At 41.5% G+C, this 115,343-nt stretch carries 110 protein-coding genes, 3 tRNA genes, 1 other RNA gene and 1 pseudogene (1 of these 115 cut by a window edge); 55 read left to right on the forward strand and 60 right to left on the reverse strand.

The window, feature by feature from the left end; translation table 11 throughout:
* From mfd to ssrA, 3 genes are all read left to right on the forward strand, one after another.
* Positions 1–3,038: the 3' portion of a transcription-repair coupling factor gene (mfd, locus tag F542_RS00845; protein ID WP_025266699.1), read on the forward strand. The gene continues 445 nt to the left of window position 1, outside the view; 3,038 of the gene's 3,483 nt are visible here — the last part of the coding sequence; its start codon lies beyond the left edge, outside the window; its stop codon occupies positions 3,036–3,038.
* 297 nt (positions 3,039–3,335) lie between these two features.
* On the forward strand, positions 3,336–11,552 hold the full coding sequence (locus F542_RS00850; RefSeq protein ID WP_025266700.1) for a YadA-like family protein: 8,217 nt from the start codon (positions 3,336–3,338) through the stop codon (positions 11,550–11,552).
* 161 nt (positions 11,553–11,713) lie between these two features.
* Positions 11,714–12,078: a transfer-messenger RNA gene (gene ssrA, locus F542_RS10850) on the forward strand.
* Between the two features lie 174 nt (positions 12,079–12,252).
* Here the strand turns inward: ssrA and F542_RS00855 are convergent.
* From F542_RS00855 to F542_RS00875, 6 genes are all read right to left on the reverse strand, one after another.
* On the reverse strand, positions 12,253–12,882 hold the full coding sequence (locus F542_RS00855) for an FKBP-type peptidyl-prolyl cis-trans isomerase (protein ID WP_025266701.1): 630 nt from the start codon (positions 12,880–12,882) through the stop codon (positions 12,253–12,255).
* Positions 12,883–12,893: 11 nt separating this feature from the next.
* The gene (locus tag F542_RS00860) at positions 12,894–13,640 is read right to left on the reverse strand and encodes a GIY-YIG nuclease family protein (protein ID WP_015433489.1); all 747 of its coding nucleotides are present in this window, start codon (positions 13,638–13,640) and stop codon (positions 12,894–12,896) included.
* An 875-nt stretch (positions 13,641–14,515) separates the two neighbouring features.
* Positions 14,516–15,376, reverse strand: coding sequence for an FRG domain-containing protein (locus tag F542_RS00865; protein WP_015433486.1), 861 nt, complete (start codon positions 15,374–15,376; stop codon positions 14,516–14,518).
* Positions 15,369–16,721 carry an Eco57I restriction-modification methylase domain-containing protein gene (locus tag F542_RS00870; RefSeq protein ID WP_015433485.1) on the reverse strand — a complete coding sequence of 451 codons (1,353 nt, stop codon included), beginning with the start codon at positions 16,719–16,721 and terminating at the stop codon, positions 15,369–15,371. The genes F542_RS00865 and F542_RS00870 overlap by 8 nt, the downstream gene beginning before the upstream one ends.
* On the reverse strand, positions 16,691–16,894 hold the full coding sequence (locus F542_RS11090) for a hypothetical protein (protein ID WP_015433484.1): 204 nt from the start codon (positions 16,892–16,894) through the stop codon (positions 16,691–16,693). The genes F542_RS00870 and F542_RS11090 overlap by 31 nt, the downstream gene beginning before the upstream one ends.
* Entirely contained in the window at positions 16,887–17,441 is a 555-nt protein-coding gene (locus F542_RS00875; protein ID WP_025266702.1) for a DNA methyltransferase, read from the reverse strand. Before F542_RS00875 ends, F542_RS11090 begins: the two co-directional genes overlap by 8 nt.
* A gap of 295 nt (positions 17,442–17,736) precedes the next feature.
* On the opposite strand from F542_RS00875, the gene menB reads away from it, so the two are divergent.
* Positions 17,737–18,594 carry a 1,4-dihydroxy-2-naphthoyl-CoA synthase gene (gene menB / locus F542_RS00880; RefSeq protein ID WP_015433482.1) on the forward strand — a complete coding sequence of 286 codons (858 nt, stop codon included), beginning with the start codon at positions 17,737–17,739 and terminating at the stop codon, positions 18,592–18,594.
* 43 nt (positions 18,595–18,637) lie between these two features.
* On the opposite strand, the gene glnA is transcribed toward menB, so the two are convergent.
* The 3 genes from glnA to mutL all read right to left on the reverse strand — a co-directional run bounded on the left by glnA (position 18,638) and on the right by mutL (position 23,017).
* Positions 18,638–20,065 (reverse strand): type I glutamate--ammonia ligase, encoded by a 1,428-nt coding sequence (gene glnA / locus F542_RS00885; protein ID WP_025266703.1) that lies wholly within the window; start codon positions 20,063–20,065, stop codon positions 18,638–18,640.
* Positions 20,066–20,232: 167 nt separating this feature from the next.
* On the reverse strand, positions 20,233–21,060 hold the full coding sequence (gene cpdA, locus F542_RS00890) for a 3',5'-cyclic-AMP phosphodiesterase (RefSeq protein ID WP_015433480.1): 828 nt from the start codon (positions 21,058–21,060) through the stop codon (positions 20,233–20,235).
* A gap of 100 nt (positions 21,061–21,160) precedes the next feature.
* Positions 21,161–23,017: a DNA mismatch repair endonuclease MutL gene (mutL, locus tag F542_RS00895; protein WP_015433479.1), complete on the reverse strand. Its 1,857-nt coding sequence runs from the start codon at positions 23,015–23,017 to the stop codon at positions 21,161–21,163.
* Positions 23,018–23,332: 315 nt separating this feature from the next.
* Here mutL and F542_RS00900 point away from each other — a divergent pair, with 315 nt between their 5' ends.
* The gene (locus F542_RS00900) at positions 23,333–24,499 is read left to right on the forward strand and encodes an MFS transporter (protein WP_025266705.1); all 1,167 of its coding nucleotides are present in this window, start codon (positions 23,333–23,335) and stop codon (positions 24,497–24,499) included.
* A 44-nt stretch (positions 24,500–24,543) separates the two neighbouring features.
* Here F542_RS00900 and corA read toward each other — a convergent pair whose 3' ends face one another.
* From corA to F542_RS00930, 6 genes are all read right to left on the reverse strand, one after another.
* Positions 24,544–25,515 carry a magnesium/cobalt transporter CorA gene (corA, locus tag F542_RS00905; protein ID WP_015433477.1) on the reverse strand — a complete coding sequence of 324 codons (972 nt, stop codon included), beginning with the start codon at positions 25,513–25,515 and terminating at the stop codon, positions 24,544–24,546.
* Between the two features lie 208 nt (positions 25,516–25,723).
* Positions 25,724–26,221 carry a YbhB/YbcL family Raf kinase inhibitor-like protein gene (locus F542_RS00910; protein WP_015433476.1) on the reverse strand — a complete coding sequence of 166 codons (498 nt, stop codon included), beginning with the start codon at positions 26,219–26,221 and terminating at the stop codon, positions 25,724–25,726.
* A 9-nt stretch (positions 26,222–26,230) separates the two neighbouring features.
* Positions 26,231–27,256, reverse strand: coding sequence for a porphobilinogen synthase (gene hemB / locus F542_RS00915; RefSeq protein ID WP_015433475.1), 1,026 nt, complete (start codon positions 27,254–27,256; stop codon positions 26,231–26,233).
* 9 nt (positions 27,257–27,265) lie between these two features.
* Entirely contained in the window at positions 27,266–28,303 is a 1,038-nt protein-coding gene (gene waaF / locus F542_RS00920; protein WP_015433474.1) for a lipopolysaccharide heptosyltransferase II, read from the reverse strand.
* A 10-nt stretch (positions 28,304–28,313) separates the two neighbouring features.
* Positions 28,314–28,715, reverse strand: coding sequence for an MliC family protein (locus F542_RS00925; RefSeq protein WP_015433473.1), 402 nt, complete (start codon positions 28,713–28,715; stop codon positions 28,314–28,316).
* A gap of 55 nt (positions 28,716–28,770) precedes the next feature.
* Positions 28,771–30,150 carry a LysM-like peptidoglycan-binding domain-containing protein gene (locus tag F542_RS00930; protein ID WP_015433472.1) on the reverse strand — a complete coding sequence of 460 codons (1,380 nt, stop codon included), beginning with the start codon at positions 30,148–30,150 and terminating at the stop codon, positions 28,771–28,773.
* A 258-nt stretch (positions 30,151–30,408) separates the two neighbouring features.
* Here F542_RS00930 and F542_RS00935 point away from each other — a divergent pair, with 258 nt between their 5' ends.
* Together F542_RS00935 and asd are read left to right on the forward strand one after the other, a co-directional pair.
* Positions 30,409–30,747: a ComEA family DNA-binding protein gene (locus F542_RS00935; RefSeq protein WP_015433471.1), complete on the forward strand. Its 339-nt coding sequence runs from the start codon at positions 30,409–30,411 to the stop codon at positions 30,745–30,747.
* Positions 30,748–30,810: 63 nt separating this feature from the next.
* Positions 30,811–31,701 (forward strand): archaetidylserine decarboxylase, encoded by an 891-nt coding sequence (gene asd / locus F542_RS00940; protein WP_015433470.1) that lies wholly within the window; start codon positions 30,811–30,813, stop codon positions 31,699–31,701.
* Positions 31,702–31,771: 70 nt separating this feature from the next.
* Here the strand turns inward: asd and nudF are convergent, their stop codons facing one another.
* The 10 genes and pseudogenes from nudF to truD all read right to left on the reverse strand — a co-directional run bounded on the left by nudF (position 31,772) and on the right by truD (position 38,786).
* Positions 31,772–32,383: an ADP-ribose diphosphatase gene (nudF, locus tag F542_RS00945; protein ID WP_015433469.1), complete on the reverse strand. Its 612-nt coding sequence runs from the start codon at positions 32,381–32,383 to the stop codon at positions 31,772–31,774.
* A gap of 14 nt (positions 32,384–32,397) precedes the next feature.
* On the reverse strand, positions 32,398–32,808 hold the full coding sequence (gene psiE, locus F542_RS00950) for a phosphate-starvation-inducible protein PsiE (protein WP_015433468.1): 411 nt from the start codon (positions 32,806–32,808) through the stop codon (positions 32,398–32,400).
* 3 nt (positions 32,809–32,811) lie between these two features.
* On the reverse strand, positions 32,812–33,531 hold the full coding sequence (locus tag F542_RS00955; RefSeq protein ID WP_015433467.1) for a 4'-phosphopantetheinyl transferase family protein: 720 nt from the start codon (positions 33,529–33,531) through the stop codon (positions 32,812–32,814).
* Positions 33,528–34,091 carry a DNA-3-methyladenine glycosylase I gene (locus F542_RS00960; protein WP_015433466.1) on the reverse strand — a complete coding sequence of 188 codons (564 nt, stop codon included), beginning with the start codon at positions 34,089–34,091 and terminating at the stop codon, positions 33,528–33,530. The genes F542_RS00955 and F542_RS00960 overlap by 4 nt, the downstream gene beginning before the upstream one ends.
* Positions 34,092–34,143: 52 nt before the next feature.
* Positions 34,144–34,515 (reverse strand): hypothetical protein, encoded by a 372-nt coding sequence (locus F542_RS00965; protein WP_015433465.1) that lies wholly within the window; start codon positions 34,513–34,515, stop codon positions 34,144–34,146.
* 10 nt (positions 34,516–34,525) lie between these two features.
* On the reverse strand, positions 34,526–35,740 hold the full coding sequence (nlpD, locus tag F542_RS00970) for a murein hydrolase activator NlpD (RefSeq protein WP_015433464.1): 1,215 nt from the start codon (positions 35,738–35,740) through the stop codon (positions 34,526–34,528).
* A gap of 105 nt (positions 35,741–35,845) precedes the next feature.
* Positions 35,846–36,304: pseudogene (locus F542_RS00975) on the reverse strand (LysM peptidoglycan-binding domain-containing protein).
* Between the two features lie 13 nt (positions 36,305–36,317).
* Entirely contained in the window at positions 36,318–36,902 is a 585-nt protein-coding gene (locus F542_RS00980; RefSeq protein ID WP_015433462.1) for a YqaA family protein, read from the reverse strand.
* Positions 36,902–37,666 (reverse strand): 5'/3'-nucleotidase SurE, encoded by a 765-nt coding sequence (surE, locus tag F542_RS00985; RefSeq protein ID WP_015433461.1) that lies wholly within the window; start codon positions 37,664–37,666, stop codon positions 36,902–36,904. Before surE ends, F542_RS00980 begins: the two co-directional genes overlap by 1 nt.
* A 112-nt stretch (positions 37,667–37,778) precedes the next feature.
* Positions 37,779–38,786, reverse strand: coding sequence for a tRNA pseudouridine(13) synthase TruD (gene truD / locus F542_RS00990; protein ID WP_015433460.1), 1,008 nt, complete (start codon positions 38,784–38,786; stop codon positions 37,779–37,781).
* A 132-nt stretch (positions 38,787–38,918) separates the two neighbouring features.
* On the opposite strand from truD, the gene tpiA reads away from it, so the two are divergent.
* The 4 genes from tpiA (at position 38,919) to F542_RS01010 (ending at position 40,135) form a co-directional block, all read left to right on the forward strand.
* Positions 38,919–39,686 carry a triose-phosphate isomerase gene (gene tpiA / locus F542_RS00995; RefSeq protein ID WP_015433459.1) on the forward strand — a complete coding sequence of 256 codons (768 nt, stop codon included), beginning with the start codon at positions 38,919–38,921 and terminating at the stop codon, positions 39,684–39,686.
* A gap of 173 nt (positions 39,687–39,859) precedes the next feature.
* Positions 39,860–39,935: transfer RNA gene (locus tag F542_RS01000), tRNA-Lys, on the forward strand.
* A 24-nt stretch (positions 39,936–39,959) separates the two neighbouring features.
* Positions 39,960–40,035: transfer RNA gene (locus F542_RS01005), tRNA-Lys, on the forward strand.
* A gap of 24 nt (positions 40,036–40,059) precedes the next feature.
* Positions 40,060–40,135: transfer RNA gene (locus tag F542_RS01010), tRNA-Lys, on the forward strand.
* 125 nt (positions 40,136–40,260) lie between these two features.
* On the opposite strand, the gene F542_RS01015 is transcribed toward F542_RS01010, so the two are convergent.
* From F542_RS01015 to F542_RS01040, 6 genes are all read right to left on the reverse strand, one after another.
* Positions 40,261–41,013, reverse strand: coding sequence for an esterase family protein (locus tag F542_RS01015; protein ID WP_025266706.1), 753 nt, complete (start codon positions 41,011–41,013; stop codon positions 40,261–40,263).
* A gap of 131 nt (positions 41,014–41,144) precedes the next feature.
* Positions 41,145–42,323 (reverse strand): ATP-grasp domain-containing protein, encoded by a 1,179-nt coding sequence (locus tag F542_RS01020; protein WP_015433456.1) that lies wholly within the window; start codon positions 42,321–42,323, stop codon positions 41,145–41,147.
* A 74-nt stretch (positions 42,324–42,397) separates the two neighbouring features.
* Positions 42,398–42,745, reverse strand: a complete 348-nt coding sequence (locus F542_RS01025; protein WP_025266707.1) for an ArsC family reductase — start codon at positions 42,743–42,745, stop codon at positions 42,398–42,400.
* 60 nt (positions 42,746–42,805) lie between these two features.
* Positions 42,806–43,648, reverse strand: coding sequence for a dihydropteroate synthase (gene folP / locus F542_RS01030; protein ID WP_025266708.1), 843 nt, complete (start codon positions 43,646–43,648; stop codon positions 42,806–42,808).
* 24 nt (positions 43,649–43,672) lie between these two features.
* Entirely contained in the window at positions 43,673–44,737 is a 1,065-nt protein-coding gene (locus tag F542_RS01035; protein WP_025266709.1) for an MFS transporter, read from the reverse strand.
* A 47-nt stretch (positions 44,738–44,784) separates the two neighbouring features.
* Entirely contained in the window at positions 44,785–45,372 is a 588-nt protein-coding gene (locus F542_RS01040; protein ID WP_025266710.1) for a hypothetical protein, read from the reverse strand.
* Between the two features lie 181 nt (positions 45,373–45,553).
* Here F542_RS01040 and dapE point away from each other — a divergent pair, with 181 nt between their 5' ends.
* A complete protein-coding gene (dapE, locus tag F542_RS01045) occupies positions 45,554–46,681 on the forward strand; it encodes a succinyl-diaminopimelate desuccinylase (protein ID WP_025266711.1) in 1,128 nt (375 codons plus the stop codon).
* Positions 46,682–47,077: 396 nt separating this feature from the next.
* The gene (locus F542_RS01050; protein ID WP_081733482.1) at positions 47,078–56,038 is read left to right on the forward strand and encodes a YadA-like family protein; all 8,961 of its coding nucleotides are present in this window, start codon (positions 47,078–47,080) and stop codon (positions 56,036–56,038) included.
* A gap of 155 nt (positions 56,039–56,193) precedes the next feature.
* On the opposite strand, the gene F542_RS01055 is transcribed toward F542_RS01050, so the two are convergent.
* Positions 56,194–56,454, reverse strand: a complete 261-nt coding sequence (locus F542_RS01055; RefSeq protein ID WP_025266713.1) for a YfhL family 4Fe-4S dicluster ferredoxin — start codon at positions 56,452–56,454, stop codon at positions 56,194–56,196.
* 117 nt (positions 56,455–56,571) lie between these two features.
* Here F542_RS01055 and nadR point away from each other — a divergent pair, with 117 nt between their 5' ends.
* From nadR to F542_RS01070, 3 genes are read left to right on the forward strand one after another with little or no spacing between them, the layout of a single operon-like run.
* The gene (gene nadR / locus F542_RS01060) at positions 56,572–57,843 is read left to right on the forward strand and encodes a multifunctional transcriptional regulator/nicotinamide-nucleotide adenylyltransferase/ribosylnicotinamide kinase NadR (protein ID WP_015433448.1); all 1,272 of its coding nucleotides are present in this window, start codon (positions 56,572–56,574) and stop codon (positions 57,841–57,843) included.
* Entirely contained in the window at positions 57,840–58,532 is a 693-nt protein-coding gene (locus tag F542_RS01065) for a metallophosphoesterase family protein (RefSeq protein ID WP_015433447.1), read from the forward strand. The genes nadR and F542_RS01065 overlap by 4 nt, the downstream gene beginning before the upstream one ends.
* Positions 58,532–59,377: a patatin-like phospholipase family protein gene (locus F542_RS01070; protein ID WP_015433446.1), complete on the forward strand. Its 846-nt coding sequence runs from the start codon at positions 58,532–58,534 to the stop codon at positions 59,375–59,377. Before F542_RS01065 ends, F542_RS01070 begins: the two co-directional genes overlap by 1 nt.
* A gap of 16 nt (positions 59,378–59,393) precedes the next feature.
* Here F542_RS01070 and yccS read toward each other — a convergent pair whose 3' ends face one another.
* The 4 genes from yccS to F542_RS01090 form a co-directional block, all read right to left on the reverse strand.
* Complete coding sequence (gene yccS, locus F542_RS01075; protein ID WP_025266714.1) at positions 59,394–61,541, reverse strand: YccS family putative transporter; 2,148 nt, start codon at positions 61,539–61,541, stop codon at positions 59,394–59,396.
* Between the two features lie 100 nt (positions 61,542–61,641).
* Positions 61,642–61,917 (reverse strand): hypothetical protein, encoded by a 276-nt coding sequence (locus tag F542_RS01080; protein WP_015433444.1) that lies wholly within the window; start codon positions 61,915–61,917, stop codon positions 61,642–61,644.
* A 30-nt stretch (positions 61,918–61,947) separates the two neighbouring features.
* Complete coding sequence (locus tag F542_RS01085; RefSeq protein WP_015433443.1) at positions 61,948–62,412, reverse strand: outer membrane lipoprotein; 465 nt, start codon at positions 62,410–62,412, stop codon at positions 61,948–61,950.
* Between the two features lie 115 nt (positions 62,413–62,527).
* Positions 62,528–63,112 carry a VOC family protein gene (locus tag F542_RS01090; RefSeq protein ID WP_015433442.1) on the reverse strand — a complete coding sequence of 195 codons (585 nt, stop codon included), beginning with the start codon at positions 63,110–63,112 and terminating at the stop codon, positions 62,528–62,530.
* A 38-nt stretch (positions 63,113–63,150) separates the two neighbouring features.
* Here F542_RS01090 and argS point away from each other — a divergent pair, with 38 nt between their 5' ends.
* The 22 genes from argS to rplS all read left to right on the forward strand — a co-directional run bounded on the left by argS (position 63,151) and on the right by rplS (position 75,757).
* Positions 63,151–64,878 (forward strand): arginine--tRNA ligase, encoded by a 1,728-nt coding sequence (argS, locus tag F542_RS01095; protein ID WP_015433441.1) that lies wholly within the window; start codon positions 63,151–63,153, stop codon positions 64,876–64,878.
* A gap of 132 nt (positions 64,879–65,010) precedes the next feature.
* A complete protein-coding gene (rplN, locus tag F542_RS01100) occupies positions 65,011–65,382 on the forward strand; it encodes a 50S ribosomal protein L14 (RefSeq protein ID WP_005711998.1) in 372 nt (123 codons plus the stop codon).
* Positions 65,383–65,395: 13 nt separating this feature from the next.
* Positions 65,396–65,707: a 50S ribosomal protein L24 gene (gene rplX / locus F542_RS01105; RefSeq protein WP_015433440.1), complete on the forward strand. Its 312-nt coding sequence runs from the start codon at positions 65,396–65,398 to the stop codon at positions 65,705–65,707.
* Between the two features lie 17 nt (positions 65,708–65,724).
* Positions 65,725–66,264: a 50S ribosomal protein L5 gene (gene rplE / locus F542_RS01110; RefSeq protein ID WP_025216414.1), complete on the forward strand. Its 540-nt coding sequence runs from the start codon at positions 65,725–65,727 to the stop codon at positions 66,262–66,264.
* Positions 66,265–66,275: 11 nt separating this feature from the next.
* Entirely contained in the window at positions 66,276–66,581 is a 306-nt protein-coding gene (rpsN, locus tag F542_RS01115; protein WP_015433438.1) for a 30S ribosomal protein S14, read from the forward strand.
* A gap of 36 nt (positions 66,582–66,617) precedes the next feature.
* Positions 66,618–67,010 carry a 30S ribosomal protein S8 gene (gene rpsH, locus F542_RS01120; RefSeq protein ID WP_006250025.1) on the forward strand — a complete coding sequence of 131 codons (393 nt, stop codon included), beginning with the start codon at positions 66,618–66,620 and terminating at the stop codon, positions 67,008–67,010.
* Between the two features lie 17 nt (positions 67,011–67,027).
* Entirely contained in the window at positions 67,028–67,561 is a 534-nt protein-coding gene (gene rplF / locus F542_RS01125; RefSeq protein ID WP_015433437.1) for a 50S ribosomal protein L6, read from the forward strand.
* A 14-nt stretch (positions 67,562–67,575) separates the two neighbouring features.
* Positions 67,576–67,929, forward strand: coding sequence for a 50S ribosomal protein L18 (rplR, locus tag F542_RS01130; RefSeq protein ID WP_015433436.1), 354 nt, complete (start codon positions 67,576–67,578; stop codon positions 67,927–67,929).
* A 14-nt stretch (positions 67,930–67,943) separates the two neighbouring features.
* Entirely contained in the window at positions 67,944–68,444 is a 501-nt protein-coding gene (rpsE, locus tag F542_RS01135) for a 30S ribosomal protein S5 (protein WP_015433435.1), read from the forward strand.
* A 6-nt stretch (positions 68,445–68,450) separates the two neighbouring features.
* Complete coding sequence (gene rpmD / locus F542_RS01140; protein ID WP_015433434.1) at positions 68,451–68,627, forward strand: 50S ribosomal protein L30; 177 nt, start codon at positions 68,451–68,453, stop codon at positions 68,625–68,627.
* 4 nt (positions 68,628–68,631) lie between these two features.
* Positions 68,632–69,066, forward strand: coding sequence for a 50S ribosomal protein L15 (gene rplO / locus F542_RS01145; protein ID WP_015433433.1), 435 nt, complete (start codon positions 68,632–68,634; stop codon positions 69,064–69,066).
* Between the two features lie 3 nt (positions 69,067–69,069).
* Positions 69,070–70,392, forward strand: a complete 1,323-nt coding sequence (gene secY / locus F542_RS01150; RefSeq protein WP_015433432.1) for a preprotein translocase subunit SecY — start codon at positions 69,070–69,072, stop codon at positions 70,390–70,392.
* Between the two features lie 22 nt (positions 70,393–70,414).
* On the forward strand, positions 70,415–70,528 hold the full coding sequence (gene rpmJ / locus F542_RS01155) for a 50S ribosomal protein L36 (RefSeq protein ID WP_005705974.1): 114 nt from the start codon (positions 70,415–70,417) through the stop codon (positions 70,526–70,528).
* A gap of 137 nt (positions 70,529–70,665) precedes the next feature.
* Positions 70,666–71,022 (forward strand): 30S ribosomal protein S13, encoded by a 357-nt coding sequence (gene rpsM, locus F542_RS01160; RefSeq protein WP_005599322.1) that lies wholly within the window; start codon positions 70,666–70,668, stop codon positions 71,020–71,022.
* A gap of 12 nt (positions 71,023–71,034) precedes the next feature.
* A complete protein-coding gene (rpsK, locus tag F542_RS01165; protein WP_005705959.1) occupies positions 71,035–71,424 on the forward strand; it encodes a 30S ribosomal protein S11 in 390 nt (129 codons plus the stop codon).
* Between the two features lie 28 nt (positions 71,425–71,452).
* Positions 71,453–72,076 (forward strand): 30S ribosomal protein S4, encoded by a 624-nt coding sequence (gene rpsD, locus F542_RS01170; protein ID WP_025266715.1) that lies wholly within the window; start codon positions 71,453–71,455, stop codon positions 72,074–72,076.
* A gap of 62 nt (positions 72,077–72,138) precedes the next feature.
* Positions 72,139–73,128 carry a DNA-directed RNA polymerase subunit alpha gene (locus tag F542_RS01175; protein WP_015433430.1) on the forward strand — a complete coding sequence of 330 codons (990 nt, stop codon included), beginning with the start codon at positions 72,139–72,141 and terminating at the stop codon, positions 73,126–73,128.
* Between the two features lie 33 nt (positions 73,129–73,161).
* Positions 73,162–73,542 carry a 50S ribosomal protein L17 gene (gene rplQ / locus F542_RS01180; protein WP_015433429.1) on the forward strand — a complete coding sequence of 127 codons (381 nt, stop codon included), beginning with the start codon at positions 73,162–73,164 and terminating at the stop codon, positions 73,540–73,542.
* A gap of 250 nt (positions 73,543–73,792) precedes the next feature.
* On the forward strand, positions 73,793–74,041 hold the full coding sequence (gene rpsP, locus F542_RS01185; protein ID WP_015433428.1) for a 30S ribosomal protein S16: 249 nt from the start codon (positions 73,793–73,795) through the stop codon (positions 74,039–74,041).
* A gap of 26 nt (positions 74,042–74,067) precedes the next feature.
* Complete coding sequence (gene rimM, locus F542_RS01190) at positions 74,068–74,595, forward strand: ribosome maturation factor RimM (protein WP_025266716.1); 528 nt, start codon at positions 74,068–74,070, stop codon at positions 74,593–74,595.
* A 33-nt stretch (positions 74,596–74,628) separates the two neighbouring features.
* Positions 74,629–75,381 carry a tRNA (guanosine(37)-N1)-methyltransferase TrmD gene (gene trmD / locus F542_RS01195; RefSeq protein ID WP_015433426.1) on the forward strand — a complete coding sequence of 251 codons (753 nt, stop codon included), beginning with the start codon at positions 74,629–74,631 and terminating at the stop codon, positions 75,379–75,381.
* Between the two features lie 25 nt (positions 75,382–75,406).
* Positions 75,407–75,757: a 50S ribosomal protein L19 gene (gene rplS / locus F542_RS01200; protein WP_015433425.1), complete on the forward strand. Its 351-nt coding sequence runs from the start codon at positions 75,407–75,409 to the stop codon at positions 75,755–75,757.
* Between the two features lie 61 nt (positions 75,758–75,818).
* Here the strand turns inward: rplS and F542_RS01205 are convergent, their stop codons facing one another.
* Entirely contained in the window at positions 75,819–76,181 is a 363-nt protein-coding gene (locus tag F542_RS01205; RefSeq protein ID WP_025266717.1) for a helix-turn-helix domain-containing protein, read from the reverse strand.
* A 122-nt stretch (positions 76,182–76,303) separates the two neighbouring features.
* Between F542_RS01205 and F542_RS01210 the strand changes: the two genes are divergently transcribed.
* Both F542_RS01210 and F542_RS01215 read left to right on the forward strand, forming a co-directional pair.
* Positions 76,304–76,921 carry a Slam-dependent surface lipoprotein gene (locus F542_RS01210; RefSeq protein ID WP_015433423.1) on the forward strand — a complete coding sequence of 206 codons (618 nt, stop codon included), beginning with the start codon at positions 76,304–76,306 and terminating at the stop codon, positions 76,919–76,921.
* 77 nt (positions 76,922–76,998) lie between these two features.
* Positions 76,999–78,246 carry a surface lipoprotein assembly modifier gene (locus tag F542_RS01215; protein ID WP_015433422.1) on the forward strand — a complete coding sequence of 416 codons (1,248 nt, stop codon included), beginning with the start codon at positions 76,999–77,001 and terminating at the stop codon, positions 78,244–78,246.
* Positions 78,247–78,368: 122 nt separating this feature from the next.
* On the opposite strand, the gene ansB is transcribed toward F542_RS01215, so the two are convergent.
* The 6 genes from ansB to coaBC form a co-directional block, all read right to left on the reverse strand.
* Positions 78,369–79,418 (reverse strand): L-asparaginase 2, encoded by a 1,050-nt coding sequence (ansB, locus tag F542_RS01220; RefSeq protein WP_015433421.1) that lies wholly within the window; start codon positions 79,416–79,418, stop codon positions 78,369–78,371.
* A 150-nt stretch (positions 79,419–79,568) separates the two neighbouring features.
* On the reverse strand, positions 79,569–80,831 hold the full coding sequence (locus F542_RS01225; protein WP_025266719.1) for a carboxylesterase family protein: 1,263 nt from the start codon (positions 80,829–80,831) through the stop codon (positions 79,569–79,571).
* Positions 80,832–80,879: 48 nt separating this feature from the next.
* On the reverse strand, positions 80,880–81,107 hold the full coding sequence (locus F542_RS01230; RefSeq protein ID WP_015433418.1) for a YheU family protein: 228 nt from the start codon (positions 81,105–81,107) through the stop codon (positions 80,880–80,882).
* An 8-nt stretch (positions 81,108–81,115) separates the two neighbouring features.
* Entirely contained in the window at positions 81,116–81,721 is a 606-nt protein-coding gene (gene slmA, locus F542_RS01235; protein ID WP_015433417.1) for a nucleoid occlusion factor SlmA, read from the reverse strand.
* Between the two features lie 9 nt (positions 81,722–81,730).
* Positions 81,731–82,186 (reverse strand): dUTP diphosphatase, encoded by a 456-nt coding sequence (dut, locus tag F542_RS01240; RefSeq protein ID WP_015433416.1) that lies wholly within the window; start codon positions 82,184–82,186, stop codon positions 81,731–81,733.
* Positions 82,183–83,394 (reverse strand): bifunctional phosphopantothenoylcysteine decarboxylase/phosphopantothenate--cysteine ligase CoaBC, encoded by a 1,212-nt coding sequence (gene coaBC / locus F542_RS01245; protein WP_015433415.1) that lies wholly within the window; start codon positions 83,392–83,394, stop codon positions 82,183–82,185. Before coaBC ends, dut begins: the two co-directional genes overlap by 4 nt.
* 174 nt (positions 83,395–83,568) lie before the next feature.
* Here coaBC and radC point away from each other — a divergent pair, with 174 nt between their 5' ends.
* The 3 genes from radC to rpmG all read left to right on the forward strand — a co-directional run bounded on the left by radC (position 83,569) and on the right by rpmG (position 84,837).
* Positions 83,569–84,261, forward strand: a complete 693-nt coding sequence (gene radC, locus F542_RS01250) for a RadC family protein (RefSeq protein WP_015433414.1) — start codon at positions 83,569–83,571, stop codon at positions 84,259–84,261.
* 157 nt (positions 84,262–84,418) lie between these two features.
* Positions 84,419–84,655, forward strand: coding sequence for a 50S ribosomal protein L28 (gene rpmB / locus F542_RS01255; RefSeq protein ID WP_006251446.1), 237 nt, complete (start codon positions 84,419–84,421; stop codon positions 84,653–84,655).
* An 11-nt stretch (positions 84,656–84,666) separates the two neighbouring features.
* Entirely contained in the window at positions 84,667–84,837 is a 171-nt protein-coding gene (rpmG, locus tag F542_RS01260; RefSeq protein ID WP_015433412.1) for a 50S ribosomal protein L33, read from the forward strand.
* 44 nt (positions 84,838–84,881) lie between these two features.
* Here the strand turns inward: rpmG and F542_RS01265 are convergent, their stop codons facing one another.
* The 8 genes from F542_RS01265 to wecA all read right to left on the reverse strand — a co-directional run bounded on the left by F542_RS01265 (position 84,882) and on the right by wecA (position 93,444).
* Positions 84,882–85,628 carry a phosphodiester glycosidase family protein gene (locus F542_RS01265; protein WP_015433411.1) on the reverse strand — a complete coding sequence of 249 codons (747 nt, stop codon included), beginning with the start codon at positions 85,626–85,628 and terminating at the stop codon, positions 84,882–84,884.
* Positions 85,629–85,741: 113 nt separating this feature from the next.
* Positions 85,742–86,671 carry a uridine-preferring nucleoside hydrolase UriH gene (uriH, locus tag F542_RS01270; protein ID WP_015433410.1) on the reverse strand — a complete coding sequence of 310 codons (930 nt, stop codon included), beginning with the start codon at positions 86,669–86,671 and terminating at the stop codon, positions 85,742–85,744.
* A gap of 54 nt (positions 86,672–86,725) precedes the next feature.
* On the reverse strand, positions 86,726–88,384 hold the full coding sequence (locus F542_RS01275) for a phospho-sugar mutase (protein ID WP_015433409.1): 1,659 nt from the start codon (positions 88,382–88,384) through the stop codon (positions 86,726–86,728).
* A 138-nt stretch (positions 88,385–88,522) separates the two neighbouring features.
* Entirely contained in the window at positions 88,523–89,230 is a 708-nt protein-coding gene (gene rffC / locus F542_RS01280) for a dTDP-4-amino-4,6-dideoxy-D-galactose acyltransferase (RefSeq protein ID WP_015433408.1), read from the reverse strand.
* A complete protein-coding gene (gene wecC / locus F542_RS01285) occupies positions 89,218–90,447 on the reverse strand; it encodes a UDP-N-acetyl-D-mannosamine dehydrogenase (RefSeq protein ID WP_015433407.1) in 1,230 nt (409 codons plus the stop codon). Before wecC ends, rffC begins: the two co-directional genes overlap by 13 nt.
* Positions 90,437–91,588 (reverse strand): non-hydrolyzing UDP-N-acetylglucosamine 2-epimerase, encoded by a 1,152-nt coding sequence (gene wecB / locus F542_RS01290; RefSeq protein WP_125135218.1) that lies wholly within the window; start codon positions 91,586–91,588, stop codon positions 90,437–90,439. Before wecB ends, wecC begins: the two co-directional genes overlap by 11 nt.
* Entirely contained in the window at positions 91,585–92,370 is a 786-nt protein-coding gene (locus tag F542_RS01295; RefSeq protein ID WP_015433405.1) for a hypothetical protein, read from the reverse strand. Before F542_RS01295 ends, wecB begins: the two co-directional genes overlap by 4 nt.
* Before the next feature lie 9 nt (positions 92,371–92,379).
* Entirely contained in the window at positions 92,380–93,444 is a 1,065-nt protein-coding gene (gene wecA, locus F542_RS01300; RefSeq protein WP_025266722.1) for a UDP-N-acetylglucosamine--undecaprenyl-phosphate N-acetylglucosaminephosphotransferase, read from the reverse strand.
* A gap of 150 nt (positions 93,445–93,594) precedes the next feature.
* Between wecA and F542_RS01305 the strand changes: the two genes are divergently transcribed.
* Positions 93,595–94,257, forward strand: a complete 663-nt coding sequence (locus F542_RS01305) for a phosphoglycolate phosphatase (protein WP_015433403.1) — start codon at positions 93,595–93,597, stop codon at positions 94,255–94,257.
* 230 nt (positions 94,258–94,487) lie between these two features.
* Here the strand turns inward: F542_RS01305 and rpmA are convergent, their stop codons facing one another.
* The 5 genes from rpmA to rsmD form a co-directional block, all read right to left on the reverse strand.
* A complete protein-coding gene (gene rpmA / locus F542_RS01310; protein WP_015433401.1) occupies positions 94,488–94,745 on the reverse strand; it encodes a 50S ribosomal protein L27 in 258 nt (85 codons plus the stop codon).
* Between the two features lie 20 nt (positions 94,746–94,765).
* Entirely contained in the window at positions 94,766–95,077 is a 312-nt protein-coding gene (gene rplU / locus F542_RS01315) for a 50S ribosomal protein L21 (RefSeq protein ID WP_005711422.1), read from the reverse strand.
* A gap of 164 nt (positions 95,078–95,241) precedes the next feature.
* Positions 95,242–96,384 carry an N-acetylglucosamine-6-phosphate deacetylase gene (gene nagA / locus F542_RS01320; protein ID WP_015433398.1) on the reverse strand — a complete coding sequence of 381 codons (1,143 nt, stop codon included), beginning with the start codon at positions 96,382–96,384 and terminating at the stop codon, positions 95,242–95,244.
* Positions 96,385–96,396: 12 nt separating this feature from the next.
* Positions 96,397–97,191, reverse strand: coding sequence for a glucosamine-6-phosphate deaminase (gene nagB, locus F542_RS01325; protein WP_015433397.1), 795 nt, complete (start codon positions 97,189–97,191; stop codon positions 96,397–96,399).
* 110 nt (positions 97,192–97,301) lie between these two features.
* The gene (rsmD, locus tag F542_RS01330) at positions 97,302–97,892 is read right to left on the reverse strand and encodes a 16S rRNA (guanine(966)-N(2))-methyltransferase RsmD (RefSeq protein ID WP_015433396.1); all 591 of its coding nucleotides are present in this window, start codon (positions 97,890–97,892) and stop codon (positions 97,302–97,304) included.
* A gap of 98 nt (positions 97,893–97,990) precedes the next feature.
* Between rsmD and ftsY the strand changes: the two genes are divergently transcribed.
* The 3 genes from ftsY to ftsX are packed head-to-tail and all read left to right on the forward strand — an operon-like array spanning position 97,991 to position 101,136.
* Positions 97,991–99,547: a signal recognition particle-docking protein FtsY gene (gene ftsY, locus F542_RS01335; protein ID WP_025266723.1), complete on the forward strand. Its 1,557-nt coding sequence runs from the start codon at positions 97,991–97,993 to the stop codon at positions 99,545–99,547.
* Complete coding sequence (ftsE, locus tag F542_RS01340; RefSeq protein ID WP_015433394.1) at positions 99,547–100,200, forward strand: cell division ATP-binding protein FtsE; 654 nt, start codon at positions 99,547–99,549, stop codon at positions 100,198–100,200. The genes ftsY and ftsE overlap by 1 nt, the downstream gene beginning before the upstream one ends.
* 9 nt (positions 100,201–100,209) lie before the next feature.
* Positions 100,210–101,136 carry a permease-like cell division protein FtsX gene (gene ftsX, locus F542_RS01345; protein ID WP_015433393.1) on the forward strand — a complete coding sequence of 309 codons (927 nt, stop codon included), beginning with the start codon at positions 100,210–100,212 and terminating at the stop codon, positions 101,134–101,136.
* 70 nt (positions 101,137–101,206) lie between these two features.
* Here ftsX and F542_RS01350 read toward each other — a convergent pair whose 3' ends face one another.
* The 4 genes from F542_RS01350 to F542_RS01365 form a co-directional block, all read right to left on the reverse strand.
* Complete coding sequence (locus F542_RS01350; protein WP_015433392.1) at positions 101,207–103,291, reverse strand: TonB-dependent siderophore receptor; 2,085 nt, start codon at positions 103,289–103,291, stop codon at positions 101,207–101,209.
* Between the two features lie 145 nt (positions 103,292–103,436).
* Positions 103,437–105,434, reverse strand: a complete 1,998-nt coding sequence (fhuB, locus tag F542_RS01355) for a Fe(3+)-hydroxamate ABC transporter permease FhuB (RefSeq protein ID WP_025266724.1) — start codon at positions 105,432–105,434, stop codon at positions 103,437–103,439.
* Positions 105,428–106,285 (reverse strand): iron-siderophore ABC transporter substrate-binding protein, encoded by an 858-nt coding sequence (locus F542_RS01360; RefSeq protein WP_025266725.1) that lies wholly within the window; start codon positions 106,283–106,285, stop codon positions 105,428–105,430. The genes fhuB and F542_RS01360 overlap by 7 nt, the downstream gene beginning before the upstream one ends.
* Positions 106,286–106,425: 140 nt before the next feature.
* Positions 106,426–107,190 (reverse strand): ABC transporter ATP-binding protein, encoded by a 765-nt coding sequence (locus tag F542_RS01365; protein WP_025266726.1) that lies wholly within the window; start codon positions 107,188–107,190, stop codon positions 106,426–106,428.
* A gap of 152 nt (positions 107,191–107,342) precedes the next feature.
* Here F542_RS01365 and ubiD point away from each other — a divergent pair, with 152 nt between their 5' ends.
* The 8 genes from ubiD (at position 107,343) to manA (ending at position 115,212) form a co-directional block, all read left to right on the forward strand.
* On the forward strand, positions 107,343–108,818 hold the full coding sequence (gene ubiD / locus F542_RS01370; RefSeq protein WP_025266727.1) for a 4-hydroxy-3-polyprenylbenzoate decarboxylase: 1,476 nt from the start codon (positions 107,343–107,345) through the stop codon (positions 108,816–108,818).
* Positions 108,819–108,960: 142 nt separating this feature from the next.
* Positions 108,961–110,010, forward strand: a complete 1,050-nt coding sequence (locus F542_RS01375; RefSeq protein ID WP_015433387.1) for an extracellular solute-binding protein — start codon at positions 108,961–108,963, stop codon at positions 110,008–110,010.
* A gap of 9 nt (positions 110,011–110,019) precedes the next feature.
* Positions 110,020–110,583 carry an acetate uptake transporter gene (locus tag F542_RS01380; RefSeq protein ID WP_025266728.1) on the forward strand — a complete coding sequence of 188 codons (564 nt, stop codon included), beginning with the start codon at positions 110,020–110,022 and terminating at the stop codon, positions 110,581–110,583.
* 260 nt (positions 110,584–110,843) lie between these two features.
* Positions 110,844–111,812 (forward strand): PTS mannose transporter subunit IIAB, encoded by a 969-nt coding sequence (gene manX / locus F542_RS01385; protein ID WP_025266729.1) that lies wholly within the window; start codon positions 110,844–110,846, stop codon positions 111,810–111,812.
* A 10-nt stretch (positions 111,813–111,822) separates the two neighbouring features.
* On the forward strand, positions 111,823–112,620 hold the full coding sequence (locus tag F542_RS01390) for a PTS mannose/fructose/sorbose transporter subunit IIC (RefSeq protein ID WP_015433384.1): 798 nt from the start codon (positions 111,823–111,825) through the stop codon (positions 112,618–112,620).
* Between the two features lie 13 nt (positions 112,621–112,633).
* Positions 112,634–113,470, forward strand: coding sequence for a PTS mannose transporter subunit IID (locus F542_RS01395; RefSeq protein ID WP_015433383.1), 837 nt, complete (start codon positions 112,634–112,636; stop codon positions 113,468–113,470).
* Between the two features lie 66 nt (positions 113,471–113,536).
* A complete protein-coding gene (locus F542_RS01400) occupies positions 113,537–114,007 on the forward strand; it encodes a DUF986 domain-containing protein (protein WP_025266730.1) in 471 nt (156 codons plus the stop codon).
* Positions 114,004–115,212 carry a mannose-6-phosphate isomerase, class I gene (manA, locus tag F542_RS01405; RefSeq protein WP_025266731.1) on the forward strand — a complete coding sequence of 403 codons (1,209 nt, stop codon included), beginning with the start codon at positions 114,004–114,006 and terminating at the stop codon, positions 115,210–115,212. The genes F542_RS01400 and manA overlap by 4 nt, the downstream gene beginning before the upstream one ends.
* Positions 115,213–115,343: the final 131 nt, after the last annotated feature.

Raw genomic sequence — 115,343 nt, forward strand, 5'->3', positions numbered from 1 at the left:
AAAATGCTGGCTATCGGGCGGTAGAGCAAGTGCTGGAATATGGCGAATACGCAGTACGTGGCTCAATTTTGGATTTATACCCAATGGGGGCAGACGCGCCATTCCGCTTAGATTTTTTTGATGATGAGATTGATTCTATCCGCACTTTTGATGTGGATAGCCAACGCACCCTTGCTGAAATCAGTGAAATCAACCTATTACCGGCTCACGAATTCCCGACTGATAGCAATGGTATCGAGCATTTTAGAGCAAAATTCCGTGAAACCTTTGGTGAAATCCGCCGAGAACCCGAGCATATTTATCAGCAGGTTAGCAAAGGCGTGTTAAATGCAGGGATTGAATACTGGCAACCGCTCTTTTTTGATGAAATGGCAAGCCTGTTTGATTATCTGCCTGAAAATAGTCTCTTTATTACTTATGAGGGTATCAAAGAGAAAGCCGAGCAATTTCAACAAGATACCCATCATCGCTATGAGAGCAGACGAGTTGATCCAATGCGTCCGCTACTCCCACCGAGCGATCTCTGGTTTGCGATTGATGATGTACAACGTTGGCTTAAAGCCTACCCACGTTTAACACTCACCAGCGAGAAAATTCGCAAATCCGCAGCGAAAATGAATGCAAACGTCGTAAATTTACCCGAGATTGCCATTCAATCAGGTACAAAAGAACCTTTCGCCCAATTGCAACAATTCCGCCAAAAATTTAAGGGCAGTATTCTCTTTTCGGTAGAAAGCGAAGGGAGACGTGAAACGCTGTTAGATTTGCTTGCCCCGATTGGGGTGAAGCCGAAGCAGGTCGGATCTATTGATGAAATGATGGTGCAAGCGTCCACGCTTGTACTAAACGACAATTTGCAAACTTTCCTCATTATTTCACCGCTTGATCAGGGTTTTGTTATTGAAAATACAAGCGGTCAAAATTTAGCAATAATTTGCGAAACCGATCTTCTCGGCGAAAAGGTGCAAACACGGCGAGAGAAAAACCGCAAAACCGTCAATCCCGATACCCTAATTCGCAACCTTGCCGAACTGAAAATCGGGCAGGCGGTGGTGCATTTGGAAAACGGCGTGGGGCGTTACGGCGGTTTAACTGTGTTAGACGCAGGCGGAATGAAAGCCGAATATCTCGTGCTACATTATGCTAACGATGCCAAACTCTATGTGCCGGTTGCCTTGCTCCATTTAATCAGCCGTTATATCGGCGGAGCGGACGAAACCGCACCACTGCACAAATTAGGTAGTGAAGCGTGGGCGAAAACCCGCCAGAAAGCGGCGGAAAAAATCCGTGATGTGGCGGCAGAATTGCTTGATGTTTACGCCAAACGAGAAAGCCAAACCGGTTTTGCTTTTGCCTACGACAAAGCGGAATTTGATCAGTTTAGTGCCACTTTCCCTTACGAGGAAACGGACGATCAGAAAATTGCTATCAATGCGGTAATTAGCGATATGTGCCAAGCCAAAGCGATGGATAGATTGGTGTGTGGCGATGTCGGCTTCGGCAAAACCGAAGTGGCAATTCGAGCAACTTTCTTGGCGGTGATGAATCATAAACAGGTGGCCATTCTTGCCCCAACCACCTTGCTCGCCCAACAGCATTATGAGAATTTCAAAGACCGTTTCGCCAATTACCCTGTGAATGTGGAAGTACTATCTCGCTTTAAAACCGCCAAAGAGCAGAAAACGATTTTGCAAAATGTGGCAGAAGGGAAAGTGGATATTTTGGTCGGCACGCACAAACTGTTGCAAGACGATGTGGCGTTCCGTGATCTTGGGCTTTTAGTGATTGATGAAGAACACCGTTTCGGCGTACGCCAAAAAGAGAAGATCAAACAACTGCGTGCCAATGTCGATATTCTGACCCTCACTGCCACGCCAATTCCAAGAACGCTGAATATGGCGCTCAACGGAATGCGAGATCTCTCAATTATCGCTAGCCCGCCGGCTCGCCGACTTTCAATCAAAACCTTTGTGCGACAAAGTGATGAAATGGTAATCCGTGAAGCAATTTTGCGTGAAATTCTGCGTGGCGGGCAGGTTTACTACCTCCACAACGATGTGGCAACCATTGAAAACTGTGCCGAAAAATTGGCAGAACTTGTGCCAGAGGCAAGAATTGTGATCGGACACGGGCAGATGCGTGAGCGTGAATTGGAGCGGGTGATGAGCGATTTTTATCATCAACGCTTTAATCTACTAGTCTGTTCCACCATTATTGAAACAGGGATTGACGTGCCAACTGCCAATACCATTATCATTGAACGAGCGGATAAATTCGGGCTGGCACAACTGCACCAACTGCGTGGACGAGTCGGACGTTCGCATCACCAAGCCTACGCCTATATGCTCACACCACATCCGAAAACGCTCACCAAAGACGCCCAACAACGGCTAGAAGCGATGAGCAGTATTGATAATCTCGGAGCTGGTTTTGCGTTGGCGACCCACGATTTAGAAATTCGTGGTGCAGGGGAATTACTCGGTTCTGAGCAGAGCGGACAAATTGAATCTATCGGTTTTTCGCTTTATATGGATTTACTAGAAAGTGCCGTCAAAGCTTTACAAGAAGGGCGAGAGCCGAGCCTTGATGAAATCACCCAAAATCAAGCGGAGATTGAACTGCGTGTCCCTGCGTTAATCCCTGATGATTACCTGCCTGATGTCAATATGCGTTTATCCTTCTATAAACGCATCGCAAGCAGTGAAAATGAAACCCAACTGAAAGATCTCAAAATTGAGTTGATTGACCGTTTTGGCTTATTACCAGAGGCAACCAAAAACTTATTCCAAATCACTCAATTGCGATTTATTGCCCAAAAACTTGGCTTGAAAAAAGTGGAGGCTGGCATTAATGGCGGTTTCTTAGAATTTAAACCGACGGCGACGCCTGATCCGATGAAATTCATCACCTTAATTCAGAAACAACCTGCGGTATATAGCTTTGAAGGGGCAGTAAAATTCAAGTTTAGATTGCCACTCGAAGAAAATAGCAAGCGGTTAGAATTTGTAGAAAATTTACTCAGAGAAATTAATGCATAGCGCAAGCGGTGGATTTTGCAGAAAAATGCGCAAAATCTACCGCTTGTTATGATAGAGAGTGTTCCGCTTAATACACTTTAAAAACACAATGGCACAGCGAAGACGCTTGTGCCATTTTTTTGTATAAAAATCAGGAACAAGTGTTAGCTGATTGTAAATAAAGTAAATAAAAGCAAAGTGATTAGTGATTATTTTTGAGCAAATTACAATAACCTTGTGGGGAAATGGTGAGTATTTCCTAGTTGTTAGCAACACTTTTTTTGTTGCTAGGTATTTTACAAACCAAAGGGTTAAATTATGAATAAGGTATTTAAGGTTGTTTGGAATGCTGCAACTCAAACTTGGGTCGCGGTTTCCGAGCTTCAACGTGTAAAAGGCAAAACGAAATCTAAATCGTTAGCGAATCCCGTATTAATGGCAATTAGTGCTGTTGGCGTGGGGGCAACAATGATTGGTGGGGTGAGTGCAGCCGTTCATGTCAATGATACAGCTTCAAATTATGTATTGGCTGCTGATGGAACGGGTAGCAGTATTCCTGCATATATTATCCAAGGAGTGAATGTAACAGGGACAGTTCCACCAAACTATGGTCATCTTACAGTTTATGGTACAGACATTAGCTTAGGTAGCCAATTTACTCCTGCTTGGAGTGCCCTCGTAGGAAATAATATTTCAGCTACTGGCGCAGATAAAATTCTCTACGGTAATAATATTAGCTCAGACAGTTTTGCTCAGTCTCCAGCTGTTGCTATTGGTAGAAATCTTACTTTAACTGGTGCTGCGGCAATGAGTGATGACCAAACGGGCTACAATAGTGCTGGAGAATCAGTTTTAATTGGTCATGATTTAAGTGGTCGCGCGAATAATGTATTGGTGGGTACTAATTTAACCACTACAGAAGCCACAACGGTTGTTGTGGGTATTCTTTCTGAAACCCAAGGTGCGAGAACGACAGCATTTGGTTATGTTGCTAAAGCTTTAGGTGCTGGGGCTACTGCACTTGGTACTTCGGTAACAGCAGCGAGTCAAGGGGATGTAGCTATTGGCGATAATTCAAATACTACTGGTAGTGGTTATGGAAAAGTTGCAATTGGTTATGCAACGACAGCATCTGGTCAAGAGAGTACGGCGGTTGGTCGTTTAGCTAATGCAACAGCAACTTATGCTACTGCATTAGGGAGTTACTCTTGTGCTACAGCTGTGCAATCCGTTGCGATTGGTACGGTGGCTAGAGCAAATGGTGAAAATGGTGCAGCGTTAGGGGCTTATAATACTGTAAATGCAGATCGTGGTACTGCAGTAGGAAGTAACAATCAGATAAGTACAGGTAGTAATCGTTCAACATCCGTAGGTACTCAGAATAATATTTACAATTGGTCTCCGAACTCTACTGCTGTGGGTAATAGTTTAAATATTTTTGGTGAAAGCAATACATTATTGGGTTCAAATGCTTCTGCAATGTATGTATCCAATTCAGTTGGGATTGGTACGAATATTAATGCAGGTAGTAGTTCTGTTATTGCTATGGGGCATAATACCAATGCTACAGGAAGCCAGTCTATTGCAATCGGTTGTTCTACTACAGCAAGTGGGATCAATTCGATAGCTTTTGGTTCTGATGCAAATGCAATAGAAATGGGTAGTGTAGCCATTGCTGCGCATGCGACTGCAACAGGGCGTGAAACTATTGCGATTGGTCTTGGTGCAAATGCGACACATACAACAAATTTGGCTGATATAGAAGGTGGTTTCGTTGCAGATGCTACAGGTGATGAGCAGGGTGATTTAGTTCCTTCTATTGCAATTGGTGCACATTCAAATGCAACATCGTCTAATGCCATCGCGATTGGCACTAATTCGAATGCCACAGGTAACCGTGCTATTGGTTTAGGTGCGGGTACTAACGCCACGGGGAATCGTTCTATTGCATTAGGTTGGTTAACTGTGACGGAAGGGAATCGTAGTAGTGCGGTAGGTGCTAGTGCTAGCGTAACGGGCGACTATGCTAGCGCAGTGGGAACTGGCGCAACAGTTAGTGGAACAAGCGCAGGAGCATTTGGTGCATATTCTAATGTAATGGGTAATAACACCTATGTACTAGGCTCGAATATTAGTGTAGCAACAGAAGGTTCTGTCGTGTTGGGGAATAATTCTGCTGCATCTACGGCAACAAATGTGACTACTGCAACGGTTAATGGGGTTACTTATACAGGTTTCGCGGGTAATGCGAATATTGCTGCAGGTGACTATGTTAGTATTGGTGCCGCTGGTGAAGAACGCCAAATTAAAAATGTTGCACCAGGCGATATTTCTGCCAATTCAACTGATGCTATTAATGGCTCACAGCTCTATTTAGTGGCAGCAGAAGCGGCAAGACATTCTGTTGTTGCAGCTGGTGCGAATATAAGCAGTGTAACAACTAGCACAGCAACAAATGGCGCAACAGTTTATACCGTAAATGCGATTGACACTAACACTCAAGCCAGCGTTTCTTCCGATGATGGTTCAGTAACCATTAGCCAAAGTACAAATAGTAATGGTACAACTAACTATGATTTATCGTTTACGGATAATGATACCGTGACGAGCGTAAGCTATGGTCGTACTTACAATACTTCAAGTGCAGCAAATGCACCAATCAATGTGACCACTTCAGTTATTGATGGCGTAACCAACTATGCTGTAAATGTGCTAACGACACCATTGATTATTTCACAATCAGGTGCGACATCTGTTTCGACTAGTCGTAATAACCAGTTAATGAATGCGAGCCAAATTTCAGCAGCAATCAACAATTCTGGTTTCCAAGTTTCAACCGGTACTGCGGATTTTATGGGCGGTAGTGGTACACAAGAAGGAGCTTCTTACCAAACTTTGGTAACCCCAGGGGATCAATTGATCTTTAATGCGGGGAATAATTTGGTGATTAGCCAATCAGCAGATCGCCGTGTTACTTATGGCTTAAATCCAGATCTTCAGATTAACAGCATTACCATAGACCCAAATATTTCATCGCAAGATGCAGGTATTAATATGGGTGATACCAAGATTTCTAATCTTGCCAATGGTACTAATGCAAGTGATGCAGTAAATTTAAGCCAATTAAATGCAAGTAAAACCTTTGTTCAAAAAGGCAACCACACCAGTGTTAGCAGTACGACCAATACAGACGGCTCAACTAACTATATTGTGAATGCTGATAATATCATCGTAACTTCAGCAGATAGCTCCGTCACTGTGACACCAACTTCAACTACTAATGCAGATGGTACGCTAACCTATACTTATGATTTAGCGGTAGGTGCGGTAGAAATAGATAATTATTTCCATGTAAATAACGGTTCTAATAGTGGTGGCGATAGCGCAACTAACTTGGGTGGTGTTGGCGTGAGCGCTGGCGCAACGGCATTGAATTCTCTTGCTGCTGGGATTAATACTGTTGCAACTGCTTATGCTGCAACAGCGATGGGGTATGCAGCAACAGCAAGTAATAATAACACAGTGGCTATTGGTAGCTTGGCAACGGCTAGCGCTGCAGAGGCAACCACTGTCGGTTATAACTCAACAGCCTCTGGCCAAAATGCCTCTGCATTTGGTTCTGATACAACAGCCTCAGGAGTGAGCTCATTAGCGGTAGGTACGGGTTCAACAGCAAGTGCGGATAGCGCGGTTGCAATTGGTAATGATGCTAATGCTATTGCACAGAGTGCAGTAGCGATTGGGGAAAGTGCAAATGCGACAGGCAATTATTCAACAGCTGTTGGTGATTCATCAACTGCAAGTGGTTTACGTTCTGCTGCATTTGGGATCGATGCAAATGCAACAGCGGAGTCAGCATTAGCTGCGGGTGATTCTGCAATTTCTAGTGGTTATCGCTCAAATGCGGTAGGCTTTAATGCACAGGCTACGGCGGCAGAAGCGAATGCATTTGGTTCAAATGCAACCGCAACAGCTAATAGCTCCGTTGCATTAGGTACAAGTGCTACGGCAACGGCTGTCAATGCAGTAGCAGTGGGTGATTCAGCAGCTGCAAGTATTGATGGTTCTGTTGCTCTTGGTAACAATTCAACCACTTCTAATGCTGTGCCAACTTCTTCGGCGACAGTAAATGGTATTAGTTATAGTGGTTTTGCAGGCAGTTCCCCAGTTAGTGTTGTGAGTGTGGGATCAGTTGGAGCAGAACGCCAAATTCAAAATGTAGCAGCAGGGCAAGTCTCAGCAGATTCAACGGATGCGATTAACGGTTCGCAACTGTATTTAGTGGCGGAAGAAGCTACGAAGAAATCCATTGTGGCAGCGGGTGAGAATATCAGTAGCGTAACTACCTCAACCTTAACCAATGGTTCTGTGGTTTATACCGTAAACGCAATTGATACCAATACGCAAGCCAGTGTGACATCAACGGATGGAACAGTGCTTGTGAGTGCTAGCACCAATGCAAATGGCACTACAAATTATGATTTAAGTGTTGATATTCCAACTTTTGAAAATGGCACTGAAACAACAATTAGTACGAATGAAAATGGTAGCCTGGTTATTAATGTAAACACAGGTTCTCTAAACAATAATGCAAATGGTTCAGTTGTTGCGGATACCACAAACGGTAATATAGCCACTGTTACAGATGTAGCAAATGCAATTAATAATTCTGGCTGGAATACCACTTTAAGTGATGGTTCTTCTGCGCAAATTAACCCAGGAGACACGCTTAATTACGTAAATGGTACGGGTACTACAGCAAATGTAAGTCAGAATGCTGATGGATCATATTCTGTAAGTTATGACGTTAATACAGCAAACACAACGACAGTAACCAATGGTAAAGTTGAAGCACCAACAGATGGGGCGAGTTATGTAAATGCAACGACTTTAGTGGAAACGATTAATAGTGCAGGTTGGAATCTTTTCCAAGAAACAGCTGAAGATGCAAACTTAAAAGATACCGTTACAGCGGGCGATAATGTTGTGTTTGCAAATGGCACTAATACGCAAGTCAATGTTACTAATGAAGGTAATACCACAACGATTAGCTACAGCGTTGAGGGAGACTTAACCAATATCACATCAATTACCAACAATAATGGCAGTACGAGTATTAGCTTAGGCAACAACACCGTAAACGTAAACAATGCAACGGTTAGCAATGTAGCGAATGGTACAAATGCAACAGATGCGGTGAATTTAGCACAGCTAAATGCAAGTAAAGTCGCGGTAGAAGCCGGTAACCATACCACGATCAGCACAACAACCAATGCTGACGGTTCAACGACCTATACTGTTAATGCAAACCACACAGTAGTGGAAGCAGGCACAAACGTTCAATTAAGCAGTAGCACGGATGGAAATGGCTTAACTACCTATAATGTAAGTGTCGCAGGTGATTTAACCAACATTACATCAATCACGAACAATGCAGGTAACACCATTACAGTGGGTAACGGCACTACAATCACCAATACCAACGGCACAGCGGCGGTAGATCCAAACTCAAATGCGACCGACATTGCGACGATTGGTGACATTGTGAATACGATTAACAATGTAAGCTGGACAGTAGCAGGTAACGGTGCAGACGTTGAGAAGATTACTGCGGGTGAAGTGGTGAACTTTGTAGATGGTAACAACACCGTAGCGGTGGTGACTGCAAATGCAACCACAGGTGGCGCGGATGTGACTTACCATGTTGAGGGTGACTTAACGAACATTACGTCAATCAGCAACAACAATGGCACAACCATCAGCTTAGGCAACAATACTGTTAACGTAAACAATGCAACGATTAGCAACGTAGCAGAAGGTGTGAACGGCACAGATGCGGTGAACGTGAACCAATTGAACAGCTCAATTGCAAGCGTGACCTGGAAGGTAACGGGTAACCACAGCGAAGAGAACGCAACTGTTGTAGGTAATGGCACAGTGAGCTTCAACGACTCAGACACGATTACAGCGAATGTTGATGGCATGAACATCAGCTTTGATGTGAAAGCGGGTGAGTTAAGTAGCAATGCGAATGGAACAGTAAGCTTCAGTAGCTCAAACGGCTCAGTAGCGACCGTAGACCAAGTAGCAGATGCGATTAACAACTCAGGCTGGCAAACCACATTAAGCAATGGTAATACGACCGTAATCAATCCAGGCAATGTAGTAAACTACAGCAACGGAACAAACACGGTTGCGAACGTGACGCAAGACGAGAACGGTACAATCAGCGTGAGCTATGATGTGGCAGGTGATTTAACCAACATTACATCAATCACGAACAATGCAGGCAACACCATCACAGTAGGTAACGGTACTACAATCACCAATACCAACGGTACTGCGGCGGTAGACCCGAATTCAAATGCGACCGACATTGCGACGATTGGTGACATTGTGAATACGATTAACAATGTAAGCTGGACAGTAGCCGGTAATGGTGCAGATGTTGAGAAGATTACTGCGGGCGAAGTGGTGAACTTTGTAGATGGTAACAACACCGTAGCGGTGGTGACTGCAAATGCAACCACCGGTGGTGCGGATGTGGCTTACCACGTTGAGGGTGACTTAACGAACATTACGTCAATCAGCAACAACGAAGGCACAACCATTAGCTTAGGCAACAATACTGTTAACGTAAACAACGCAACGGTTAGCAATGTAGCGAATGGTACAAATGCAACAGATGCAGTGAATTTAGCACAACTAAATGCAAGCAAAGCTTACGTGAAAGCGGGTAACTTCACGACAGTTACTTCAACCAGCGATGCAAATGGCACGACTTACATTGTGAACGCAGAGAAAACTGTAGTCGCTGAGGGTGATAATGTAAATATCACCACAACAACGACAGCGGAAGGCTTAACAACCTATACTGTAAATGTTGCGGGTGAGTTAAATAACATCACAACCATCAGTAACGCTAACACGACATTAACTGTGGGTAACGGAGAAACCACGGTAGAAAATGGTAAGGCGCAAGTTGCAAGCAATTCAAATGCAACGGATATTGCAACCGTTGGCGATATTGTTAATACGCTTAACAATATAAGCTGGGGGGTAGCATCAACTAACGTAACGGGTACTAACGGTGAAACCACTTATGTGGCGAATGACAATTCAAGCATTAGTGCAGGCGATACTGTGAACATTAACGCAGGTCAAAACATTAAGATCAGCGGTTCAGGTGATACGTTTGAAATCCATACCACGGATAATGTAACCTTTGTGAACACGAATGTAACAGGCGACCTTAATGTGGGTGGTAATACAACCGTGAATAACTTCGCTGTTGCACCAAACTCAACGGTTGATATGGGTGGAAACCGAATCACGAATGTAGGCGCCGGTTCAAATGCAACAGACGCAGTGAATGTCAGCCAATTAAACAGCACGATTGCAGGCGTTCAATGGAAATTGACAGGTAACAACGACAATGCAAATGCAACGACCGTAGGCAGCCAAACCGTCAGCTTCAACGATAGCGCTAGCGTGAAAGCCAATGTGGATGGCGTGAATGTCAGCTTTGCGGTGAAAAGTGGTGATATTTCACCAGTGGCAGATGGTTCAGTATTTGCAGATAGCACAAACGGCAGCGTAGCAACAGTAGGTGATGTGGCAAATGCCATTAACAATGCAGGCTGGAAAACAACATTAAGTGATGGCAACACAACCTTGATTACCCCAAGTGATGTGGTGAACTTCAACAATGGCGTGGGTACAACAGCGAATGTTGTCACAAATGCTAATGGTGGGATTGATGTCAGCTTCAATGTGAACAAAACAGCATTAACCGTGTCCGATGGTAACATTGCTAACCCAGACGGTTCAAACGTAAATAGTGGTGCAGTGGTTAGCCCAGATACGAATAATGCAAATCACTTTGTGACTGCAGGCGATTTGGCTAACACCTTGAACTCAATTGGCTGGAATGTTAATTCAACAGCGGTTGAAGGTTCAACGGGCAAAGTCACAGAAGATAGCGATAGCACAGCAACGAAAGTCAGCGCGGGTAATACTGTAAATATCAATGCGGGTAACAACATTGAAATCACCCGTAACGGTGCAAATGTTGCAATTGCCACCTCAATGACCCCAACCTTCAACACAGTTCAAGTGGGTGGTTCTACTGGCCCTGTGATTGGTGCAAGCGAAGATGGTAACGTGAGAATTGCGAAAGCAGATGGCTCTGCTGCACGTATCACAAACGTGGCACCAGGTGTTGATGGCACTGATGCAGTGAATGTAGATCAATTAAAAGCGGGTCTAGGCAATGTTCATAACCACATTGGTAAAGTAGACAGAAACCTCCGTGCAGGTATCGCCGGTGCCAATGCAGCAGCAGGCTTACCACAGGTTTATATCCCGGGTAAATCGATGGTAGCCGCCGCAGCAGGTACCTTCAAAGGTCAAAGTGCAGTTGCCGTGGGTTACTCACGAGCAAGCGACAACGGTAAAGTTATCTTGAAACTACAAGGTAATGCGAATACCCGTGGAGACTTTGGTGGTTCTGTTGGTGTAGGTTATCAATGGTAATCACACCAAAAGAAGATAAATAAGCGAAAACGGAGAGCCTTGGCTCTCCGTTTTTTATGGGCGGTATAATCGATATTCATGCCAGTATGGCTGTACAAGCGGTCTAAAAATGAAAAAATTTTGCAAAATAGGGTTATTTATCATAGAATTGTCCTGATTTTGGGGCTGATTCTGGATTCGACGGGATTAGCGAAGTCCAAGGTGCACGTCGAGGTGCGGTAGGCCTCGTAAACAAACCGCAAAATAATAGTCGCAAACGACGAACAATACGCTTTAGCAGCTTAATAACCTGCCTTAAAGCCTTACCGCCCCAGCTTCCGCTCGTAAGACGGGGAGTTCGGTAAGTCACCCAAAACGAGATCGTGTGGAAGCCGCCGTTTGAGGATCGAAGCATTAAATGGAATCAAACTAGCCTAAATTTAGCCTGTTTGTCGGCGTGTTTAGGTGAAATGAAAGACAAACTAAACGTGTAGTGCTGAAGATGGAGTAATTTCGGACGCGGGTTCAACTCCCGCCAGCTCCACCAAATTCTAATCCGAACAAGTCCGATAGAGACCGATAAAGCCTTGAATTTCAATAGTTCAAGGCTTTTTTGTTGTTCGCTTAGCATTCAAAAAGAGAAAGTTGTATCACTGAAATAGAGATGATACTAAGATGGCAAAACGCGAGAGATTGTAAATACTCTCGCGTCTGGGAAGGACTATAAAATTTCTAATAATTCTACTTCAAAGATTAATGTGCTGAATGGTGGAATTGATGCCCCAGCACCACGTTCACCGTAAGCAAGGTTGTGTGGAATAGTTAAACGCCATTTCGAGCCAACAGACATCATTTGCAATGCTTCAACCCAACCTGCGATCACGCCTGTTACAGGGAATTCTGCTGGTGTGCCACGTTTTACTGAGCTATCAAATACTGTACCATCAATTAAAGAACCTGTGTAGTGTACACGCACTTTATCGGTTTTCGCAGGTTTTGCTCCAGTGCCTTCAGTTAAGATTTCATACTGTAAACCGCTTTCAGTCACTTGCACGCCTTTGGCTTTTTTATTTTCTTCTAAAAACGCCTTACCTTCTGCTTCTAAGGCTTCAAAAGCTTTGCGTTGCTCTGCTTCTGCTCGTGCAGATAGTTCTTGTAGTGCCTTAGTCACTTCGTTAATGTCTAGCGCAGGTTCATTTTGGTTTAGCACATCTAAAATCCCTTTTACCACCGCATTTGGCTCAACATCTAAGCCGCTACCGATCAACTGCTGACCAATTTGTAAACCTACACCGTAACCGCCTTTGGCTTCTACGCTGTCTAATTTCACTGACTCTAAGTTTAAAGACATAATGTTTCCTTTTATTGAATGAATAACCGCCCCGATATGGAGATGAATTGCGAGATTACAAGGGCAAGCGGGCAATTTTGCAACATTTTCTGCAAAATCTCTGCTACATTTTCGGTATCTTTGGCGATAAATTGCCAGCCTTGAAAATCAATATGGTTTTGCAGATCTTCTTGCCACGCATCTTGCACCGCTGGTTTAAAAGTCAAAATCAAGATTTTGTTCCAACCCATGGCTTTTGCCAGTTGATAGCTGGCAAAGGTTTTACCAAAACGCATTTTTGCATTCCATAAAAAGTGCAGCGTTTTACCTTTATTTAACGGATCGCGGTTAAAGCTCTCAAAATAAGCACGGGTTTTTGCCACCGCTTCTGCCTGTTCAGGACGCATACCGAACGACTGCGTGCGTTTTTCGCTGTTTTTCACCCCGCTTTTCACTTCCAACAACGCCGCCCGTACATCGTTTAAACTACATTTAAACCATTCACCATTAACTTGCTCCACACCGTGCTTTTTCAGCACCCGATGCACATCGTGATCGGAAAACAGCGAGCCATTATCCCGAATTGCCGTCTCATCTAATTCCACTTTCCACGTCTGTTCCGGCGTTTTAGTCGGATAATGCTCACGCATACGCTCCTCCACCGTGCGAGAGGTAAAACCGATTTTCAAACAATTCGGAAACGCACGGTCGGAATAGGCATAGATTTTCGGTTGATGAAGTGGATTTAATAAATTATTTTGGGGTTGTTGGTCGGTCATAAAAAAGTCCTGTTGATTTAATTAAAATTGTAGGGACGCCACGCTTGGTGTCCATAAACAATGTTCATAAATGGACACGAAGCGTCGTGTCCCTACAAATTCATCGGGTTTGGTAAAATTTTTGAGGGAAATTACCGCTTGCAAAATCTCCCCTCTTATCCCCTCTTTTTCAAAGAGGGGACGATCATTCATTTCTTTATAAATGCACAGAGCATTATTCACGCTTTGTATAAACTCCCCTCTTTGAAAAAGAGGGGCAGGGGGAGATTTAATTGTGGCGAAGCCACAAGAATGATCGTGGTTTATAAAATGATTACCTATCTACAATCACGTCCTATAATCCGACAGCGCCTATGGCGTAATCGGTTACCATTGTTGGGCGGTATTAGCGCCCGATTTCTCTGAGCTATTGCCTTTTTGTTTTACATATCCCCAGCAGCAACTCGGCTGAATATGAATAACCGATTACGCCGTAGGCGTTGTCGGAATGTTGCAAGGTTTTGCGGTCGCAAGCGTTGCGACCCTACATTCATTCGCTGAATTAACCTTAATAAGGACGTATGACATACGCCCCTACATACGTTCTACGAATTAACATCAAATATAAATTAATGCTCATTTGTAGGGGCGTGCGTCGTACGCCCATTTGCAAATTTTTGTAGGGAAATTACCGCTTGCAAAATCTCCCCTCTTATCCCCTCTTTTTCAAAGAGGGGACGATCATTCATTTCTTTATAAATGCATAGAGCATTATTCACGCTTTGTATAAACTCCCCTCTTTGAAAAAGAGGGGCAGGGGGAGATTTAATTGTGGCGAAGCCACAAGAATAATTGTGAATTTGCAAAATTTTTTCGGAAAATTACCGTTTGTAAAATCACTTTGAACGCTGAATTAGTAGTTCAGTTAATTCATTATTTACAGATTTAACCACGCCTAATAAGTCAGGATACATAGAGCTGTAATTTATTCCTATGTGGTTTAAGTAATTAAGAATTTCAGTTCTTAATTCATTTTTTATATAAATTTTGAAAGCAAATTGATGTTTTTCATTTTTGATTTTATCAAAATGTTCAATCGCTTTTCTTATATAGTTACGAATAGTGTATTCACTTAAATAACCTTTCTGAGCAGTGATTCTTCCGTAATAATCTGTCTTGGGTGTGAACCAAAATCTTTCCATTATTCCGTGATATTCAGGAAAATAATTAGCATTTACCATAAATAATGCAGAATATTCTGAAGTTTCCTTAGGTTTTTTAGGTTCGGAATTTGCCATAAATAAAGCAACATAAATTGATTTACTCCAATCTAAATAAGGTGTTTTCAGATCGTAGAGTCTACCAATTGCCCAAAGTTCTCTTTCGTGTTCAGTATGAGTAATTTTAAGTAATGATTGATCTATTAAATTGCCACGCAGTTTTTTAAAGAAACTGGAAAAAATCTTTACCTTTGCGTCATCAATTGATATTTTCCCATCAATTTCTCTCTCCAATGTGCTTACTAAAAGCCAATCGGAATTGGATTGCCCACGATAGAAAAACTCTTCTCCTGCTGTTTCTAAGTTATAAACTTTTTCAAAGAAAGAGAATAATTGCTCTGGCTTATCAATTTTGATACAAGAAAATGGTACAAAACGTTCATCTGCACAAATTTCCTTCTGAAAATCTTGGTCAAAAAGATCTTTTTTAATATCAAAAGTTTTTAGACTTGAATAATTGTGAATGGGGTTACTCATCTTCCAACTCCATAGGTCTTACCATTTTTTCAATAAAAGCAATTTCATCATTGCTTAATCCATATTTTTGATACAGTTCTTCATCTGTCCACGGTTTTGAGAAGTCTTGCATAGGTACAAATTCGTAAACTCCTCTCATTGCATCTTGTGTATTTTTTTTCATTAAAACCATAAATCTAAAAAATTTAGTTTTAATATAACTAATGGCATTTTTACATTCTTCTTTATTTGAAAATGCTCCAATAGCTAAATAAGTTTGAGTACAACAAGTATTGGGTTCTCCTATGAATGGTTTATTTAGAATTTGATGTGGAAATCCTTCTCCAGTTCCATAAGATTTTGTGATGTATATTTTGTATTCATTTACTAAGTTAAAATTTTTAGTGATTTGGCTTTGGTAAATATATCCTTTCCCACCATTTAAATAGACTTCAACGCAACCATTGAACGACTGTTTTTTATAGTTTTTTAAAGAGCTTAAAAGTCCGAAAGGCGTTTGCACACTTACAAGAGAACCGAAAGATAGTTCATTATGTTTTCTTACTTTATGAAAAATAGGGATCATCTCATTCATTTTAATGAAAACATCACTACCATTTTCTTTTAATGGGCGTTTCATTTCAGATGATAACTCTCCATTTAAATAAGTTCTAATTAGGCAATCTCCATTGTAAGATTTATCCCATAAAAAATAATTTACTCCTCCCTTAATTTCTACGCCAGGAAAACAATCTGCTGCATTTGGAAAGTCGTGAATTTCTCTTAATCTACGATCATTTAACATTTCATCACGAAAATCATCTAAACCTCTCCCACCGGAAAACCAACGAGATGGTGTGATCATGACTAAGTAATCAGGGTTTAGTTTTTTCGCTTGTTGAATGAATTTATGGTAGATCGCAATTGCAAAATCTTTCTTCTCTATACCAACATTTAACTGATACGGCGGATTGCCGATAATCACATCAAATTTCATTGTTTCTAATCCTAATTCTTTTCTTGCTTGTTGATGAATAAACGCATAGGCGTGGTTTTCTTGATGATCAAAACGGTCGTACACCGCTTGTGCTGCTCCGCATTCGCTACATTTTCCGTTTTCCCATTTATGTTCTGCTTTGGGCTTGAAAATGTTCCCCTCTTCCGTCTCAAACACAGTACAAATGGAATACTCGCTATTGGCTTTTTTCGCACAATAAAGGCTACGGCGTGAGAGTAGGGCGGTGAGTTCGGTAATTGCAATGCCGTAGAGCTGTTGGCTGAAAATATGGTTGAGCCGTGTTTGCAGATCGGGGATTTGTGTTTCTAAGCCTTTGATCAACCGCTTGGCGATCTCACGCAGGAACACGCCCGATTTACAGGATCTAAAAACTTAGCATTCGGATCGCTCCATAGCCGTTCAGGCAATCTGTCTAACATTTGATTGACGACATCGGCTGGGGTGAATACTTCATCATTTGATAAATTTGCCAAACAGCTTAAAACATCAGGGTTGTAGTTGAGTTTTGCTAAATCAGTCATTGCCTAGCTCCAAAAAGTGAATACGTGGATAAGAACGGTGGGCTTGGGGAATAAAGGCTTCTTCGCCATCATCAGAGAAAAGTGGCAAATCGCTGAGGTTATGTACTAAGTCGTGATAGATAAAATCGTGGCGTTGAATAAAATTACCATTGGAAATTTTCCATTCGGTAAAACAGAGTGGGCGACCATCGTTGGTTTGCATTGAAAGGACATCACCGCAGACAATGTTTTTACTCAGAATATGTTCAACTGCGCTTAGGCCTTTCTGTTGAAAAGTATTCGGAAAAAGGGTTTGGTAGTGTTCGCTGAAAATCGTTAGCAGGTGGTTACGGCATTCGCTTACGTTATCGGCAAGCAGTTCAATACCGTAAAGACTTGCCACCGCAAGCACAGCATTGCGTTCGTAATCGAGCTGGATTTTTTTGTATTTTTCGGCAATGGTGAGCTTACGATGTAAGATCTCAGCAAGGAAATTCCCTGAACCGCAAGCAGGCTCTAAAAAGGTCGCATCAATGCGTTCGGTTTGGGCTTTGACTAAATCCAGCATGGCATTAACTTCACGCTCGTTGGTGAAGACTTTGCCGTGATCGGCAACCCGTTGTTTGGATTTAACTTGTTTTTGGGGTGAAGAAATTTCCCCAAGGGCTTGATTGGGGGAAGAGGTTAAACTAGGCTTTGCTTGCTAAAAGTGTATTAGTCATTGGTTATCCTGTGAAGAAAATAATCGTTGATTATAAGTTTTGTTGTGGTTTTTGCAAGCGGCTGGATTTACGGATTTTTTTGCAAAATTTCGTTATAATTCGACCGCTTATCTTTAATTAAAATACTAGAAGGAATTTGAAATGCGAAATCCAAACGATGATGCGTTATACGCCCCGATTGAGTGGGTGGATCATAGCGAAGGTTACACCGATATTTTGTACCATAAATCCGCTGATGGTATTGCCAAAATCACCATTAACCGCCCAGAAGTACGTAATGCGTTTCGTCCACAAACAGTAAAAGAGATGATCAATGCGTTTTCTGATGCACGTTTTGATGAAAAAATTGGCGTGATTGTTTTAACCGGCCAAGGCGAAAAAGCGTTCTGTTCAGGCGGCGATCAGAAAATTCGTGGTGATTACGGTGGCTATAAAGATGAAAATGGCGTACATCATTTAAATGTGTTGGACTTCCAACGTGATATTCGCACTTGTCCAAAACCAGTGGTGGCAATGGTAGCAGGTTATGCCATCGGTGGTGGACACGTTCTACATATGCTTTGTGATTTAACCATTGCCGCAGATAATGCGATTTTTGGTCAAACTGGCCCGAAAGTGGGGTCATTTGATGGTGGTTGGGGGGCAAGCTATATGGCTCGCCTTGTTGGGCAGAAAAAAGCCCGTGAAATTTGGTTCTTATGCCGTCAATACAATGCCCAAGAAGCATTAGATATGGGCTTAGTGAACCACGTTGTACCTTATGCGGAATTAGAGCGTGAAACCGTACATTGGTGTCGTGAAATGTTGCGTAATAGCCCAATTGCGTTGCGTTGCTTAAAAGCGGCATTAAATGCAGATTGCGATGGTCAGGCAGGATTACAAGAGTTGGCGGGCAATGCAACGATGTTGTTCTATATGACCGAAGAAGGACAAGAAGGTCGCAATGCGTTCAACGAAAAACGTGCACCAGATTTTAGTAAGTTTAAGCGTAATCCTTAATCTTAAAAATAAACCCCGAGACAAATCGGGGTTTATTTTTCGATTAAGCGTAATACATTTCAAATTCCACAGGGTGTGGGGTGGTATTTAAACGTTCGACTTCTTTACGTTTTACGCCAATATAAGCTTCAATAAAGTCTTTCGCAAATACACCGCCTTTAGTTAAGAATTCAAAATCTTGTTCCAGTGCGTTTAATGCTTCTTCTAATGAGCCGGCTACGGTTGGAATATCTTTTAACTCTTCAGGTGGTAAGTCGTACAAGTTTTTATCCATCGCATCCCCAGGGTGGATTTTATTTAGCACACCGTCAAGACCTGCCATTAATAATGCGGCAAAAGCTAAATAAGGGTTAGCAAGTGGGTCAGGGAAACGTGCTTCTACACGAGTCGCTTTCGGGCTAGTTACCGCAGGAATACGAATAGAGGCCGAACGGTTACTCGCAGAATAGGCGAGTAATACGGGCGCTTCAAATCCCGGCACTAAGCGTTTATATGAGTTAGTGCTTGGGTTGGTAAATGCATTTAATGCTTTGGCATGCTTGATAATACCGCCAATATAATAGAGTGCGGTTTCTGAAAGCCCTGCGTATTTGTCGCCCATAAAGACGTTTTTCCCATCTTTGGAAAGAGACATATTGCAGTGCATACCAGAGCCGTTATCGCCTGTGATTGGTTTTGGCATAAAGCACGCTGTTTTACCGTGTTCTACTGCCACATTTTGTACCACATACTTATAGATCTGGGTTTCGTCCGCTTTTAAGGTGAGTGTATTGAAACGACAAGCGATTTCATTTTGCCCTGCGGTTGCCACTTCGTGGTGATGGGCTTCAATTACTAAGCCTAGCTCTTCCATAATTAAGCACATTTCTGAGCGAATATCATGAGCGGTGTCATTTGGGGCAACGGCACAGTAACCGCCTTTTTTGAGTGGGCGATAGCCATTGTTGCCGCCTTCGTAGCGTTTGTTGGTATTCCACGCTGCTTCAATGTCGTCCACTTCGTAAGAGTTACCATTCATTCCAACACCAAAACGCACATCGTCAAATAGGAAAAATTCTGGTTCAGGCCCGAATAGTACACTGTCTGCGATGCCAGTGGATTTGAGATAGTTTTCCGCACGAATAGCGATGGAACGTGGATCACGATCATAGCTTTGCATTGTGCTTGGTTCGAAGATACTACAGCGGAGAATTAAGGTAGGAATTTGAGAGAAGGGGTCGAGCACAGCGGTTTCGGGGATTGGCATTAAAAGCATATCGGCTTTGTTGATGGTTTTCCAACCTTCGACCGATGAGCCATCGAACATTTTACCGTCTTCAAATAAATCTTCTAAATCATCAGCAATCAATGAAACGGGGAGAGACACGCCGTGTTCTTTACCTTTAATATCGGTAAATTTAAGTAGTACAAATTTGATATCGTTTTCACGAATCAACTTTGCGACATTTGCAATTGCGTTTGTGTTTGCCATAGTAACCTCAAAATGGTGGAAAACAGGCAAGATACTAAATTTCTCTGCATTAGAAAAGAGGGGAGGCAAGAAAATTTTCGGGTAGGTGAGAGTTTTAACTGGCGTTAGTCTTCGCCAGTAAGGGAAAAGAATTGTTGTTTTCACCAATGAATTTGAAGAGACTGCCCTTAGTAACCATTCGATTGAAAATCTGGTAAAAATTCATTTGTTTTTAACCGCTTGATAGTTGTTTCAATTTGTCCGTTAGGCAGCAGAGTGAGTTCCCGCCAGCCTTGGGGCAGGAGATCAAGCGTGAAATGTTGGCAATTTGGCTTAAATTGAATACAAGTTGAAGGGGTAGCAAACACGCGATACCCCTTCCAAATGGTATCTACCTCTTGGTGAATATGTCCGTGAATTAAAGCTTTTACTTGTTTAAATGGAAATAGCACTTCTGCCAATTCCTCGCTATTGCGCAGACTATGTTGATCAAGCCAAGCGCTATGAGTTGGCAAAATATTATGGTGCAATGCGATCAGCGTGTAGCGCTCAGGATAGCGGGCTAACATTTGGGTCAGAAAATCCAGCTGGGTACGATTAAGCTCACCACGGGGTAGGTTTTCAATATGGCTGTCTAGCAAAATGATTTGCCAATGTTGCCCAGCCAAAATATGTTTATGCGGTTGGATTTGCTGGTAAATAGACAATGCTTTGCCCATTTGTGGCTGTGTATCGTGATTCCCCTCAAGCCAAAAAAGAGGTTTCTCCAATGTTTTGACCATTTGTCCGAAACGGTGATACGCCTCACGGTTATGATCTTGCACTAAGTCGCCTGTAGCGAGTACAAGATCATAATCGAAAGACGACTCATTAATTTCATTTAATACCGCTTGAAAACTATCATTCGTATTCACACCGAGCAATTCGCCATGATTGTCGGAAAATAGGTGCGAGTCGGTGATTTGTAACAGGCGGACAGTGTCGGCATCTGTTTGCCATTGATAACTGTCACTCATAATCAGTATCCGAAAAATTAAAAAGAACGAGAAATAATGTACTGTTTTATTAAGATTTTTCAGCAGATAAAATGCAAAAATGTGGAATAAGTCGCATTTTTTATAATTGGGATAGATAATCTGTGAAGTCGATCACAATTTTCAAGCGATTCACCTCTGTTTGATGAGGCGCAAGGCGCTCAATTTCCGCTAGCAGAGCAACCCCTTCAGTTAAACTGCAAGCGGTTGAAATTTCCACATTTTTTGCAAAAAATTCTGCTAAATCTAGCGCTTGCTGGTTAATTGCTGCATAGATTAGACGCTGCAGATTTTGCTCACGTAAGCAAGCTGGCACTTGTAATATGCTTAAACGGGTTTGCCCTTGCCACTGTTTACTTTGCATTTGGAAACCCAGTGCGAGGAATGCGCTTTCAAGTTGCTGCCATTGCTGTGTTTGTATTTCGTCTAGGCTCAAGTTTAATGGAATGAGCAGCGCTTGTGATTCAGTACGATCAAGCTGATAACGCAGTTTAAGCCGAGCCAGCTTCTGCATGGAAATAAGACAGAAATCATCGCCTTGTTTACAGAGCAGCGCTTGGTCTTGCACTAACGCGAGTGCTTGTAAATAGCCGCTGTTTTTTATTTCTGGCTCAGGGGCGGCTGTTGTTGCAGGTTTGGGTGTAGGGGCGGTAAAAACCGGCATGTTCGCTGTATTGGGTTTTAGCAACTCAGTATAAATTTTCTGCGCACGAGGCTGAATTTTTTCCGGAGCATGGCGAGCTGGTGAATGGTAATGTGCTGTACGTGGGGTTAGGGTATAAGATTGACGTACACTCGGTATAGCTGCATCCAGTGAGGCGGCTTGGCGGAAAATATTTTGTCCAGAGGCAATGCGGTTAGTTTCTGCTTGGTAATCTGCAAGCGGTTCATTTAATGCGGAATTTTGCAAGGGTAAATTTGGTTGGCTTTGCAGAGCATTCAGTACGCCTTGATAGATAAAATCGTGAACTAATCGCCCCTGATGAAAACGTACTTCATGTTTGGCAGGATGAACATTCACATCTACAAAGCTCGGATCGAGATCTAAAAATAGCACAAAAGCAGGGTAGCTCTCCTTGCTAATTAATTCACCATAGGCTTGGCGAATTGCATGGTTAATAGTTTTATCTCTCATCATCCGTCCGTTTACGTAGCTGTAACAGAGATCGCTTTGCGTTCTTGCTAATGCAGGTGAACCCACCCAACCGTATAAATGCAAATCATCATGTTGCCAATCAATATGCACGGCATGACGAACAAATTCTTCACCACAAATGGCTGCAATGCGTTTTTGTTGTTGTTCAGCATTGTTTTCTACCACAGCTTTGTAATGGCGGACGGTTTTACCGTTATGGGTAAGAATAAAGCTCACGGTGGGCTTGGCAAGAGCGATACGGCGGACAACTTCATCAATATGGGTAAACTCGGTTTTGTCGGTACGTAAAAATTTGCGTCTAGCAGGAGTGTTAAAAAATAGATTAGCAACTTCAATGGTTGTGCCAACAGGGTGAGACGCAGGCTTGATTTCTACAGCCATTTCCCGCCCCTGAGCATAAGCTTGCCATGCTTCTGCTTGGTATTCTGGACGAGAGGTTAGGGTTAAACGAGAAACCGAGCTGATACTAGCTAAGGCTTCACCCCGAAAACCGAGGCTTAAAATCGTCTCTAAATCTTCTAAACTGCTAATTTTACTGGTGGCGTGGCGAGCGAGCGCGAGGCTTAAATCTTGTTTCCCAATACCACAGCCATTGTCTCGAATACGAATAAGCTGCGAGCCACCTTTTTCAATATCAATCTGAATACGATTTGCCCCTGCATCAAGGCTATTTTCCACTAACTCTTTAACCACGGACGCAGGGCGTTCCACCACCTCGCCTGCAGCAATCTGGTTGGCAAGCTGTGGGGGAAGGATATGAATAAGAGGTTTTAATGTGTCCATAGCGTTGATAATCAGAGTAAATCCGTATCTTATCACATAAGAATCTTTCTCAAGAAATTTTATTTTGCTATTGCAAATCATTCTTGATTGATTTTATTATTCATCTGTTTCTTAGAGAGACAGCTTGCTTAACTAAAATAAGGCGTTTCATCATAGGAGCTATGTTGGTGAATGAGATTGTTAAGTTTTTTGCTAAAGATTATGGCTCGCTAATTGGCGTCAATAAGGTGGTGGGTCTTCATAAATAAGACATTAAAACTAGGAAACTCGTGCTATATTAAAAAATGATAAATGTATCTGTTCTAGGGGAAGAGCATGAAAAAATATGAAAGGATTATAAGCAGTATTGCATCCTTATCTTCCATACGTATGTTGATTGGTGCTACATCCACCATTTATATGATAGATAGTGGGGTAGAATTATATCATATCGGTATGATAAAAAGCATGCAGGCAGTAATTATATTAGTATTTGGACTTTTTATTGGGGTAATATCTGATAGGGTAAATAGGAAAAATATTCATACGATAGCAATATTTTTCTCATTTATATGGTTATATTTATTTTATCTTGGTGGCATATATTCTAGTTTAAGTCTGTTTTATCTTGCAGAGTTTCTTAATGGCATATCTCTTTGTATGATTCAGAATAATTCTAATGGTTATTTAGTGGAGCAATTTAAACGAGAGGATAAGACAAATGAATTAGATGGTATGTTTGGAAAATTAAATAAATGGACTTTTATTGGAATGTCTCTTGCATCTTTAATTGGTGGAGTTTTATATTATTTCTTTAGCCAAGCATCATTCCTATATACATCCTTATTGATGCTGTGTTTATTTATTTTCTCTCTATATTATCTCCCTAGCGGGGAAGAGTATAATAGTTCGAGAAAGTTGATAGATAAAAAAGAGATAAGGTTAATTTTTAGAAAAATTAGTAAACATGGTAGATCTATCCTATCTTATGTTTCATATGGGCTTTTTTTCCAAGTTATTATTCAATATTGGCAAGTGATGGTTTATGATTTCGAGCTTATTGCTAAAAATAATTATTGGTTAGGTTTAATTTTATGCTTATTAATGTTGGCTCAATCTGTTGCAGGTCAAGCAGTGGAAAGAAAAATCAAAATATCAAAATTTAATTTACATGTTGGCTCTATTCTTAATTTAATTATTTTAATTCTCGCTGTTTATTATTCTATGCCAGTGGTTTATATTGCGGGACTGTGCTTTATAATGTTCTTTATTAGATATATTTCTATTGTATTAGGCGCTGAGTTACAGTCAGATCTTAAGAACAGATTTAGGTCGAAATACAATATGGTGTTAAATAGTTTGTTAAGAATTATTACGACAATTACGTTATTTGTTGTTGGGTTTTTATTAGATTATTTTGATATTGATATTATTCTTTATCTTGGAATAGGCTTAATAAGTATAAACGTATTGTTGGCATTATTATCCAAAGATGAATATTAAAAAAACCAGATAGTAGTAAACTACTATCTGGTTTTTTTTAAAAGCTATAACCACCCTTTGCGTTTAAAGTAGATATATGGGCTGGTTGCGACCAATAACATTAAACCCAGCGCCATTGGATAACCAAATTTAAAGCCAAGTTCGGGCATAAATTCAAAGTTCATCCCATAAATTGATGAGATCAGCGTCGCTGGCAGGAACATCACTGATACCAAAGAGAATACTTTCATAATGCGGTTCTGTTCAATGTTGATAAAACCCATTGCTGCTTGCATTAAGAAATTCACTTTTTGGAACAGTGATTCGTTATGTGGCTGGAGAGACTCTACATCTCGCATAATATCGCGCGCTTGTTCAAGCTGATTATTTGGCAAGCGAGTTTTACGCAGTAAAAAGCCTAAGGCTCGCTGCGTATCCATTAAGCATTGGCGAACTTTGGAGCTTGCATCCTCTAATTCGGTGAGATCAGAAAGCGCATCATTGAGGCGGTTGTTGTTTTTATTTTGCTCGTTCTCATCCGGCTCATTTAGAATGACTCGGCTTAATTTCTCTAAATCGGCATAGATATTTTCAATGACATCGGCAAGCTGCTCAATCTTGGTCTCAAACAAATCGAGCAACAATTCATATGCATTACCGTCAATTAATTTTGCTCGACGTGAGCGCATACGATAGAGACGAAAAGCAGGTAAATCGCGCTCACGAATGGTAAATAAGCGCCCATCTCGAATCGTAAAACCGACAGTGGCGATATCGGGATAGTCTTCATCGTCCAAACAGTAGAAAAAGGAGTGCATGTGCAAGCCGTCTTCATCTTCAAAGAAACGCGCAGATGCTTCCAAATCTTCTAATTCATGTTCTTCAGCAAGGGTTTGGTCTAGACGATGTTCCAGCACCGAACGCTCTTCATCACTAGGATCGATTAAATCAATCCAAATAGCATCATTAAGCTGTTCTTGAGCGGTTTCATCGACATTGATAAGACGGTCGTTTTGCAACGAAAAAGCTCTGATCATTGTATTCTCCAAGAAAAAGGGAGAGATAAACGAAGGAACAAAAAGATACAAACAGAAACCGACGCATTGTCGGTGGAGAATTGGACAAGGCGGGTTAGCAAACTGATAAGTATCGACTGTGACTGTCCAAAGTGTGATCTCCAAAGTAAAAAACGGCAAAATGGTACAGATTTCGCCGCTTTTCGTCAAGGATTACTCAATATCTACATTATACATCGTATTTGCCCATGACGCTGGCTTGGGCAAGAATGTGTCCCTGCATGGCAAAATGCAGATCATTAAAGCGAAAACCTTTTTTGAGTTTTAGATCACAATCTAGTGCGTACACAATTAATTCATAACGGTGTTCACAGTTTGGCGGCGCCATTCCTCCATAGCTTGATGCTTCATCAAGCTCAAATTTGCCTAAGACACTTGCCCAGCTATTTGCACCTTGTACAAAGTCTGTCGCAGTGAGGCTTTCATTTTCGGCAAGGCTGGTGCGCTTAAGATCGGCGATAAGCCAATGCACCCAAACAAAACCACTGGCAGTAATTGCATCTTTATCCTCTAGTACAACAGCAAAGGATTTTGTCCCTAAAGGCGCATCTTGAATTTCAAATGGAATAGAATAAGTTGGCATACCATTTGGACTAAATTGCGTCCCTCGTTTGCCATATTTATCCGCAAATGAGCCATTTTGAATTGCAGCACTGGTAACCCGCATATCACCCTCCTATTTTTGATGATTTTCTTGATAAAGCCATTCACCGACTTGTTTGGCAAAATAAGTGAGAATACCATCAGCCCCTGCTCGTTTAAAGCAAAGTAGGCTTTCCATAATACACTCTTTCTCTTTCAGCCAGCCGTTTTGAATAGCAGCCATATGCATTGCGTATTCACCTGAGACTTGGTAGGCAAAGGTTGGCACACCAAAGGTTTCTTTTACACGCCAAACCATATCTAAATACGGCATACCCGGTTTGACCATCACCATATCTGCCCCTTCTTGAATATCCAGCGCCACTTCGTGTAGCCCTTCATTACCATTTGCAGGGTCAAGCTGATAGGTGAATTTATTTCCGCCTTTTAAATTGCCGGCTGAACCAACTGCATCACGGAATGGGCCGTAGTAGTTAGAAGCATATTTGGCCGAATAGGCCATAATTTGTGTATTAATGAAACCATTTGCTTCCAAGGCGGTACGAATTGCACCGATACGGCCATCCATCATATCACTTGGGGCAACAATATCTGCTCCTGCTTGCGCGTGTGAAAGTGCTTGTTTCACCAGCACTTCAGTTGTCACATCATTTAGGACATAACCTTCGTTATCTATAATGCCATCTTGCCCGTGAGTAGTGAATGGGTCGAGAGCCACATCAGTAATTACGCCTAATTTCTCACCAAATTTTTCTTTTAAAGCACGTACTGCGCGTTGTGCTAAACCATTAGGATTATAGGCTTCTTCTGCCATTAGTGATTTTTTTGCTTCGCCGACCACAGGGAATAATGCCACGGCGGGCACACCGTATTTAACTAATAATTCTGCTTCAATTAAAAGCTGATCAATTGTTAAGCGCTCTACATTTGGCATTGATGGCACTTTTACACGTTGATTTTCGCCTTCAATAATGAAAACAGGATAGATAAGATCCGCAGCGGTTAATGTATTTTCCGCCACTAAACGACGGCTAAATTCATGCTTGCGTAAACGACGCATACGACGATGTGGAAAGTGGGTAGTCACAAATTGGGTCATAATAAATCCTTATTTCAATAATTCTGTTAATTTAGCTAAGACCATCTCTGGTTGAATATCAATCAAACTTTGATGGTAACCTTCGGCACTTTCGCCTTTGCGGATTTTGATTAAGCCACCTTCAATTAAACGGATAATCACTGCTTTCTCAGAAAGTGGAGGCGTATATTGTGGGCTTGTCGGGCCGTAAAGCGCTACCAATGGGCGATTTAATGCTGCAGCAATGTGCATTAAACCGCTGTCGTTAGATACCACAGCAACGCAATCTGAAATCAAATCAACAGCCTGATTTAAATCTGTTTGCCCAGCTAAATTTAAACAGTAGCGTTGTAAATCCTCGGGTAAAGCAGAGCGAATTGCTTCGCCTACGGCTTCATCTTTTTTCGATCCAAATAGGCGTATGCTATAGCCCTGTTCAATCAATTTTTCTGCGACTTTAGCGTAGTGATAGTGAGGATAACGTTTTGCCGGGCCAAATTCTGCTCCAGGGCAGAATCCGATAGCTGGACGGTTTTCAGCATAAGCAAGCTGTTTCTTAAAATGCTGCAGAGTCTGTTCAACTTGTGAGTGCTCTACCTTGAGATAAGGGTAGGAAATAGGCAGGTTTTCTGCACTAGGAATTTGCCCCTTGTCAAACGCTAGAGCCACATAACGTTGTACCATTTTGGGGTAGTCATTTTTATTATGGCGAATATCGTTTAAAAAACCAAAACGCATTTCGCCTTTCCAACCACGGCGCTGTTTGATTTTGGCAAAGAAAGGGATAAATGCCGATTTAAGCGAATTAGGCAAGACAATGGCGAGATCATACTGATTTTGCAAATTTTTGCCTAATTGATACCGCTTGCACAGGCGAAATGCGCCGTGTCCAATTGGCATAGAAATTGCTTTGCGTATTTCAGGCATACGAGAAAGTAATGGACGACACCAATCAGGCGCCATCACATCAATTTCGCAATCGGGATAGTTTTGTTTGAGTTGTTGATAGAGCGAGTGCGACATCATCATATCACCAACCCAAGAGGGGGCAATAACTAGAATATTCATCAATGAGCTCCTATTTCTTTACACAGTTTTGCGCAAGAATTTTACCGTTTTTATCGCGCAATGTACCCTTACCGTTAAAATCTTCACTCCAAATCCAACGGATATTGCTATATTTTTTGCTGTTGTTACGGGTGACAGCCGAGGATAACTGATGCGTGGTTTGATTGAACGTGACACTAATATATTGGCTTTTTTTACTATTTGCTGCCTTGGTTACCCGAACCGTTTTATTCTTACTACACTGGTAGAGCACCGTTCTGTTTTTTACTGTGCTGGTTACTTTTTTCTTGGTTGCAATGAGCTGTTTGGGCGGTTCAATCGTTTGTATTTGTTCAATAGGAGCGGTTAATGGTGGTGGCATACAAGCGGTTAAAAATACTGAAAAAATTGCAAGCGAAATAACTTTTTGCATTTTATCCTTCCTTTAGGCAAAAAGAGCAACGCAATGCGTTGCTCTTGGTATGAAATTATCGATAAATATAATTACCGTCAGCTTGGCGAATGTACTTACCACTGCCAATATTCATCTCAACGATACGATTATTTTTATCTAAGCGAACAGTGATTTTTTGACCTGGACTTAAACGGCTAGTTGCACCATTTAACTTGGTCATTTTATTGAGTTCTGGCAAATTCGCACCTAAACCATTATCACGGAAGTTTTGGAATAGTGACACGCCTTTTTGTACGGTAATAGTTTTGCTACTTACTGCATTGCTAGTGGCTGGTGTAACTGCTGTAGCCCCTATAGCCGGTTTGCTGGTAGCCGTGTCAGATTTTGTTTTAACCGTGTGACTTTGTGTTTTTATTGAATCCGCTTTGGCATTTGCGGTAGCCGGTTTTAAACTTTTAGCCGGTTTTGCTGGTTCCGCTTTCACCACTTCTGGTTGATGAATCACACTGCTATGGGCATTTGGTTTGCTCACAGTCACTTCAGCAGGTGCAGTGGTTACTGCCGGTTTTAATGCTGGTGCTGCTGTTTCTGTTGCCGTAGTTAGCGCGAGTTCTTGTGAAACTTCAGATTGCACCGGCGTTTCTGTTGTCGCGGTCTCAGTCTGTTCTGTGATGCTGGATGCAGCTTCACTGTTTGCTTGAGCTTGTTTTTCTGCTTCAAGTCGTTGCTGTAATGCTCGCGCTTCTTCCTCAGCACGTTTAGCTTCTTCTTCATCCACAGGGCGGAATTCAATTGGCAAACTTGAGCCTTGCGCTTGCAGATCTTCAACACTTTGTGGTGTTTTTGGTTTTAACAAGAAGAAAACCAAAATCAGTGCTAATGCCAGCAACGCAACTAAAAGTAAACGGCGGTATTTCGATGGTACTTTTTCGGCCAATGATGGTTTTTTCGGTGCTGTTTGTGCTTGGCTAGGAATAACGCGTTCTAAATTATTCGCTTCTTTTTCATGCTCATGGTTTTGTTGAGAAGTTTGTTCCATTTTTTTCGACTCGGTTTGGGGTTGATGAGTTGTTAGGGATTCTGTGTTTAATGGTTTGCTATTCGCTGCAGTCGCGTTTGCATCTTTTTCCACTGGTGTAAAGGCAAAGCCCAATGTAGGGGCAACTTTTGCGTTATTCGAAGTAGCCGTTGGTATGCTTTTTTCTGTGGTATTTTTGGCAAGGGCTTCTTTTGCAGCTGTAGCCGCGGCAGAAATAGCAGCCTGTTCTGCTTCAGAACGTTTTACTAATGGCGTAAAAGTGTGCCCAGGAGACTGTTTAGAGTGCATTGAAAATGCGACAGGTTGGTTAATACTGGCTTTTTCTGCTGCTTCAGCTACAGGGTTGTGATCTAAATTAGCGGGTTGTGAGGGCTGACCAAAGGTCGGCTCTTTACGCAAATTATTTTGAGTCATAGTCGTTGTCTGCAAGTTATTCAAAAAAACGGCTTATTCTAAAGGATTTCTAAACTATCAGCACGCCCTTTTTCGACAAGCGGTTGTTTTTCTACATTTTTTTACAAAAGAGCCTGTTTGGCAAAATTTATGCTGCATGTCTAGGCAATTTTTTGCTTTTCTCGATCTATATCCCAAAAATAACATAAGCCCATTGCAGCACTATTTTTTCAGTTTTAAGGTGGCGCTTAGTTTTAACCCAGCTAAGAGGAATATCTTATGAAAAAATATCTGCGTATTGCGCTTTCTTCCCTTGTGGCATTTTGTACGCTATCTGCTTTAGCACAAACGCAACGTGAAGCAACACATACTGAACCGGTTGCTATTGAGCAAGTTGCGCAGGCTCAGGTACAGAATGTCAATTTAGTTAATCTGAATACAGCAACGGCGGCTGAAATTCAAGATAAATTAGTCGGTATTGGTGCGAAAAAAGCGCAAGCGATAGTAGAATATCGCGAGAAAAATGGCAATTTTATTAGCCTTGAACAGCTCACGGAAGTTTCTGGTATTGGTAAAGCAACACTAGATAAGAACCGCGATCGCCTTGTATTAGAGTAATGCAGTTTAACCTTGTTTTTGTTATACTTAACCGTTGGATTTAACAAGAACAAGGTTTTATTTATGTCATTAAATGCATACCCACGTCCAAGTTACGCGCAGCGTGCCAAAATTGCTTTTCAATACCTAATGCCACAGCTAGGGCTAACTCGAGTGGCTGGCTGGTTGGCAGAAAAAGAGTGGGGGGCGGTGACTCACTTTATTATTAAGCTCTTTGCTAAAGTATATAACGTGAATTTCACCGAGGCTGAAAAAAGCAGCCCATCAGATTATAAGAGCTTTAATGAATTTTTTATTCGCCCATTAAAAATGGGGGCTCGCCCAATTGTATCAGGTGAAAATGTACTTTGTTTACCCGCTGACGGGCGTGTTAGTGAAGTAGGACGCATCGAAGACAATCGTTTAATTCAAGCCAAAGGGCATCATTTTACGCTTGAAACTTTACTAGCTAATGATGTTGAGCTGGCAGAAAAATTCAAAGATGGTGATTTTATTACCACCTATCTCTCGCCAAGAGATTATCATCGTGTACATATGCCGTGCGATGGCATCTTACGTAAAATGATTTACGTCCCTGGAGAGCTTTTCTCGGTTAATCCATTTCTTGCGGAACATGTGCCAAATTTATTTGCACGTAATGAACGCTTGATCTGTGTATTTGAGACAGAATTTGGCACCATGGTGCAAATTCTAGTGGGGGCAACGATTACGGCAAGTATGTGTACTGTCTGGGCAGGTGTAGTGAACCCTCCAAGATCGAGCGAGGTGAAAGTGTATGATTACCCAGATGAGGGGGAGAATGTCATTCGTTTGAAGAAAGGGGAAGAGATGGGTGCATTCCGCCTAGGTTCAACAGTGATTAACCTTTTCCCTAAAAGTAGGGTTGTTCTTGCCGAACATCTGCAAGCAGGTGAAGTAACCCGAATGGGCGAATTATTAGCTAGTGTGAAGTAAGAGCTGGCTTCCAATTTATGAGCAAGCGGTTGATTTTGCAAAAATTTTTACAAAATCAACCGCTTGTTGCTTATTGGTATTTGTGTCGATTGAGTTCCAGCCACTGTAAACCAATTACAGTGATCACATTATCTATCTTGCCTTCGCAGACCCATTGGTATGCTTGTTCTCGCTCAACGACATGAACTAGCATCTCTTCATCCTCTTCATCTAAGCCATAGATTCCGCCAACTTGAGTGCTATCAACCAAGCCTAAGAAAATATGTAAGCGCTCAGAGGTACCGCCAGGGCTATTCCATACACTTAATGCATGAGTTACCTGCTCAACTCGTAAACCAGCTTCTTCCTCAGCCTCACGAATTGCTACCTCTGCTGCACTTTGCCCCTCTTCGATCATTCCGGCAACTAATTCAACCAACCACGGTGAACGTTCACTATTTGGATCTAGCGCCCCTATGCGAAATTGTTCAACTAATACGACTTTGTCTAATTTTGGATCGTAGGCAATCAGCGCGGCAGCCTCGCCTTTAACCATCAGTTCACGTGTGACTTTGTCACTTACGCCGCCTTTGAATAATTTATGTCGAAAGGTGATTTTTTTCAGATGAAAATGTCCTTTATACAGTGTTTCTTCGTGGAGCATTTCTACGTCTTTTTGCTGAAATTGATGGATTTGAGTCATAAATTCGATTCTCCTTAACTTTTACGCAATCGATCTGAATGAACGATATAGAGCGCGATGATCATTACTAGGATTGCTAATGCAAATAATAAAGTATGCAGGGCATTGGAATGATCGACAATAATTAAACGTACCATAGCGGTAATTCCAATATAGAGGAAATAGCGCAGCGGAAAGTGATAATTGTATTTGAAATACTGCACAATGAGGGCAAGAAATTCAAAGTAGAGGAAGAAAACCACAATTTTTTCGACCACTTGGAATTTATCGCTGTGATTGAGTAGTAAGGCATATAAAGAATAGGATTCAGCAAACAGCGAATAGCCCAATAATATACCTGAAACAAGCAGAGAGATATTTAAAACCCATTGAAATGCTTCAGAAATTAGCTTGGCAAAGCGAGAATGGTGTTGGGGGAAGTGCATAAATTAATTTACCTGATAAATAATCGGCTCAAGTTCGAGCTTATGGAGCTGTCCATTTTTCCATTGTGTTAATTCTGCCATTTGACCTTGCTCGCTAAAGTAGGCTAAATAGCATGGTAGTTGATAGAAGAAAAAGAGTTTTCCTTTAGGGCAATGTATCGATTCAATACGCTGCTGGCTAATATTGTGGTAAACCTCAGAAAGCTTGGCAATTCCTATCCCCTGCGCTTTTAAAATGGCTTCACGTAGACACCAGGTTAAATAAAAGCGTTGCTCGCAGGTTGTGAGCTGAGGTAAATAACGCATATCACTAAGCTCTGCAATTTCTTGTGTACTCGCATAATACTCAAGAAGCGCTTGGTAGCGCCGCGTTTTTTGTGGCTGTTCAATATCGATGCCAACCGCATTTTGAGATTGGCTATAACGGAAAATCACTGCTACCCAATCACCAGAGTGACTGATATTAAAATCAACATGTGGATGGGGAACATAAGGTCTGCCACTCGGTGTTTCTTGTATCTTTGCTAAGAGTGCATCATCTAATCCGTGCTGCGCCATACATTGATGCAGCAGAAAATGTGCGAGTCGGCGACTTTTCCATTTTTGTATTTGGCGGCTTGATAGTTCGCTGTGCTGTGTTGGTTTAGCGTAGTTTTCAAATTCTGTAGGGATCGGCTCATTATTGTGGGCCAAAATAATGTGCAAGCGGTCGAAACGCGTCATTTTTTTGCAATATCCTTTGTCTTACATGGGCAATCATTATGGTGATCATCTACGAGTCCAGCCGCTTGCATAAAGGCGTAGCAAGTGGTTGCTCCGACAAAAGAAAAGCCTTTTTGCTTGAGCGCTTTTGACATAGCAATTGATGCCTCTGTTTTTGCTGGTGCGGTAGCTTGCACGTGATTAATTTGTGGTTGATTTGCGACAAATGCCCAAACAAATTGGCTGAAATCTTCACCTGCGGTTTGCATAGCTAGATAAGCCTGTGCGTTTTTAATGATAGCAGCCAGTTTTGCACGGTGACGGATTAAACCGCAATTGAGCATTAAAAGATCAAGATCATGCTCCGTCATTTTAGCAATCTTATCTGGATCAAACTGATAAAATGCTTGGCGGTAATTTTCACGTTTTCTGAGCACAGTAATCCAAGCCAGCCCTGCTTGCTGGCTTTCTAAGCAGAGGAGTTCAAATAGTTTCCGGCTATCTTTTTCAGGGGTTCCCCACTCGTTATCATGATAGTGGATATAGAGAGGATCATTTCCTACCCAATTACAACGAAGCATTTGTAAAATTCCTATAAAAAACAACCGCTTGCTTTAGGATTTGGGGGCAAAACTATTTCGTTATTTTCCAGATCTGCCGCTGATTGATTAAACGAACTTTGCCGTCTTGTGACACATAACCACCTTTAACTGCCTCAAATAGCGTACTCTTCGTCTTACTGGCTGAAAAAATTTCAGCTTTTTGGCGGTCTTCAGACAAGATGACATAAAGAGCGAGCGTATTGTCATTCGGATCGGTAAGCTTAATATCCGCTATAGCAAAGGGCTGAATGCAACTTTGTTTAATCATCGAATAACGATAACCAGCCGATGAAATACAGCTGTGTGCATCGCGATCTGAGCCTAAAATAGCTGTTTCCCCTGAGTTTGCAGAACAGGCAGTGACTAAGCCAGCTAAAGTCAAAATGAACAAAATTTTACGCATAAATGAGTCCTTAGCGTTTTGGTAGGTAGCGCGCAGGATCAACTGATTTACCGTGATAACGAATTTCAAAGTGTAATTTATTACTATTTGTGCCGGTGCTACCAAGGGTGGCAATGGTTTGGCCTGCTTTTACGCTTTGCTGTTCTTTGACTTTTATAGTGTCGTTATGTGCATAAGCACTTAAAAAATCGTCATTATGCTTGATGATGATTAAATTACCATAGCCTTGTAAGGCATTACCTGCATAAACTACTTTACCTGCTGCAGCTGCTTTCACGGCTTGTCCTTTAGTGCCGGCGATATCTAAGCCTTTATTACCCGCTTCAGAGTTAGAGAAACCAGAAATAACACGCCCATCAGTTGGCCATTGCCATTTAATTGATGAAGTTATTGGCGCTGTATTGGCTGTTGTTGCGCTAATGCGAGGAGCTGTACTTGCCGTTGTGGCTGTTACTGCTGGTGCTGCTGTTGCAGTCACTGTTGGTCGTTGTGGTGCAGCAGTGCTACTAGAAGCTTTAACAGGGCCGGTGACCGAGCCATCAGAGCCATAGGCAGTGCCATTTGGAGCACTGGTGTAGGTTACTTCTGGCTCTGCTGGTTTTGGCGCTGGCGCAGGGGCTGGCGCTGGAACCGAGGCAACTCTGTTATTTGTTTGAGCACTAGTATTTCCCAATTTTAGGGTTTGCCCAACACGTAGTTGATAGGGCTCACTCATATTGTTTAGTGCAGCAATTTCGGTAACATCTTTGCCAGCAATATAGGCGATTAAGAACATCGTATCACCTTGGCGTACGGTGTAGGTGTCACCATTATAAAAGCCTTTATCAATTTGATTATAGATAGGCTTATTATTTTCATCGCGCGGGATAGTGAAATCTTGCGAAACTTTTTTTACTGTAGCTTTTGCCGTTGGTTTGGCAACAGGAGGTGTCTTAGTTTCAACCGGAGTAGGTAATGGTTGTGGAGCCGTATAAGTTGGCTGTTGAGTAATAGGTTGTGGCACAGAATAGGTAGGTGTATTCATGCTGCTCGGCATTTCTGTTGGTTGAATATCAGTTTGCCAGCCATAGCTGCCACTATCTATCGCTCCTGTATTAGCAACTGGCTGCATTACGCCAGGTGGTAGTTCTGCATCACTTGCATTTACTACTGGTGCAGGGGTGTTGGAGCCACATGCTGTTAGCACCAGAGCACTTAATGGCAACAGGAAAAAGGCGTGTTTCATATTAAAATCCTTAAAAATAAAAATAGAAAAGCAAGATGCCCTTGGCTGATATTGATAAAATATCAACAGCAGCTAGAGCCATCTTACTTCTGTTATTCAGTACAATTATCTGACTCGCAATACACTACCTACTTTTAATTTAGTTGTAGTGCTAATGTTATTGAGTGCAGCAATTTGTTCGGCGCTTGTGCCAGTTAGATAGCCAATCAGATAGAGTGTGTCGAACTGACCAACAGTGTAGCTACTATCGCTATAGCAGCCTTTAGTGATTTGGCTGTAAATTGGTTTATTTGCGCCATCTCGCACGACTTGGCAGCTACCAACGACTTCCGTATTGAATGTGTTACTGCCTTATGAAGTGGCAACAGGTTGTGGTGCGGAGTATGTTGGTGCTTGGTAAGTTGGTTGCCCCATAGATGCTGGCATTTGAGTTGGCTGAACTTCAGTTTGCCACGCGGTTGAAGCATCTGTAATTTCAGCATTAGTTGTTTCACTGCTGGTGTTATTTGTACAACCGGTGATAGCAATAGCAATGATAGAAAGTAAGAAAAGCGATTTTTTCATAATAGTGCACCTTTTATTTTAATAAGTTATAAACTATGTAGGCGAGTATAGCGAATGCTACAGTTGCCCAACCAATTAATTCGATAGAACGGCGGATTTTTTCTGCGTACTTTACTCCACCCCACGCAAATAGTTTTGCCACTAAATAGAAACGGGCAAAACGGGAAATGGCGGCAGTTAAGACAAAAGGTAGAAATGCCATTTGCATTACGCCTGCACAGATTGTAAACACTTTAAATGGAATTGGCGAGAACCCCGCAAGAAAAACAACCAAAATTCCCCAAGTTTCAAACCAATGTATAGCTTTATCAAAATTTGCTTGTTGTCCCCATGCATTGATAATATCTTTAACCCAATCAAAGGCAAAGTAACCAATAGCATAACCAATCATACCACCAAGCACAGATGCAACAGTTGTATAAATGGCATAGCGGATCGCCATTTGGGGCTTACTCATTGCCATTGGTGCAAGCATTACGTCAGCAGGAACGGGGAAAAAGATCGATTCAATAAAACTTACAAAACTTAGCCAGAAAGTTGCATGGCGGTGCTTAGACCAAAGCATTGTTTTGTCATAAATTGCGCCAAATAGTTTCATCAAAAACTCTCTTTTAAATTTAAAATGGTTTGGTGTGCTGTCATATCCGCTTGAATAGGTGTAACGGAAACAAAGTTATGCTCAATAGCATAAAAATCAGTGCCTTCATCACGTTCAATGGCTGCACCATTTGCACCGATCCAATAAATTGTTGAGCCTCGCGGATCTTGCTGTTTAATAATTTCTGCCGCAGGCGAGCGGTTGCCTAAGCGTGTGATTTGGATGCCTTGTAGTTCCGCGTAGGGGATATTAGGGACATTCACATTTAAAACTTGATGTGTTGGGATTGCGGGCGATTGTACTTTAGGCAATAAATCCAGCACTACTTGTGCTGCAGTTTCAAAATAGTTTTCACCACTTAGATGCCCCGCGCCATTTTGACCAACCAAAGAGACTGCGATGGATGGTAATGGTAAATGGCGACCTTCAAGAGCGGCAGCGACTGTACCGGAATAGACGACATCGTCGCCTAAATTTGCACCGTGATTAATACCTGAAACAACCAAATCAAAAGGGGTATCAAATAAGCCATTCAAGGCCAGATGCACACAGTCGGCCGGCGTGCCAGCAATGAGCGAATAGTCACCGTTGGCTAATTTTGCCACACGTAGCGGCTCGGTGAGCGTTAAACAGCTGGAAGCTGCGCTACGATTTCGATCTGGTGCGATTAAGGTAACATTATGTCCTGCGGTTCGTAAGGTTGCTGCTAGCGTTTGAATGCCTTGGGCATGCACGCCATCATCGTTGCTAATAAGTATGTTCATATGGGGTTTATTTGTTGTTTGGTTAAAATCTCTATAGCGTATTTTCGACTTTTCTTGAGACACTTTCTCGATAAGAATAAAGTCAGTGGCAAGCCATGTGCGAGTGAGATTACTATTCACTCACCTTTACTAACTCCCGAATTAGCCCTGTGGCATAGCTTCCACTGCCTAAATAAAATGTCAGCCACAAACCTTCAGGTTTAAATTGCCATTGCAGATTTTGCGGCTTGGTGAACATTGCACGGCGAGCGGATTTCATCCGTTCTTGTTTCATCAAATCTAGCAAAGATTGGTGCTGTTCAATGATCTTTTGTTCTTGTTCACAACAGGTTTTTGATAAACTCTCTTCACCAATCAGTGGTGCGGTTAGCAAAATATCGCCAGATTGTAACCGCTTGTTTAGCTCATCAATCTCTTCACTTTTAGCAATAAAATAGCTATTTGAGCCAGCCAGTTGTAGGGCATCGTTTTCTAATACTTTTTCTGTTAAACCTTGTGCAATACGCTCAGATACGACCAAATTAAACACTTCTGAACGGGCAGCAGAAAGGTAGAAACTGCGTTTTTTGCGATCTTTTACTTTAATTTCGCCCTTTGCCCAACGCAGAGCAGCGGTTAAATTATGTCCGTCTCGTCCGAAACGTTGTTCGGTAAAATAATTGGGAAAACCGACCGCTTGTAAGTGTGTTAAGCGCTGTATAAGTTCATCTGTTTCTACCGTATCACGCAGTAAAATCTCAAACTCGTTGCCATCTAAACTGCCCGTGCGGATTTTACGATTGTGGCGGGTCACTTCTAAAATTTCTATGCCTTCAAGTTGAAATTGGCTGAAATTAGGCGTGTCTTTGCCAGCAAGATGTAAGCAAAACCATTGTTCTGTAATTGCTTTACGGTCTTTTAGACCTGCATAGCTCATATTTTTAATGGAAATACCTGCAAATTCGGCAAGTTTTTCACCTACAAAAAGCGTATTTGCGTCTGTCTTGCGCACTTTAACTGCGACAAATTCGCCTTCGCCTGTTAGTTCATAGCCAAGGTTTTCCCGCACAATAAAATCAGCACATTCAGCTTTTAATCTGGCGTGTTGCTGCGGCTCGCCTAAAAGATAGTGTAAGTTCATGAGGAATAAGGAATTACAAAAGCATATATTCTAGCACTTAGATCAAATAAAGTGATAAAACTGCAACAAATTTCGTAAAATTTGCTATAGTTCGCTCGTTTATTTTTACTTTCAATTTGAGGAGAACTTAAAATGGCTCGTCGTCCACTTGTAATGGGTAACTGGAAATTAAATGGTGACAAGGCGTTCACTAAAAATTTAATTGCGGAATTAAACGCCGAACTCGCTGGGGTTACTGGTTGTGCTGTAGCGATTGCACCACCAGTAATGTATTTAGCAGAAGCGGAAGCTGCATTAGCTGGTTCTGCGATCGCATTAGGTGCACAAAATGTTGATGTGAATGTGAAAGGTGCATTTACGGGTGACATTTCAACTGAAATGCTCAAAGAGTTCGGTGCGAAATATATCATCATCGGACACTCAGAACGTCGCACTTATCATAAAGAGAGCGATGAATTTGTTGCTCAAAAATTCAAAGCATTAAAAGATGCAGGTTTGGTGCCTGTACTTTGTATTGGTGAAACTGAAGCAGAAAATGAGGCAGGTCAGACACAAGCAGTGTGCGCGCGTCAAATTGATGCAGTAATCAATAGTCTTGGTGTAGAAGCGTTCAACGGCGCAGTGATTGCTTACGAACCTGTTTGGGCTATTGGTACGGGTAAATCAGCCACTCCGGCACAAGCACAAGCTGTTCATGCATTTATTCGTGGTCACATTGCGGCGAAATCGCAAGCTGTAGCAGAGCAAGTGATTATTCAATACGGTGGTTCGGTAAATGATGCGAATGCTGCGGAATTATTCACTCAACCTGATATTGATGGAGCGTTAGTTGGTGGAGCTTCATTAAAAGCTGGTGCATTTGCGGTGATCGTTAAAGCTGCAGAAAAAGCGAAAGCGTAATTTTTATTTGAATATACAAGCGGTCGATTTTGTAAAAAATGATGCAAAATCGACCGCTTTGCTATTTGTTGATAGAAAATCGCTTGCAAACTATCCAACTAGAAGAGATTTTGCAAAAAACGGTTGATTTCATTTTGAATCTGCGTAAAATGCGCCCCTGTTACGCAAATTAAGGGTCATTAGCTCAGTCGGTAGAGCAGCGGACTTTTAATCCGTTGGTCGAAGGTTCGAATCCTTCATGACCCACCATTTAATTTCGTATATCACTTTTGTGGGTCATTAGCTCAGTCGGTAGAGCAGCGGACTTTTAATCCGTTGGTCGAAGGTTCGAATCCTTCATGACCCACCATTTAATTTCGTATATCACTTTTGTGGGTCATTAGCTCAGTCGGTAGAGCAGCGGACTTTTAATCCGTTGGTCGAAGGTTCGAATCCTTCATGACCCACCATTTATTTCTTCTTTTAGTACGTCTCTTTAGTTTAGCTTTATACCAAGTGCTTTGTTGATTTGGGTATAAAAAAGCTGAATTTAGTTATTGTCTAATCCAGCCTTGAAGTATTAAGTTGTATAAAGTTAGATAAGCCCTTGCTCTTCTAATTTGCCTAAGAAATATGGCATTTGTTCACGCCAAGCTGGCCAGTCGTGATCAACATCGTGTCCCCAATAGTCAAACCATGCTTCCACGCTTTTCACATTAAATGCATCTTGTAAACGGCGAGTATCAGCAACGTGTTGCTCTTCCCAAGCCCCTTGACCAACGGCAATAATGTAGTGATTTTGGCGATAACGTTCTAAGAACCAGTTATCGTGCGTATTCCACAAATAATCAATCGGAGAATTATGGTACACCGCAGGATCACCATAGTATTCGCCAGTGAAGAAACGAGCATCATAGACACCACTTAACGCAATTGCAGTATCAAACAAATCAGGGTGACGAAGTGCAAAGTTGATTGTGTGATATGCCCCCATACTGCAACCCGTTGCAATCATCGCTCCGCCCCATTGTGATTCGTGGCGAATCAGTGGTACAAGTTCATTGATGATATAACGGTCGTAAGCGTCGTGAGCCAATGCCATATCATGCCCTGATTTGTGTTTAGAAAGCCAAGATTCTGCATCGTAAGAATCTGGGGTGTAGAATTTAATTAAGCCACGCTCAATAAAGGATTTGCAGGCCTCAATCATACCAAAATTACCGTATTCGTTTTGGTTTCCGCCTGATGATGGGAAGACGATCACAGGTTTACCTGCGTGTCCGTAAACATTGAAATACATTTCACGGCCTAGTTCACCGCTCCATTGACTTCTTCTTTCAAAGTGCATTTTATTGTTTTCCTATGGATTAAATGTAGGGGCGAACCGATGTGTTCGCCCTGATATTCCGATGAGATTCATTTGGGCGGACACATCGGTCCGCCCCTACGATTTGCAAATTTTTGTTGAAATTTGACCGCTTACTGTTTTTGCTGTGCAAACGCCGCAATTTCTCTCAATTGCTCCATCGTTTCAGTACGAGCTAAAATACCGTGTTCACCCATAATTTTGGCGAATACACCCGGAACGTGTTGTACGCTGATGATGTTCTCTCGATATTTTTCACACACTTGCTCAATGCTGTGCGCATAGTTTTTATTTGCTTTGCGAGAGATATACACCACATTCCAAGGGTGTGTGATTTCGGTGTGGAATTTGTTTTCTTTGACGATATTGGCAAATTCAGCAAATACATCGCAATCATTCGCATAGTTCCACATATCAATGGTTAAACCACCCGGTGGACGGCAGTTAATTTCAAGTGGCATTAACTCGCCCGTTTTCTTCACACGGAAAAATTCAAAGTGGAAGAAACGTTCACGCACTTTGAATGCGTCCACGCATTTTTTACCGAGTTTGATTAAGTCTGCTTTAATTTCTCGTGGAATGTAGTAGAACATATCGTTGTCTTTTTCAACGGTTTCTAGTACGACTTCTGAGTATTCAAGGCTAGAATGGAACACGATATTGCCGTCTTTATCGGTTAAGCCATCAAAGGTTACGATATCGCCTTCAATAAACTCTTCCATAATGTATTCCACACCAGCGGTTTTATAACCAAAGAAATCTTCTAATTCTTTGTTAGATTTAATTTTATAGGTATCAGATGCACCCACACCTGAATTTGGCTTGATGATAATTGGGAAGCCGTATTTTTTGGCTAATTTACGTGCTTCGTCGTCAGAGTGGAAAACCTGACCTTGTGCCACTTTTAAGCCAGCTTTACGGAATACTTCCTTCATCTGTGCTTTGGTTTTAATAGCGAGCATATCCTCGTTCTTGTAACCAAATACATTGAAATCAGTACGCAATGCAGCATCAAGTTCTAGCCAGTATTCATTGTGAGATTCAATGCGATCAATGCGACCATATTTGTGTGCAAAGTAAGCTACAGCACGATATACTTGCTCATAATCCTCCATATTATCTACACGATAATATTCAGTTAGATTGCGACGAAGATTTTCACTCAACATTTCATATGGCGTGTCTGCAATCCCTAATGTGTTGAAGCCTTTTTCCTTCAAACGCACCGCGAAGGTTTCAAAATTTGTCGGAAAATGTGGCGAAATCATCACAAAATTCATTGGTTTTGTCATTGTTTGCTTTCCTGTTGTAATTGTAAGAAATTTGATTATTAGGCTACCGATTTATGCTTAAAATAGCAACCGGATTATTTGCCAAATGCTTGTTTATATTCGTTTTCATTAAAGCCAATCAGCGCGATGTTGCCGCTAATAACGATTGGACGTTTAATTAAGGTTGGATTTTCTTGTAGTACTTGTAATGCTAAGGCTTTATCAAGATTCTGCTTGATTGCTTCATCTAACCCTCTCCAAGTTGTGCTTTTTTTATTTACTAAGATTTCCCAGCCAAATTTTTCCGCCATCTCTGTTAGCCATTGCGGGTCGAGCCCATCAACACGGTAGTCATGTAGTTGTGGATTGAGATGGTTTTCATTGAGCCATTTGATGGCTTTTTTTACGGTGTCGCAATTTTTTATGCCAAAGATAGTTGTCATGATTAATCCTATTTTTATTGTGATATTGAAAGAGCCAGATTAGGTATTGTTGTGCCATTATCAGGCTTCTATCATTGCCTGCCAAATCTTCACCGCATCAACAGTCTCTGCGACATCGTGCACACGCAAAATTTTTGCGCCATTTTGTACAGCAAGTAAAGCTCCAGCAACGCTGCCGATGAGACGTTGATCGACGGGCTTATCAAGCACTGTTCCAATCATTGATTTGCGTGAAAGTCCAGCCAATACGGGATAACCTGATTGGGCAAATACATTGAGATGTTTTAATAGCTGATAGTTATGTTGCACGGTTTTACCAAAGCCAAATCCTGGGTCGAGAATAATATATTCTTTCGGAATACCAGCGGTTAAGCAGGCAAAAATTCGCTGATTCAGAAAATCGCCGACTTCCTCCACCACATCGTCATAATCAGGTTGCTGTTGCATAGTTTGTGGAGAGCCTTGCATATGCATAATGCATATAGGCAAGCGGAGTTCAGCTGCTGTATCTAACGCATTTGGCTCTGTTAAGGCACGAATATCATTTAAAATATCTGCACCAGCAAGGGCGGATTGACGAAATACTTCTGCTTTAGAGCTATCAATGGAAATTAAGCAATCAAAGCGTTGGCGAACAGCTTCTACCAAAGGTATAACTCGGTTTAGCTCTTCGTCTAGTGTGATAATTTCTGCATTTGGGCGGGTAGATTCGCCTCCAATGTCGATAATATCTGCTCCGTCATTAATCATCTTTTCCACTTGGAATAACGCTTTATCGAGTGTAAAAAATTGCCCACTATCAGAAAACGAATCAGGCGTGAAATTTAAAATCCCCATAATTTTGGGAGAGGTGAGATCTAAAACACGCGCGGTGTTTCGTTGGTTTGTAAACTGAATCTTCATACTATACTCAATGGTTCCTTATGCCTAAACTAAGAAAAATATTGGGATCAAATTCATCACAATCATAGTCAAAACTGACTGTATCAAACGTGATGAACCAAAAATAAATCCACGATTTTTGCCATTATCAAATTTCACCAGCAAGTTTGCCATAGCGGTTAGGGCATAAATTTCAATTAAGGTAAAAATTACTAAATAGGCATATGCTGAAAAAAGTGAAGCGTGCTGTAGAGTAATAAACCAAGGTACACTAATGCCAATTGCCAATAGCGGGCTAATCCACGCTGTTTGTTTTGGTGTGAGATTAATTTTGTGAGAAAAATAGGATTGCAATGATACCGTCATTAGCCCATTAATAAATAATGCCACAGGAATTTGCTCAGGCATACCCAGTTTATTATCAAAAAGGTAAGGGAAAATCACAAAGAATGAAGTTGCAATGCTAATTGGCATAAAGAGCATTAAATGTACAAACAGAAATTCTTTGGTAATGATTTCACGAATTTGTCCCCAACGGAATTTAACTAAATGGGTCACATTTTCCACCTGATAAAAAGGTTTCACCATAAAGGCAAAAAGCGTAGCTTCAAGCAAAAAACAGCACCAAATAAGCGCATTAATCCATTCAAATTGAATAAATGGAATAGCAAGCAATGGTGCTGCCATAGAAGACATGCTAGTTACTCTTAAAAACTTACCTTGCAAACGGGTTTTGCTACTGTAATCATCGCCACCAAGAGCTAGCAAGCATGCTCTTGCGTTAGTCGAAAAAAGACAACTGCCACAGCCAAAACAGATGGTAGCACCAATCAATGCCATGTAATTATCCGCAGAGAGAAATAAGCCATAGGCACAGACATCAAGTAAGCAGCCAAGCAACATCATTTTAGCTAAACCGAATCGGTCGCCTAAAATGCCTGCAAAAATGGCAAGAGCATAACTACAGAAAAATAGCACAGAAAGTGAGAAAGCAATTTCGGCATTGCTTAATCCTTTCTGTTGAAGGTAAATGAAAAACACACTTTGCATTGCAAAGTAGGCGAGGGTAGAGATAAACCTCCGCCATAGGAGTAGGTTTTCTAGAGACATAAATAGCCTAAGTAAGCGGTTAATTTTTTAAGAAATTTTGCAAATTTTTAGCGATTCCTACCCGCTTGTTCGTCGGTAGGTTTTGCTAATGTCAGCGAAAATGTAAGAGTTCCTAATAGCATAAAGCTATAGCCGAGCAATTCACCACACTCTTCAATAATATGTTTCACTGCGCGTAGGTAATGTTCACCCATCGCCATTTTCCATAAAAAGCCACTGCCTAATAAACGTGATGTGACAAGTAGAATGACTAAACCCACAACAAAAATGAGATAGGCACGGTGTTGTACAAAATAGAGTAAACCGGCAGTTGCTTGCTGACGACGAAAGAGTGCATAAAATACACAGCTGAAAGCAACGATTAATGCAGGATAAACCCAGATACTATGCATAATCGCATCTAAATATTGATCCATTTCACGGATAAACATACACAATAAAAAGCCTGCAATCAGGACAAAACCACTACGATATTGTGGATAACTCGCAGCATTTCGCGCAAATAGCCCAATCATAATGAGCAAAAATAGGCTTTGAGTGTATTCCACAATGGATTGTTCACTTTGTGTCTGTAAATCAGTTTGCAGAATAAAAAGATCACAGTAAACAGCGAGAAATGGAATAGCTGCAACCATGCCTAGGCCTAAGAATTTTAGAAAACTTATTAAGAGTAGGTGTAATGAAACGCGTTCTATCATAAAACTTCCGAGTAATCATAAGACTAAAAAATGATATTTTAAGCTTAAAATCAAATTTTTACAGCAAAATGCGGTAGAATCAAACTTATCTTCTGATAACACCTATGTAAAAGATTTTATGCAAACTCAAATTACTCAACTCGCCCAAGCCCTTATTCAACGCCCTTCTATTAGCCCTGATGATCAAGGTTGCCAGCAAGTGATTGCCGAACGCTTACAGGCGGTTGGTTTTCAGATTGAATGGTTGCCGTTTAATGACACGTTAAATCTTTGGGCAACCCATGGTGAGGGCGAATGTTTAGCCTTTGCAGGACATACTGATGTTGTGCCAACAGGGGATGAGCATGCGTGGCAATATCCGCCTTTTTCCGCACAAATTGTGGATGGGATGCTTTATGGCCGGGGGGCGGCAGATATGAAAGGCTCATTAGCGGCAATGGTTGTGGCTTGTGAGCAATTTGTGAAAAATAACCCTGATCATAAAGGAAAAATTGCTTTACTCATTACGTCAGATGAAGAAGCAGCAGCAAAAGATGGTACAGTGCGTGTGGTGGAAACTTTAATGGCACGCCAAGAAGCAATTCATTATTGTGTGGTGGGCGAGCCGTCAAGTAGTAAGCAATTGGGTGACGTGATTAAAAATGGTCGTCGTGGTTCTATCACAGGTGAACTTTATATTGAAGGCATACAAGGGCATGTTGCTTATCCGCATTTGGCAGAAAACCCTGTTCACAAAGCGATGCCATTTTTAACGGAGTTAACCACTTACCAATGGGATAACGGCAATGATTTCTTCCCCCCAACAAGCTTACAGATTGCCAATATCAAGGCGGGGACGGGAAGTAATAACGTGATTCCAGGTGAGCTTTATGTGCAATTTAACTTGCGCTATTGCACCGAAGTGAGTGATGAAATCATCAAAAATACAGTGACGAAAATGCTACAAAAGCACGGCTTAAAGCATCGTATTAGCTGGAATTTATCAGGTAAACCGTTCTTAACGGCTAAAGGAAAATTGGTGGAAGTTGCACAACAAGCGGTAGAAAATATCACGAAAATTACCCCTAAATTGGATACAGGCGGTGGTACATCAGATGCTCGCTTTATCGCTTTAATGGGGGCGGAAGTGGTGGAGTTTGGACCGCTCAATGCTACTATTCATAAAGTAAATGAATGTGTGAGTGTAGAAGACCTAGGCAAATGTGGTGAGGTGTATTATCAAATTGCAGCAAAAATAATGAGTTAAGTGTAAGTAGGCATTTATCTGATTTTTGTTTATTTGTCCAAGCCAAACATTAAGCTTGTTTACAGTAAGCCCGCTAAGCGGGCTTTTATTTATTCTGATTTCAATAAAAACTGCGTTATATTGTTTTTTCTCAAAATATTTATTTATTACTAGATAATAACTCATTGTTTTTATAGTTATTTATCATTTGTTGACATATCTTTACAATTATTTGGTTGCGTTTTTTTTTTTTTTTTTATGATAAATAAGATTTAGCAGAATTTTAAGTTGTTATTTCGCTAAATCAAAAAATAATTAAAGTCTTATTCATAATTCCCTTTGGGCAATCTATTGATTGCCTATTTTTTTAGGGTTTAGGAATGAGGTTGGAATGTTACATATATAGGTATGTCGGCTATGAACAAAATTTTTAAAGTTGTTTGGAGTAATTCTACCAATAAATGGGTTGTTGTCTCTGAGTTGGCAACAACCTATGGTAAGAGTAAATCTTCAGTATCAATGGTTGCAGATACTTGCTCAAATAAATCTGCATTATTGGAAAATGTTTTTAAATTGAAATTTATAACATTATTGTTACTTTCTTCTATCCCAATGGCAGATGCAGCAGTTTCAATTGCTAATACAAATGGATATTCAATAAATCAGGGATCGTCAGCAACAGATGGAACAAATTCTATTAACGTTGGCGATAATTCAGGTAAACAACGTGCAGATGATTATATAGGCGAATCGTCCGACCCAAATGAAAATAAATTAAATGCTTATAATAAGCAAAAACCTGCTAATGCAAGTACTAATAATCGTAATAATACAGTGTCTTTGGGGACTTATGCCTATGCTTATGGGCATGACTCTATTGCTATCGGAACGAACTCCCAGGCTGTACATGATGTGCAAACAGCTAACAGAGTATTTAACTCTCGAAATTCTGTCAATGCAGGCGCCATTGCAATAGGTTTTCAAGCTATTGCTCGTGGTGACCAAACTGTTGCGTTAGGGTCACGTGCCACAGCTTATAATCGCCAAGCGACAGCAATTGGTAATGATAGCTATGCAATGGGAACAGGCTCAACAGCCATTGGTGGAGATGACTCGGGTTATACATGGGAAAGTCGCCAAACTTGGGCAGCGGAAGGAAATAATGAAGCAGGCTATAAAATAGCAGGTGGATTTAATCCAAGTAAAGAACCCGATGCAGAATGGTATCGACCATCAGCGGCAAGTGGTAATGGTGCAACCGTTGTTGGTGTACATAGCCAAGCTTTAAGTAAAGGTTCAACTGCATTAGGTGTTGCGGCAACAGCTGGTGATGGAGGACAAACATCTAGTATCTTGAAAGATGGGCAAGCAGAAGGCATTGACCCTTATAAAAATATTGAAGCTACGGCTGTTGGCGCATTAGCTAATGCAAAATATCGTAATACGACAGCCGTTGGTCATGCTGCAAAAGCGATTGGTGAATATTCTACTTCTGTGGGTGACGATGCAACAGCAAACGGCAAAAATTCATCAGCAATCGGAAAAAGTGCTACAGCTAATGGAGAGTATGCGGTTGCTATTGGTAATGCAGATACTGCTAAAGTAGAAGAGACTAAAACTCAAGCTAATGGCACCCGAGCCATTGCTGTTGGTACAGCTGCTAGAACTGATGGCGATGACACTATTGCTATTGGCACTAAAGCAAAAGCATTAAAGGCTAATAACACAGCAATCGGTGTTTCTGCAAATATAGAGCAAGCTGCTGGAACTGATAATATAGCTTTTGGTTCTGCAGCCAATGTAACCCGCGGTAGCAATAGTATCGTGATTGGTAAAGGGGCAAAAACTGAGGCTGTAAATGGTTCTTCGATCGCAATTGGCGATGGAGCAGTGATCACAAGTGGTGTACAAGGTAATGCTTATGCGATTGGTACAGGTGCAAAAGTTGAATCAACCTATGGTGGTATCGCGTTAGGTAATGGGGCGAAAATTACAAATTCTGATGGCAGTGGAGGGGCAGGGAATGGCTCTTCAGTTTCTATTGGCGAAGGCGCAGAAGCAACGGGCACACGAGCAATTTCTATCGGTTATAAGGCAAATACTACAGGTAATCAGGTAGACTCAATTGCTATTGGTTCAAATGCCGCAACGACAGGTACTAATAATATTGCTATTGGTAAAGATGCTAAAGCTAATGGTACCCAAGGTAACCAAATTGTTATGGGGACGAATTCTAGCGCAGTAGGTGATAAATCCATCGTATTGGGTTATGGAGCCAAAGCGGATGGTAATCAAGTTTCACAAATTATTATAGGAACAAATGCAACTGGTACAAATACTAGCCAATATAGTGTGGTAATGGGAGAACGTGCTACAGCTAGCCGTGAAAATTCAACGGTGTTAGGGCATCTTGCCAACTCAACTGTAGATGGTGGTGTAGCATTAGGTTCCGGCAGTATTTCTGACCGTCAGGCGGGCGGTTCGGCAACTGGTCATACATCAACCACTAAACCATATTATCCCGAAACGGCTAGTCAAAACCAAAAAGAAGCAATTAATGCAACTATTGCAACTACTGGTGCGGTGAGCGTTGGGTCAAGTTCGGTAAGACGCCAAATTACCCATCTTGCAGCAGGTGCAGAAGATAGCGATGCAGTGAATGTTGCGCAGCTAAAAGCAGCAGTATCTAAAGCAGTTGCAAGTAGTACTTGGTATATTCAAGAAAATGGAGTTGAGAAAGATGTCGTTAATAGCAGTGATGAGGTAAATTTTGCCAGCGGTATAGGCACTACAGCAAATGTTACCGTAGACTCTACAGGCAAAACTTCAACTGTTAAATATTCTGTGAATAAATCAAATTTAACAGTGGTATCTGATGGTACGGTAATGGCTCAAATTAATGGAGATAATTTTGCGACAGCCGAGCAAGTAGCATCAGCAATTAATAAGGCTGGCTTAAGTTTTAGTGGTGATGTTGCAGTAGATACAACAAATAAATTTGTTCGCCTCAATCAACAAGAAACTAAAGTGATTGGTGGCGTGACAGATAAAACTAAACTCGCTGATAACAATATCGGGGTTGTTTCAAATGGTCAAGATACATTAACGGTAAAATTATCGAAAAATTTAACCGCTTTAGAGAATGCTAGTTTTGGTATATCTGATAATGATAAAACTGTTATCAATAAAGATGGCATGATGATTACCAATGGCACTACAGTCATCAGCCTAACTGAAACGGGTTTAAATAATGGAGGAAATAAAGTCACCAATGTTGCAAATGGTACAAACGCCACAGATGCAGTGAATCTGCAACAATTAAATGCCAGCAAATCAGTAGTTAAAGCAGGCAATTACACTACAGTTACCAGCACCTCAGATGCCAATGGCACGGTTTATACGGTAAATGCTGAAAAATCCGTAGTAAAAGCGGGTAACAATGTCAATGTGACCACTGAAACTGATGGTAAAGGTTTAACCAACTATACGGTTAAAGTAGAAGGTGATCTTACCAATATCAGTAGCATCACCAACAACGGGACAACGATTAAATTAGATAATCAAAATGGGAATAAAACCGTTGATGTTGGCGGTGCAACCATTACTAATGTCGCTGCGGGTGTAAATTTAACGGATGCGGTGAATGTTGGTCAGTTGGAAAAAGTGAATGCAACGGCCAATGCGGGTTGGAATGTCACGACGAATAATGGCAATCAAACCTATAACGTGAAACCAAATGCCACGGTAGATTTAAGTAGCTCAGACGGCAATATTGTTATTGGTCAAAAAGACGGAAACATTACCTTTGCGCTAGCTGGTAACTTGAGCAATATCACGAATATTAGCAATGGTGATAACAACAGTATCCGTTTAGGTGATAACAACAATATCACAACCATTATTAGCAATGGTACGACCTTTACCTTTGGTGCGGGAAATACGACTGTAAATGTGAGTGGTAAAGCCGAGTTAGTTACGGGTACAAATAGCACTGATGTTGCGACCGTTGGCGATATTATTGAAACGATTAACAGTGTGTCTTGGACGCTTGCGGGTAATGGTGCCAATGTGAGCCAGATTAAAGCGGGTGATATCGTTAATTTTGTCGATGGTAAAAATACAAAAGCCTCTGCGAAAGTAAACAATGGTGCAACCGAGGTGACCTACAATGTTGAAGGTGATCTCACTAATATCACAAGTATTACGAATAACGGCACCACCATTAAGTTAGAAAATAAAGATGGTGATAAAGCGATTAATGTTGATGGCGCAACCATTACGAATGTTAAAGCGGGTGAGAACGGTACAGATGCCGTAAATCTGGATCAGTTAAACGCGAGCAAATCGGTGGTTAAAGCGGGCAACTACACCACAGTTACCAGCACCTCAGATGCCAATGGCACGGTTTATACGGTAAATGCTGAAAAATCGGTTGTTGTGGCAGGTACAAATGCCAATGTGACTACAACTACAGATGGTAAAGGGCTAACCACTTACAATGTAAGTGTAACGGGTGATTTAACTAACATTACCAGCATTACAAATAATGAAGGTAATAAATTAACCATTGGTAACGGCACTACGACAGTTGATGCAGGTAAAGCAAAAGTTAGCAATAATTCAAATGCAACAGATATTGCAACCGTTGGCGATATTGTGAATACCATCAACAATGTAAGCTGGGCTGTAGCCGGCAATGGTGCTGTAAAAGAAAATATTACCGCAGGTGAAGTGGTGAATTTTGTCAATGGCAACAATACTGTTGCTGTCGTGACAGCCAATACTTCAACTGGTGGTGCAGATGTTAAGTTTAATGTTGAAGGTGCATTAAGTAACATTACTTCTTTAACAAATAATAACGGTACACAAATCACCTTAGGTGATACCAACAACAATAATGTGGTAAATGTTAATGGTGCAAATATCACCAATGTTGCAAATGGTACAAACGCCACAGATGCGGTGAATCTGCAACAATTAAATGCCAGCAAATCAGTAGTTAAAGCAGGCAATTACACCACAGTTACCAGCATCTCAGATGCCAATGGCACGGTTTATACGGTGAATGCTGAAAAATCCGTAGTAAAAGCGGGTAATAATGTCAATGTGACCACTGAAACTGATGGTAAAGGTTTAACCAACTATACGGTGACAGTAGAAGGCGATCTCACCAACATCAGCAGTATCACCAACAACGGCACAACGATTAAAGTTGGCGTTGAAAATGGCAACAATACGGTCAATATTGGTGGCGCAACGATTACTGAAGTAAAAGCTGGGGTAAACGGCACGGATGCAGTGAATGTTGATCAGCTAGAGAAAGTGAATAGCACTGCAAATGCAGGCTGGAATGTGAGCACGAATAAAGGTGGAAAAACCTATAACGTGAAACCAAATGCTACGGTAGATTTACGTAATGCAGACGGCAACATTGTCATTAGCCAAGATAACGGTAATATCACCTTTGACCTTGCAGGTAAGCTAACCAACATCACTAATATCAGTAATGGTGATAATCACAGTATCCGTTTAGGCGATAACAACAATGTCACAACCATTGTTAATAATGGCACAACCTTTACTTTTGGCGAAGGTAATACCACAACTAACGCGACAACCGGCAAAGCAGAAGTCGCTTCAGGTAGTAATAATACCGATGTGGCAACTGTAGGGGATATTGTTGAAACCATCAATAATGTGTCTTGGACGGTCGCAGGCAATGGAAGCAATGTCAGTAAAATCAAGGCTGGTGATGTTGTTAATTTTGTAAATGGTAATAATACCGTTGCCGTGGTGAAATTAAATGAAACCACAAATGCAACGGATGTGACTTACCATGTCGAAGGTGATTTAACGAATATCACAAGTATCACTAATGGTAATACTTCTATTAAGTTAGGCGATGCTAACGGCAACAACACCGTGAATATCAACAACGCGACAATCAGCAATGTTGCACCGGGTGTAAACGGCACAGATGCAGTGAATGTTGATCAACTAGAGAAAGTTAATGCCACCGCAAATGCAGGCTGGACGATTACCACAAACGAAGGTAACGCGACTTACAATGTGAAACCAAATGCAACAGTGGATTTACGTAATGCAGATGGCAACATTGTGATTAGCCAAGACAACGGCAACATCACCTTTGACTTAAACAGCACCTTAACCATTGGAGGAAAAGGCAAAGATGGCGCAGACGGTAAAGACGGTCAGCTAGGTGTAGCCGGTAAAGATGGCGCAGATGGCGTAACTATCTATGGCAACGGCACGATTGGCATTAACGGTCGTGATGGAGTCGATGGCAAACCAGGTGCGAACGCTTCAGTAACAGTAGTTGAAGGCACCCCAGGTATCAACGGTAAAGACGGCGAAACGCTAACCCGTGTGGTTTATACCGATGCCAACGGCACAACGCATGAAATTGCTACCTTAGATGACGGCTTGAAATTCAAAGGCGATAAAGGAGAAGTGATTGCGAAGAAACTGGGTGAAATGTTAGAGATTATCGGTCGTACAGACGTGAATGCGAATGTGACAGATAAAAACTTACGTGTGGATAATGAAGAAGGTAAGTTAGTGCTGAAAATGGCGAAAGAGTTACAAGAAATTAACTCAATCAGCAACAATAACGGCACAACCATCACCTTAGGTGATGCCAATAACAACACCGTGAATATCAACAACGCGACAATCAGCAATGTTGCACCGGGTGTAAACGGCACAGATGCAGTGAATGTTGATCAACTAGAGAAAGTCAATGCCACCGCAAATGCGGGCTGGACGATTACCACAAACGAAGGTAACGCGACTTACAATGTGAAACCAAATGCAACAGTGGATTTACGTAATGCAGATGGCAACATTGTGATTAGCCAAGACAACGGCAACATCACCTTTGACCTAAACAGCACCTTAACCATTGGTGGAAAAGGCAAAGATGGCGCAGACGGTAAAGACGGTCAGCTAGGTGTAGCCGGTAAAGATGGCGCAGATGGCGTAACCATCTATGGCAACGGCACGATTGGCATTAACGGTCGTGATGGAGTCGATGGCAAACCAGGTGCGAACGCTTCAGTAACAGTAGTTGAAGGCACCCCAGGTATCAACGGTAAAGACGGCGAAACGCTAACACGTGTGGTTTATACCGATGCCAACGGCACAACGCATGAAATTGCCACCTTAGATGACGGCTTGAAATTCAAAGGCGACACAGGTGAAGTGATTGCGAAGAAACTGGGCGAAACGTTAGAGATTATCGGCCGTACAGCAGAAACTGCGAATGTGACAGATAAAAACTTACGTGTGGATAATGAAAACGGTCAGTTAGTGATCAAGATGGCAAGCGACCTGCGAGACATCAACAATATCACCAGCAGCAATGGCAAGACCACGATTACGCTAAGTGATAGCAATGGCAACAACACCGTGAATATCAACAACGCGACAATCAGCAATGTTGCACCGGGTGTAAACGGCACAGATGCAGTGAATGTTGATCAGCTAGAGAAAGTCAATGCCACAGCAAATGCGGGCTGGTTTATGACGACAAATCACGGTGACAAGTCCTTTAATGTGAAACCGAACGCAAGCGTAGACTTGAGAACGGCAAATAACAATCTTGTTATCACCCAAGAGGATGGCAATATCACCTTTGGCTTGAGCAATAACCTGAACCTAACATCAAACGGCTCAGTCACTATTGGTAATACAACGATTGATAATAGTGGTTTAACCATTAAAGATGGTCCAAGTATTACCGAAAATGGTGTAGATGCCGGTGATAAGAAAGTGACGAATGTTAGCAACGGCACAATCAGCGCAGAGAGCAAAGACGCCATCAACGGCAGCCAGCTCTATGCAGTGAAACAAATCGCAGAAGCCGGCTGGAACTTATCGGTAAATGAGGGAGAAGACGCAGGCAATGTGGCACCGGGTGCGAATGTTGATTTGCGTAATAGTGACGGCAATATCGAGATTAGCAAAGACGCGAATAACGTCACCTTCAATTTAGCGAAAGACATCAAGGTAGATACCTTAAAAGCGAACACAAGCGTCACCGTGGGCAATGACACCGTTCATACTTCAATCATGAACAATGGCATCACAGTGAAAGGTGAAAATAGTACCGTAATCCTAACCGATAAAGGTTTAGATAATGGCGGCAACAAAATCACCAATGTTGCAGCAGGAACGAATGCAACAGACGCAGTGAATGTCAGCCAATTGAACAGCACGATTGCAGGCGTTCAATGGAAACTGACCGGTAACAATGACAATGCAAACGCAACAACCGTAGGCAGCCAAACCGTCAGCTTCAACGACAGCGAATCGGTGAAAGCTAATGTGGATGGCGTGAATGTCAGCTTTGCGGTGAAAAGTGGTGATATTTCACCAGTGGCAGATGGTTCAGTATTTGCAGATAGCACAAACGGCAGCGTAGCAACAGTAGGTGATGTGGCAAATGCCATTAACAATGCAGGCTGGAAAACAACATTAAGTGATGGCAACACAACCTTGATTACCCCAAGTGATGTGGTGAACTTCAACAATGGCGTGGGTACAACAGCGAATGTTGTCACAAATGCTAATGGTGGGATTGATGTCAGCTTCAATGTGAACAAAACAGCATTAACCGTGTCCGATGGTAACATTGCTAACCCAGACGGTTCAAACGTAAATAGTGGTGCAGTGGTTAGCCCAGATACGAATAATGCAAATCACTTTGTGACTGCAGGCGATTTGGCTAACACCTTGAACTCAATTGGCTGGAATGTTAATTCAACAGCGGTTGAAGGTTCAACGGGCAAAGTCACAGAAGATAGCGATAGCACAGCAACGAAAGTCAGCGCGGGTAATACTGTAAATATCAATGCGGGTAACAACATTGAAATCACCCGTAACGGTGCAAATGTTGCAATTGCCACCTCAATGACCCCAACCTTCAACACAGTTCAAGTGGGTGGTTCTACAGGTCCTGTGCTCGGTGCAACAGAAGATGGTCATGTAAGAGTGGGGAAAGCAGATGGCTCAGCAGCACGTATCACAAACGTGGCACCAGGTGTTGATGGCACTGATGCAGTGAATGTAGATCAATTAAAAGCGGGTCTAGGCAATGTTCATAACCACATTGGTAAAGTAGACAGAAACCTCCGTGCAGGTATCGCAGGTGCGAACGCAGCAGCAGGCTTACCACAGGTTTATATCCCGGGTAAATCGATGGTAGCCGCCGCGGCAGGTACCTTCAAAGGTCAAAGTGCAGTTGCCGTGGGTTACTCACGTGCAAGCGACAACGGTAAAGTTATCTTGAAACTACAAGGTAATGCGAATACCCGAGGAGACTTTGGTGGTTCTGTTGGTGTAGGTTATCAATGGTAATCTCGCCAAAAGAAGATAAATAAGCGAAAACGGAGAGCTTAGGCTCTCCGTTTTTTTATGGGCGGTATAATCGACATTTATGTAGTATGACTGTGCAAGCGATTCGTATTACACAATTTTTTGCAAAATTTTAGTAAGAAACAGTCGCTTGTTGTTTATAGTTTATCTGCGTGATGAATTAATACAAACCGTTCCCAAAGTTGTTCTTCGCTTTCAATATTTTCGGGATCGGTAATAATGCAGTTATTGATCGGGCAAACTTTCTGGCAGGTTGGCGTTTCGTAGTGTCCAACGCATTCAGTGCAGAGTGCAGGGTCAATAACGTAGATTTCTTCTCCCATCGAAATAGCCTGATTGGGGCATTCCGGTTCGCACATGTCGCAGTTTGTGCATTTGTGGGTGATGAGTAACGCCATAGCAAAATGTTTAGTGAAGTTTCCAAAAGGCGGGCATTATCTACGATCCACTATACATTGTCCATTGATAAAACCACTCTTTTAGCCTATCATTTAAACTGAGTTTTTGGGGGAATCATGTCTAATTTTGCTTATCTTCAACACAAGCGTAAACAGCTTAATCTAAAAGTAAACGATATTTGTCAGCAAGCAGGCGTTACTAGAGCCTACTTTAACCAGCTGGTAAGTGGGAAAATTAAAAATCCGAGTGCCGCAAAGCTACAGGCCTTGCATAAGACGCTGGAGATTGTTGATGAGCCTTCTTTGCGTGTTGGTGTGATTTTTGGGAAGTTTTATCCGGTGCATACAGGGCATATCAATATGATCTACGAGGCATTTAGCAAAGTTGATATGCTACATGTTGTGGTTTGTACCGATACTGAGCGCGATTTACAACTCTTCCACGATAGTAAAATGAAACGTATGCCGACCAACGAAGATAGGCTACGTTGGATGCAGCAGATTTTTAAATATCAACAAAAGCAGATCATTATTCATCATTTAAATGAAGACGGTATTCCAAGCTATCCGAATGGCTGGGAAGGCTGGGCAAATCGGGTAAAAGAATTGTTTCAAGAAAAGAATATTCAGCCTAGCATTGTCTTTAGCAGTGAAATACAAGATAAAGTACCGTATGAGCAATATCTTGGCTTAGAAGTTCATTTGGTTGATCCAGAGCGAAGTTCGTTTAATGTTTCTGCGACGAAAATTCGTAATAATCCTTTCCAATACTGGCGTTTTATTCCGAAAGAGGTTCGCCCGTTTTTTGTAAAAACAATCGCCATTTTAGGTGGAGAAAGCAGTGGTAAGAGTGTATTGGTTAGTAAACTAGCTAATGTGTTTAATACAACCTCAGCTTGGGAATATGGGCGAGAGTTTGTTTTTGAGCAGCTTGGTGGAAATGAGCAAGCAATGCAATATTCAGATTACCCGCAAATGGCATTAGGGCATAAACGTTATGTTGATTTTGCGATGAAACAAGCCCATAAAGTGGCAATTATTGATACTGACTATATTACGACTCAGGCATTTTGTATCCAATATGAGGGTAAAGCGCATCCGTTCTTAGATTCTATGATCAAAGAGTATCCGTTTGATGTGACGATTTTGTTGTCAAATAATACCAAATGGGTGGATGACGGCTTACGTAGTCTTGGTTCGCAGAAGCAACGTCAGGCATTTCAGCAGCTGTTAAAAAAATTGCTGGAGAAATATAAAGTGCCTTACATCGAAATTGAATCGCCGAGCTATTTAGATCGCTATAATCAAACTAAACAGATTATTGAAGCGATTTTGAATGAAGAGCCAATTTCATTGACATTTAAAACTGATAACGAGAAGAAAGAATGATACTGTTTGCGGGCGATCCACATGGAAGTTACGCTCATCTTTACCCCTTTGTGCAAGAGCAGGAAAATGTAGCCTTAGTCATTTTAGGCGATTTGCAGCTAACTACGCCAGGTGAGTTAGACCAACTGGCGCAGCACTGTGATATTTGGTTTATCCATGGTAATCATGATAGTAAAACAGTGCAGGCGTTTGATGCAATTTGGGGATCAGAATGGAAACAGCGTAATTTGCATAGCCGAGTTGTTGATATCCAAGGGGTTAAAATTGCAGGGTTAGGCGGCGTTTTCCGCGGGCACATTTGGATGCCTCCTCACCGCCCAATGTTTTTTGATCCAATCCATTATTGTCAATATTGTCCACAGGAGCGTATTTGGCGAGGCGGTGTTCCATTACGCCATCGTTCCTCTATTTTTCCATCAGATATTGAAAATTTGGAACAGCAGCAAGCCGATATATTGATTACTCATGAGGCACCGCGTCCGCATCCACAAGGATTCTCCGTAATTAATCAATTGGCGCGTAAAATGGGGGTGAAGAAAATATTCCATGGCCATCACCACGATAATTTTGATTACCGTCCAATTAATCGTAATAAAGCTTGCGAGATCTTTAATATTGGCTTTCGTAGTTTAGCAGATATTAATGGTAACTATTTATTGGTTGGCGTAGATGATAGGGATCTCAAATAATGGCAAAAGTAGGCTTAGTACTAGAAGGCGGCGCGATGCGGGGGATGTTTACCGCAGGAGTGCTGGATGTATTTTTAGATGAAGCTATTCAAATTGACGGCATTGTTGCCGTGTCTGCTGGCGCGTTATTTGGGGTAAATTTCCCGTCAAAACAACGTGGGCGGGCATTACGTTATAACCTGCGTTTTCTTACGAATCCGCGCTATATTGGGTTCCGTAATTGGTTACGAGAGGGTAATGTAGTTGGGCGAGATTTCGCTTTTTACGATGTGCCATTCAAGCTAGATATTTTTGATAATCAGACATTTAAGCAATCAAAAATCCCCTTTTATGCTACGCTTACTAATGTATCAACCGGCAAAGCAGAGTATCATCAAATTCACGATGTCTTTGAACAAATGGAAACATTACGAGCAACCTCAGCACTCCCTTTCTTTTCTAAGATGGTTGAAGTTAATGGGCAAAAATATCTTGATGGTGCAGAAGCCGATAGTATACCTTTAAATTTTTGCCAACAGCTTGGTTTTGACAAAATTATTGTAGTTTTAACGCGTCCTGCTAATTATCGTAAAGCACCTGCTTTGCAGTGGTTAAATAAATTGGTTTATGGTAAATACCCTAATTTAGTAAACACGATGAATAATCGCTACGCTGATTATAATCAGCGTATTGAACAAATTAATCAATTGGGTGAGCAAGGTGATATTTTTGTTTTGCGTCCGTCACAAAAGATAGCGATAAAACGTTTAGAAAATGACCCCAAGAAGATCCAAGCAATGTATGAGCTCGGGATAAGAGATGCAACCGCGCAAATGCCGCTGTTGAAAACATACCTTACAACCTAACCGTGAATGCCCGCTATCAAGCGGGTATTTTTTCATTAAATTCTGCAAATTGTGGTAGTAACTGCACAATCAGTCGTAGTTGCTGTATTAAGACTAGCGACTGTGCATTTAACTGTGTTTTATATGTTTGTTCAAGTTGCTTAATTTGTTGATCTATTTGTTCAATTTCAGTGTGGCAATTTTGTTGCTGAGCAATTCTCTCCAGAATAATTGCAATTAATTTGCTCTGTTTGAAAAATGCGCTGGCAAAATCAATATGTTGGTTGATCTCTGCACCTTCTTGGCGGTGAGCGGCCAGTGCTGAAATATAGCTGAGCAATGTGTAATTGAGCCCTAGTAATGTCGGCGCAATGGTAAGCGTTTTAGAGTATTTTTTTGGCTCTTCTGTAATATGAGAGACTGCGGTGCTTAATGCTGCCGCAGCATTTTGTGCAGCACGCCGTGCGATGCGATAGCTAAAGAGATCTCGATAGCCGAATTGAAGCTGGGCGATAATGTGTCGTAAATATGTCGCACAACTTTGTAAAGATGTTGCCACATTTTGCTGTAAATTGAGGTACTTCCAATCTGGCCACAAATAAGCCACAGCAATCCAAGCAATGCCAGCGCCAAGTAGTGTGTCGAATACTCTGGGTAAGATGGCGCTATTTGCGCCAAAACCGACAACATCAAAACTGACTAGAACTTGAATTGTAATAAAAAAAGTAGAGAAGCTATAGTTATTTGTACGAAACAAGAAAAACAGCGTACTTGACGCCACAATAATGCCCAATTGTGCTTCTAACGTTGGCGAGAGATAACGCAATGACATGCCAACGATCACCCCTAAAATTGTGCCGATTATCCGTTGGATAAGGCGTTTTTTGGTAGCAGAATAATTTGGCTGACACACAAGAATAGCGGTGAGTAAAATCCAATAGCCTTGTTCTATATGGAAGAATTCAACGAGCGAACTAGCGATAAAAACCACTATGGATAAGCGTACGGCATGGCGGAATAATTGTGAGCGAAAATGACATTGGCTTCGTACTGCTTGCAACATATTACGCCAACCTGAAACATTTTCAGCGATCAAGCGGGCTGATTTTACTGATTTTTTGCTATTAGGCGTATGATTTTCTAGCTGGGCAAGTTGTCCTTCAATATGCCGCAGATTATCTATAATAGATTGTAGTTTATGTAGCTGTTGAGCTTTATTTTGTTTATGGAAAGTCATGGAATGGGCTAGCCCAGCAAGAACTCTTTCACCGCGAGTATTATGCGTATAAACAGTGTTATGGCGTAATGCGTTGGCAATTTGTTGGCAGGCTATGGCTTGTAATTCCAGAATGCGTTGTAGGCGGAAGATAAGATCACTATTTTGCCAGCCATCAAAAAGTTTTTGATATTCAGAATGGCTTGAACCTGCACGTTCCCAAATATCTTGTGCGGTGAAAAAATAGCGTAACATTTTCTGTGTTCTTAAATGGCGGTGTTGCCCACGTAAGCGGTAAAAAAGTGAGACTCGTGCTTTGTCTAATGTACTCATCACGATGCTATTCGCTTTAGCTAGGGCAAGCTGCTTCTGCGGTAGATTGTCTGTGTCATCAGGATCAAAAAAATCGGCTTTAATTTGTAGATATTGACTCAGCGCCTCATAGTATTGCGCCATATTTTCTTGTACAGCTCGGTTTGGGAAAAGTAGATAAATAATAACGGCCACAAGCCCATAAATTAGGGTGCCAAATAAAATCAATAGTGTATTTGAATACCAAGCGACGTCAGGTGTGTAACTGAGTGTAGTATAGATAGCCACAAGCAGAGTACCAAATGCAATAGTGCTATAGCGTTGCCCGATTGCGCCTAGCATAATGACAATAAAAGTAATGATTGTGATCAAGGGGATAAATAACCAACTATGTGTAAGCGCAAGCTGTGAGCTAAGTGAAGAAATCGCAAAAGCAATTAAGGTAAATAGTAGGTTTGCAATTCGGCCTGTAAGGCGATTATCTAAGTCAGATAAACCAGCAGCAATAATGCCGAGTACAAGTGGCATAGTATGTTGTGAAATATTAAGTTGCCAAATAACGAATGCAGCGAGATTGGCGGCAAAAAAGATAGGCAATGTGCCAATAAGATTGGCATTTAACCAATATAATGGTAGTTTATGGCGTAAGGTATTCATAATAAGCGGTCGGTTTAGGGCAATATTCTGCAAATGCGTGCTATATAATGAAATAGAAAAAACCCCGAACAGAGTCGGGGCTTATGCTTTAAAGACAAGATTATTTAAATTCGTAACGATGAATTGTTTTTAAATCTGCATCTTCATGGTTGTATTCGTCAGTCACGTTCACACGCGCGCCTACAGCGGCGTGAGCATCATATTTACGAGTCATGGTGACTAATTCACCGTTGTCTTTTTGTACAACTAATTCAACAACTTCAGGTGATAAATCTTTGCTCGATAAAATTGTTGCATTGCCTTTTGTCGAGTAAACATCCTGAGTACAAGCCGCCAATGCAGCGCCCATTAATACAACAAGAGAAAGTTTTTTCATTGTGTTTCCTTAAATTTAAAAGGTTAATAATTATAAAAGGGAAACGTTGAGATCGGAGCTAGAGCCTACGATTCTAACACGTTTTCCAGGAACAAAACCGTCCTCTTTCTTTTGAACGACAACGATTTCTTGTCCATCATCTTTGCGAATTACCATTTCTAATGAAGAAACTTGATTCGCTTTTTCTTCTACTGTGCTACCGATCATTGCACCAGCAATTGCACCTACTGCACTTGCTACTGCTGAGCCTCGTCCACCACCGATAGTTGAGCCAGCAATACCACCTAGTACGCCACCACCAACCGTACCAATTGCACCAGAGCTATCCGCTTGGATTTTTACTTCACGTACAGAAACGATAGTACCGTAATTAATAGAACGGGCTTCTTTTGCTTGGTCACCGCGATAAACATTACCACTGTAAATATCCGTATTTGCACAGCCAGCTAAAGTTAAACTTGCTATTAATGCCGCAGCTAATCCAAATTTTTTCATATTCTTTATTCTCCAATAGAGTTAAGGACGCCCAAAACTAGAAAATATCAGGCTATTTATAACACAATGCGATTGTTTAAGACAAGAATTATTGTAATTAGTTGCATCGTTTAAATTAATTTTGCCGACAAATTTCTTGTATTGAATAAGGATGTAATTTTAGCGCGCAGAAATTATAAAATTCTTTATTAAGCGAAATGGCAATACTTGGGTTTGGCAATAATTCCCCTGCTACCTGAGGCTGACTAATTTTTAGATGAATTTGCAAATTTTCTTGTAAATTCCACCGCTTGCAGCAACGTTCAATCCACTGCTCCACGCTTTCATTTTCCTGCATAGGTACGACAATCTCAATATGTTCCCAGCCTTCTTGTGGGTAAGTTTTGCCTTTGGGAAAAGGAAGTTCAATAATAGAGACGGATTGGTTGCAAAAAATGAGTGGTTGATTGAGGATAAATAATCCGATAAGGCGACCGTTTACCTCGCTTTCTTTTAAAATTGTCGCATCGGTTAATAACATTTCTCGCCATATTTTTGCAGTTTCAAGTTGATTCATTCTAACTGCAAGATGATCGATTTCAAACTGGCTTAAATCAATGCCACAAATTTCAGCGATTTGTTGAATTTTCTGCTCAAATTCAGCCAAATTACCAAAACAAGCGGTCAATTTGTGGGAAAAATCTGCATTTTCTTGTATCATAGACGGCATTTTTCACTTGTTAAAATTAGGAATTTATTTTGAATATTCAGCATATTTTATCTGAAAAAGTAAAATCGGCAATGATTGCAGCAGGGGCGGCAAATGATGTTGAGCCGTTAGTGCGCCAATCTGGTAAAGTGCAATTTGGTGATTATCAAGCTAACGGTATCATGGGTGCTGCGAAAAAATTAGGGTTAAATCCACGAGAGTTTGCACAAAAAACCTTAGAACATTTAGATTTATCCGATATCGCAGAGAAACTAGAAATTGCTGGGCCGGGGTTTATTAACATTTTCTTAAAACCACAATGGTTGGCGCAGAATGCAGATTTAGCCTTACAAGCGGTCAATTTCGGCATAAAAACAGCAAATCCACAAACTGTCGTGGTGGATTACTCTTCCCCCAATGTGGCAAAAGAGATGCACGTCGGGCATTTGCGTTCAACCATTATCGGTGATGCCGTGGTGCGTGCGTTGGAATTTATGGGCAATAATGTGATTCGTGCCAACCACGTGGGCGACTGGGGAACGCAATTTGGTATGCTTATCGCTTATCTTGAAAAAATGGAAAACGAACATGCCAGCGCAATGGAATTAAGTGATTTAGAAGCTTTTTACCGTGCTGCGAAAGAGCATTATGACAGCGATGCCGATTTTGCCGAAAAAGCGCGTGGTTATGTGGTGAAATTACAAGGTGGTGATGCGTATTGTCGCACAATGTGGAAAAAGCTCGTGGATATGACAATGAGCCAAAACCAACGTAACTATGAACGCTTAAATGTGACGCTCACCGAAAACGATGTGATGGGTGAAAGCCTTTACAATCCAATGTTACCTGAAATTGTGGCAGATTTGAAAGCACAAGGCTTAGCGGTGGAAGATGATGGGGCGTTGGTGGTTTACCTTGATGAATTTAAAAATAAAGAAGGTGAACCTATGGGTGTGATCGTGCAGAAAAAAGATGGCGGCTTCCTTTATACCACCACTGACATTGCAGCCGCAAAATATCGTTTCCATACTTTACACGCAGACCGCGCATTAGTTTTCTCAGACACTCGCCAAAGCCAACATATGCAACAGGCGTGGTTAATTACCCGTAAAGCAGGTTATGTGCCAGAGAGTTTCAGCCTTGAACATCACAACTTCGGTATGATGCTAGGCAAAGATGGTAAGCCATTTAAAACTCGCACAGGTGGTACGGTAAAACTGGTGGATTTGCTTGATGAAGCTGAAGAGCGTGCGGAAAAATTGATTCGTGAGAAAAATCCAGCATTGAGCGAAACAGAATTGCGTGCAGTGGTAGAAGCGGTGGGCATTGGCTCGGTGAAATATGCTGACCTTGCGAAAAATCGCACGACTGATTATGTGTTTGACTGGGACAATATGCTGAGCTTTGAAGGCAATACTGCACCTTATATGCAATATGCTTATACCCGTATCCGTTCTATTTTTAGCCGAGCGGGGATTGACGCTGACAGCGTTGTTGGCGACATTGCGATCAATGAAGAAAAAGAACGTGCATTAGCGGTTAAATTACTGCAATTTGAAGAAGCGGTATCCACAGTGGCAAAAGACGGGACACCGCACGTACTTTGCCAATATATTTATGAATTAGCTGGAATTTTCTCTTCATTCTATGAGGCTTGTCCAATTTTGAATGCGGAGGAAAATGTGAAAAGCAGCCGTTTAAAATTAGCTAATTTAACGGCGAAAACCTTAAAACAAGGGTTGGATTTGTTAGGCATTAAGACAGCTGAGAAGATGTAGTTAGCTTTTTGTTAATTGCTTAAAATCTGCTTGATTAGGGTGCGATATTTGTGATATATTTCGCACCCTATTTGCATAGGGCAAGTAGATTCGTCCCGAAAGGGTGTTTTTTTTATTTAACGGAGCACTAATATGATCCAAGAACAGACTATGCTGGATGTTGCTGATAACTCAGGGGCTCGTAGCGTAATGTGTATCAAGGTTCTAGGTGGCTCGCACCGTCGTTACGCTGCTATCGGCGATATCATCAAAGTTACCGTGAAGGAAGCAATTCCACGTGGTAAAGTAAAAAAAGGTGATGTGTTAAAAGCAGTTGTGGTGCGCACCAAGAAGGGTGTTCGTCGCCCAGATGGCGCTGTTATTCGCTTCGATGGTAACGCTTGTGTAATTTTAAATAATAACACTGAGCAACCAATCGGTACTCGTATTTTTGGACCTGTGACTCGTGAACTTCGTTCTGAGAAGTTTATGAAGATCATCTCTTTGGCTCCAGAAGTACTGTAAGGAGAAGTGAAAAATGGCATCTAAAATCCGTCAAAATGACGAAGTGATCGTTCTTACCGGTAAAGATAAAGGTAAGCGTGGCAAGGTAACTAAAGTGTTACCAAACGGTAAAGTGGTTGTTGAAGGTATTAATATCGTAACTAAACACGAAAAACCAGTTCCTGCATTAGGCAAGGCTGGCGGTTTAGTGAAAAAAGAAGCAGCAATTGACGTATCAAACGTTGCGATCTTTAACCCTGAAACAAATAAAGCTGACCGTGTAGGATTTAGATTTGAAGATGGTAAAAAAGTACGTTTCTTCAAATCTAACGAGAAAACTATTTAATTAACTGGAGTAATGTGATGGCGAAACTGCATGATTACTACAGAGATACAGTAGTTAATGAATTAAAAGCAAAATTCAACTACTCATCTGTCATGCAAGTCCCACGAATCGAAAAGATTACCCTGAATATGGGTGTGGGTGAAGCATTGACCGACAAAAAACTGTTAGATAACGCAGTAGCGGATTTAGCAGCAATCAGCGGTCAAAAACCTTTAGTAACTAAAGCTCGCAAATCTGTTGCAGGCTTTAAAATCCGTCAAGGGTATCCAATCGGTTGCAAAGTGACCCTACGTGGTGAACGTATGTGGGAATTCTTTGAAAGATTGATTACTATCGCTGTTCCACGTATCCGTGACTTCCGTGGTTTAAACGCTAAGTCATTTGATGGTCGTGGTAATTACAGTATGGGTGTTCGTGAACAAATCATTTTCCCTGAAATCGACTACGATAAAGTAGATCGTGTGCGTGGTTTAGATATTACTATCACCACTACAGCGAAAAGTGATGAAGAAGGTCAGGCTTTATTAGCGGCTTTCAATTTCCCATTCCGTAAATAAGGTAGGTTATCGTGGCAAAACAATCAATGATCGCACGCGATGTGAAACGTGCTAAATTAGCTGATAAATTTTACGCGAAACGTCAAGAGCTGAAAAAAATCATTTCTGATGTGAATGCTTCTGACGAAGACCGTTGGGCAGCAGTGTTAAAATTACAAACACTTCCACGTGATTCAAGCCCAAGCCGTCAGCGTAATCGTTGCCGCCAAACTGGTCGTCCACATGGTGTACTTCGTAAGTTTGGTTTAAGCCGTATTAAGGTTCGTGAAGCTGCTATGCGTGGCGAAATCCCGGGTCTTAAGAAAGCAAGCTGGTAATAACCTCTTTTAATTTGGAATCATGGGAGTAAATACATGAGCATGCAAGATCCAATCGCAGATATGCTGACCCGTATTCGTAACGGTCAAGCTGCGAATAAAGTTGCAATCAGTATGCCTTCATCTAAGTTAAAAGTTGCTATTGCAAATGTTTTAGCTGAAGAAGGTTATATCGAAAGCGTTAAAGTTGTTGAGGGTGTTAAACCTGAACTGGAAATTACTTTAAAATATTTCCAAAACAAACCAGTTGTAGAAAGTATTCAACGTGTGAGCCGCCCTGGTTTACGTATTTATAAACGTAAAGATGAATTACCAAAAGTAATGGGTGGTTTAGGTATCGCAGTTGTTTCTACTTCTAAAGGTGTAATGACCGACCGTGCTGCACGTCAAGCAGGCCTCGGCGGTGAAATTATCTGTTACGTAGCATAATAGTGAGGTAGGAAAATATGTCTCGTGTTGCAAAGGCACCTGTTAATGTTCCTGCCGGTGTTGAAGTTAAACTCAACGGTCAGCTATTAACAGTTAAAGGTAAAAACGGCGAGTTATCTCGTGAAATTCACAATGCAGTTGAAGTAAAATTTGATGCTAACGTGTTTACTTTTGCACCAAAAGATGAGACTGCTCAAGCAAACGCTTTAGCAGGTACAACTCGTGCATTAGTAAACAACATGGTTATCGGTGTTACCGAGGGCTTTACTAAGAAATTGCAATTAGTGGGTGTTGGTTACAGAGCACAAATGAAAGGCAATTCTGTTGCTTTAAGTTTAGGTTTTTCTCACCCAGTAGAACACGCTCTACCAGCTGGTGTAACTGGTGAATGTCCATCACAAACAGAAATTGTTCTGAAAAGTGCTGACAAACAGTTGATCGGTCAAGTAGCAGCAGATATTCGTGCATACCGCAAACCTGAGCCTTATAAAGGTAAAGGTGTACGTTACGCTGATGAAGTTGTACGTACTAAAGAAGCGAAGAAAAAGTAAGGTAAGGTAACACTATGGATAAGAAAGTAGCTCGTATCCGTCGTGCAAGCCGTGCACGTCACTTAATGAGAGAGCAAGGTGCAACACGCTTAGTCGTGCATCGTACCCCGCGTCATATCTATGCGCAGGTTATCGCACCAAACGGCTCAGAAGTTTTAGCAGCAGCTTCAACTGTTGAGAAAGTAATTAAAGAGCAAGTTAAATATACTGGTAATAAAGATGCAGCAGCAGTAGTTGGTAAACTCGTTGCGGAGCGTGCTTTAGAAAAAGGTATTAAAGCAGTTGCATTTGACCGTTCTGGTTTCAAATACCATGGTCGTGTGCAAGTATTAGCAGATGCTGCTCGTGAAGCTGGTCTTCAGTTCTAATAGAGGAATTTTAGATGTCAAACATCGAAAAACAAGCTGGTGAACTGCAGGAAAAGCTAATCGCGGTTAACCGTGTATCAAAAACCGTAAAAGGTGGTCGTATTATGAGTTTCACTGCTTTAACAGTAGTGGGCGATGGTAACGGTCGTGTAGGTTTTGGTTATGGTAAAGCTCGTGAAGTTCCAGCAGCAATCCAAAAAGCGATGGAAAAAGCTCGTCGCAATATGGTTAATGTCGCGTTAAAAGACGGTACATTACAACACCCTGTTAAGGGTTCTCATACTGGTTCACGCGTATTTATGCAACCAGCTAGCGAAGGTACAGGTATCATCGCAGGTGGTGCAATGCGTGCAGTATTAGAAGTTGCAGGTGTTCACAACGTACTTTCTAAAGCGTACGGTTCAACCAACCCAATTAACGTTGTTCGTGCAACTATTGATGCACTTGCAAATATGAAATCACCTGAAATGGTTGCTGCAAAACGTGGCAAAACCGTTGAAGAAATTTTGGGGTAATTGAATATGGCAAAAATTAAAGTAACTCAAACTCGTAGCTCTATCGCTCGTTTACCGAAACATAAAGCAACGTTGAAAGGCTTAGGTCTTCGTCATATTCGTCATACTGTTGAGTTGGAAGATACTCCAGCTATTCGTGGTATGATTAATCAAGTTTCTTACATGGTTAAGGTTGAGGAGTAATAGAATGCGTTTAAATACTCTCTCTCCAGCTGAAGGTGCTAAACACAGTGCTAAACGTCTTGGTCGTGGTATTGGTTCTGGTTTAGGTAAAACTGGTGGTCGTGGTCATAAAGGTCAAAAATCTCGTACCGGTGGTAAAGTTCGCCGCGGTTTCGAAGGTGGTCAAATGCCTTTATACCGTCGTTTACCAAAATTTGGTTTTACTTCATTAAAATCATTCCATGTTGCTGAGATTCGTTTAGATGAATTAGCAAAAGTAGATGGCAATGTAGTAACCTTAGAAGCATTAAAAGCTGCTAACGTAATCACCAAAGATATTTTATCTGCAAAAGTTATTCTTTCTGGTAAAGTTGAGAAAGCATTCGTAGTAAAAGGCTTAGGTGTAACCAAAGGTGCTAAAGCTGCTATCGAAGCTGCTGGTGGTTCTATCGAGGAATAATAAATGGCTAAACAACCAGGTTATCAAGGGAATACTCAAAAAAGTACTGGTGAATTAAAATCTAGATTATTGTTCGTATTAGGTGCATTAATCGTTTTTCGTATCGGTTCTTTTATTCCTGTTCCTGGTATTGATGCTTCAGTATTATCCGATTTAGTACAGCAACAAAAAGGCACCATCATTGATATGTTTAATATGTTCTCTGGTGGTGCTTTAAGCCGAGCGTCTATTTTTGCGTTGGGTATTATGCCTTATATTTCTGCGTCAATTATTATTCAGCTATTGACGGCAGTTCATCCTGCATTGGCTGAATTGAAAAAAGAAGGTGAAGCAGGAAGACGTAAAATCAGCAAATATACACGCTATGCAACGTTATTATTAGCATTTATTCAGTCTATTGGTATTTCTTTGGCCCTTCCAGGAATGGTACAAGGATTAGTTCCTAATCCAAATGTTTTATTCTATGTGACGTCTGTTGTCAGTTTAGTGACAGGGACAATGTTCCTTATGTGGTTAGGTGAGCAAATCACCGAACGTGGTATTGGAAACGGCATCTCTCTCATTATCTTTGCAGGGATTGTTGCAGACTTACCTTCCGCTATCGGGCAGACAATCGAACAATCACGTCAAGGTGAAATTTCTTTACTTGTCTTATTACTAATAGCTGTTATAGCATTTGCTGTAACGTATTTTGTTGTCTTTGTTGAGCGTGGACAAAGAAGAATTGTTGTGAACTACGCAAGTCGCCAACAAGGTAGAATGATGGCTCCCGCGAGATCATCTCATTTACCTTTAAAAGTAAATATGGCTGGTGTAATTCCAGCAATCTTCGCATCGAGTATTATTCTATTCCCTGCAACAGTTGCACAATGGTTTGGCTCAAGTGAAGGTTTTGAATGGTTATTTGATTTATCTCAGCTGCTTCAGCCGGGACAGCCTTTATATATCATTCTATTTACGATGGCAGTTATCTTCTTTGCATTTTTCTATACAGGAATGCAATATAATCCTCGTGATACTGCGGATAATCTGAAAAAATCAGGTGCGTTTGTACCAGGTTATCGACCAGGCGAGCAAACTTCTCGTTATATCGATAAAGTAATGACGCGTTTGACCTTAATTGGTGCGTTATATATTACCTTTGTTTGTTTGGTTCCTTATATCATTACATCAGTTTGGAAGGTCTCTTTCCAATTAGGTGGTACTTCATTACTGATTGTTGTGGTTGTTATTATGGATTTCATCGCACAGGTTCAAAGTCATTTAATGTCATTACAGTATGACTCTGTGTTGAAGAAAGCCAATTTGAAAGGCTTAGGTCAATAAGACCTTAAGAAAAGGATAAGCAATGAAAGTTCGTGCTTCAGTAAAAAGAATGTGTCGTAACTGTAAAGTTGTTAAACGTGAAGGTGTTGTTCGTGTAATTTGTAGCGACCCTAAACATAAACAACGTCAAGGTTAATTTGATAAATTTCTTGCAAAGAACCTGCTGAGCAGTTATACTGCTCAGCTCATTTCGTCCTGATATGCTGTTTGAGTATCCTGAAACGGGCTTTTCAAGATCAGCATATCAATAACTTTAAATAATAGGAGTGCATAGTGGCCCGTATTGCAGGCATTAACATTCCTGATCAAAAACATACTGTAATCGCTTTAACTGCAATTTATGGTATCGGTAAGACTCGTGCAAAAGCTATCTGTGCTGCAACGGGTATTGCTGAAGATGTAAAGATCAGAGAATTGTCTGAAGAGCAGATTGAAAAACTGCGTGAAGAAGTTGGTAAATTTACTGTCGAAGGTGATTTACGTCGTGAAGTAACTTTAAGCATCAAACGTCTTTTAGACCTTGGTTGCTACCGTGGTTTACGTCACCGTCGTAGTCTCCCTGTACGTGGTCAACGTACTAAGACTAATGCGCGTACCCGTAAGGGTCCTCGTAAACCGATCAAGAAATAATCGGAGTAAATAATGGCTAAAACACCAGTTCGCGCACGTAAGCGCGTTAAAAAACAGATCGCAGATGGCGTAGCTCATATCCACGCATCTTTCAATAATACAATCGTGACTATTACTGACCGTCAAGGCAATGCTCTAGCATGGGCTACTGCTGGTGGTTCTGGTTTCCGTGGTTCTCGTAAATCAACTCCGTTTGCTGCACAGGTTGCTGCTGAACGTTGTGCCGAAATGGTAAAAGAGTTCGGTTTAAAGAATTTGGAAGTTATGGTTAAAGGTCCGGGTCCAGGTCGTGAATCTACAATCCGCGCATTAAATGCAGCAGGTTTCCGTATCACGAATATTACTGATGTGACTCCGATTCCTCATAACGGTTGTCGTCCACCGAAAAAACGTCGCGTGTAATTGACGTTAGGATAATTGGAGAAAGAAAATGGCAAGATATTTGGGTCCAAAACTCAAGCTAAGCCGTCGTGAAGGTACCGATTTATTCCTTAAATCAGGTGTTCGCGCGATCGAGTCAAAATGTAAAATTGATACCGCACCAGGTCAACATGGTGCTCGTAAACCTCGCTTATCTGACTACGGTAGTCAGCTTCGTGAAAAACAAAAAGTTCGCCGTATCTATGGTATTTTGGAACGTCAATTCCGTAACTACTATAAAGAAGCTAACCGCTTAAAAGGCAATACCGGTGAGAACTTATTAGTATTGTTAGAAGGTCGTTTAGACAACGTTGTTTATCGTTTAGGTTTCGCAGCAACTCGTGCAGAAGCTCGCCAATTAGTGAGCCACAAATCTATCGTAGTAAATGGTCGTGTTGTAAACATCCCTTCATATCAAGTTTCTGTTGATGATGTCATTGCAGTGCGTGAAAAATCTAAAAAACAAGCACGTATCAAAGCTGCATTGGAATTAGCTGCAAGTAACCGTGAAAAACCGACTTGGTTAGAAGTTGATGCAACTAAAATGGAAGGTGTATTTAAACGCACTCCAGAGCGTTCTGATCTATCAGCAGATATTAATGAACATCTGATCGTTGAGCTTTACTCTAAATAATAGTTAATTTTTTAATTACATTATTTTTAGTTATTAAAGCTTAAAAGCAAAGAGAGGATAAAATGCAGGGTTCTGTAACAGAATTTTTAAAGCCCCACTTAGTGAATATTGAACAGGTTAGTTCAACTCACGCAAAAGTGACCTTAGAGCCGTTAGAACGTGGCTTTGGCCACACCTTAGGTAACGCACTTCGTCGCATTTTACTTTCGTCTATGCCTGGTTGCGCAGTTACAGAAGTAGAAATTGATGGTGTATTACATGAATACAGCAGCAAAGAAGGCGTACAAGAAGATATTCTTGAAGTATTGTTAAACCTTAAAGGTCTAGCGGTAAAAGTGCAAAATAAAGACGATATTATTTTGACACTAACTAAATCTGGGATTGGCCCTGTAACTGCAGCCGATATCACCGCCGATGCTGATGTTGAAATTGTGAACCCAGATCACGTTATCTGTCATTTAACAGATAAAAATGCGTCTATTAGCATGCGCATTCGTGTACAGCGTGGTCGTGGTTATGTGCCAGCATCTGCTCGTGTACATTCACAACATGAAGATCGTCCAATCGGTCGCTTATTAGTCGATGCTCGTTTCTCACCTGTAGATCGTATTGCTTACAATGTTGAAGCTGCTCGTGTTGAACAACGCACAGACTTAGATAAGCTTGTTATTGAGATGGAAACTAATGGAACATTAGATCCAGAAGAAGCCATCCGTCGTGCTGCAACGATTTTAGCAGAGCAACTCGCTGCATTCGTTGATTTGCGTGATGTTCGTCAGCCAGAAGTGAAAGAGGAAAAACCGGAGTTTGATCCAATTCTTCTTCGTCCAGTAGATGACTTAGAGCTGACAGTTCGTTCTGCTAACTGTTTGAAAGCAGAGACAATTCACTATATCGGTGATTTAGTCCAACGTACGGAAGTTGAACTACTTAAAACCCCTAACTTGGGTAAAAAATCTCTTACTGAGATTAAAGATGTACTCGCTTCTCGTGGCTTATCACTGGGTATGCGCCTTGAAAACTGGCCGCCTGCAAGTATTGCAGAAGACTAGTTTCGGTATAGATTTTCTAAGAAGGAATAGGTTATGCGCCATCGTAAGAGTGGACGTCAATTAAACCGTAACAGTAGCCATCGCCAAGCGATGTTCCGTAATATGGCAAGTTCTCTTGTTGAACACGAAATCATCAAGACTACGTTACCAAAAGCGAAAGAGTTACGTCGTGTAGTTGAACCATTAATCACATTAGCAAAAGTGGATAGCGTTGCTAACCGTCGTTTAGCTTTTGCTCGTACTCGCAACATCGAAACCGTTGCAAAATTATTCAATGAATTAGGTCCACGTTTTGCACAGCGTGCTGGTGGTTACACCCGTATCTTAAAATGTGGTTTCCGTGCAGGTGACAATGCGCCAATGGCTTACATTGAGTTAGTTGATCGTCCTGAAGTTGCAGAAGCAGCGGAATAATCTCTAAATTAGATTGAAGCAAAGCCCCGATAGAACTATCGGGGTTTTGTTTTTATGATTTATAGCATTCTTATTATTAATAAGAGTAAAAATAATTTAGTCAAAAGCGTGATTAAGGGAGTATTTCTTGTTTTTTTGCAAAAAATCTGTATAATCCGACCGCTTGTTTTCCATTTTGAGAGAGCAAGTTCACGCCCTCACCTCGAACGAGGGTTTTTCTTTTTACTATCATTTATTTTTAAGGAACGTTATGGTAACCATTCGTTTAACTCGTGGCGGAGCTAAAAAACGCCCATTCTATCAAATCGTGGTTGCGGACAGCCGTAGCCCACGTGACGGTCGCTTCATCGAGCGTATCGGTTTCTTCAACCCAATCGCAGCTGGTCAAGCTGAGCGTTTACGCTTAGATGTGGCTAAAGTAGATGCATGGTTAGCAAAAGGTGCATCACTGTCTGACCGTGTTGCAGCATTAGTGAAAGAAGCGCGTAAAGCAGCTTAATTCCACAAATTTAATAGGTGGCGAAAATGAGCGAACAAAAAATTGAAACTGTCGGCAAACTAGGTTCAACCTATGGGATCCGTGGTTGGTTGCGCCTTTATTCTTCCACCGAATACCCAGAAAGCATTTTTGACTACCAGCCTTGGTTCTTAAAAATTAAAGGGCAATGGCAGGGCGTTGAATTAGAAAGCTGGCGTTATCACAACAATGATTTGATTGTGAAACTCAAAGGCACAGACGACCGTGAAACCGCTCAGCTCTTAACCAATGCCGAAATCGGCGTGGATTTGAGTGTCTTCCCTGAGTTGGAAGAAGGCGATTACTACTGGCACGATTTGATCGGCTGTTCAGTGGTAAACGAACAAGGTTACACAATGGGCGTGGTTGCTGAAATGATGGAAACAGGTTCAAATGATGTGTTAGTGGTACGCAATAGCGGTAAAGATGCTTTCGGTAAACAAGAACGACTTATTCCGTTCTTATATGAACAAGTAGTTAAAAGAGTAGATCTCACCACCAAAACCATTACGGTGGATTGGGACGCTGGTTTCTAACCTCAGGTATGCAGTGAGCTTTTAAGGAACATTATGTGGATTGGCATAATCTCGCTCTTCCCCGAAATGTTTAAAGCAATTACTGAATACGGGGTAACAGGCAGAGCCGTAAAACAGAATCTGTTGCAAGTACAAACGTGGAATCCTCGTGATTTTACCTTTGATAAACATAAAACGGTGGACGACCGTCCTTATGGCGGTGGGCCGGGAATGTTGATGATGGTACAGCCCTTGCGTGATGCAATAAAATCCGCAAAAGCGACCGCTTGCAAACAGGGTGGAGAAGTTAAAGTGATTTATCTTTCTCCGCAGGGACGTAAACTAGATCAAGCTGGCGTAGAAGAGTTATCCAAAAATCAAAATTTAATTTTGGTTTGTGGTCGCTACGAAGGTATTGATGAAAGATTGATTCAAACTGAAATTGATGAGGAATGGTCAATCGGTGATTATGTCCTAACAGGGGGAGAATTGCCTGCGATGACATTGATTGATGCTGTTGCAAGGTTTATTCCGGGCGTGTTAGGCAAACAGGCTTCCGCATTAGAAGATTCTTTTGCAGAAGGGTTATTAGATTGCCCACACTATACCCGCCCCGAAGTGTTAGATGGTTTGGAAGTGCCACCCGTGCTGATGTCGGGACACCACGAACAAATTCGCAAATGGCGGTTGGAACAATCGCTAGAACGAACGTGGTTAAGACGCCCTGAGCTATTGGATAGCCTAGCTCTGACTGACGAACAAAAGGCGTTGCTGAAACAAATCAAACAGCGACACAAACTCAGTTAATTCTAGGATTTAGAAGGTTTTTATAATGAGCAACATTATCAAACAAATTGAACAAGAACAGTTAAAACAAAACGTACCTAGCTTCCGTCCAGGTGACACATTAGAAGTGAAGGTATGGGTAGTAGAAGGTAGCAAAAAGCGTTTGCAAGCGTTCGAAGGCGTGGTTATTGCAATTCGTAACCGTGGCTTGCACTCTGCATTCACATTACGCAAAATCTCAAACGGCGTAGGTGTTGAACGTGTATTCCAAACTCACTCACCAGCAATTGACAGCATCGCTGTTAAACGTAAAGGTGCGGTACGTAAAGCGAAACTTTACTACTTACGTGAGCGTAGCGGTAAATCTGCACGTATCAAAGAGCGTTTGGGCGACTAATTATCGCTTTGATGTGAAAAGAAAGGCTTGGGATCTCCAAGCCTTTAATTCTTTTAATAAATTATTTTGTTTTTAACAACTCAATCACCTCTTTCAACGCAGTAATTTCATTCTCTTTGGCTTCTAATAATAATTTCAATTTCTCATTTTCCATTGCCAAAATATCATTTACACCAATATAAGTTGTGTTATTTGTGTTATCACAAACAGAAAAGAAAAAAGATCGGTCATTTTTAGTTATCAATTCCACGACATCAATATTAAAAATCTGAGCAATTTGTTTTAATTTATCTAGGGTTAAATTGGTTTTACCGTGTTCAATTTTGGCATAGCCTGTGGGCGACATTTCTAATTTTTCCGCCATCTCTTCTTGCGACCACTGATTGATTTCTCGCATTACTCTGATTTTTTCATGGACTTCCATTATGATTTCCTAATTGTTTGATTTTAAAGACTATTTGTCAGATTTTCTGACTTTTAGTTTATGGTTTAGTAAATGGTGTGAGTATATCATCTTGACGTTTTTTATCCAACTTAGGAGTAACTATGCAACGTCATTTTCTTAAATCTTTATTTGCAACAGCAGTCATCGTCGGTTTAACTGCTTGTGGTTCTAGCGGTGGTGGTTCAGGCTCTGCTACAACCCCTGATGGTGATACAATCAATTTATCAGGTAGCCCACAAGGTACAATTACAGCAGATACTACCTATGGCAACTTAACAGGGCAAAATAACCCAAATTCATTCTATGGGGTATGGCAACACAATAGTGGCTCACTCTATGAATTGCGTTATCAAGGTACAGAAGCAACCAATATTCCGACTTCTGGTAAAGCAACTTATGTTGGTGATGCTATTTGGTTAGGTTCACTTTCTAATTCTTATCGTCAAGGTGGAACAACTACATTAAATGTAGATTTTGGGCAAAAAACCGTAGATGGCAAAATTGCATTTAGTTTGTTAAATGATGGTCGTTCTCGTGATATTACGCTTCACCAAACCACACTTAATGGGACGAAATTTAGCGGACAAGCCAGTGTGTTATTAAATAGCAGTGGTACTTACGAAGGGGCTTTATTCGGAAATGGGGCAACTGAAGCAGCAGGGCTGGTTAATTTTGCTAATGATAGTTCTCTTGATGTTAGCTTTGGCGGTAAACGTTAATCGCTATTTTCAATGATATCAATCTGCATTTTGAAGCATTTTGTTGCTCAAAATGCAGATTTTTTCTTAATGATTCAATGATGAAAAAAGCACTTCTTTCCATTTTTCTTATCCCCTCTCTGCTTTTGGCACAAGAAACGGAGAGCAGTTATCGTGTCGCGGAATTAAAGCAAGATCCTGCGACAACAGAACGTTTGTTAATCTTTGCTTTGCAAACAGAACAATGGTTTTCAGTAAAACGTTTATTAGCTATTTATTCGACGTTTTCCCAAACAGATCAGCGACTTGTCAGTTACGCCAACATTCGCCTTGCCCAGCGGTCATTTTTTAATTACCGAAATCGTGAAGCTCGCAAAGCATTTCAAGCGGTGCAAAATCAGGCAAATTTAGCCAATGAAGAACGAGAAATTGTTGAGCAGTATTTGAGTGTGATTGATAAACGAGAAAGCTGGCAATTTTCGGGGCGCATGAATTATGTTTATGATAAAAACGTGAATAAAACCTCATCAGATCATCATATTGAAGATACAGGATTTATTAAAGGCGAGGGAATGTTACCTCAAAAAGCTCACGGTTTTGCTTATTCGGCAGAAGTGGAGAAAAATTGGAATTTAAACGGTTCACACAATCTCCATTTTGCCAATGAAATCAGTGGCAAAAGCTATTGGGATAACCATGATTATGATGAATTAAATAATCGTACTTATTTGGGATATGCGTTCCAAAATGCCCAATATCGTTGGGCAATAAGGCCATTTTATGAACGCCAATGGTTTAGCAATCATCGCTATCATTGGGCAAATGGCGTGAGAATGGAATATCGCCAAATATTTGCAAAAAATTGGCAAATTTCTACCGCTTGGGAGTTTAGCCAGCCACGTTATTTTAAACAGCAAGAGCGTAATGGCACCATTAAATTAGCCTCTGCTACACTTGTTTATGCGTTTAGCGAAAAAGGTTATCTCTATTTAAGCACGGATTTTATCCGTGAACAAACAAGGGAAAAACAGTACAGCAATGATTTAAAATCATTGCGTGCAGGGTGGAAACAGACATGGGGTGATGACATTAGCACACAATTAAACGGTTCAATTTCACTACGACAATATAAAGATTTTGCCTCTTTGGGTGGGATTTTGCCATTAAATGCGATTCGCCGAGATAAAATCTACATAGCAAATTTAACGCTTTGGAAAAATAATTGGCATTGGTATGGATTCACCCCGAAGGTTCAATGGCGATGGAAACGGCAAAGTAGCAACATTCCGTCTATGTTCTCTTATTCGGATAGCTATGTGCAGATGCTAATAGAGAAAGCGTTTTAAACTGAATTAAAAGCTTGGAAGCTTGAGTGGCTCCCAAGCCTTTGGGGTTTAAGCGGTTATCTTTTCGATAAATCTTGCAAAATTATCGAAAAATTTACCCGCTTGTTGAGTTTCTTTCAATGCTAAAAATCTTCAAAGAATTGTTGAATCGTTGCAATATCATTTGTTTGTGTTAAAGCAAGTTGTAGTAATACCCGAGCTTTTTGAGGATTGAGCGTGCCTGAGGCAGCAAAACCTAACTTGCTGTCATCTACTTCTGCATCTCTCGTGGTATAACCTGTTGGTACGCGAGACGAACGTACTACAGCTATGCCTTTTTTCGCCGCTTCTTCTAAAAGCGCAAGATTTGCCGCATTCATATTTCCATTACCCACACCAGCAATAACGATTCCTTTATAACCAGCATCTAATAAGGCTTGGAGAGGTTCAGTAGGCATATTCGAATAGGCATAGATGATACCTACTTTCGGTAGTTCGCTTAATTTATCAACGTTGAATGGAGTATTTACGGTATGCTTGCTTTCAGGAGAACGCTCATAATCTACTTTGCTATTATGAATATAGCCGAGAGAACCAAAATTTGGTGAGCTAAATGTGTGTACGGCGGTTGTACTGGTTTTGGTCACATCTCTTGCTCCCAAAACGGTATCGTTCATCGCAACTAACACACCACGTTTTGCTGATTTTGGATCTTTGGCAACAACAATTGAATTGTATAAATTCAATGGGCCATCTGCACTTTTTTCTGTAGCAGGTCGCATAGCTCCGACTAGTACTACAGGTTTTTCGCATTTAACGGTCATATCCAAAAAGTAAGCCGTTTCTTCCATGGTATCTGTACCGTGTGTAATCACAAAACCATCAGTATCTGCACATTGCTGATTAATTGATTTTGCTAGCTTTAGCCATACTTCATCAGACATATCTTGTGAGCCAATTTTGACAATTTGTTCTCCTTTGATATTGGCTAATGTTTTCATTTCAGGTACTGCTTCGATTAAGACATCAATATTTAATTGCCCTGCTTGGTAAGCACTACTATTAGCATTTTGCTGGCTACCAGCAATGGTTCCCCCTGTTGCTAAAATAGTAATACTAGGCAATTCTGTTGCATTTACACAGGTTAATGCGCTGGCTAAAAGTGCAGAGAGTAATAATTTTTTAAATTTCATATAAACTCCTTAAAGGTAAAAAAGCGAGCTGATCGTACTGTTAAATGCACATAAATAGTTTGATCGCAAACATGAAAGTGAAAAGTAGAGTGCAAATAAAAAAGTGCGGTGATTTTCATCACTGCACTTTTGCATTTTTTTCTGTAATGTTTACCGCTTGTTTTGCTGAAATAACCATTCTTTTATCGTCTTAATATCATAAGCTATCTTCCATGTTGCAATATGTGCTCCTGTAAGGCTTTTAGCGTTGGCCTGCGCTTGGTCAGGCAAAGTTTGTGATTTAACTGTCATATAGTAGATATTACCTTCACGTGCTAACAGCTGCTCAACTTCTTGATTGATTTGGCTCAAGTCAGCATTGCCGTTAGGTAAAATGGCTTTTTGCACAATAGCACCATTTAAAGCAAGCTCTTCGATGATCTTATTTTGTTCAGGGAAGGCTTTAGGATCATCTTCTGAAACAAGGATAAATTGATGAGTTCGAGCCATTGGGGAAACTTTTTCCGCAGCCCATTGCCCAGCAACAATATAGCTAGCGGCAAAGAAATCAGGGTATTTGATATTCATTGCAATAGACATCATCGCACCGTCTGATTGCCCTGTGGTATAGAGACGGTTTTCATCGATACTATATTCAGCCATGAGCGATTTAATGAGATTCATCGTTGGATCTAAATCGGTAGGATCATCGGCATTATCATTAACAATAGGGTGATCAAATTGTGGTGCAAGTACAAAAGCAGGGTGTTCGTTCTGCCAAATCGGATCTGCCCAAGTAGTTGCACCATTACCTTGCCATAGCGTGTTTCTTACATTGCTATTAGTTGCCTCTGCATCATGGATAAACATCACCAGAGGATAGTTTTTTTGTGGGTCGTAATTTTGTGGAACAAATAAGTTATAGCGAATCTTTACACCACTCTTGTCATGAAATTCCCGTTGTTCAAATTGCTCAGCAATTTGATGGCTAACGGTTTGAGTTTCAATCTGTTGTGGTGCTATTTCAATAATACTATTTTGTTGCTCAGCATAAATATTTTCGGTTTGGATAATTTGGAATTGCGGCTGGCGTTCTAGCGCAGCAGTCCGAGGAGCAGGCTGCATCGTCACTTTTAAATAGCGATCATTAGGATCGGGCATGGCTAAGTGTAAAACCAACTCATGGCTGCGACAAATTTTGCGATTATCAACACATTTACCAAGTGATATACGTTCAATTTGATGATCTTTGAGCGTGAATGCGCTGAGATTTGGTAAATATTCTGCATTTAGTAATTCATCGTAACGAATAATGACACGACTATAACGTTGTCCATAACCACTCGGTTCACTGATAACTTTAGCAGATTGCATACCTGCTTGAGCGATGGGAATGCAGGCTAACAGCATGAAACTCAGTAGCGCTCTGTGCATAAGCTTTCCTAAGGAGTGTTGAGAATTCAAATTCATTAGAGATTGCCTCTAGCAATGATTATTTAAAAAAGCATGCTTATCTTTGATATCCAAGCTTTCGTGTAGTTCAGACCAAACGATAACGACTTTATCTGATTTAAGCTGTGCAAGCAGTCGTTCACGTTTCTCTTCCAAACTGAGTTCTCGCTCTCCGTAATCGGTTCCTTCACGTAAAATAAAGGAATCCAACACATTATATAATGTGCTTTCTTCCAATTCTTGCCAAGGGATAATCATAGTAGCTCCTAGTAGAATAGCGGTTTGAGATATGCCCACTGCTTTTCAAAATTTTGCTGTGGATTAAATGCAAAGTTCGAACGCACGAGTCGGACAAACTGTCCTTCACAAAAATTGACTAAATAACCCGCTAGTGCGCGTTCATCAGAAAAAGCTTTACCCTCGCGCAGTTTGCTCATTTGCAGAATATTGATAAATTGCAATTCTAAGCCATCAAAGAATTTAGCTACGCGCGCCTTTAGCATCTGATCTTCAAACATCAGTGCGTGGCTAGTAAGAATACGGGTCACACCTGGATTTTTTTGTGCAAAATCAATGACAGAACGCAAAATAGCTTTTATTGCTTCTGCCGTGCTATTTTGACGTTTGGCAGCATTCACATAGCTATTGAGCGTAATTTCGATTTGCTCAATCAATGCTTCAAACATTTTGGTTTTACTTGGGAAATAGCGATATAACGCTCCTTCCGACACACCGACTTCCTTGGCAAGTCGTTCGGTAGTAATACGTTGCATGCCATCTTCAGAATTCAGCAACTTAATTAACACTTCTAAAACTTGCTGACGACGCTCTTTTACCGGGCGTTTTGGCATCTTAATACTAATTTCCACCATTCTTATTCCTTATTGCTTACCAGAATGCCCAAAACCGCCTTCGCCACGTTCGGTCTGAGTGAATTCTTGCACAATGTTAAAGCTTGCTTGTACCACAGGTACAAATACAAGTTGTGCAATGCGGTCACCTACATTCACGCTAAAATCTTCTTGGCTACGGTTCCACAGAGAAACTTTTAGCTCACCTTGATAGTCGCTATCAATTAATCCGACTAAGTTACCTAACACGATACCATTTTTATGTCCTAAGCCAGAACGAGGTAAAATCACGGCTGCTAAATTCGGATCGGCAATATAAATTGAAATACCGGTTGGAATTAACACGGTTTCCCCTGCTTTCACCGTAAGTGGTTCAGTGATTAACGCACGTAAATCTAAACCAGCAGAACCTTCTGTGGCATAAGCGGGAAGCGGAAATTCATTACCAATACGGCTATCTAAAATTTTTAAATCAATTTGTTTCATTTTGTTTTTCCTTTTGTAAATTGTTCCGAAATCTCTTGAACTAACTGTTTTGCGAGTTGATTTTTATCCGCAAGCGGTAATTTTTTCTCGCCGTTTTTCCAAAAGAGATGAAGCGAGTTGTGATCTTGCCCGAACACTTGCCCACCCGAAACATCATTCGCACAAATCATATCGAGATTTTTGCGTTCGAGTTTGGATTTGGCATATTCCGCTACATTTTGCGTTTCAGCGGCAAAGCCGACAACGAATGGGCGATTTTCCTTCATTTTCGCTACCGTTGCGATAATATCGGGGTTTTTCACCAGTTTTAGCGTCAGTTCATCGCTGTCATCCGTTTTCTTGATTTTTTGATCGGAAACGTTCGCCACTCGATAATCCGCCACTGCTGCACAACCAATAAAAATGGCAGATTTTGAAGCAAATTTGACCGCTTGTTCAAACATCTCTTGGGCGGAAACCACATCGACACGCTCGACATTTTGCGGGGTTGGCAAGTTAGTCACACCCGAAATCAGCACCACTTTCGCCCCTCGTTTGGCAAAGTTTTCGGCAATCGCATAGCCCATTTTGCCCGAGCTGTGGTTGCTGATATAACGCACGGGATCAATCGGCTCCTGTGTACCGCCTGCGGTAATTACTACGCTGAGCTCGGCTAAATCGCCACAAGCGGTTAATATTTGCTGAATTTCTGCAAAAATCTCTGCTGGTTCAGCCATTCGTCCTTCGCCCACATCTCCACAAGCCTGAAACCCAGAATTAGGCCCGATGGTTAAAACGCCTTGCTCCCGCACTTTTTGCAAATTTTCTTGCACCGCGGACCGCTTGTACATCTGCTGATTCATCGCAGGGGCAAGCAAAATAGGCGCAGGTGTTGCTAGGCAAAGGGTTGAAAGCAAATCATTGCCCATTCCAATACGCAAGCGAGCGATAAAGTCAGCACTTGCTGGTGCTATTACTACTAAATCCGCCCATTTCGCCAATTCAATATGCCCCATTGCAAGCTCAGCTTGTGGGTCGAGTAATGAGGTGGAAACCGCGTTGCCTGAAATGGCTTGTAAAGTTAAAGGCGTAACAAATTCCGCCGCCGCAGGGGTTAGCACGACTCGCACTTCTGCATTGGCTTTTTTTAACAAGCGGATAAGCTCAATGCTTTTGTAAGCGGCAATGCCACCTGTAATGCCGACTAAAATATTCTTGTTTGCCAACATAGGCGTTCCTTTGTTTGGTAGGGTCAGAAAAAATTGCTGGCTATTTTACGCAAACACCCACTCACTTACAACGCCCAATTTTTTCGATCTCGATCGAAAATTAACAAAAATTTTTTGAGGAAGTAGAGCGAATTCGCTAATCTGTGGCTGAATTTTACTCAGATAAGATAAGCAATGAACCAAGAAGAACAGAATTTAATGCCACGAGAGAAATTATTACGTTTTGGGGCTGATAAGTTAAGTGATATTGAATTACTCGCGATTTTCTTACGCACAGGTATAAAAAATATACCTGTGATGACGTTATCTGAGCATGTATTGCAGAAATTTGGCTCCCTAAGAGGGTTATTAACCGCAGATATTGAGCAATTTTGTCAAGTAAAGGGGTTGGGGCAGACTCAGTATATCCAGTTGCAAGCAACGAAAGAGATGACTAAACGTTATCTTGTGCAGCAGATGGAGAAGAATGACACGATCACCGACCCAATGTTAGCGGTAATGTACTCACAGGCAGAATTAGAAAATGATGAACGTGAGGTTTTTATGGTGCTATTTTTAGATAATCAGCATCGCTTACTTAAAATTGAAAAGTTGTTTTTTGGTACGGTAAATCAGACAGAAGTACATCCTAGAGAAATTATCAAAGCAGTGCTGAAATATAATGCAGCGGCAATTATTATTGCACATAATCATCCTTCCGGTAGTTGTGAACCGAGTGAAGCAGATAGAAGTGTGACACAAAAAATTGAAAGTGCTTGTGAACTGTTCAATATTCGGATGCTAGATCATATTATTGTCGGGAAAGGAGACTATTTTTCATTTGCTGAAGAGAAGTTGGAGCTGGAAATTCCTTCATTTACCCCTTGAAGGGAGGGGAGAAGATCTGTATAATCTGCGGTCTTTAAATGTCTGTGGTCGGGTTAATGCCTGACGAGGCAATCAAACGGAAAAGCCAGTTGAGCGGCTTTTTTTGTGCCTGATCGCCCGAACCATTTTTAAGCTTAAAATTATTGGAGAAATTCAAATGTCTAGAGTTTGCCAAGTAACCGGCAAGCGTCCAGCAGTTGGTAACAACCGCTCACACGCAATGAATGCGACTAAACGTCGTTTCTTACCTAACCTTCATACTCACCGTTTCTGGGTTGAGAGCGAAAACCGTTTCGTAACCTTACGTTTAACTGCGAAAGGTATGCGTATTATCGACAAAAAAGGCATTGATGCAGTATTAGCTGAAATCCGTGCTCGTGGCGAAAAAATCTAAGGAGTTGAGAAATGGCAGCTAAAGGTAATCGTGAGAAAATCCGTTTAGTTTCTACTGCAGAAACCGGTCACTTCTACACTACAACTAAAAACAAACGTAATATGCCAGAAAAAATGGAAATCAAAAAATTTGATCCAGTTGTGCGTAAACACGTTATCTACAAAGAAGCAAAAATCAAATAATTTGCTTTGGATAGAAAAACCCAGCTTTTTAGCTGGGTTTTTTGCTATTTAAGTTTCACGCCGAAATGATTCGCTACTTGTCGTTCACTACCTTGCAGAATTGGTAAAGAATTGACCCGCTTGTTTTCGACTACCATGCCTGAACTTCCGCCACCATCTAAGTTGATTGCGCGTGAGAGCCCCAGATTTTTTGCAAGCGTTGCTAATTCATCCAGTGAGACACCTCGAAAAGTGAGCTGCCTTCCTTCTACAACCACCAGATAAAGTAAGTTCTTTTCTTCATCTAAGCCGAGCATAGTACGAGGATGTTTGCCGTCATAAATATCCTGCTTACAGCCAACTTTATCTGCGGGCGCGCATTCAAATTTTCCTGTTTTCGCATTATAAAAGTGCCAACCGGCAATGGCGAGTTGCCATTTTTTATTTAGTGGTGTTGCTTTATTTTTATCTTCAATAAAGCAGTTATTCGCTTTATCACAAGCAAAAACCACTCGAGAACGTGTATCACCATATTTTGACCAACGTTTGCCATTGCTAACCACAAGCCCAATTGGCGTATAATCTTTCCAATAGAAATTAGCATTAATGGCAACATTTGTTTGATATTTATTAGCAAATTCAGAAACAGTTTTACCGTTATCGCTTTTTTCTGAACCAAGAAGTTCTATATTTTTGCAGTTGAGATCTACTCGAGCAATATGAAATGGCGACTTATTTAGATACTCAATGCAATTTTTTGCATAAACTGAACCGCTTGTAAGTAAGAAAAACAGAGGAAAGAAGCTTTTCATAACGTTTAATTAAGAGGATTGACATTAGGCATGCCAAGTATACCTTATTTGGTATAAGCCTTCACTTGTGGCTGAAGGGGATAATTACCCTTAATTTTGCTCGGTCTGCCATGCTATAAATTTTTAATTGAGTCAATCACGACATCCCAAAAACGCACGGTATCTAATTTTTTTGCTACCCAAGTATTGCACGGTTTAGGAGGATAACGGAAATCCGCTACCGTCATTCCTAATGTATGCGTGCCTGTTAATTCAATATTCACTGGTACTTGTTGCACTTCTATCAATGTTGGGTCAATGACATAAGCCACTGCGCAGGCATCATGTACTGGTGGAGAATCAAAGTTTTGCGCTTGCTTATACATTTTTCCGAAAAACTCAAGCAGCTCTACCACGAATTTCCCCGCTTTACTGTTAAGTGCAGCAAAACGAGCCACCACATCAGGCGTAGCAAGAGCTTGGTGAGTGAGATCAAGCCCTACCATGGTAACTTTCCAGCCGGCATTAAAGACAATATGAGCAGCCTCAGGATCGATCTTAATATTAAATTCTGCTACTGCACTCCAGTTCCCTGTATGGTAACCACCGCCCATGAGCACCACTTCTTTTACTCGTTCAATAATTCGTGGTTCTAATCGTGCTGCTAAAGCAATATTAGTTAAGCCTGCGGTTGGTACTAATGTGATTGTTTTGGGAGGGTATGACATCACCAGCTCAATAATTAAAAGTGCGGCATGTTTATCTGAAAATTGCTGAGTGGGTTCAGGTAATAATGGGCCATCCATTCCGGAATCACCATGGATATCTGGTGCGTTTTCGACTTCTCGTACTAATGGTCTAGGGCAGCCTTTCGCAAATGGAATATGACGAATATTCGCAATTTCCGCCACGGCTAATGCGTTGCGAGATACTTTTTCTAAGGTTTGGTTACCAACTACGGTCGTAACAGCCAATAAATCAATGTTAGGATTTCCCCAAGCTAACATCATCGCAATCGCGTCATCATGCCCTGGGTCACAGTCTAAGATAATTTTTTGAGCCATTCTCATCTCCTTTAAAAAAGGGAGAGCCGAAGCTCTCCCTAAATTCAGTTGCGATTAGCAGTCTTGTTTGCCGTACTTCTCTTGGCGGAGAATCTGGCGTACAGACTCGTCAAACTGTGCCAATACTTCATCGGCATTTTTTGGATCAGTGCCGCGTGCATCTAAGTAGAATTTCACTTTTGGTTCAGTACCGGAAGGACGCACGATTAAACGGCTGCCGTTTTCCAATACGAATACCAAGATGTCGCTTGCGCGGTCAGTTTTAGTGTGGTCGATGAATTGTGCTACTTTAAAACCACCCACTTCTACTGGGGGATCATTGCGCAGCGCAGTCATCATTTTGCCGATATCTGGCAACTCATTTACACGAATAGAGATCTGTCCGCTGACATAAGCACCAAATTCGGCAGTGAAGTCGTTAGCGTAATCAGCAAGGGTTTTGCCTTGTTTTTTCAAGCTACGAACTAAATCTAAGAAAACAATCGCCGCGGAGATACCATCTTTATCGCGTACTTTATCTGGATCGACTAAGTAACCTAATGCTTCTTCAAAGCCAAATAATAAGCCATTTACTTTGCCGATATATTTAAAGCCAGTTAAGGTTTCTTCTGATTTAAAGCCGTATTTATTAGCAATTTCAGCTAATGCTGGGCTAGAAACTAATGAGCAAGCTAATGTACCTTGTTTACCTTGTGCATGGTATTGCTTCGCTAAGTACCAACCTAAGAAACAGCCAATCACATTACCGTGTAAAGGCTTCCAGTTACCTTGCGCATCCGGCACTGCTACTGCTAAACGGTCTGCATCTGGGTCATTGGCAATGATAAATTCGGCATTTTTCTCTTTGGCGACTTTAATTGCTAAGTCTAATGCGCCTTTTTCTTCTGGGTTAGGGAAGTTTACTGTTGGGAATGTACCGTCTGGCCATACTTGCTCTGCAACAACATGTGGTTGTGGTAAGCCAGCTTTTGCCAAGGTTTTACTTAACACTTCGTAGCCTACACCATGCATAGCTGTATAAACATAGTTGATGTCAGCCTCAGGTTCTTTGGCAAGACTTGCTGTTTTAGTAATATAAGCATCAACAATTTCATCATCTAAGATGGTGAAATCTTGGCTGCGTGGTAGGTGACGAATATCGCCTGCAGCGACTTTGTCGATTAACGCTGCAATATCTTTATCTGCCGGAGAAACGATTTGACCGCCACCATTTGCTTTGCCTAAATATACTTTGTAACCGTTATCTTCTGGTGGATTGTGGCTTGCTGTCACCATTACTCCTGCAGTGGTATCAAAATATTGGATAGCATAAGCAAGAACAGGTGTTGGTAATTTGCGTGATAGCAAGTAAGTCTTAATACCTGCTCCAGCCATAATTTCTGCTGTATCGCGTGCAAAAACATCTGAATTCTTACGGCCATCGTAACCAATTACAATAGATGGTTCTTTATCATATTCTTTTAGGTAATCAGCTAAACCGCCTGCCGCTTGTGCAACTAATACGCGATTCATGCCCATTGAGCCAGCCATGAGACGACCACGTAGGCCAGCTGTACCAAATTGTAAACGGCCATCAAAGCGTGCTGCTAATTCTTTGTGAGCGTTAGTATCACCAGCTTGTGCTTGATTGAGCAATGCTTCCAGCTCTGCACGGGTTTCCACATCGGGATCTTGCGCTAACCAATTTTGAGCAGTAGTAAAAAGTGTAGTCATAGGATCTCCTCCATATTTAAGAATAGACGACAATTGCAACGAGTATATAACAGCTTGAAAGGTAAATCATTTCCAATTTCTGCTTTTTGTGCATTTATTTGAGAGAACGCAAAGTTAAACGTTTGGCAATGTTTTTCGTTAAATATTGCGTTTGTAAAACCAATGATAACAAGCTTGTTGGCTTGCTCCGAGCGTTTGGTAACAGGCTATTGCCGCATGATTTTCCGGTTGTGTCGCAACCCAAAGAGAATCAGCTTTTTGCTGCTTAGCCCATTGTTTTGCTGCTTGAAGTAAACGCGTTGCCACACCACGGCGTTGAAAGTTTGGTGAGACGGCGAGTAAACCAATACGGGCAGTCTTGGCATGAAGACGCACGCTAATTGCGCCACAAATGACATCATCTACTTTTTCAAGCAAACAAATATCATCAAAAGTTCCTTGTACAGCTTGGCTAATCCAATGACGATAGAAATGTTGTTGTTCTGCTAAGCTGAAGTAAGGAGGACGAAAACGGCTATGTGGAAAAGCAGATTCAAACAATTTATGCAAGGCTGGTATATCTTGTGTGCTTGCATAGCAAAAAGGGTGGGCGGGGAGAGGTAATGTGCTAAGTGTAAAGCAGAAATCCACTTCACCGGTGACTAACTCAAACCCTTGCTGTTGGAGCAAGCTAATTTGCGTTTTTGCCTGACAGGCGATTTTGGCTTGGATTAAATCGTAATGCTGATGAGCTAACCAAGATGGTGAATGGGAAAATTGTAGTGTACCAATCTTTCTACCAAAAAACGCGCTTTCCCACTGGCTTGGAACGACTACGCCAAGCATATTTTTTTCTAACGCAGCCATATGCCTCGAGTATCCACGATGACTTTGTTTTCCGGTGCTTGCATCTGTTTGAAGGCTTGGTGATCTACCAGTAAGACCACCACATCCGCAGATTGTAATGCTTGTGCAAGCGGCACTAAATTTGCTTTATTTTGCAAAATGGTTGGTAATTGTTGAATATGGGGCTCAACCACCCAAAGTTCACCTTGATGCCATTGAGCCAAATTTTGGGTAATTTCTAGTGCGGGGCTTTCTCGTAGGTCATCAATATCAGCTTTAAAGCTTAAACCTAGACAAGCAATGCGAATATCACTTGGCTTTTTATCGTTAGCCATCGCATAATCTGCTACAGCTAGTTTGACTTTTTCAATTACCCATGCTGGTTTACTGTCATTTACTGTGCGTGCCATGTGGATTAAACGAGCCTGCTTCGGGGATTGCGCCACGATGAAATGGGGATCGACTGCAATACAGTGCCCACCAACCCCAGCTCCAGGTTGTAAGATATTGACTCTAGGGTGACGATTAGCAAGGCGAATCAGCTCCCACACGCTGATATTAAGGTGATCGCAGATCAATGATAATTCATTCGCAAACGCAATATTGACATCACGGAAACTATTTTCGGTGAGCTTACACATTTCTGCTAAGCGAGCGCTGGTTGGCACACATTCACCTTTGGTAAAAATTTGGTATAAATGTACCGCTTGCGCAGTGGCTTGTGCGCTTAAACCACCAATAATACGATCGTTATGATAGATCTCTTGCATAATTTTTCCTGGCAACACACGTTCGGGACAATAGGCAAAAAGTAACTCAGAGAGATCTGGGCGGAGCTCTTTTAACCATTGGGCTAATTGTTCTGTCGTGCCAACAGGTGAGGTTGATTCTAATACGATTAAATTGCCGTTAGCCAACACTGGCGCAATGCTTTCACTTGCTTGGCGGATATAGCTCAGATCTGGCTGTTGGGCATCGTTTAATGGGGTTGGAACAGCAATAATAAACACATCAGCAGCTTCAGGACGAGATTTTGCAGAAAAATAGCCACTTTGGAGCGCTTGTTGTAGCTTCTCTGTAAGCTGGGGTTCAAGAAAGTGCAGTTTCCCCTGGGCTAAGCTCTCAATCACTTGTGGATTGGTATCTACGCCGATAACTTGTTTGCCTGCCAGTGCAAAAACGGTTGCAGTGGGTAAGCCGATATAACCTAAGCCGATAACGCAGAGTTTATTGATCATATTGGAATTTGTATCCTTGCTTGAGAATTTGCACAATATATTGGCTGGCCTGCCCATTGCCATAAGGGCTTTGGGCTTGTGTCATTGCTTGGTAACTTGTTTGATCATCAAGTAGCTGTTGCACATGTTGCACAATACGCATGGCATCTGTGCCGACTAATTTTACACTGCCTGCATGAATTGCCTCATGGCGCTCACTTGTCTCGCGCATAACCAGCACAGGCTTTGATAATGCGGTTGCTTCTTCTTGAATACCGCCAGAGTCGGTTAAAATAAGGTAAGCTTGTTCCATCAGATAGACAAACGACACATACTCTTGTGGCTTGATTAAAAATACATTCTCAATATTGCCGAGTAGTCGGTAAACAGGCGCCTGCACATGCGGATTGAGATGAACAGGATAGACAAATTGTACATCTTGATATTGGTGAGCAAGCTTAGCAATTGCGAGACAAATCTGTTCCACACCGTCGCCGAAACTTTCTCGCCGATGCCCTGTAACCAATATGAGCTTCTTATCCTGCTTCAGGAATGGATAGCAGCTTGCACATTGTTGAACAAGCGCTGGATTTTGCTGAATTTTTTGCAAAGTTTGTTGTAAGGTATCTATTACAGTATTACCTGTGACCCAAATTTGTTCAGCAGGGATCCCTTCATTTAATAGATGCTGTTTTGCACTGAAGGTTGGAGCAAAATGCCACTGGGCAAGTACAGCAGTTAAACGCCGGTTGATTTCTTCAGGGAAGGGGCTATAGCGCTGATAGGTGCGTAAACCAGCTTCCACATGTGCTACGGGAATTTTTTGGTAAAAAGCCGCGAGGCTAGTTGCAAAGCTGGTTGTTGTATCGCCATGAACAATGACGAGATGAGGACGAAATTTACTTAACACGGCATGCATTTTTTGCAGAATTCGGCTAGTCAGATCGCCAAGATCTTGTTCAGCTTGCATTAAATCTAAATCATAGTCTGGAGCAATCTCAAATAGCCGCAACACCTGATCAAGCATCTGGCGATGCTGAGCTGTGTTGCAGATTTTCAATTCAAACGCGCTATCTTGTTGCAGGAGCTTAATTAAGGGAACGAGTTTGATTGCCTCAGGCCGCGTACCGAATACGATGAGAGTTTTTATTTTGCTCATTATTTCCGGCGGAATAAGGTAAGCAGTAAGCCCAATAAAAATCCGATGCCTGCACCGAACCCAATGGATTCAGTAAGGTTGTCGGGTTGTTCTGCTTTAGTTGCTGGGCTTGGTTTTTGCACAAAATGGTACGCGGTCAATTGATTATCTAATGGTTGAACTGACTGCATTAAATTCAATTTGCCTTTCCAGCTCTCACCTAAATTTGCATCTGCTGATTGTTTTACATTTTGGAATAAGAACTTCCATTTCGCAACTAAATCATCATTTAATACTTTACGGCTTTGTTCTGTAGTTAAAGCAATGAACTCATTTAATACTTGTACGGACTGAGTCGGATTAACCAGCGCAAAACTTAAGCTGTTATCTGCTGGGTTGAATTGCAGTTTTTCGCTTAGTTGGTTTACAACCTCATTCAAGGGTTTGTTATGCACTTCGGCAATCTGCTTTATTATCGCATTATTACTTAAGAACTGTTGGCGGTTATCCGCTGAAGCAAGTTGGCGTGTAAATTCAGTAAAGGCGCCTTGTGTAACATTTTTCTCTAAATTAGGATCTGCTTTGCCATCATTTTGTACTAATGTATAGGTGCTTAGTAATGAGAAATAGTTGCCCAGATCGGCAACTTTTGGCGCTTCAAATTTTGCTGTAGCTTTCCACTGCTGCGGCTGTGAAGTTGCATGCCAATAGCCTGCACCAGCGCCGCTGGCGGCTAGAATAAGCGCTGTGAGGAAGCTGGTCATAAAGCCACTTTTTACGGTATTTTGAGTTTGTTCTGATTGCATGATAGATCCTTAAATAAGTTGTTTTTTTCTAGCACGGCGTTTATGACGGCGCACAAAACGAGTAATCCGCCACGCATGCACAATAGAATAAGAATATAAGAAAAACAGAGAAACGAAAGAGAGAAACATCACCCATTGGTTCCAATAATAGACTTCCCCCAGCACGCCAAAAGCGGCACAAAGTGCTGAGCCAAATGTGATTACGGCAAGCGCTTGGCGGGAAGAAAGGCCTGCACGCATCATCAAATGATGGATATGCAAGCGATCTGGACGGAAGGGGCTTTTTCCTTTTTTTAGACGGCGGAAGAAGACGGCTACCATATCAATTAATGGTACAGCAATCAGCCATAAGCCCGTAATTGGGCTAATTGGGTGGCCCTGTCCCTGCGTACTAAGGAGCAGAATCCAAATAATGGTAAAGCCAATTAACGTACTTCCTGAATCGCCCATAAAGACTTTCCATCTTGCTCCAAACAGACTTAAATTAAACAGTGCATAGGGAAGTAATACTAAGATAATTGCTAGGCACCAACCGGCAATATTGTATTGCCCATCAAGATACATTAATGTGCCTAACCCAGCAAAACTGACACTAGATAAACCCGCTAGTAGGCCATCAATCCCATCAATCATATTGAAAGCATTAATTACACCAATGGTGATAAACACGGTGAGAACAATGCCTAATGCACCGATTTCTAGACTAAATGGGGCGATGAGCTGTCCGAGATTTTCGATAGATAAACCGCTATAAATCATTGCGCCAGCAAGCAGAGCTTGGATCCCCGCACGTAAAAATGGGCTGATGTCGAAACGATCATCTAGTACTCCAATGACTAATAAGATCGTTAAAGCGCTTAGATAAAGTTCGGGTAATCGCATTTGTTGCCATTCTAAAAGATAGAAAGCTAGGTTACCAAGATAGAGGGCGATGCCACCGATAAGTGGGATAACGCCTTGGTGGCGTTTACGGAAATTGGGCTTATCGACTAAGCCTATCTTTTCGGCAACAGGACGCATAGCCATCAGTGTAATAAAGGACACTGATAATACTGCGAGAAATGTTAGCCACATAGTTGAAAATACCCAAATAAAAGACAGAAAAACGGTGGTTAGCATAGCATAAGAACAGCATAAAGTAGAGAGTAGGCTAAGGAAAATCAGGTGAGATTAGAGTAGAATAGCTCGGTTGCCTAATTTAATCGCTTGTATGAGGAGTATAGAATGAAATTTAAACTTATTGGGTTTGATCTTGATGGAACATTGGTAGATAGTTTACCTGATCTGGCTTTATCGCTAAATTCAGCATTGAGCGAATTTGCATTACCGAATGCACCAGAAGAGTTGGTACTCACTTGGATTGGGAATGGAGCTGATATCTTGTTAGCAAGAGCGCTAGAATGGACAGGAAGATCTGATGAATTTCAAGGTGAAAAACTACAACAATTAAAGCAGTGTTTTAGCAGCCATTACGGTAAAAATGTGTGTAATAAAAGCCGTTTATATCCAAATGTGCGGGAAACATTAGAAGCTCTGCATAGCAAGGGCTATCTACTCGCCGTAGTCACCAATAAACCTACAAAACATGTCTTGCCAGTATTAAAAGCATTTAAAATTGATCATTTATTTGTAGAAAGCCTCGGTGGGCAGTCACTCCCCGTAATTAAACCACACCCTGCGCCGCTCTATTATTTGTGTGGAAAATTTGGTTTATATCCATATGAGATGCTTTTTGTAGGAGATTCTAAGAACGATATCCTTGCTGCAAAAGCGGTGGGGTGTCAAAGTGTTGGGCTCACCTATGGCTATAATTACAATTTGCCAATTGCCGATAGTCAGCCTGATTATGTATTTGATGATTTCGCAAAATTAGTAGAGATCGTGTAGCGTTGTGCCAAGTAAATTTCCCTTATTAGGGATACGAGGCTTCGGAGTGTGCATTTGCAAAATATGTTAGTAATGTCACCGCTTGTTATCTGCTTTTCTCAAGATAATTCAGACCACTTTTACTTGGTCGTCTATTTAAAGAGTGATATTTCAGGCGATGGTATTATTCTTTGAATTGTAGCCAATAAAAAACCCTGCTAAATGCAGGGTTCTTAAATAGCTTCTGAAGATTATTCAGCAATGATGCTTACATATTTGCGATTTTTATCGCCTTTTACTTCAAATTTTACTTTACCATCAGCAGTTGCGAATAAAGTGTGGTCTTTACCCATACCTACGTTTTGACCTGCGTGGAATTTAGTACCACGTTGACGAACGATGATGCTGCCTGCTAATACTGATTCGCCACCGAAACGTTTAACACCAAGGCGTTTAGCTTCAGAATCACGACCGTTACGAGTTGAACCACCAGCTTTTTTAGTTGCCATCTTCTAGATCTCCTCTGAAATTATGCTTGAATACCAGTGATTTTCACTTCGGTGAACCACTGACGATGACCTTGTTGTTTACGGCTGTGTTTACGACGACGGAATTTAACGATGCGAACTTTTTCGCCACGACCGTGTGCAACCACTTCTGCCACTACTTTACCACCAGCAACAACTGGGGTACCGATTTTAACATCTTCACCGTTAACGACCATCAACACTGAATCGAATTCAACTTTCTCACCAGTTGCTACTTCAAGTTTTTCTAAACGAACAACTTGACCTTCACTTACTCGGTGTTGTTTGCCGCCACTTTGGAAAACTGCGTACATATTTACTCCGCTAATTTGTGCCATTTGCTTATCCATAAGGGTTTGCGCTAGGCACGCTTAAATTCATACAAAATAGGGCGACAATTCTACGCAAAAAGAAGATTGAGAGCAAGCAAGATTTGCAGAAATTTTGTAGATTTTAACCGCTTGTTGGAAAAAATGACTTAATTTGCGTTCCAAACGCCATTCACCACGGTACCAATCACTTTAAATTGATTGTCAAAAACAGCGATATTAGCGATTTTTCCAACTTCAATAGACCCTAATTTATCCTCAATCTGAATGGCTTTGGCAGGATAAAGCGTACACATTCGGATCGCTTCTTCAAGAGAAATATCACAATGCTGGATCACATTGCGGATCGATTCGATCATGGTGATCGAAGCTCCCCCTAAAGCTCCAAATTCATCAACACATTTGCCATCAATGACTTTAACAACTTTGCCCACAAAGATAAACTGCTCAATGTTCGCTCCAGCAGCGGCGGTAGAATCCGTCACAATAATGAGCTTATCGCCCTTAGCTTTTTTCGCAATACGGATATTACCCCAATCAACATGTAAACCATCGACGATGATACCTGCGTAAATATCACTATCCAATACTGCCCCAACGACACCACCTTCACGCCCACTACTTACTGGCGACATCGCATTATGCAGATGGGTCGCAAATCCTACACCTTGCTCAATGCGTGCTTTGGTTTGTGCGTAGGTTGCATTGGAATGCCCAACGGAAACAATAATACCTGCATCTTTTAATTTCGGTAAATAATCCATTGTGGCATTTTCAGCAGCAATGGTCATTTTGGTGATGACATCGCTATTTTTGCAAAAAAAGTCGATCATTTCAGCGCTTGCTTCGCGGATATATTCGGGGCGATGCACACCTTTTTTGGCAACGCTTAAATAAGGCCCTTCTAAATGCAGCCCTAATGCCTGATTTTGGTATTGGGATAAATATTCACGCATGGTTTGTACCGCCCTTTTCATACCTTCATCAGTATCGGTGATAAAGGTAGGTAAATAGCTGGTACAGCCTGATTTCAAATTAGTTTCCTGCATAATTTCGAGTGTGCGAACGGTGGTGTCCTCATTAAACATCACCCCTCCACAGCCATTGAGTTGCAGATCAATAAAACCTGCTGAAAGATTTGCGCCTTGTAGATCGATTCGCGTGATCTCATGTGGTAGCCTTTCTTGTGGCACAATCGCGGCAATTTTATCGTCTTGAATTATTACTGCATGCTGATATAGCACCTTTTCGCCGGTATAAATAACGCAGTTGCTTAACGCATAATGGGTCATAATTTATCCTTTTTAACGAGCGATATTTTGCTCTAACTGTTTGAAATATTTGACGGTTTTTACTTTCAGTTCTTGAGTAGCTGGCTCATCGCAGACAATAATTGCTCGGCGGTGAAGTTGTAGCGCAGAAATTGTCCATAAATGATTCACCGGCCCTTCTACCCCTGCTTGTAACGCCAGTGCTTTATTATAGCCTGTAACTAACAATAAGACCTCTTCTGCATCAAGTAAAGTTCCCACACCAACAGTTAAGGCAAATTTTGGCACCTGATTAATATCATCGTCAAAGAAGCGAGAATTGGCGAGCAAAGTATCTTCGGTGAGTGTTTTGATTCGAGTTCGCGAGCTAAGTGAAGAGGCTGGCTCATTGAAAGCGATATGCCCATCAACACCCACCCCCCCCATAAAGAGATGAATTTTTCCATATGCACGGATTTTTGCTTCATAACGTGCACATTCTGCTTCAATATCTTCGGCCATGCCATTTAGCAAATTGATATTCGCTTCAGGAATATCAATATATTGGAAGAAATTTTTGTACATAAAAGTGTGATAACTTTCAGGATGATCGGCAGGCAAACCCACGTATTCATCCATATTAAACGTCACCACATGTTTAAAGCTGACCTTACCTGCTTGGTAGAGCTTAATGAGTTCTTGGTAAGTTGCCAATGGCGTACCGCCGGTTGGTAAGCCTAAGACAAATGGTTTTTCAGCTGTTGGCTGGAAAGCATTGATTTTATCAGCGATGTAACGAGCAGCCCAGCGGCTGACTTGTTCTGCGCTATCTAATGGTACTAAACGCATAATTTCTTCCTCATAATAGTAATTTGAAATAAAACTTCATAAATTTGGATTATAGAAGAAATTTTGCTTCAGTAATGGTTAATCTTACAAAAATTTGAAGTAAATCACATTTATCGTGTTTGGATTAAACGACTTACTACTTGCCCTGCACTTTTCTCTTTTAAAATTTGCCAATTTTCAGGTAGAGATAGCGGTGCATGTGTTTTTTCCGTCTCCACATAAATTAATGCATTTTCCGCAAGCCAGCCGTTTTCTGCTAATGATTGCAAGACTTGAGGGACAAAACCTTGATGGAAAGGGGGGTCGATAAACACAATGTCAAAAGGCGCTTCGCTATTTTTTTGAGCAAGAAACAGCAAACTATCGGTGTTAAAAACTTTGCCTTTTTCGGTTTTTAACGCCTGTAAATTCTTTTTAAGTTGATTAGCCGCATTTGCAAATTTTTCAAGAAAAACCACCGCTTGTGCTTGGCGAGATAAGGCCTCAATCCCAAGTGAGCCACTGCCTGCAAAGCAGTCTAAGCAACGGCTTTCTGCAATATCCATCATCAACCAATTAAAGAGAGTCTCCTTTACTCGGTCGGTGGTTGGACGTAGCCCTTCGGCGTTTAATACGGGCAATTTACGCCCACGCCAAAGCCCTGCGATGATTCGAACTTCGCCTAATGCCTGTTTTTGTTGTGGATTTCGATTTTTTTTCATACTCAATTTATTGTAAATAGTGGTAAACTCTTGCGTAATTGTGTTTAGTGTATTCCATTTTTAGTGAAAAATGGATTTTTAATTTTAGAGAGAAAAAAATGGCAGAAGAGAAGAAAAAAGGTTTTTGGTCGTGGTTAGGCTTCGGTAAAAAGGAAGAACAGGCTGAAACCGTAGCAACGATTGAGGAAGAAAGTGAAGGAATTGCTTTACCACAAGACGAAGCCGTAGGGGCGGAAAATGTCCACCCGAGCGAGCCAGAAATCACAGATGTTGCTGATGATGAAAATGGGCGTATGCCATACGCCTCTACAGAACCACTGGGAGAGCAAGCGCTTGAAATTTCAGAAAATTCTGCAAATGCTTCTGAAGAGATTACAACCAACGAAGAAACCACAGGGGCGGAAAATGTACGCCCAAGCGAACGAGAAACAACCGATTTGGTTGATGATGAAAATGGGCGTATGCCATACGCCCCTACAGAACCACTGGAAGAGCAAGCGGTTGAAATTTCAGAAAATTCTGCAAATGCTTCTGAAGAGATTACAACCAGCGAAGAAAACGTAGGGGTGGAAAATGTACGCCCAAGCGAACGAGAAATAACTGATGTAGTTGATGATGAAAATGGGCGTATGCCATACGCCCCTACAGAACCACTGGAAGAGCAAGCGCTTGAAATTTCAGAAAATTCTGCAAAATCAAATGAGCCTGAAACCCAAGAAAAACCAAGTGAAGGTGGTTTTTTCAGTCGCCTCATTAAAGGATTAATTAAAACTAAACAAAATATCGGTTCTGGTTTCCGCAATCTTTTCCGTGGCAAAAAAATTGATGATGATCTCTTTGAAGAATTAGAGGAACAGCTCTTAATTGCTGACCTTGGTATGCCAACGACTACCAAAATCATCAATAATCTCACTCAACATGCTACCAAAGCTCAACTGCGTGATGCAGAGCAACTTTATGTCAAACTCAAAGACGAGTTAGCTGAAGTATTAAAACCTGTGGCTCAGCCATTGGTGCTAGAAAATAAAAAGCCTTATGTGATTTTGATGGTAGGTGTGAATGGCGTGGGCAAAACGACAACTATTGGCAAACTGGCACGTAAATTCCAAGCAGAAGGCAAATCGGTGATGCTTGCCGCTGGCGATACTTTCCGCGCTGCGGCTGTGGAGCAATTACAAGTTTGGGGTGAGCGTAATCAGATTCCTGTCGTTGCTCAAGCAACTGGGGCTGATTCAGCTTCGGTGATTTTCGATGCAATGCAATCGGCGGCGGCGAAAGGTATTGATGTGCTGATTGCGGATACAGCAGGACGTTTGCAGAATAAAAATAACTTGATGGATGAGCTGAAAAAAATCGTGCGAGTCATGAAAAAATATGATGAGACTGCACCACATGAAATTATGCTGACGCTTGATGCTGGTACTGGGCAGAATGCAATTAGCCAAGCGAAACTGTTTAATGAGGCGGTAGGGCTAACAGGTATTACGCTGACTAAATTAGATGGTACAGCAAAAGGTGGTGTCATTTTTGCGATTGCCGATCAATTTAATATTCCGATTCGCTATATCGGTGTAGGTGAGAAAATTGATGATTTACGTCCATTCAATGCTGAAGAATTTATCGAAGCGTTATTTAGTCATGAGGATGAAAAATAATGATCAAATTTAGCAACGTGAGTAAAGTCTATAAAGGCGGTGGAAAGCCCGCTTTACAAGGAATTAGCTTCCATTTGCCGAAAGGAGAAATGGCATATATTACTGGGCATTCGGGGGCGGGGAAAACCACGTTGCTGAAATTGATTATGGGCATTGAGCGTGCCAATGGTGGGCAGATAGTGTTTAATGGGCATGATATTACTCGCCTCACGGAGCACGAGCTGCCGTTTTTACGTCGCCAAATTGGTATGGTGCATCAAAATTATAGTCTACTGACTGATCGTTCAGTATTAGATAATGTGGCCTTACCGCTGATTATTATGGGACAGAGCCAAACTATTGTAGAACGTGAAGCAAAAATGGCGCTCAAACTTGTCGGATTAGAAAATAAGGCAAACTTTTTACCGATGCATTTGTCTGGCGGTGAACAACAGCGAGTGGATATTGCTAGAGCAATCGTGCATCGCCCTCAGTTACTGTTGGCTGATGAGCCAACAGGGAATTTAGACGACCGTTTATCCTTTGAGATTTTCCGTTTATTTGAAGAGATCAACAAAACAGGCACAACGGTGCTCATTGCCACCCACGATACGCATATTATTGCCCAACGTCCAAAACCACGTTTGGAGCTAGAAGAAGGCTATTTGAAGTAAGGAAAGAATATGAATTTCTTGAGTATGCAAACACGTTATATTTTACGCTCCGTCTGGCAAGATCTGCTCAAACGCAAATTTGCGACCTTTCTTACCGTACTCGTGATTGCGGTATCATTAACGATTCCTACCGTGAGTTATTTATTGTGGAAAAATACCTCTCAGGCGGTATCACAATTTTATCCTGAACCAGAATTGACCATCTATCTGCACAAGAATCTAGCAGAACACGATGTAAATGCAGTGGTTGAGAATATTCGTCGTTTTGAAAATGAGAAGATGGAAAATTTACACTACATTTCTCGTCAGCAAAGTATGGAAGAATTTCGAGCTTGGTCGGCAACCTTAAGTGATGCGTTGGATATTTTAGATGATAATCCTCTGCCAGCCGTAGTGGTACTTAAGCCTAAAAAAGCGTTTCGTTCGACCAATCACATGATTACTTTCCGCGATGGTTTACAACAGATTAAAGGCGTACAAGATGTGCGATTAGATAATGACTGGATAGCCAAGTTGGCGGCACTCAGCACCTTGATTGCTCGCGTTGCTATTACTTGTACGCTGCTGATGTTCTTTGCCGTCTTTTTGGTGATTAGCAATAGCGTACGTTCGGATGTAGCAAATCGCCGAGCATCAATTGATGTGATGCAGCTATTGGGGGCAACCGACTACTTTATTTCTCGCCCGTTTGTTTATGTGGCAATGATATACGGCTTTTTAGGTAGCTTACTGGCAATGTTATTTAGCATGATGACGATCAGTTATTTTACTGGGGTAGTGCGTTATGTGGCGGATATGTTCACCGTTAAATTTGAGATTCATGGTTTCAATGCCAGTGAGATGCTCCTTATTGTGGTGAGTAGCGTTTTCTTAGGCTGGCTCTCGGCAAACATTGCTACAAATCGCTATATTCAAAAAATAGGTGGGCGTTATTAAGTAAAAGCAAGCGCTTGAAAATGCGCAATAATTTGCAAAAAGGCTGAGCTCGCTCAGCCTTTTTTAGGTTTTAGAATTTATAACTTACACTTGCATTAATGTTCCGTCCTGCACCGTAGTAGCAGTAGTTATCACAAGCTGCAACATAACGGCGGTCTCCGACATTATCTGCATTAACTTGTAATGCAATGCCATTTTTAAATTGGTAGCGTGCCATTAAATCTACCACTGTTGCACTTGGTACACGCACACTTGGGTAAATTGCATAATCTTTTTGTCCCACACTAGAACCAATATGGCGAATGCCAGCTCCGAGCATTAAACCTTCGAAGGCACCAGAGAAGTTATAAGCTGTACGAGCAGATAATGTATTTTTGGGCAGTAATGGACGACGTACATTTCCGACAGGTGTTTGTGAGTAGGCTTGTAGATAAGTATAAGCCATGCCTAAATTCCAGTTATTGGTCAGATTAACATCGGCTTGTAATTCTATCCCACGGCGACGAATAGGATCTTCGCTGCTAACGGTTGCCCCTCTATCACGAGACACTAATGCTCCTGTATCTTTTGCTTGGAAAGTAGCAATAGAAATTGTGCCATCTAGCCAAGTTGGAAGGTATTTTATGCCTACTTCATATTGTTTCGTTGTTTGTGGACTGTAGAGTTTATTTACCCCGCTTATCCCAACGGGCATATGGAATGCTTCACTGTATGAAAGATACGGATTAATCCCAACAGCAGATTCATACATCAATGAATATGAGTAAGATGTTTCATTATATTTTGCCTCTTCGGCTAATTGATATTCTTTAATCTTTGCACGGTCGTGGCGAATGCCCAACCCTAGCACTAGGTTCTCTGCAAAACGGCTTTGATTTTGTAGATAGAAGCCGAATTGTTGAGCTTTGAGATTCACATGTGGTGCTGTACTCACATCTTGTGCTTGATTATAACCTGCGGTTGGATTTGAAATATCTGCTTCTGAAGTTGTTCCAAATAAAGTATAACGGGCATCGACATTTTGATAGCGATAGTCAGTGCCGATCACTAAAGTATTTTTGAACCAATTAGTAATATTTGCGTTCCAGGTTAAGTGATTATCGGCGGTGTGTGATTTCGCTTTACCATCATTGAAGACAACGCCACGGATCACGCTATAATTATTTGCACTTGGAGTGATTAGATTCCAAGTGGCATCGTAAGCAGACGGATAGATGTATGAACCTCGGTGGAAATTATCAATATGGCTATAACGATAGCGAGAATTAATGCTTAAGCCGTTAGCAAAATCGTGGGCAAATTCATACCCTACGCTATATTGGCGGTTAGTTTCGGTATCATTTACAGGGTCACCAAAATTTGCCGAGCGAGAAATATAACCATTTGGCGATGCAATAACAGTGCCTTCCTGTGGTAAGAAATTGGAACTCGGGATACCGTGATCACGCTGATAATTAGCAAGCAAAGTTAAGCGCGTACGCTCTGTCAGATCAAATTCCACACTCGGCGCAATATAAATTGTTTCATTTTTCGTATTATCTGATTGCCCATCTTTACCACCATAGTAACCTACAAAACGATAACGAGCATTTTCCGCAAACTGTCCTGTATAATCAGCACCAATACCATACTGAGTATTATTACCAATATTCAGTTTTAACTCGCCTTGCCCTACTTGTTCTTTATGTGGACGTTTAGAAACATAGTTAATTAAACCACCAGATTGCGCAGCTCCGAAAGTCATCGCATCAGCCCCTTTGGTGATTTCCACTGCTTCTAAGCCAAAACTATTCACATAAGGATTAAAGAAACCATAGCTAAATGTAGGTAAACCATCCACCGCTTGTGAAACGTCTGCTCCACGTACACGCAACCAGTTGGTATTAGTATCTTCACCAAAAATTTGATTTGCAAAACCTGCTTGGTAACGGGCAATTTCGTCCACTTTATTCACCGCTTGTTGATCGAGCATTTCACGGTTTATTGCCACTGCGGATTTTGCTTGATGAACAGGCACTTCCCCCATACGGTACATTGAACCACCAGAAACGGTAATTTCATCTAAATGGGCAATCTCTTCATTTGCCATTGCAGGCAGTGCAATAGCAACAAAAATAGCTTGTGAAAGTGCGGAAATCGCAAAGTTTTTTTTCATTTTTTGTCCTTAAAAATGTTGTTAAGAAAATGATAAGGTAAATTAGTCATTTAAATGTCGTATTTGGTTGTAGGGGCGGACCGATGTGTCCGCCCATTTTATTTTGTGGTTAATTTATTGGTGCATAATGCACCAGCATCAATTATTAAATTCTTCTCACCATCAATAAAAAATAAGTTCCCCCAATCAATGTCGCCACTAAACCTGCTGGAATTTCATAAGGGAAGAGTATTTGTCTGCCAAGAAAATCGGCAAATACCATCATCAATCCGCCTAATAACGCAGAGATAAACAGCTGGCTGCGTACCTGTGTTGCCCCTAAAAAATGGCTGATTTGCGGCACGAGCAAACCAATAAAACTTAATGGCCCGATCATCAATGTGGCGAGAGCCGTTAATAACGCACTAAACAGAATTAACACTAAACGGCTATGTTTGATATTCAGCCCCAATGCCTGTGCGGTTGGGACTTGCAAAGAGAATAATGCTAACCAACGGCTAAAGAGCAAACTGATGCCCCATAATGCCATTGCAACACCTAAAAACGGTAAAGCAAATGAGAGCGTTGCTTGTTGTGTTGAACCCGATGTCCAGCTGAGTAGCTGTAATGCACGCAAATCACCGCTAGCAATCGCAAGGCGTTGTAAACTATCAAATAATGCCGAAAGGCTAATCCCTGTCAGTAATACTTTTTCGGGTAACATACCATTACGTTGGTTAATCAACATAATCACTAATAGTGCAACAACCGCACCAATAATGCCTGCTAACCCAAATAGGCTTTGATGTTCACTTGTTGATACAAAAAGTAAAATCAAAATGCCGATACTTGTCCCTGATGAGACCCCTAATAATTCAGGGCTTGCCATCGGATTGAGTGTTAGCCGTTGCAAAATAACCCCTGCCACCGCCAACAAGATGCCCACAGCAAAGGCAACTAAAATGCGTGGTATGCGAAGGGCGATTAACTCTGGCGAGTATGACCAAGTCCAACCTGTTGCACTGCGACCAAATAGAAAAGCTATCAGTAATGTGATGATAAAAAGTGCAATCAGCCCATAGGCGGTTTGTTTGGTAAAACGTTGCGTTATCCGTTGCCCTTGTTCGGTGAATCGCCCTGTATGAGCAAGGCTACGAAACATCAACCATAACAATAGCGGCGTGCCGATCAGTGCCGTTACCGCCCCAGTAGGTAAATGGATCGCATAGTAGTGAGCAATCAGTTGCAAGCCGAGATCGGTAATAGCGAGTAATAGCCCACCTAACAAAAATGCACCAAGTAGTTGCCCTTTAAAATGTTGTACGCCAAGTTGGCGAATTAACGTCGCCGCAGCCAAGCCAACAAAGCCCAGCATACCGACTTTACTCACGACAGCTGCAATAAGCAATGCACTGATGAAGACCCCAATTAAACGTAATTTGGCGACTGGCACCCCCAAACTTTGAGCGTTATTATCATTCAACGACAACATACTAAATGGGCGAATCAACATTATCATTAACCCAAGTGGTATAACCGCTTGCAATGCTAATAATTGACTGTCCCACCAGCTTTCTTGCACTAGCGAACCCGCCCCCCATTGAGCAAGCCCCCTGCTCTCTTCGGGGTAAAACAACATCATCAAGGCAGAAAATGAGCCAAAATAGAGATTGACCACTAATCCTGCCAGAATGAGTAAGAGGGGAGAAAGGGTTTTACGCATAGCTAAACCGAGTACCAACAATAAACTCAATCCAGCACCAATCAAAGCAATAACGCTCGCACCATATTCCAGCCAACTCGGCATAAAAATTGCCGTTAAAAAAAGTGCGAACTGCGAGCCTGCACTGATCCCGAGTGTATTATCCGAAGCCAAAGGATTATTCATTATCTGCTGTAAAAGCAAACTTGCCACACCAAGTAGCCCACCAGCGAGCAATGCCATCACAATACGAGGTAGGGTATAGTTTTGCAGCAAAAGCAGATCGAGATTTTCACTTGAGGAAAATAGGGCAAACAAAGATAAATTGGTTGGCAAAATAGCGGAAAGTAGCCAAATAAAAAGTGCGACAAATACCACTTGCAAGATCGCCACGCTAGCGAGCGCAAAATACGAATATGACAGACGCAAGCGTTGCGTCCCGACATTTTTATTTTTTACCATTGCTCACCACCATTCAATAATCCGTCCGCTAAACTTTCCGCAAATCGCTGTGCAGACGGTACCCCACCAAATGTCCAAATGGCAGGTAAAATCAACGGATCTTTTGCCAAAGGCAATTTTTGCCAAAGCGTATTGTGTTTTAATGCGGTTTCAATGTTGGTAGGGTAAGGCTTTATCACCACTAAACGGCTATTTTTCGGCAATTTTGCCAACTGAGTGATCTCAATGTTTTCAAAGCCCCAAAAATTCACCTCTGTTTGCCAAGCGTTCATCAAGCCTAACTGGTTTAATACCTCACCAAAAGGGCTATTTTTGCCATAAATTCGCAGATGACGACTATCTGCAAATTGCACCAGTGCTATCGGGCGAGTTTGATAAGGCTGAACAAGCGGTTGGATTTCCGCTATTTTTTGCGAAAAATCGTTAATCAACTGTTCGGCTTGTTTGGGTTTGCCAATGTGCTTCGCCACTTGGCGAGTCGCAGTGAGAATATTCTGCCATGCATTACCTGCCTGATAAAAATCCACGATCTCTACTGTGCCAAATCGGTTTAAGTTTGTGGTGGTTTTGGCATAAAACGAGGTATTGATAAACACCAGTTCACCCTGTTGTTTCAACGCCAAAAGCTGTTCCAAATTAGGTTGTAAACGCACACCTAGATCCACCGTTTCATCAGGCAAAGCTGGGTGGTTTACCCACACCCGATAGCTCGGCTTATCTCCCACTGCAATTGGTTTTTCCCCCAGTGCAATTAAAGTTTCAGCCACCGTCCAGTCTAGGGTGGCGATTTTGGCGAAAAGGGGATTTGCAAAGAATAAGGATAAAACGACCGCTATGAGCTTGATTTGCACCGATCTGATCCCCCTCTTTAGCAAAGAGGGGTTAGGGGAGATTTGGCAGAAGTCATTTCCGAAGAAAGCGAGTGTTTTTAAATCTCCCTCCCGCCCCTCTTTTTCAAAGAGGGGAGCTTGTTTTGTACTTAATTTCAACATCAATAAAAACTCACTGGGCGTTTAGTTTGTGGGTGTTCAATCACATTCAACTCAATACCATAAATCGCTTTGAGTGATGGTGAATTAACAATTTGATGGGCATTGCCTTCGGCAAGCAGCTTTCCGCTGTGTAGGGCAATAAGATGATCGCAGTAGCGAGCGGCAAGGTTAATATCGTGAATCACGATAATCACGCCTAAATTGAGTTCTCGGCTGAGTTTATGAATCAGTTCCATAACTTCCACTTGATGAGCAATGTCTAACGCGGCTAGTGGTTCATCAAGCAATAAAAATTGGCTCTGCTGAGCCAGCAACATCGCTAGCCAAACACGAGAACGCTCACCACCTGATAAAACATCTATATTCTGATTGGCAAATTTTTCCGTGTGCGTTAAAGCGAGTGCTTGCTCAATGGCTTGGCGGTCTGCATTACTTTCTCGCCCAAATAAACCTTGATGAGCATAACGCCCCATCGCAACGAGTTCTCGTGCGGTTAAGTTGGTGGCATTGGGTAAATGTTGTGGCAGATAGGCAACGTGGCGAGCAAATTCACGGCTTGACCAACGTGCAAGCGGTCGGTTTTGGAAAAAAATCTGCCCTGTTGACATCGCTTGTTGCTTAGCAAGCAGTTTGATCAGCGTGGACTTACCTGAACCATTGTGCCCAATTAAACCGTAGATTTTGCCTTGCTCAAAGGTAAGTGAAATAGGCTGTAGCAGGGGACGCTCAGGAATGGCAAAACTAGCTTGCTCCACAGTAAACACAATGACTCCATGTCAAAATAAAAAACGTTCCCATTTTAATTAAAAACGATTGCGCTTTGAAGTCTTTTCTCTTTTTGTAAAATTTTGTGGATTTCTGGGCGCTTGTAAATCAGTTATACTGCGAACAGATTTCACATTTGAAGAGTATCAGGATGAAATACAAAAATTTACGTGATTTTTTGGCATTACTGGAGCAAAAAGGCGAACTTAAACGTATTTACCAAGAAATCGATCCTTATTTGGAAATGACCGAAATTGCTGACCGTACATTGCGTATGGGCGGACCGGCGTTACTGTTTGAAAATCCAAAGGGCTATGATATGCCTGTGCTGTGCAATCTGTTTGGTACGCCAAAGCGTGTGGCAATGGGTATGGGACAGGAAGACGTTTCCTCTTTGCGTGATCTGGGGAAATTACTGGCCTTTTTGAAAGAGCCTGAACCGCCGAAAGGATTTAAAGATCTGATTGGGCAGTTGCCTCAATGGAAGCAAATTCTCAATATGCCAAGTAAAATATTAGGCAAAGCGGAATGTCAGCAAGTTGTGCTATCGGGCGATGATGTTGATCTCTATAAATTGCCGATTATGCACTGTTGGCAGGGCGATGTTGCCCCATTGGTAACGTGGGGGCTCACCATTACCAAAGGGCCACTTAAAAAACGCTTGAATTTAGGCATTTATCGTCAGCAATTGATAGGTAAAAATAAACTGATTATGCGGTGGCTTTCCCATCGTGGAGGGGCATTAGATTTTCAAGAATGGAAAGAAACGCACCCGAATGAGCCGTTTCCAGTGTCTGTCGCATTGGGGGCAGATCCTGCGACCATTCTTGCGGCGGTGACTCCTGTGCCAGATACATTGTCGGAATATGCATTTGCAGGGCTGTTGCGAGGCAATAAAACGGAAACCGTCAAGTCAGTCAGTAATGATTTGGAAGTGCCAGCCAGTGCGGAAATTGTGTTAGAGGGCTATATTGATCCAAATGAAACGGCATTGGAAGGCCCTTATGGCGACCACACAGGTTATTACAACGAGCAAGAATACTTCCCTGTGTTTACGGTAACGCATATCACAATGCGTAAAGATCCGATTTACCACAGCACCTACACGGGCAGACCGCCTGATGAACCTGCGGTATTAGGTGAAGCGTTAAATGAAGTGTTTATTCCGATTTTGCAAAAGCAATTCCCTGAAATTGTGGATTTCTATTTACCGCCAGAGGGCTGTTCTTATCGCCTTGCGGTAGTCACGATTAAGAAACAGTACGCAGGGCATGCTAAGCGTGTGATGATGGGGGTCTGGTCGTTTTTACGTCAGTTTATGTACACTAAATTTGTGATTGTGTGTGATGATGATGTGAACGCCCGAGATTGGAAAGATGTGATTTGGGCGATCACGACCCGTTGCGATCCTGCACGAGATACCACAATGATTGAACACACCCCGATTGATTACTTGGATTTCGCATCCCCTATCGCAGGGCTTGGCTCAAAAATGGGGATTGATGCCACCAACAAGTGGGCAGGTGAAACCAACCGAGAATGGGGCGTGCCAATTAAAAAAGATCCTGATGTGGTGAAACGCATTGATGAAATTTGGGACGATTTGCAGATTTTTACGGAAAAATAATCGCTTGTTTAACTAAAAGCCGCTATACTTGACCGCTTTTCAGCCTATCTGTTTTCGGGCTGGAAAGCGGTAGTTTTTTCGCTCTTTTTTGCAAAAATTGCAAAAGCGTTTTTTCACTCTCTAGATAGAAGGACTAAAAAAATTGGTTAAATTCGGTCGTACATTTTTTGCCAAAATATTGGCAACTGCGGTGGCTTTTTCTGCGTTAAGTGCACAAGCAGCAGAGAAACTCTATGTGTATAACTGGACGGAATATGTACCGTCATCGTTGCTTGAACAGTTTCAAAAAGAAACGGGCATTGAGGTGATTTATTCTACCTTTGAAAGCAATGAGGAAATGTATTCTAAATTAAAACTTTCTAATGGTGGCGGCTACGACATCGTTTTTCCATCAAGCTACTATGTGGGCAAAATGGCAAAAGAAGGCATGCTGGCAGAAATTGAGCATGCTAAATTAAGCAATTTTGCGAATGTGAGCAAAGAATTGATGGGCAAGCCGTTTGACCCTGAAAATAAATACTCTCTTCCTTATGTTTACGGCTTAACTGGAATTGGAGTGAATACCGCTGAAATCGACTCAAGTAGCTTAAATAGCTGGGGCGATTTGTGGAGAAAAGAATTCAAAGGCAAAGTGTTGCTAATGAATGACGCGCGTGAAGTATTCCATATCGCTTTGTTGTTAGATGGCAAATCGCCAAATACACAAGACGAAACGGAAATTAAAGCCGCTTACGAGCGTTTACAAAAACTCGTGCCAAATGTGTTGGTGTTTAATTCAGACTCGCCAGAAATGCCTTATTTACAGGGGGAAGTGGCAGTTGGAATGCAATGGACAGGTTCGGCACACCGTGCGAAAAGCGAAAATCCAGATATTCAATTTATTTTCCCAAAAGAAGGGGCGGTAGTTTGGATGGATAATTACGCAATTCCAAAACAGGCAAAAAACAAGGAAGCAGCACATAAGTTTATCGACTTTTTGTTGCGTCCTGAAAGCGCCAAAGAGGTGATCGAAACAATGGGATTCTCAATGCCGAATGAAGCAGTAAAAGCAATTTTACCTGTAGAAACGGTTGAAGATCCGTTAGTTTTTCCACCGATTGAAGAAATTGAAAAAGGTATTTTGCAAGCAGATGTTGGCGAAGCTGTCGATATTTATGAGAAATACTGGAACTTACTCAGAACACAAAAATAGAGGTTTTAAATGTCAGCTCCAAATTCAGGAACTAACCCGGCTCCGCTCGGTTTATGCGGTTTTGCTTTAACCACTTTCTTATTAAGCTTAATTAACAATGGCACATTCAGTGGCGAAAATGTGGGCTTAGTATTAGCCATGGGCTTTGCTTTTGGCGGTACGGCACAGATGATCGCAGGGATGTTTGAGTTTGCCAAAGGTAATACTTTTGGTTTTACGGCATTTACTAGCTATGGCGCATTCTGGTGGTCTTTCGCACTGTTTAAAGTATTCTTTGCTGAAGGTGTATCTGCTGATTTTGTGGGTTGGTACTTGATTGCATGGGGAACATTCACGTTGATGATGTTTATCGGTACTTTAGCAAAAGCACGCGCATTACAAGCCATTTTCCTGTTCTTAACCGTTACATTCTATCTCCTTGCTTGGGGGGATTTCTCTGGTAGTAAAGCGATCACTCACATTGGTGGTAACTTTGGCTTAATCACAGCTTTCTTAGCGTTTTATTTAGCGGCAGCTGATATTATTAACGAAAGTTTTGGTCGCACAGTATTACCAATCGGTGAGCCGAAATAATTTTGTAAATTTTTACCTAAAAATGACCGCTTACAGTGCTTTGCTGTAAGCGGTTTTTTTGTGATTTTTTGATAATTTTTTTGTTAGAAAAAAATAAAATATAGAGATTTTTGACGAAATTTCCCATAAAAATATGAACCAGATCACATTTTTAGTGAAACTAACTTGCTCATAGCCCAGAAAGTTTTAGAATTCGCTCCAATTTCACTCTATTTGAGATGAAAATCCTTTTTGTTTTTAATCATCCTAAGGAGCATACGATGAGCATTGCTATCATCATAGCAACCCACGGTGTCGCCGCAGAGCAGCTTCTCAAAACCACTGAGATGTTGATTGGTGAGCAAAGCGATGTAGCTTACATTGACTTTGTTGCCGGTGAAAATGCGGAAACTATTATGGGTAAATATCAGGAAAAACTCAGCACAGAACTCGCTCACTGCGATGAAGTGTTGTTTTTGGTAGATATGTGGGGCGGTAGCCCGTTTAATGCCGCAAACCGTGTAATTGACGGTAAAACTAACATGGATATCGTTGCAGGTGTCAATATTCCAATGTTGGTGAATACCTGTATGGCACGTGATGACGTAGAAACCCTTGCCGAATTAGTGGAGGTGGCATTGGAATCTGGGTTAAGCGGTGTGCGTTCGCTCAACTTCCAACCAGCAGAAAAAACGGAAGCTGCGTCACAGCCAGCAGCAACAGAAACAGCTCCTGCACAGCCACTAAAAGAAGGTAATTTAGTCGTTGGTCTCGCTCGTATTGATGACCGTTTAATTCATGGTCAGGTTGCTACTCGCTGGACTAAAGAGAGCCGAGTTTCTCGCATTGTGGTTGTCAGCGATGAAGTTGCGAAAGATAAAGTGCGCACGCAAATGCTGAAAAGTGTTGCGCCACCGGGTGTAACAGCACACGTAGTGGATGTTCAGAAGATGATTCGTGTTTGGAATAACCCTGAATATGCCGATGAGCGTATGATGTTACTCTTTACTAATCCAACTGATGTTCTTGCATTACTTGAGGCCGGTGTAGATATTAAATCGGTGAATATCGGTGGTATGGCATACCGTGAAGGTAAACAGATGATCACTAGCGCTGTTTCAGTAGATGATAAAGACATTGCTGCATTTAAAGCGATTGATGCAATGAATATTGAGCTGGATGTGCGTAAAGTATCAAATGATAGCCGTCAATATATGATGGATCTGTTAAAAGCGAAAAATCTAATCTAAGGAAATTATTATGGAAATTTCTGCAATTCAAATTGTACTTGTATTTTTGGTTGCCTGTATCTCTGGTATGGGTTCAATTCTTGACGAATGGCAAACACACCGTCCACTGATTGCTTGTACCTTAATTGGTATCGTATTAGGCGATATGAAAACCGGCATTATTGTTGGCGGTTCATTAGAATTATTGGCTTTAGGCTGGATGAACATTGGTGCGGCACTTGCTCCTGATGCAGCATTAGCTTCTGTAGTTTCTACTATCTTGGTTATCGTAGGTGGTCAAGATATTTCAACAGGTATTGCAATTGCGATTCCGCTTGCTGCTGCAGGTCAAGTATTAACTTATGTGGTGCGTGCAATCACTGTTGGTTTCCAACACGCAGCGGATAAATCAATTGAAGATGGTAACTTAAACCGTTTAGACTGGATTCATCGTGGTGCATTGTTATTACAAGCGATGCGTATCGCAATCCCTGCGCTATTAGTTGCATTAACTGCAGGCACAGATACTGTTCAAACCATGCTTGCGGCGATCCCTGATGTGGTAACTACAGGTCTGAAAATTGCAGGTGGTTTCATTGCTGTAGTGGGTTATGCGATGGTAATCAATATGATGCGTGCAGGTCACTTAATGCCATTCTTCTATGCAGGTTTTGTGGTTGCGGCATTTACCGATTTCAACCTTGTCGCATTAGGGGTAATCGGCACCATTATGGCAATCATCTACATTCAACTTCACCCGAAATATAACAAAAGCCAAGTTGTACAAGTAGTAAACAGCAACAACGGCGCAGACAACCGTTTAGACTAAGAGGGCATTTAAAATGACAACAGAAATCAAAAAAGTAACTCAAAGCGATTTGAATGCCGTTGTACGCCGTTCAAACTTATTCCAAGGCTCGTGGAACTTTGAGCGTATGCAAGCACTTGGTTTTGCTTACTCAATGGTACCTGTAATTAAACGTTTATATCCAGATCCAAATTCACAAGAACGTAAAGATGCGATTAAACGCCACCTTGAATTCTTTAATACTCAACCATTCGTTGCTGCACCTGTACTTGGTGTAACCATTGCAATGGAAGAAGAGCGTGCTAATGGTAAAGAGATTGATGATGCAGCAATCAACGGTATCAAAGTCGGCTTAATGGGACCGCTTGCAGGCGTGGGTGATCCAATCTATTGGGGGACTGCACGTCCTGTCTTTGCTGCATTAGGTGCGGGTTTAGCGTTAAGTGGTAATATTCTCGGCCCAATCTTATTCTTCTTGCTATTTAACTTAGTGCGTTTAGGCACTCGTTACTATGGGGTAACCTATGGCTATAAAAAAGGCTTAGACGTGGTGCAAGACATGAGTGGCGGTTTACTACAAAAACTGACTGAAGGGGCATCAATTCTCGGCTTATTTATTATGGGGGCATTGGTGCAGAAATGGACAAGCATTAATGTACCATTCAAGGTAGCTGAAATTCAAATGCAAGATGGTTCAGTGAAAGTAGAAACGGTGCAAACTATTTTAGATAGCTTAATGCCAGGTTTACTGCCATTGTTATTAACATTCGCTTGTATGTGGTTGTTACGTAACCGTGTAAATGCACTCTGGATTATCATTGGTTTCTTTGCGATTGGTATCTTCGGTGCTTGGACTGGTATCCTTGCATAATCTCCACCAATTTAGACCGCTTGCATGCCAAGCGGTCTTTTTTCGTTAAAAATCTGCAAATTTGATATGACAAACACGATTCTTTTTCTAATTATTTTTGCCTGTTTAGCATATGCTATTTATGATCAATTTCTATTGTCTCGCTTAAATGGCGAAACAAAATTAGCAGTAAGTTTACAGCGCCAAACGATAGACGGCTGGATTTTATTTGGTTTAATTTTATTAACTGCTACACAAGGGTTAGCTGAAGGATTAAGCTCATTAACACTATTCTTATTGGCGGTATGTATTACACTTGCATTGTATGCCGTACTATTTCGTGAGCCCCGCTGGTTATTTAAAACGCAAGGGTTTTATTTGAATGCCCTTTTCATTGATTACAAGAAAATTCGCGCGGTGAATCAGGCTGAGTTTAAAAATAAGCCCGTATTTGTGATTGATTTAACCAATGGTAAGCGGTTATTTGCGCGTCTAAAAGTGCAAGAAGATGCAGAAAAAATTATTAAATTTTTAGCGAATGTGGGAGAAAAAGCATGATTTTTAAACTACAAGGGAGTTATCAACATTATGCATGGGGAGGCTCAGATTTTATTCCCTGCTGGCAACAGTTGGCTATGCAAACGCCTCATAAACCTTATGCAGAATATTGGCTTGGTGCTCACCCTTCATCACCTTCGTTGATTACAGCGGGGCAAGATTCCTTAGCGCTTGATCAGTTATTAGCTGCTCATCCTGAGCTACTTGGCACAAAAAGTCGCGAGCAATTTGGCGATGAGTTACCGTTTTTATTGAAAATTTTAGATGTTAAGCAACCCCTTTCAATTCAGCTTCATCCAACTAAAGCCCAAGCAGAGCAAGGATTTGAACGGGAAAATCAAGCGGGCATTGCATTGGATGCTCCAAATCGAACTTATAAAGATCGTAATCACAAACCAGAAATGATGATTGCCTTATCAGATTTTTGGTTATTGCATGGCTTTCAGCCGATTGAGCAGATTAAGGTGAATTTAAGTTGCCATCCAAGTTTGCAGCCGCTGAAAATATTGCTTGAAAACCAAGGGCTAGAAGCACTTTACAAGCAGATTATGCTGGCTGAACAAGCCAAACTCGCTGAATGGTTACTACCTATCATACACGCTCGAAAATCTGACTTTAACGCAGGGAAAATTGCTTTGCATGAGCCGGATTACTGGCTGCTTTATGCAATGCAAGCGATGGATATCCATGAGGAGAAATTAGATGCTGGCTTACTCTGTTTTTACTTATTTAATATTGTTAATGTGAAAAAAGGCGAAGGGATTTATCAAGGGGCAGGCTTGCCACATGCTTATTTACGCGGTCAGTGTATTGAATTGATGGCCGCTTCAGATAATGTGATTCGTGGTGGGCTTACACCAAAATATATTGATATTCCAGCACTCCTACAAACAGTGGACTATTGTGAAATTGTGCCGCAGCTGATTGCACCAGCGCCTCAAATAACGGGGCAGTGTTATCTTTATCCGACACCCGCGGCAAAAGATTTTGCGTTGCAACATTTGGCATTTGGTGCAAGTGAAGCTTATTCACAAGCCATTGAGAATGCAGCAATTTTATTGGTTATGGAAGGAATAATTGAAGCGAGTGAGCAGGATAATAGATACCGTTTAAAGCTGGGGGAAGCACTCTTTATCGGCGCTAACAGCACATTGAATTTGACTGTGCAACAAGCAGGATACGCGGTATTGGCGACTTTGCCATAACTATTTTGCATTTTTTGCAATAAAACAGACCGCTTGCGATTTCACAATCAACTTGAGTGCTTAAACATGGTGGAGCTACCGTATTTTGCCAATCTTTAGCTAAACAGATTTGAAGGATTAGCACCAGCCAA

Origin of the sequence: Bibersteinia trehalosi USDA-ARS-USMARC-188, from assembly GCF_000521725.1 — a bacterium.
GTDB classification, from domain to species: domain Bacteria; phylum Pseudomonadota; class Gammaproteobacteria; order Enterobacterales; family Pasteurellaceae; genus Bibersteinia; species Bibersteinia trehalosi.

What these genes read in the sequence shown, in the direction of transcription:
- coaBC (WP_015433415.1), bottom strand. Translation starts at nt 83,394, where the DNA reads ATGTTGGCAAACAAGAATATTTTAGTCGGCATTACAGGTGGCATTGCC.
- nadR (WP_015433448.1), top strand. Translation starts at nt 56,572, where the DNA reads ATGTCTAATTTTGCTTATCTTCAACACAAGCGTAAACAGCTTAATCTA.
- F542_RS01040 (WP_025266710.1), bottom strand. Translation starts at nt 45,372, where the DNA reads ATGGTTGCAGCTATTCCATTTCTCGCTGTTTACTGTGATCTTTTTATT.
- F542_RS01215 (WP_015433422.1), top strand. Translation starts at nt 76,999, where the DNA reads ATGATGAAAAAAGCACTTCTTTCCATTTTTCTTATCCCCTCTCTGCTT.
- rplU (WP_005711422.1), bottom strand. Translation starts at nt 95,077, where the DNA reads ATGTACGCAGTTTTCCAAAGTGGCGGCAAACAACACCGAGTAAGTGAA.
- F542_RS00930 (WP_015433472.1), bottom strand. Translation starts at nt 30,150, where the DNA reads ATGACTCAAAATAATTTGCGTAAAGAGCCGACCTTTGGTCAGCCCTCA.
- F542_RS01400 (WP_025266730.1), top strand. Translation starts at nt 113,537, where the DNA reads ATGACAAACACGATTCTTTTTCTAATTATTTTTGCCTGTTTAGCATAT.
- F542_RS01085 (WP_015433443.1), bottom strand. Translation starts at nt 62,412, where the DNA reads ATGAAAAAATTTGGATTAGCTGCGGCATTAATAGCAAGTTTAACTTTA.
- rplE (WP_025216414.1), top strand. Translation starts at nt 65,725, where the DNA reads ATGGCGAAACTGCATGATTACTACAGAGATACAGTAGTTAATGAATTA.
- rplN (WP_005711998.1), top strand. Translation starts at nt 65,011, where the DNA reads ATGATCCAAGAACAGACTATGCTGGATGTTGCTGATAACTCAGGGGCT.
- F542_RS00925 (WP_015433473.1), bottom strand. Translation starts at nt 28,715, where the DNA reads ATGCAAAAAGTTATTTCGCTTGCAATTTTTTCAGTATTTTTAACCGCT.
- F542_RS01065 (WP_015433447.1), top strand. Translation starts at nt 57,840, where the DNA reads ATGATACTGTTTGCGGGCGATCCACATGGAAGTTACGCTCATCTTTAC.
- manA (WP_025266731.1), top strand. Translation starts at nt 114,004, where the DNA reads ATGATTTTTAAACTACAAGGGAGTTATCAACATTATGCATGGGGAGGC.
- glnA (WP_025266703.1), bottom strand. Translation starts at nt 20,065, where the DNA reads ATGGCAAACACAAACGCAATTGCAAATGTCGCAAAGTTGATTCGTGAA.
- folP (WP_025266708.1), bottom strand. Translation starts at nt 43,648, where the DNA reads ATGAAGATTCAGTTTACAAACCAACGAAACACCGCGCGTGTTTTAGAT.
- secY (WP_015433432.1), top strand. Translation starts at nt 69,070, where the DNA reads ATGGCTAAACAACCAGGTTATCAAGGGAATACTCAAAAAAGTACTGGT.
- nagA (WP_015433398.1), bottom strand. Translation starts at nt 96,384, where the DNA reads ATGACCCATTATGCGTTAAGCAACTGCGTTATTTATACCGGCGAAAAG.
- F542_RS00980 (WP_015433462.1), bottom strand. Translation starts at nt 36,902, where the DNA reads ATGAAACTATTTGGCGCAATTTATGACAAAACAATGCTTTGGTCTAAG.
- F542_RS01380 (WP_025266728.1), top strand. Translation starts at nt 110,020, where the DNA reads ATGTCAGCTCCAAATTCAGGAACTAACCCGGCTCCGCTCGGTTTATGC.
- nudF (WP_015433469.1), bottom strand. Translation starts at nt 32,383, where the DNA reads ATGACTCAAATCCATCAATTTCAGCAAAAAGACGTAGAAATGCTCCAC.
- F542_RS01090 (WP_015433442.1), bottom strand. Translation starts at nt 63,112, where the DNA reads ATGATACAAGAAAATGCAGATTTTTCCCACAAATTGACCGCTTGTTTT.
- F542_RS01390 (WP_015433384.1), top strand. Translation starts at nt 111,823, where the DNA reads ATGGAAATTTCTGCAATTCAAATTGTACTTGTATTTTTGGTTGCCTGT.
- trmD (WP_015433426.1), top strand. Translation starts at nt 74,629, where the DNA reads ATGTGGATTGGCATAATCTCGCTCTTCCCCGAAATGTTTAAAGCAATT.
- rpmB (WP_006251446.1), top strand. Translation starts at nt 84,419, where the DNA reads ATGTCTAGAGTTTGCCAAGTAACCGGCAAGCGTCCAGCAGTTGGTAAC.
- F542_RS01080 (WP_015433444.1), bottom strand. Translation starts at nt 61,917, where the DNA reads ATGAAAAAACTTTCTCTTGTTGTATTAATGGGCGCTGCATTGGCGGCT.
- wecA (WP_025266722.1), bottom strand. Translation starts at nt 93,444, where the DNA reads ATGTGGCTAACATTTCTCGCAGTATTATCAGTGTCCTTTATTACACTG.
- nagB (WP_015433397.1), bottom strand. Translation starts at nt 97,191, where the DNA reads ATGCGTTTAGTACCATTAGATAGCGCAGAACAAGTCAGCCGCTGGGCT.
- F542_RS00850 (WP_025266700.1), top strand. Translation starts at nt 3,336, where the DNA reads ATGAATAAGGTATTTAAGGTTGTTTGGAATGCTGCAACTCAAACTTGG.
- cpdA (WP_015433480.1), bottom strand. Translation starts at nt 21,060, where the DNA reads ATGAGTGACAGTTATCAATGGCAAACAGATGCCGACACTGTCCGCCTG.
- psiE (WP_015433468.1), bottom strand. Translation starts at nt 32,808, where the DNA reads ATGCACTTCCCCCAACACCATTCTCGCTTTGCCAAGCTAATTTCTGAA.
- F542_RS01025 (WP_025266707.1), bottom strand. Translation starts at nt 42,745, where the DNA reads ATGACAACTATCTTTGGCATAAAAAATTGCGACACCGTAAAAAAAGCC.
- tpiA (WP_015433459.1), top strand. Translation starts at nt 38,919, where the DNA reads ATGGCTCGTCGTCCACTTGTAATGGGTAACTGGAAATTAAATGGTGAC.
- F542_RS11090 (WP_015433484.1), bottom strand. Translation starts at nt 16,894, where the DNA reads ATGACTGATTTAGCAAAACTCAACTACAACCCTGATGTTTTAAGCTGT.
- dapE (WP_025266711.1), top strand. Translation starts at nt 45,554, where the DNA reads ATGCAAACTCAAATTACTCAACTCGCCCAAGCCCTTATTCAACGCCCT.
- fhuB (WP_025266724.1), bottom strand. Translation starts at nt 105,434, where the DNA reads ATGGTAAAAAATAAAAATGTCGGGACGCAACGCTTGCGTCTGTCATAT.
- F542_RS00955 (WP_015433467.1), bottom strand. Translation starts at nt 33,531, where the DNA reads ATGACGCGTTTCGACCGCTTGCACATTATTTTGGCCCACAATAATGAG.
- rpsE (WP_015433435.1), top strand. Translation starts at nt 67,944, where the DNA reads ATGTCAAACATCGAAAAACAAGCTGGTGAACTGCAGGAAAAGCTAATC.
- F542_RS01015 (WP_025266706.1), bottom strand. Translation starts at nt 41,013, where the DNA reads ATGCACTTTGAAAGAAGAAGTCAATGGAGCGGTGAACTAGGCCGTGAA.
- uriH (WP_015433410.1), bottom strand. Translation starts at nt 86,671, where the DNA reads ATGGCTCAAAAAATTATCTTAGACTGTGACCCAGGGCATGATGACGCG.
- rimM (WP_025266716.1), top strand. Translation starts at nt 74,068, where the DNA reads ATGAGCGAACAAAAAATTGAAACTGTCGGCAAACTAGGTTCAACCTAT.
- dut (WP_015433416.1), bottom strand. Translation starts at nt 82,186, where the DNA reads ATGAAACAAATTGATTTAAAAATTTTAGATAGCCGTATTGGTAATGAA.
- F542_RS01350 (WP_015433392.1), bottom strand. Translation starts at nt 103,291, where the DNA reads ATGAAAAAAAACTTTGCGATTTCCGCACTTTCACAAGCTATTTTTGTT.
- F542_RS01175 (WP_015433430.1), top strand. Translation starts at nt 72,139, where the DNA reads ATGCAGGGTTCTGTAACAGAATTTTTAAAGCCCCACTTAGTGAATATT.
- yccS (WP_025266714.1), bottom strand. Translation starts at nt 61,541, where the DNA reads ATGAATACCTTACGCCATAAACTACCATTATATTGGTTAAATGCCAAT.
- rsmD (WP_015433396.1), bottom strand. Translation starts at nt 97,892, where the DNA reads ATGAAAAAAAATCGAAATCCACAACAAAAACAGGCATTAGGCGAAGTT.
- F542_RS01275 (WP_015433409.1), bottom strand. Translation starts at nt 88,384, where the DNA reads ATGACTACACTTTTTACTACTGCTCAAAATTGGTTAGCGCAAGATCCC.
- F542_RS01020 (WP_015433456.1), bottom strand. Translation starts at nt 42,323, where the DNA reads ATGACAAAACCAATGAATTTTGTGATGATTTCGCCACATTTTCCGACA.
- F542_RS00860 (WP_015433489.1), bottom strand. Translation starts at nt 13,640, where the DNA reads ATGACCGACCAACAACCCCAAAATAATTTATTAAATCCACTTCATCAA.
- F542_RS00855 (WP_025266701.1), bottom strand. Translation starts at nt 12,882, where the DNA reads ATGTCTTTAAACTTAGAGTCAGTGAAATTAGACAGCGTAGAAGCCAAA.
- mutL (WP_015433479.1), bottom strand. Translation starts at nt 23,017, where the DNA reads ATGGACACATTAAAACCTCTTATTCATATCCTTCCCCCACAGCTTGCC.
- ftsY (WP_025266723.1), top strand. Translation starts at nt 97,991, where the DNA reads ATGGCAGAAGAGAAGAAAAAAGGTTTTTGGTCGTGGTTAGGCTTCGGT.
- F542_RS01210 (WP_015433423.1), top strand. Translation starts at nt 76,304, where the DNA reads ATGCAACGTCATTTTCTTAAATCTTTATTTGCAACAGCAGTCATCGTC.
- ftsE (WP_015433394.1), top strand. Translation starts at nt 99,547, where the DNA reads ATGATCAAATTTAGCAACGTGAGTAAAGTCTATAAAGGCGGTGGAAAG.
- ansB (WP_015433421.1), bottom strand. Translation starts at nt 79,418, where the DNA reads ATGAAATTTAAAAAATTATTACTCTCTGCACTTTTAGCCAGCGCATTA.
- ftsX (WP_015433393.1), top strand. Translation starts at nt 100,210, where the DNA reads ATGAATTTCTTGAGTATGCAAACACGTTATATTTTACGCTCCGTCTGG.
- ubiD (WP_025266727.1), top strand. Translation starts at nt 107,343, where the DNA reads ATGAAATACAAAAATTTACGTGATTTTTTGGCATTACTGGAGCAAAAA.
- waaF (WP_015433474.1), bottom strand. Translation starts at nt 28,303, where the DNA reads ATGAATATTCTAGTTATTGCCCCCTCTTGGGTTGGTGATATGATGATG.
- F542_RS01265 (WP_015433411.1), bottom strand. Translation starts at nt 85,628, where the DNA reads ATGAAAAGCTTCTTTCCTCTGTTTTTCTTACTTACAAGCGGTTCAGTT.
- rpsD (WP_025266715.1), top strand. Translation starts at nt 71,453, where the DNA reads ATGGCAAGATATTTGGGTCCAAAACTCAAGCTAAGCCGTCGTGAAGGT.
- F542_RS01055 (WP_025266713.1), bottom strand. Translation starts at nt 56,454, where the DNA reads ATGGCGTTACTCATCACCCACAAATGCACAAACTGCGACATGTGCGAA.
- menB (WP_015433482.1), top strand. Translation starts at nt 17,737, where the DNA reads ATGCGAAATCCAAACGATGATGCGTTATACGCCCCGATTGAGTGGGTG.
- rpsK (WP_005705959.1), top strand. Translation starts at nt 71,035, where the DNA reads ATGGCTAAAACACCAGTTCGCGCACGTAAGCGCGTTAAAAAACAGATC.
- F542_RS00875 (WP_025266702.1), bottom strand. Translation starts at nt 17,441, where the DNA reads ATGCTGGATTTAGTCAAAGCCCAAACCGAACGCATTGATGCGACCTTT.
- radC (WP_015433414.1), top strand. Translation starts at nt 83,569, where the DNA reads ATGAACCAAGAAGAACAGAATTTAATGCCACGAGAGAAATTATTACGT.
- F542_RS01050 (WP_081733482.1), top strand. Translation starts at nt 47,078, where the DNA reads ATGAACAAAATTTTTAAAGTTGTTTGGAGTAATTCTACCAATAAATGG.
- F542_RS00900 (WP_025266705.1), top strand. Translation starts at nt 23,333, where the DNA reads ATGAAAAAATATGAAAGGATTATAAGCAGTATTGCATCCTTATCTTCC.
- F542_RS01305 (WP_015433403.1), top strand. Translation starts at nt 93,595, where the DNA reads ATGAAATTTAAACTTATTGGGTTTGATCTTGATGGAACATTGGTAGAT.
- wecC (WP_015433407.1), bottom strand. Translation starts at nt 90,447, where the DNA reads ATGATCAATAAACTCTGCGTTATCGGCTTAGGTTATATCGGCTTACCC.
- rpmA (WP_015433401.1), bottom strand. Translation starts at nt 94,745, where the DNA reads ATGGCAACTAAAAAAGCTGGTGGTTCAACTCGTAACGGTCGTGATTCT.
- F542_RS00910 (WP_015433476.1), bottom strand. Translation starts at nt 26,221, where the DNA reads ATGCGGGTTACCAGTGCTGCAATTCAAAATGGCTCATTTGCGGATAAA.
- rplR (WP_015433436.1), top strand. Translation starts at nt 67,576, where the DNA reads ATGGATAAGAAAGTAGCTCGTATCCGTCGTGCAAGCCGTGCACGTCAC.
- hemB (WP_015433475.1), bottom strand. Translation starts at nt 27,256, where the DNA reads ATGACCCAATTTGTGACTACCCACTTTCCACATCGTCGTATGCGTCGT.
- F542_RS01225 (WP_025266719.1), bottom strand. Translation starts at nt 80,831, where the DNA reads ATGCACAGAGCGCTACTGAGTTTCATGCTGTTAGCCTGCATTCCCATC.
- surE (WP_015433461.1), bottom strand. Translation starts at nt 37,666, where the DNA reads ATGAACATACTTATTAGCAACGATGATGGCGTGCATGCCCAAGGCATT.
- rpmJ (WP_005705974.1), top strand. Translation starts at nt 70,415, where the DNA reads ATGAAAGTTCGTGCTTCAGTAAAAAGAATGTGTCGTAACTGTAAAGTT.
- slmA (WP_015433417.1), bottom strand. Translation starts at nt 81,721, where the DNA reads ATGGTGGAAATTAGTATTAAGATGCCAAAACGCCCGGTAAAAGAGCGT.
- F542_RS00960 (WP_015433466.1), bottom strand. Translation starts at nt 34,091, where the DNA reads ATGCTTCGTTGTAATTGGGTAGGAAATGATCCTCTCTATATCCACTAT.
- asd (WP_015433470.1), top strand. Translation starts at nt 30,811, where the DNA reads ATGTCATTAAATGCATACCCACGTCCAAGTTACGCGCAGCGTGCCAAA.
- F542_RS01070 (WP_015433446.1), top strand. Translation starts at nt 58,532, where the DNA reads ATGGCAAAAGTAGGCTTAGTACTAGAAGGCGGCGCGATGCGGGGGATG.
- F542_RS01205 (WP_025266717.1), bottom strand. Translation starts at nt 76,181, where the DNA reads ATGGAAGTCCATGAAAAAATCAGAGTAATGCGAGAAATCAATCAGTGG.
- F542_RS01395 (WP_015433383.1), top strand. Translation starts at nt 112,634, where the DNA reads ATGACAACAGAAATCAAAAAAGTAACTCAAAGCGATTTGAATGCCGTT.
- rpsH (WP_006250025.1), top strand. Translation starts at nt 66,618, where the DNA reads ATGAGCATGCAAGATCCAATCGCAGATATGCTGACCCGTATTCGTAAC.
- rplQ (WP_015433429.1), top strand. Translation starts at nt 73,162, where the DNA reads ATGCGCCATCGTAAGAGTGGACGTCAATTAAACCGTAACAGTAGCCAT.
- F542_RS01230 (WP_015433418.1), bottom strand. Translation starts at nt 81,107, where the DNA reads ATGATTATCCCTTGGCAAGAATTGGAAGAAAGCACATTATATAATGTG.
- rplO (WP_015433433.1), top strand. Translation starts at nt 68,632, where the DNA reads ATGCGTTTAAATACTCTCTCTCCAGCTGAAGGTGCTAAACACAGTGCT.
- F542_RS00965 (WP_015433465.1), bottom strand. Translation starts at nt 34,515, where the DNA reads ATGCGTAAAATTTTGTTCATTTTGACTTTAGCTGGCTTAGTCACTGCC.
- corA (WP_015433477.1), bottom strand. Translation starts at nt 25,515, where the DNA reads ATGATCAGAGCTTTTTCGTTGCAAAACGACCGTCTTATCAATGTCGAT.
- rpmG (WP_015433412.1), top strand. Translation starts at nt 84,667, where the DNA reads ATGGCAGCTAAAGGTAATCGTGAGAAAATCCGTTTAGTTTCTACTGCA.
- rplX (WP_015433440.1), top strand. Translation starts at nt 65,396, where the DNA reads ATGGCATCTAAAATCCGTCAAAATGACGAAGTGATCGTTCTTACCGGT.
- F542_RS01035 (WP_025266709.1), bottom strand. Translation starts at nt 44,737, where the DNA reads ATGTCTCTAGAAAACCTACTCCTATGGCGGAGGTTTATCTCTACCCTC.
- rplS (WP_015433425.1), top strand. Translation starts at nt 75,407, where the DNA reads ATGAGCAACATTATCAAACAAATTGAACAAGAACAGTTAAAACAAAAC.
- F542_RS01295 (WP_015433405.1), bottom strand. Translation starts at nt 92,370, where the DNA reads ATGCAATCAGAACAAACTCAAAATACCGTAAAAAGTGGCTTTATGACC.
- rpmD (WP_015433434.1), top strand. Translation starts at nt 68,451, where the DNA reads ATGGCAAAAATTAAAGTAACTCAAACTCGTAGCTCTATCGCTCGTTTA.
- F542_RS00865 (WP_015433486.1), bottom strand. Translation starts at nt 15,376, where the DNA reads ATGAGTAACCCCATTCACAATTATTCAAGTCTAAAAACTTTTGATATT.
- manX (WP_025266729.1), top strand. Translation starts at nt 110,844, where the DNA reads ATGAGCATTGCTATCATCATAGCAACCCACGGTGTCGCCGCAGAGCAG.
- rpsP (WP_015433428.1), top strand. Translation starts at nt 73,793, where the DNA reads ATGGTAACCATTCGTTTAACTCGTGGCGGAGCTAAAAAACGCCCATTC.
- rffC (WP_015433408.1), bottom strand. Translation starts at nt 89,230, where the DNA reads ATGGCTGCGTTAGAAAAAAATATGCTTGGCGTAGTCGTTCCAAGCCAG.
- truD (WP_015433460.1), bottom strand. Translation starts at nt 38,786, where the DNA reads ATGAACTTACACTATCTTTTAGGCGAGCCGCAGCAACACGCCAGATTA.
- F542_RS00935 (WP_015433471.1), top strand. Translation starts at nt 30,409, where the DNA reads ATGAAAAAATATCTGCGTATTGCGCTTTCTTCCCTTGTGGCATTTTGT.
- nlpD (WP_015433464.1), bottom strand. Translation starts at nt 35,740, where the DNA reads ATGAAACACGCCTTTTTCCTGTTGCCATTAAGTGCTCTGGTGCTAACA.
- rplF (WP_015433437.1), top strand. Translation starts at nt 67,028, where the DNA reads ATGTCTCGTGTTGCAAAGGCACCTGTTAATGTTCCTGCCGGTGTTGAA.